Origin of the sequence: uncultured Planktomarina sp., assembly GCA_943788425.1 — a bacterium.
Taxonomy (GTDB): Bacteria; Pseudomonadota; Alphaproteobacteria; order Rhodobacterales; family Rhodobacteraceae; genus Planktomarina.
Window position 1 is genome coordinate 1 of sequence record CALSQF010000008.1, and the last position, 111,674, is coordinate 111,674.

Here is a 111,674-nt window from a genome sequence, read left to right on the forward strand (position 1 = left end):
GCTCACCTGCCCGCGCACCTGCGCCGCGAAGGCCTTGCCATCAATCAACTGTGCAGTCATCTATCATCTCCCAAACCCAAAATTTCTGCCTTCAAATCGGAAACCCAAAGGCGCATCCCCGCATCCAAAGGCGCGGGGACGTGCTTAGAACAAGCCTTCGATTTCACCCGCATCATTGAGCATGATTGTTTCGGCAGCTGGCTTGCGCGGCAATCCCGGCATGGTCATGATTTCGCCGCAAACCGCTACAATAAAGCCAGCGCCGGCGGAAAGGCGCACTTCACGAACCGGCACTGAGTGGCCCACAGGCGCACCGCGCAGATTCGGATCCGTGCTGAAGCTGTATTGGGTCTTGGCCATACAGACGGGCAAGTGCCCATAGCCCTGCGCCTCCCAATCCTTCAACTGATTGCGGATCTTTTGATCCATCAAAGCCTCATCGGCGCGGTAGATGCGTTTACAGATGGTTTGGATCTTTTCAGCCAGCGGCATTTCATCTGCGTAGATCGGCGCAAAATTGGCCATATCCGAATCTGCAACCTCCGCCACACGTGTGGCCAAGGCTTCAGCGCCCTTGCCGCCAAATTCCCAATGTTGCGAAATAATTGCTTCGGAGCCTTGCCCGGCCACAAAGTCTTTTACCGCTTGCACTTCAGCCTCAGTATCGGTGACGAAATGGTTGATTGCGACAACCACAGGCACGCCAAAACTCTTCAGGTTTTCGATGTGGCGTCCCAAGTTCGGGCAACCAGCTTTCACCGCGTCCACATTCTCAACGCCAAGATCAGCCTTCGCGACACCACCGTTCATTTTCATCGCTCGAACCGTCGCCACCAGCACCACAGCGGACGGCGCGAGCCCCGCTTTGCGGCACTTGATGTTGAGGAATTTCTCTGCGCCCAAGTCGGCACCAAATCCGGCCTCCGTCACCACGTAATCACAAAGCTTCAGAGCGGTTGTTGTGGCGATCACCGAGTTACAGCCGTGGGCAATATTGGCAAATGGACCACCATGCACAAAGGCAGGGTTATTTTCCAAAGTTTGTACTAGGTTAGGCTGCATCGCATCTTTCAGCAGGACGGTCATCGCACCATCTGCTTTAATGTCTCGTGCAAAAACCGGGCTGCGGTCACGACGATAGGCCACGATCATATCACCGAGGCGTTTTTGCAGATCGGTCAGATCTTTGGCCAAACAAAGAATGGCCATTACCTCCGAGGCAACGGTGATGTCAAAACCCGCTTCGCGTGGGAACCCATTGGACACCCCACCCAAAGAGGTTGTGATCTGGCGCAGGGCGCGGTCATTCATATCAACAACCCGGCGCCACACCACGCGGCGCGTGTCGATATCAAGCTCATTGCCCCAATAGATGTGGTTATCGATCATCGCGGACAAAAGACTATGCGCCGAGGTGATTGCGTGGAAATCGCCAGTGAAGTGCAAGTTCATATCTTCCATCGGCACGATTTGCGCGTAGCCGCCCCCGGCTGCGCCACCCTTCATACCGAAATTCGGCCCCAAAGAGGCTTCACGAATACAGACCATTGCCTTCTTGCCGATGCGGTTCAAACCATCGCCAAGACCAACGGTGGTCGTGGTCTTACCTTCACCCGCTGGCGTTGGATTGATGGCGGTCACCAAGATCAACTTGCCATTCTTACGGTCTTGAACGGAATTGATGAAAGACTGGCTCACTTTGGCCTTATCGTGGCCGTAAGGCAGAAGATCTTTGCTCTCGATTCCAATCTTTGCGCCAATGTCCTGAATGAGGGCTTTTGAAGCACCGCGTGCAATTTCAATATCCGATTTATAGCTCACTTTACGTCTCCAATGTGACCGCTTGATCAAAGTATACCGTTGCATGTACCGCGATCTGCGACAAAGTAGCAGAGTAAATCCGACATTTGCACTCGCGTGTGCGGCAGCCAATTGACCTCTGTGGGGTTCATTGGAAACCCGTGCTACAACTTTGAAATTTTTTTGCTAACATTTAGGGACATTAGTAGGACACGTCTTTGAAACGAGACATTTTCATTTTGCATATCATAATGCTGATTGGTGCCGCAGACCTTATTCTTTGGATCACTTAATCCAATCCAGCTATGCAGGCCTATAAAAAGCGCATTTGTCCGTCCGCCTGCCAGGCCCGTTGCTCTGGGCAATGCAGGCGCAGCACATCGCCCAAGACCAGGTCGCCGGGGCGCTCGACCCATGCGGTCACGCCGCGCTTGCCCTTTGCATGGGCTTTAAACGATTTCCCCTGCCCTGGCAGATCCCGTTCAATGGTCATGCCGACTTGGTGGCAAGGGTAATTTTGCATATCCACCACCAGGGTCGTGCCTTGCGGTGCCTGGAGCCGTGAAGACGGCGGGAGATGGGAGAAATCTGGGCATCCTGACAGCACCATCGTTGCCCCCAGCCACTGGGGATTGAAATGCGCAAGCCCCATGTCGCGCGCAATCTCATCAATTTCTTCCTGACTGACGATGCTTAGCTGCCGAACATTGATGATCTCCGTGCCACACGGATGCTGTTGTAAGACACGGCTGTCTGAAGCACGGGTCCGCCCTAGATGCGCAGCACCGGTAACCCCGTCCCAATCCAAGTCCAGCCTTTTGCGCGGCTCTGTCTCGATTTCAATGTCGCGCCGATGGGTAACCACGCCCAGCCAAGTAATGGTGAGATAAACATTTGTTGCGCGCAAAACAGGCATAGCTGCGCCTCCTTAAAAAAGCCCCCGCCTTTGTATCTGGCAGGGGCTCAAAGTCTTAGGCCGTGGGCTCAGGTTCCATCCCGCCGCTGCCACTGCTGCCGCTCGGCTTCTGCTTGGTTTTGGGCACTGCCGTCACCGATGGTGTGCCGCCAGATGTCGCGCTGTCATCCTCATCACCATCACGGTCAAGGCTCTCGCCCTCCATCACCTTTTTGATTTCTGCTCCGGTGAGGGTCTCATATTCCAAAAGACCCTGCGCCAAATTCTCAAAGCGCTCTTTATTGTCAAGGATGGTTTTCATGGCCAAATCATAACCATTTTGCACAAAGCTGCGCACCTCAGTTTCGATCAATTCCTTGGTAGCCGCCGAGGTCGACAGGCCGGATGTCCGGCCAGAATAGCCTTCCGCCGCTTCGGAATAGTCAATATTACCAACTTTATCGGACATGCCCCAACGCATGACCATAGCCCGCGCCAGATTAGAGGCCTGTTGAATATCGCCTGACGGGCCATTGGACACCTGATCTTCGCCATATTTGAAGATCTCAGCTGCTTTACCCGCCATGGTCATCGCCAACTCGTCATGGCACTCGTCTCGGTAGAAGTTGAGGCGATCCATTTCTGGCAAGCTCATTACCATACCGCCAGCGCCGCCACGGGCAATGATTGTGGCTTTATAAACAGGTTGGCATTTTGGCAGAAGCGAACCCACCAGAGCATGACCGGCCTCGTGATAGGCTGTTTTCTCCAATTGTTCCTTGGTGCGCACCATGGAGCGCCGCTCCGCGCCCATAAGGATCTTATCCTTGGCTTTTTCAAAATCTTCCATAGTCACCAAACGGCGCCCAATACGCGCGGCGGCCAGTGCCGATTCATTTACCAAATTGGCGAGATCCGCACCCGAGAAACCAGGGGTACCGCGGGCAATGATCCGCAAATCCAAATCAGGGCCCGTCGGCAATTTGCGCGCATGCACGCCCAAGATTTTCTCGCGCCCTCTCAGATCCGGACTGGGAACAGTTACCTGCCGGTCAAAACGCCCCGGACGCAGCAAAGCCGGATCAAGCACATCTTTGCGGTTTGTCGCCGCCACGATAATGATGCCCTCGTTGGCTTCAAAACCATCCATTTCAACCAAAAGCTGATTGAGTGTTTGCTCACGCTCATCATTTCCACCGCCGTAGCCCGCACCACGCGCCCGGCCAACAGCGTCGATTTCATCGATAAACAAAATGCAGGGCGCATTCTTCTTCGCCTGCTCAAACATATCGCGGACCCGGCTCGCACCGACGCCCACAAACATCTCCACAAAATCCGAACCAGAGATCGAAAAGAAAGGCACGCCCGCTTCACCCGCAATGGCCCGCGCAAGGAGGGTCTTACCCGTGCCCGGAGCGCCTTCCAGCAAAGCCCCTTTAGGAATTTTACCGCCCAATCGGCTAAATTTTTGCGGGTTCTTCAGAAAATCAACAATTTCTTCCAGCTCTTCTTTGGCTTCGTCAATGCCAGCAACATCGTCAAATGTGACATTGCCCTGCTTTTCGGTGAGCATCTTCGCGCGACTCTTGCCAAAGCCCATAGCTCCGCCCTTACCACCGCCCTGCATCCGGTTCATAAAATAGATCCACACCCCAACCAGCAGCATGATCGGCAGGAGCGACAACAGAATCGATTGGAACATTGAAGTTTCTTGCGACGTGGCAGCAACGCTCACGCCTTTAGACACCAAAAGATCGCTGATCTGCGCATCACCTGGAACGATTGTGACATATTCCGTGCCATTTGGCCCAGTATAAGTGACCGTTTCACCATCCAGCGTTGCGCGGCTGACTTGCCCATTTTCAACCGCCTGAACAAAGTCAGAATAGGTCGTACTGCGGCTCGAGGCTGTACCTGCATCCCCAGAAAACAAACGAAACAACATCAATAGCAAGATGAACAATACAAACCAAAAGGCGAGGTTGCGTAGATTACCCAAGGGAAACTCCTATTAGAACCGCAATGTGTCGACACGGTATAGCGTCGGACTTTGACTTAAGATAGACATCATACCGCTTTATTCAATGGGTTACTATCATTCCCAGGGCGGTGAAACTACCTCAAGCATATCTTTTGGGCCAAAATGCGCCATTGGTGCGGCCAAAAGGGTTTTCCCTTGCCACAAAGACGGGCTGGCCAAAAGCGCTAAACGCGGACGACCACTCTCCCGCCACTCCGGGCATTGCGCGAGACCAGAGGGGCCAAGCGCCCGAATTTCATATGATTTCTTACATTTTGTGATGGATACCCGGCCATCCCAGGGCGCGCCACCCTGGGCCACCAAACCCTCAACCACAGAAAACTCCCGAGAAATGCGCAGTACATTCTCAGGCTGCGGTATTAGGACACATCCGTGCAGAGTTTCGGTTTTTTTTGCGGCAATAGCCCTAAGCAGCGCAGAATTTCGGGGCCTGTAGGGCTTACCGCTAATCCAATTAAGGGCATCCGACACCATGCGCTCGACATATTCGCGCGGCAAGCTGCTCAATGCTACCCGATCAAAAAGCACATCGGTGACATCAATTTGCGCCACCTGGGGCCAAAGGCCTCGCACAGAATACTCCAGAGCCTCTTGAACGTAGCCCATGCGAGTTGCGGTTTTGGCCAGCCGAAGGCTCGTCAATCCAAGCGCATCTAAGTCCGGCGCCGCCTGACGCATGCGCACGCGCATGAAGGCTGGATCTTCATTGCTTGGATCATCGCACCAGCCCTGTCCCTGTGCACGCAGGAAAGCTTGCAACTCCACCCTGGAAAACTCAAGCAGCGGGCGCAGCCATTCCATACCTCGCTCTGCCCAGCGCCCACGCATCACGCTGAGACCATCGACTCCAGAACCGCGTGCCAACCGGATTAAAAAGTTTTCCGCCACATCAGTCTGGCTATGCCCCAAACAGATACAGCTGCACGCCAGATCCCGCCCCCAAGCGGCCAGCGCATCATAGCGCGCGCTTCGGGCGCGCGCTTGCAGATTGGGTCCCGTTGGCAGATCGCTTACAGTCAACGTGCTATGGGCTACGCCCAACTTGGCGCAGAGCGCGCTCACCCATTGCGCTTCCTCCTTTGCTTCAGCCCGCAACCCATGGTCGACAGTCGCGGCGCGCAAATGCGCCTGAGGCATGGCGGCACGCAAAGAAAGGAGCAGCGCCACAGAATCAGATCCTCCCGACACTGCGACCCCAATCACTGCATCTTTTGGCAGCTGCGCAAAGCGCTCCGCGCTCTGCGATAGAATATGATGAGGCAGCTCCAAGCTCATGAGCAGGACAGTTCAGCCTCGGCCAGCTTGGCATCCGCTGCAACCTCCGTCTGCGCATAGCGATACTGAACTTCACTGAGCGTCAAACAGCCCTCTTGTGCATTGCCCATGCGATGAAATGACAAAGCAAGATGATATAGAGCCGAGGGCGCGACCTCATTGGCCTCATCCACGGAATAGGCCTCTAAATAGGCCCGCGCTGCCAGACGAAACTCCGCACTATCCATATAGGCATGTCCCAAAAGCAAATGCGCCCGCTGCGTCAGCGGCCCAATGGGAAAGGCCATAACAAATTCTTTGAACATTTGCGCAGCGCTGCGGGTGTCGCCCGACAGCAACATATCATTTGCCGCATCAAATTCAGCTTGCTCCGAAATCGTTAATATCTCACCGGTCAGAACCAAATCCAATCCCGAATCCTTATCAGATCCGAGCGGGAGTGTGGCGCCCAATTGCGTCACCTCACAGCCCGGCTCCATGGCGCAAATGCGCGCCTCAAGCAGGGCAATCCTTTGAGTCGCATCCCGGACAATAGCGGAAATGCGATAGGCCAGCTCTTCTGTCTGGCCCGTTAAACGCTGCAACTCATTTTCAATCGCAGCTGTTCGATCCAGCAACGCCCCGTCATTTGCCAGAGCACCCATTTGCGTGGCGGTCAACTCCAAGCTCAGGCGTTTGGTTTCATACAATAGACCCGCAAGGTCTTGACGCATATCCGCCAAACTGTCGGCAGAGGCGGGACCAGACAGCCCCGCGATCAAGAACAATACGCGGCCCAGTTTCATCAGCTCAAGCTTTGGGTCAAGATAGTGACTGTCCGGCGATTTTTCTCATAGCACCGCTCAGAACTGCAAATTTCCACCGGCCGCTCCTTGCCGTAGCTGCGGGTCTTTAGGCGTAGGCCTGAAACGCCGCGCGCAACAAGGTATTCCTGAACAGATTGCGCCCGCCGGAAGCCCAGCGCCAGATTGTATTCGCGCGTCCCCCGCTCATCCGCATGGCCTTCCAATACAATGACATATCCGGGGTTGCTGAGGAGCCACTCCGCCTGAATGTCCAATGCGGCCTTGGACAAGCTGTTCAATGTAAACTCATCCACATCAAACAACACCGTATCGCCAACTGAATTTTTGAAATAGGCTCGAGAAGCTGGATCGTTCAAATCCTCAGAGCTGATGTCAGTGTCATTCCAACCGGACCCACCCTCAAGTCCTGCTGTGTTGTACCCTCCATTTGTATCAGCGCAGGCCGCGAGGGTCACCATAGCCGCGAGGGCCAGATACATCATTCTCATGTTGGTCTCCTTTCACAGAAACATAGCATCATCAGACCCCCACCCTAAGGCAGGACGGGGCCCCAAGAGGGATCAGAAGCAGGGCTGCGCAGGTTCATGGCGCGCAGGTTCCTACCAGAAATATCGACCGAATACAGGCTCGGCGCACCCTTTGGCCCCTGAGTTTCGCGGGTAAACATAATCACCCGCCCATTGGGAGACCAGCTGGGCCCCTCATCCAAGAATGAGGCCGACAAGAGCCGTTCTTCACTGCCGTCGGTGCGCATTACACCAATTCCAAAGCGCCCGTTGCTTTGCTTGGTAAAGGCGATCAAATCGCCACGCGGGCTCCAGACCGGCGTACCATAGCGCCCATTTCCAAAGGATATCCGCTTCGGCGTGCCGCCCGTAACCGGCATAACATAGAGCTGCTGCGTGCCGCTGCGGTCACTTTCAAAGACAATTGAGCGCCCATCAGGGCTAAAACTTGGGGCCGTATCAATGGAGGGGCTCGACGTCATCCGTGCCGAACGCGCGCTGTCTAACTCCATGAGATAAATATCAGTGTTGCCACCCTGCTCAAAGGAATAAACCACCCGCTTGGCATCGGGTGAAAACCGCGGTGAGAAAGCCATACCATTGTCCGGTGTCGGCAGGCGCTTGCGCGCGGCGCTGCTCACGTTGAGCTGATAGATCTGCGGAAAACCAGTCTCCCAGCTGGTATAGAGCACCTGCTTGCCATCTTTCGAGACGCGTGGTGCGAGAACAGTATTCTCGTTGCCAGTCAAAAATTGCAAATTTTCGCCGTCATAATCCATGATGGCCAAACGCTTGAGCCGTTGGTCTTTCGGGCCAGACTCAGAAACGAAAACGATTTTGCTGTCGAAATATGGCCCCTCACCAGTGATGCGCGTATACACTTGATCGGCCACCTTATGGGCCATGCGGCGCACAGCTTTGGTGCTGCCGCTCAGCTGCATACCGCTGCCCAGCTGCACGCCCGAATAGATGTCAAAAATGCGAAATTTGACGGTCAGCCGTCCAAAGCTGTTAGTTTTAACCGCAGCAGTGACCAAAGCCTGCGTATTGATGGCGCGCCAATCAGGATAGCGCACAGGCTCATCAAAGCTGCTGCGCTGTGCGATAAATCGGCTTGGCGGCACTTCGCGGAACAGTCCACTGCTGGACAAATCTGTCGCCACAATGCGCGACATTTCTGTGGCAATCGTCACCGCCTCAATATTTTCCGCTTCGAACATCGGAACCGCAAAGGTAAGAGGCTCAATCACCCCATCAGTGATTTCAATTCGCAAAGGACCATTTTGCGCCATGCCCGTACCTGTCCACAGGGCAAACGCCAAAACACCAAAATAGATCAATCGCTTCATCGCACTCTCATTTTCTCTGGGTTAAATGTTAATTCCACACGCCGCCAAGTTGCATATTGATCTTTCGGCAGTTCAAATCCCTGTGCGCCGCATCCTCGTATCGCACGCAGCGCGGTTTCAAAAGCCCGCTCTGCGCTGATGTCATCTCCCCCCTCATAGCCAAGCATCTTGATGCTGTTAGCCACGGGTTTTGCGTCAAGTGTCAGCTCCACCTCCACCACTACAATCGTCGACAAGGCCGCCGATGACAAGGCTCCAAGGTTCCAACATTCTGCAACCGCCAGCTGCATACCACGAATATATTGTTCTGCCAAAGGTGCCGCTGCGGATTCCGCCCCCCCAGGGGCGGCATCATCAGCCATCAGTGCTGCGTTCAAAGCCGCTGTTACCGGATCAATTTGTGACCCTTCAAGCTCTGATTCCGATGGTTCGGGCGCGATCACAGCGCGCGGGGCCGGCCGAATGCGGGGCCGCAGCGACCGTTCTGGCGCATTGGCCGTTACCGCCGGGGCCGCAGAGGGTTCCTCCGCCTCTGTGACAATTTCAGGGGCCGCGGCTTCGCGGGCCTGTGCCTCCTGCTCCTGCGCCACTTCCGCCGGAGCGTCTTGTGGGGACGCCGCCACGCGGCTCTCGGCACCCAGGTTCATCTCCACGTCAGGTGCATCAATGGCGACGGGCGCGATCCTCTGCGCGGGGCGTGGCTTTGGCGGCAGGCTGGTTTGCAGTGGCTTCTGCGCGCTGTCATCCACAAGAGGCGCCTGCAGCTCGACGGGTGGCAAGATCATCACATCTTGCACAGGTGCAACCATTTCGGGCCGCCGCAAAGGCAGGGCATCATCTGTTGAAATTGGAGTTAAGTTTTGCGCCAATTGCGCGGGAGCGCCATCCACCTTTGGCGCGCTGGGACCCGCGGCAGCCTCCGCAACCAGACTCGCCTCTGCACTCGGAATTTCAGTGGAAATCTCCGGGCTGCTATCGTTTACCATAATGTCAAACAACTCAGAAGAGACGACAGAAACATCTGCAAACTTAATCTGAGGCGGCTTGCGGGAAAAATCCCCGTTAGACAAAAACCAGCCCATTAAACCGAGATGGAGGGCGAAGGAAATATAGCTGCCCGGCGACATGCGACCCTATCCACCGGAGCCGTCAAATGCTGGACCACCCAGATCTGTGACCAAGCCGATATTGCCGAAGCCGGCTGCGTTCATCGCTCCCATGACCTGCATCACCCGAGCATAGGGAATGGCGCCATCGGCCCGCAGAAAGACCTTATCATCTGCACGCTCCTGTGCGATGCCGCGCAGACGGGTCAAAAATTCCGTCTCTAGCGTTTCGGTTGTCTGTATCACAATTGCACCCTCAGCCGTGAGTGTGACGGTCAATGGCTCCTCTGATTCACTCGGCAAGGCACCGGCAGCAGTTTTGGGCAAATCAACATCTACCCCAACTGTCAGCAACGGCGCCGCCACCATAAACACGATCAGCAAGACCAACATCACATCCACGAATGGCGTGACATTAATCTCAGCCACAGGCCGGCTGCGCCGGCGCTGGCGTCGCCGACCGGAGCGCTCCTCCGCCATATCCATCTTGATAGCCAAGGCTCAGCCTCCCAATTGGCGCGACAAAATGGTTGCAAACTCGTCCGCAAAGGCTTCATAGCCCGCAGTAACCCGATCGCAGCCAGCGCTGAGATGGTTGTAAAACACCACCGCTGGGATCGCAGCCAAAAGCCCGAGGCCCGTAGCCAAAAGCGCCTCGGCGATCCCCGGCGCCACGACCGCTAAATTGGTATTTTGTTGCGCTGCAATTTCGATAAAGGCGTTCATGATGCCCCAGACCGTCCCGAACAGTCCAATGAAGGGCGCCACCGAGCCAATCGAGGCCAAAATTGCCAATCCACTTTGTAAATCATTCGATTGCTTGCCCAAAGCCACATCCATGGAGCGCTCTATCCGCGATTGTGCCCCGGCAATCAACACCCCATCGCTGCGATGAGAGCGCCGCCATTCGGTCATTCCGGCCGTAAAAATCAGCTCGCTGCCGCCTTTTGGCACAGCGCCGATTTTGTCATAGAGCTCATCCAGCGGCTCGCCAGACCAAAAGGCCTTGTCAAACTTAGCAGCCCTACGCCGCGCCAGGTTCAAAGCGATGCGCTTGTTAATCGCGATGGTCCAAGACCAAATTGACAGGCCAATCAGCAACACAATCACCGCCTGAACTGGTAGTGTCGCACGTGAAAATAGGGCCCAAATCGAAAAATCGATTGCTGCTTCCATGTGAATGCCTCTGCTTGTGGCTCTTTGACCAAGTTTTGCGCAACTGTAGCGAAAAACCTTACAAAAAGCCAAGCATTCGCTGCAATAGTTTTTAGGGGTTAGAATTTCGGCGGAGTTCTGCCGGAAGACGGGTCGGTTTGCCCGCCTCCGTCAGGGCCACGATCGTCACTTCAGCGGTAAAAAGCACCTGCCCCGCGCGCTGCACCTCTTGGTGCAAGATCCATCGTGCTGGAGTGGATGACCATCGCTGGCTCACAACCTCTAACAAATCCCCCAGCCTTGCGGGAGCCAAGTACTCTGCCTGAATGGCGCGTACGGCGAAAAACACGCCACCTGCCTGAAGCGCTAATTGATCCACTCCCAGTTGCGCCACCCAAGTCGAACGCGCCCGTTCGATGAACTTTAAATAATTGGCATAATAGACGATACCGCCCATATCCGTGTCTTCGTAATAAACAGTTAATTCAAACCTATGGCTCATTGAGCCGCCTCAATCCGCGCAGCCAATCGCAGCGTATGGCTGGCATCATTGGCGCGCGCCGGCATCACCGGATCATAGCCCGCGCGCAGCAAGGCGGCAATCTCAGGTCGCATGACTGTGGTGCCATTGTCCAGCACAGCCAGAGGCGAGCGGTTTTTAAACGCCTCTTGTGACCACAAGAACATGGCCTGCACCGCCTGCGACAACGCCAGGCTATCGGCCCCCAGTTGTTGCAGGGCCTCATCGACGCGCAGAAAGACGAAACAAGCCTGAATTGCACCCTGATCGTCAAACCGAAAAGCGCGATATTGATTGGCCTGCGCGGCAACGAGGCGATCCACCACGTTGTCCAAATGCGGGATCATCTGATCGAGATCTGGCACGGCGCGCAATTCTTCCCAATCGGAAAAAAAGAACATCATCAGATTGCTGCCCAATTCCGGATCCAATTCATCGGTGTGGTGCCCCGCAGCGATACACACGGCCTCAATTGCCGACTTCATGATGACCAAAGTCTCGTCCTGCACGCCAAAAACCACTGGGCAAATCGGACGGCCCCAGCGGGCAAAGACATAGCTGTCGTCGGTCCGGGTGAACATGCGTTCAATCTCGCTTGCCGTTAACACGAGCCAATCCTTCTATTGCCACAAAACGCGCGCCCCTCATAACGCTCTACAGGGTGTTTGGCTAGGCTCAGCAGCCAGGCGCGTTGCGGCTATTCAAACAGCTGAGCCTGAGACGCCGGCTGCGGCGGCGCCATACCCAGATGCGTCCAAGCCTTCTGAGCCAACATACGGCCCCGCGGGGTGCGCTGTATCAAACCTTTTTGCAACAGATACGGCTCAATCACCTCTTCCAACGCATCACGGCTCTCTGACAGGGCCGCAGATAGAGTTTCAATCCCCACCGGGCCACCCACATAATTCTCCGCAATCAAACGCAAATAGCGGCGATCTGCGCCATCCAACCCCAGATAATCCACACCCAAACGGGTCAGCGCATGATCAGCGATTGCTTGGGTGATACGCCCATCTCCTTCCACAACTGCGAAATCCAGAACCCGGCGCAGCAAGCGCCCGGCAATGCGCGGCGTGCCACGCGCGCGTTTGGCAATCTCCCGGGCGCCTGCATCATCCGCTGGTACGCCAAGGAGTTTGGCGTTGCGCGTCACAATCTGGTGCAACTCTGCATCTGTGTAAAATTCCAAGCGCGTCGGGATACCGAACCGATCACGCAGAGGTGTCGTGAGCAGACCCAAGCGCGTTGTCGCGCCGACGAGCGTGAAAGGCTGCAATTCTATGCGCACGGTACGCGCCGCCGGGCCCTCTCCAATCACAAGATCCAGTTCAAAATCTTCCAAGGCCGGATAAAGAATCTCTTCCACCACAGGGTTAAGGCGGTGAATTTCATCAATAAACAACACATCGCGCGCCTCAAGGTTGGTCAAAATCGCGGCCAAGTCCCCCGCTTTGGCCAAAACCGGCCCGCTGGTCATACGGAAATTCACACCCAATTCGCGCGCCATAATCTGCGCCAAGGTGGTTTTGCCAAGACCCGGCGGCCCGTGAAACAGCGCGTGGTCCATAGCCTCGCCGCGCTGCCGCGCCGATTGAATGAAGACATTCAAATTGGCGCGCGCCGCCTCTTGTCCGATAAACTCACTTAGCCCTTTGGGCCGTAAAGCCTTGTCGCCATCCTCCACAAGCCGTTCGGGCCGCAAGGTCGGATCAGGCGCGGCGGAACCGCTGTCCCATTCGGCGATCATATCTTAGGCGCCATTTTCTTGAGTGCCGCACGGATCAAGCTTGCAGAATCCACCCCTCCCATTTCGCCACTTAACTGCGCCACAACCGCCGCCGCTTCCCCTGGAGCATAACCCAGATTGCTCAAAGCCGACAAGGCATCGGCCTGCGCCGAGGGGGACGCAGCGGGCGCGGGCTTTGCCGGAACGGCAGGCCCTGCGCTCTCTATCACCGCTGCCTCCTGCACATCATCCTGGTGGATCTCAGCCGCCCCATCCATCATGGCCATAACGGCCGGCACCTTATCTTTCAGCTCGATCACCACCCGTTGTGCGGTTTTTGGTCCAACACCCTTTGCCGCTTTCAAAGCTGTCCAGTCACCCATTGCGATGGATCGGCTCACCCCATCAGGCCCCAAAGCCCCGAGGATCGCCAGGGAGGCCTTCGCCCCAATCCCTTGCACAGACATCAGCAATCGGTGCCACTCCTTTTCGACCAGAGAGGTAAAGCCAAACAATTGCATAAGATCTTCACGCACCAATAAATCCGTGTAGAGCGCAACAGCCTCACCGACAGGCGGTAAAACCGCAAGGGTGTGGTCGGAACAATAAACCATGTACCCCACGCCACGCACATCTAGCATGACATGATCGCTGGCTTTATAGTCTACGCGCCCTGACAGTTTTCCAATCATCCACTTGCCCTTTGCAATGCGGCCTGAAAATGATTACCCGCTTGGATATGATGCGCGTGACAAATGGCAATCGCAAGCGCATCTGTTGCATCGGGCCCAACCAATTGCGCACCCGGCAGTTGCAAAGAGACCATATGCTCGACCTGCCGCTTGTCCGCGTGCCCCACGCCCACCACCGCTTTTTTCACCGCGTTGGGCGCATATTCTCCCACCTCCAGCCGAAACTTCGCAGGCACCAGCATCGCAATTCCGCGCGCCTGGCCCAATTTCAACGTCCCCGCCCCATCGCGGTTCACAAAGGTTTGCTCCACGGCCGCATGACTCGGCTCATAGCACTCAATCACCTCAGACAGCCCGTTAAACAGCGCCAATAAGCGCCCAGCCAAGGGCCCCGGCAGGGTTTGACATTGACCATTGGCCACATGCCGCAGCTTGCTGCCTTGCACATCCACAAGCCCCCAGCCTGTGGAGCGCAAACCCGGATCAATGCCCAATACCCGCATAGAATTGCCCCTCGCAAATTCGTGTTGTGCCTTAATTAGCACGAAACGCGAACATCTGAAAAGCAGTCATTTCGATTGTGGCGCAAATTTCAGCGGTACTTAACCCCAATTTTGAACAAAGACCTCTTAAAAACAGAACCCTATATCTCCAAAAAGGTATGCAAAAATCGCATATCGGTTATGTTGTTTTTCCCAGTAGCCAAGACCTCGTAGCGCGCCTAAATGCCCAGCATAAAGACACACACCCCCGGCATCATTTTCCGAAAGGACGTCCCCAATGGCATTTCTTGACACATCCCGCAGCTCCGCAATGTCCTCATCTCGCACAATCCTTGCAAATTTCGCCGCCGCCGTCTCCACAGCCATTATACGCTGGAACGATGCGCGCGTCACACGCAAGGCCCTGTCACAACTGACATTGCGTGAACTCAATGACATAGGTTTGGCAGCCGGTGACATCGAACGCATCGCACGCCGCTGATACACGCCTACCATCGGGAATCATGCCCGATTTCAAAACGTCGCGCTGATCTCAGCGCGTTGTTTTGCTTTCGAGCCTGAAGGCTACTGGTGCCGGCGCAGCGTCAAAGCGCTCCATTCTCCGAGATCTTCGCGGGTTTGCAAGTCGAAACCCTGCGCCTGATAGGCCTCAACGATATCCTCGGCTTGCTCAATCAACAGCCCCGACACAATGGCCAGGCCGCCAGGTGCCAGGTGCGCCGCCATTTCAGGCGCCAGCTCAATCAGCGGGCCTTTCAGGATATTTGCAAAAATAAGATCAAAAGGTGCGCCTGCCTGCACCACAGGCGAGTCAAAGCCAATGGCCTCAACACAGCCCACCTGGCCCTCCAACCCATTGGCTTTCACATTGGCAAGTGCCACCTCGACCGCCACCGGATCAATGTCACTGGCCAGAACAGACGCCGCGCCCACACGGGCGGCAGACATGGCCAAAACGGCCGTACCGCAACCGAGATCAAGGACATTGTCGAACCGCTGCGCATCATCCAACAGCCGGTCATAGGCTCGCAAACAGCCTAGCGTGGTCCCGTGATGCCCGGTGCCAAAAGCCATGGCCGCTTCGATCAACAGGCCAATACGATCCTCAGGTAAAAGCGCGGCATCATGGCTGCCATAAACGAAAAATCGCCCAGCCTCGACTGGCGGCAATTCGCGGCGCACTTTGGCAACCCAATCTTGATCCGGCACTACGGATACGACAAAGGGCCCTGCTCCAAAAGCGGCCGACAACAAAGTCAGATCAATATCATCGGGTGCATCGAGAAAATACCCACCCACTTCCCAAATGCCCTTGCCGTCTTCAACTTCAAATACCCCGACCCCAGTTGGTGCAGGCTCCAGCTCTTCAAGCGCCTCTCCCAGAGCTTCTGCTTGAGATTTACCGGGCAATGTCGTCAGGGCGGTGTAGGTCAGCACGGGTCGGCTCCAATGGTTTTATGTGCCCATATCCTGTCTGGCCAGCCATCGCAATTGCTTGCCACCCGCGCCATATGCGAAGGGCACGCCCGCCGCAAACTCAAGGACAGAGCCGCGGCACGCGGCGCAGTTAGGTGACAGCCAATCCGATCGGACAGGTCACCCCAGTTCCGCCTATGCCGCAATAGCCATTGGGATTTTTCGCCAAATATTGCTGATGATAATCTTCGGCATAGTAAAACGGGGGCGCAGGCAAAATTTCACTGGTAATCGCGCCAAAGCCAGAGGCCCTCAGCTGCTCTGCAAAGACAGTCAGACTGGCCTTTGCAGCCTGTGCCTGCTCAGCTCCGTAGGTATAAATGCCAGAGCGATATTGCGTGCCGCGATCATTGCCCTGGCGCATACCTTGGGTTGGATCATGGCCTTCCCAAAAGACCTTCAGCAAAGCCTCATAAGTCATAAGTGACGGATCAAATATCACGCGAACCACTTCGTTGTGTCCAGTTATTCCGCTGCAAACCTCTTCATAGGTCGGATTGGGTGTGTAGCCGGCCGCATAGCCCACCATGGTCAACCAGACCCCGTCAATACCCCAAAACATCCGCTCCACGCCCCAAAAGCAGCCCATGCCAAACATCGCCTCCTGCAACCCCGCCTCTGGAGCGGCTTGCAAGGGACGGCCCGTTAAAAAATGCGTGGGGGCGGTGGCAATTGGGGTGCCACGCCCAGGCAAGGCTTGGTCCCGTGAAACCATCTGTGACTTTTCTTGCGACATAAAAAACATCTTTGACTCCCTTCAAGCTTAACCTCAGATATAAGGGGGATCGGACGGATATCCAGTACAGAAGCCTGTGTCGCACCGCAAACGGCCCGTTATCGGCACAAAATTGTCTCATAACCCGGTCGGGGCTGTCTGGGAATCAACAAAGCCAGCCCCAGTGACGTCAGCGCCATGCTAGCGGCCAGCACAAACACCAAACTTGGCGAAAATAGCCACAAAAATCCCAAAAACACCGGCAGCCCCACAGCCGCAATATGGTTGATCGTAAACGCCACCGCGGCCGTTGGGGCAATATCGGCCGGATCTGCAATTTTTTGGAAATAGGTTTTCAGGGCAAAGGCGAGTGAGAAAAATAAATGGTCTATCACAAACAAAGCCCCCGCCAGCATCACACCCCAGCCAAACATATAAATGCCCCCATATGTCAGAAACACCAGGGCCAAACCCGCATATTCAAAGATCAACGTATTGCGCTCTCCGTAGCGCGCCACCACTCGGCCAAATATCGGCCCAATGAACATATTCATCACAAGGTTGATTAAATACAGAGACGTCAATTCATGCACATCAAATCCAAAACGTTCCACCATCATAAAGCCCGCGAAGACCATGAAGATCTGCCGCCGCGCACCGGCCATGAATTGCAGCGCATAATACAGCCAATAGCGTTTGCGCAGCACCATGGTTTTATGTTGCGGCGTGGGTGATTGGAATTGTGGGTAAAGTATCATACAGGAAAGGGCGATGGCCGCCGTAATGCCGCCCGAAATCATATAGGCCGTATTAAAACTCAACGCGAGCCATTCCCAAGTGATAACGATCACGCCAAACGCCACCAGCGAAGCTGCCGAGCCCATGGCCAATAGCCAGCCCAGAACCTGCGGTGCCTGCGCCTTAGAAATCCATTGCAATTGCAGCGATTGGTTGACCGTTTCATAATAATGAAAGCCAATAGAAGAGAGCAATGTCAGCGTTAAAATTCCGCCCATTTGCGGAAACCAAGCGGTCAATGCCGTGGCCACCCCCAAGAGCACCAAGGACAACAGACCCAAGACCTGCTCACGCACAAAAACGATGATGGCAATGACCCCGACCGCAAGAAATCCAGGAATTTCCCGCACCGAGTGCAATAGACCGATGTCTGCGCCATCAAAATTGGCCACTTCGATCACAAAATTATTGAGCAACGCACTCCAAGTTGCGAAGGCAATGGGCATAGCTGCGGCCATCACAAACAGCAAAAATATCGGTCGGCGCCAGATTGGCGCCGATTGCGCCTCTTGCAAAGTTACGATCTGCATAGTCCCACTCCAAAGCACCGCCTGGCCCAAGCACCGCCGGCAAATGCAAACCATCAGGCGGATCTTTACCTCTATCTCACATATTGGTAATGTAAATTGACCAATTTACAGCAAAGGCTAGGCTATGCCCGTAATCACGACCATTCAAGACCTGAAAGAGATTTATCAGCGCCGCGTGCCACGAATGTTTTATGACTATTGCGAAAGCGGCAGCTGGACCGAGCAGACCTTCGGCGATAATATTTCTGACTTTGCCAAATTACGCCTGCGCCAACGCGTTGCCGTTGATATGACCAACCGCAGCACCGCGTCCAAAATGATTGGCCAAGACGTCTCCATGCCCGTGGCCCTAGCCCCGGTCGGTATGACCGGCATGCAATGCGCCGATGGCGAGATCAAAGCCGCCCGTGCCGCTGCCGCTTTCGGTGTGCCCTATACCTTGTCGACCATGTCGATATGTTCGATCGAAGATGTTGCAGTAGCCTCAGACGCGCCATTTTGGTTTCAGCTCTACACCTTAACCGATGAGGATTACTCAGATCGTTTGATCCAGCGGGTGAAAGATGCCAATTGCTCCGCACTCGTGATCACCCTGGACTTACAGATATTGGGGCAACGTCACAAAGATTTGAAAAATGGCCTCTCAGCCCCACCAAAATTGACTGCCAAAACCATAGCCAATCTGGCGACCAAATGGAGCTGGGGCCTCGAGATGCTCGGCACCAAGCGCCGCGGCTTCGGCAATATCGTAGGGCATGTCAGCGGCATCTCCGACACCACCTCCCTCAGCGCCTGGACCGCCGAGCAATTTGACCAAGCGCTTGATTGGAAAAAAGTTGAGATCTTGATGAAAAAATGGGGTGGTAAGGTCATTCTGAAAGGCATCTTAGATCCCAAGGACGCAAAAATGGCGTCAAAACTGGGGGTTGATGCGATCATTGTATCGAACCACGGCGGGCGGCAGCTCGACGGCGCGCTATCCTCAATCCGCATGCTGCCAAGTATCGTCGAGGCCGTGGATGGCAAATGCGAGGTCTGGATGGATGGCGGCATCCGCAGTGGGCAGGACATCCTCAAAGCCAAAGCCCTTGGCGCGACGGGAACGATGATCGGCCGGTCTTATATATACGGTCTTGGCGCGATGGGTCAGGCCGGCGTGACCAAAGCTCTGGACGTCATGCAAAAAGAGTTGGACACCACGATGGCGCTCTGCGGGCATCGCGACATCAACGATGTGACCCGCGATATTCTCTACATTCCAGAGGATTTTGAGGGACGCTGGGCCTAGCGCGACACAGTTCAGGCTGCCTAAATTGCTATTGGCATTAGACGGCCAAGCTAAGGCCCAAATCACGAGCGCAACCAAAATGCCCTTACTCAATAATTCCCTTACTCAACAGGGCGATTTCAACGCTGTGACCTTCATAAAAACCGGAAGCGGCCCGTCGGACCTCAACCGCTGTAAATGGGGGTTTTACGGACATATCTGTCCTTCTATTCTTTCAATATGACGATGCCTCGCAGCCCACATGCAACAAAATCGGTGCTTATAATGCGGTTTATCAACTTATTATTATAGAAATATCATGTGTTTATATTTTCAGGCCTCTCCTTTGCAGTCACTGCAAAATAAAAACCGCCTCTGGCATCTCGCAGGTAAGTGGCAGACTATATGCACTGAGGTCATGGCTTTGGCCCATTAAAATAACTGCGTAGAAAATGAGTATTTACAAAGAGCACCGCTTAATACGGCCAACCCAGCCCGAGCATATTTGCTTTCGCAAGCTTTTGTTTGTGAGGGTTTACGCGCGCCGCAACAGAAAGGTCAGCGGAATGGCTGTAAGACTAAGTGCTGCGGCGGCGAGGAACGCAATGCGCAATCCAAAAAAATCGGACAATAGCCCCATCAAAGATGGCGCCAAAAAGAATCCAGCAAATCCCAGAACAGCCACGCGTGAAATCGCCTCAGTGCGCAGATGGTCCGGCACTTTTTGCCCCACCAATGCCAAGCCCAAAGGACCGACAACCGAGATGCCAAGGCCTAAAATACCAAATCCAATAGCGGCCAAAAAGGGCGTAAGGGCCAAGGCGGCCAAAGTCCCCCCAGCCGCGGCCACCAATGTGGCCAGTATGATGACTTTTGTCTCAGAAAAAATTTGCGACACCGCCTGGCCGGAAAACCGCCCGATCGCCATGGTCAGGCCCAGCATCGCCGGCCCCATCGCCCCTTCGGCCGCACGGCCCTGCAGACTGCGCTCAATATGCAAGGCAGACCAGGTCTCGACGGTCGCTTCGGTCATAAAGGCAACCAAAACGATCAATCCGCATAAAATAATTGGCTTTAGCGGATAACGACCGCCCGTGCCGGCGCCCGAAGCAGCATATCGAGGGGGCATGTAAAGAAAGATCGATAGGATCAAAATCGCTGCTGCCAAAGTCGCGAAGGCGGGTCCGGGCGCAATCTGCGCCTCGCGGGCCAAACCGCTCAAAATCGCTGCAACCGCGTAACCAACCGAAAACATGCCGTGATTTGCATTCATCAAAGGTTTACTGTGCAGCTGCTCCAACTCGCTGACCCGCGCATTCATCAGCACATCGGTGAAACCCGAGGCGGCGCCAACAATCACCATCGCCAGACCAAAGCTCAACGCATCTGTGGCAAAGCCTGGCAATAGAAAGCTCATCGTTAAGGCAACGCTGCCAACCTGCATGCCGCGCGCGCCGAGCAAACGATCTAAACGCGGTGCTAAGACCATCGAGCTGACTAGTCCAAGCGCATTGCACAGCAACAGCAAGCCAAAAGTGGCATCGCTGACATGCAAACGCGCTTTGATCTCCGGCACATAGGCCGCAAAACATCCCCAAAACATGCCAACGATCACAAATGCAACCGCAGGTCGGCGGGACAGATATAGGGCGTGAAAAACTTGCATGGCCTGCTTTTTCATAGCCGCGCGTCTCTTGCAAGAAACAAAGTAAACAAGGGCTTTTCTTTTGCCTCATATGGCCCTATACGGCGCACTTCAACGGGGCATACACCCTTGGAGGATGCCCCCCCATTTTAAGGAATAGACCCATGGCAGGACAGATCCCAGATCTAATCGCTTCGGTACGGACGGGGACAGGCAAGGGGGCCGCTCGTCAATCTCGCCGCGCAGGCAACGTACCAGGCATCGTTTTCGGTGGTGAGGCAGACCCGTTGCCCATCGATATACCGTTCAACAAATTGTTTTCACTCTTGAAAGCAGGACGCTTCAAGTCAACTTTGTTCAATCTCAAAGTAGAAGGTCACGACGACGTGCGCGTTATCTGCCGCGATGTGCAACGCCACACTGTGAAAGATTTGCCAACACATGTTGACTTCATGCGTCTGCGCCGGACATCAAAAATCAATCTCTATATCCCGGTTGAGTTTTTGAATGAAGCCACATGCCCAGGCCTGAAAAAAGGCGGCGTGCTGACCTTGGTGCGTCCTGAGGTGGAACTGGTGGTCACTGCAGGGGATATCCCTGAGAAGATCACAGTTGATCTGGCCGAGCTCGAAGTTGGTGATGTGATTACCATCTCATCTGTCGACCTGCCAAAAGGCTCCAAACCGACAATCGACCGTGACTTTGTGATCGCCAATATCGCAGCACCCTCTGGTCTGCGCTCTGCCGATAATGAAGCGGATGACGAGGCCGAAGAGGTTGAAGTCGCAGTCGAAGAGTAAACCTCGACCCTCGAGCCGATGTGAACCATTTGAAACCCCGCCAGAGATGGTGGGGTTTTTGCATTTCTAACCCAACATCCGCGCAAATCTCTTTCAACCCACCGGTTTGGCCGTTAAACTCATCTTATGAAACTCTTCGTAGGCCTCGGAAACCCCGGCGCAAAATATGCGCATAATCGGCATAATATTGGCTTTATGGCCCTTGATAGAATTGCCGCAGATCATCAGTTTACCCCCTGGCGCTCAAAGTTTCAGGGACAGGTTTGCGACGGCACATTGGCTGGGCAAAAGCTGTTGTTGCTCAAACCCACAACCTTCATGAACCTCTCAGGTCAATCGGTGGGAGAAGCCGTACGGTTTCACAAGATCCATCTAGCTCAGGTCACCGTTTTTCACGATGAATTGGATCTCGCGCCAGGCAAATTGCGGCTCAAACAGGGCGGCGGTCATGCGGGGCATAATGGTCTTCGCTCAATCCACGCCAATTTGGGAGCAGACTACGGGCGCGTGCGGCTGGGCATTGGTCATCCTGGCCATAAGGACGCGGTGGCCGGCTTTGTACTCCGAGACTTTGCCAAGGCAGATCAGAATTGGCTGGCGGCCATGCTGACGGGAATCGGCAATGGCGCGAAGCATTTGGCCGCCGGGGATAGGACAAAATTCATGAACGCTGTCGCCTTGCAAACCGCCCCACCGCGCTCTTCAAAAACCACCAAAGCTGCGGCGCAAAAACCTCCAGAGCCCGCGGCGTCTCCCGCCGATCTCGCACCTGCTCCCTCTCCTTTGCAAAAGCTTCTCGACAAATTCAAATGAAACGCCATTTCGAACGCCAAGCGACGCTGGCATGCGGTTACACTTGTGGCCCGAACAAAAGCGGATAGAGTAAGGGGAATGGATTTTCACGGCCGTTGGATCACTTGGACGGTACCACAGCTGGAGCACTGACATGCAAAAAGACATCGAAATTAATGTTTTTGGCCTGCCCCTCGCGCCTTGCTCGCAGGAGCCCTTGACTGGTTTTTTCCGCGATGGGTCCTGCAATACCTGTGCCCAAGACACAGGCAGCCACACAGTTTGCGCGGTGATCACCGCTGAGTTTCTCGCATTTTCGAAGTACCTCGGAAATGACCTGAGCACCCCGCGGCCAGAATTTGGCTTTGCAGGCCTGAACGCCGGCGACCGCTGGTGCCTTTGCGCCGGCCGTTTTTTGCAAGCCCATGAAGAGGGTTGCGCGCCACAGGTGCAGCTCGGGTCGACCCATCAAAAGGCTTTGGACATTGTTCCGATTGAAATCCTGCGGCTCTATGCAACGCCCAAATAGAGGTCGCAAAGAAACCTGAGGCTAGGCCCCAGTGTTCATCTCAATTCCCAGAGCCGCCGCTACGGTAAAGATATCCTTGTCTCCGCGTCCGCACATATTCATGCAAATTAAGTGATCGGCTGGCAAGTCAGGCGCGATTTTCATGACATGGGCCAAAGCGTGGCTTGGCTCCAGAGCTGGAATGATACCCTCAAGTTCACAGCACAGCTGAAAGGCTTCCAGCGCTTCCACATCCGTGATCGAGACATATTCCGCCCGGCCAATATCATGAAGCCAGGCATGTTCCGGACCAATCCCGGGGTAATCAAGCCCCGCTGAAATCGAGAATCCTTCCAAAATTTGCCCATCATCATCCTGCAGTAGATAGGTGCGATTGCCATGCAGCACACCGGGACGCCCGCCAGTCAGCGAAGCGCAATGCTCCATCTTGGCGTTCACGCCTTTACCCCCGGCTTCGACGCCGATGATTCCCACCGAACTGTCATCGAGGAAGGGATAAAACAGCCCCATGGCATTGGAGCCGCCACCGATGGCGGCAATCAATGTATCCGGCAGGCGCCCTTCCTGCTGCAGCATCTGCGCGCGCGCTTCGTTACCGATAATGGCTTGGAAGTCTCGTACCATCGCGGGATAGGGGTGGGGGCCTGCCACCGTGCCAATGCAGTAGAATGTATCCTCCACATTGGTCACCCAGTCGCGCAGCGCATCATTCATAGCGTCTTTCAATGTGCCGCGACCGGATGTGACCGGCACGACTTCTGCGCCCAAAAGCTTCATGCGAAACACATTTGGCTCTTGGCGCTCAACATCATGCGCACCCATGTAGACCACGCATTTCAAACCAAATTTGGCACAGACCGTAGCGGTGGCCACCCCATGCTGACCCGCACCAGTTTCAGCGATAATCCGGCTTTTTCCCATGCGGCGGGCCAAGATAATCTGGCCCAAGACATTGTTAATTTTATGCGCACCGGTGTGGTTGAGCTCATCCCGTTTCAGATAGATCTTCGCACCGCCCAAATGCTCGGTCAAACGCTCCGCATAATATAATGGGCTCGGCCGGCCAACATAATTGGTCCAAAGATCATTCATCTCTTCCCAAAAGCTGTCATCGGTCTTGGCAAATTCATATTGCCGTTCGAGATCCAAGATCAGCGGCATTAAAGTTTCTGATACAAACCGCCCCCCAAAATCGCCAAAACGACCCTGTTCATCCGGTCCTGTAGTAAAGCTGTTGAGCAGATCGTCGGCCATAGTTTTCTCCCTCGCGCGTCTCAGATAAGAGGTAGCGCCCTGCCCCTCTAAGGTAAAGGGCCGGTCGCGATTTTCCAACGCTTTACCTATTGGCTTCAGATACAAATTTCGCCATCAGCGCGGCGTTTTTTTGGCCGGGCGCCGTTTCAATGCCCGAACTGACATCGACTTGCTGAGCGGCGCAGCATCGTACCGCCTCGGCCACATTGTCAGGTGTCAGACCACCGGCCAGCATCCAAGGTACGGACCAGTTTTCGCCCTCAAGCAGTCGCCAGTCGAAAGACAGACCATTGCCACCAGGCAACGCTTCTCCCTGCGCCGGTTTGGCATCCAAAAGCAGTTGATCGACCACGCCGGAATAAAGCTGCGCGCGGGCCACATCGTCACGCGATGCTATTCCCAGGGCCTTCATCACCGGTAAGCCATAGCGCGCTTTCACGGCCGCCACACGCTCCGGGCTTTCCGTGCCATGAAGTTGCAGCATGTCGAGAGGTACAGAGGCGGTGATGCGATCAAGAGCCGCATCGTCGGCATTCACCACCAAAGCAACTTTTGCGAGGCCCACAGGCGCATGCCGCGCCAAGCCGCGTGCCGTCTCAATTGTAACATTGCGGGGTGATTTCTCGAAAAATACCAAACCGATATAGGCCGCCCCTGCGGTCGCAGCGGCATCTATGTCGTCCTGCGTGGTCAAGCCGCAAAGCTTGGCGCGCACCTTCATGAAACTTCGTCCAAAAGCGCCAAAATTTCATCTTTGTCTTTATTGGCGGACGTTGCCTTCAATTTGCTCACCTCACGCTCCAAGCGCACGACCTGCATATGCTCGCTGCGCGCGGCGCTTCGGTGCTTCATCTCCCGCAACCACTCCCACACAAAGCCAATCAAAAGTCCCAGGGTCACGCCAAGGAAAATTACCACGAAGAGTGGGACTTGCATTTGTACGTTGAAACCGATCAGCTCACCGAGAGCTTCCGGCAAAAGCGTTAAACGCACAACCCCCCGGTTGGCTAGGGCCACGGAAATCAAGCTGATCGCAATAAAGCCCAAAACCATGTGCCGCAGATAGCGCATTTTACTTCCCGTTTAGACGGTCTCTCAAAAGCTTGCCTGTCTTGAAAAAAGGCACATGCTTTTCTTCAACAGATACAGACTCGCCTGTCCGCGGATTGCGGCCAATACGAGGGTCACGTTTTTTCACAGAAAAAGCCCCAAAGCCGCGCAATTCAACGCGATCGCCTTCAGCCATCGTATTTATTATTTCTTCAAAAATAGTGCTCACGATTTTCTCAACATCACGCTGATGAAGATGCGGATTTTCATCCACTAATTTTTGAACCAATTCTGAACGAATCATAGTATCCCCCTCGAAACTGTAAAAGTCATGAGCCACCCAAGCCCTGGTTATAGGTTACAGGAAAACCATGCCGATTGTGAACCTATTGTTTTGTCAATATGTGAAAAAAACAAAAAAATAACAACTCAGGCGAGAAATAATCAATAAACGTGGTCTTCACAAAAATTCTGGTTCTATTTTTAATTTAAATCAGGGACTTGAAGCCAAAAAAATCCCGCCAGGGCGGGATTTTTCAGATTTTTGTTCGATAACAGATCGGCTATTCGTCAGATTTAAGCGCGGCGCCCAAGATATCGCCCAAAGACGCACCTGAGTCGGAAGACCCATACTGCTCGACCGCTTCTTTCTCTTCTGCAATCTCACGCGCTTTGATGGACAGGCCAAGACGGCGTGTTTTCGCATCAATATTTGTAACGCGCACATCCACTTTATTTCCGATACCAAAACGATCTGGACGCTGCTCTGCACGATCGCGTGACAGATCAGAACGACGAATAAACGACTTCATGCCTTCATATTCGACTTCAATGCCACCATCTTCGATCGCCGTAACTTCAACAGTGATGATCGAGCCGCGTTTCACGCCGCCAACCGCATCTGCGAATTTGTCACCACCCAAAGCTTTGACAGACAGGCTGATGCGCTCTTTTTCGACGTCCACTTCAGAGACAACGGCCTGAACCATGTCACCTTTGCGGTAATCGCCAATCACATCTTCGCCGCGGCCTTCCCATGTCAGATCTGACAGGTGAACCATACCATCTATGTCGCCTTCAAGCCCGATGAACAAACCAAATTCCGTGATGTTTTTAACCTCACCTTCCACCTGGCTGCCCTCAGGATGTTGCTCTGCAAAGACTTCCCATGGGTTGCGCTGTGTTTGCTTCAGGCCCAAGGATACGCGGCGCTTCACGCCATCAATTTCCAGGACCATCACATCAACCTCTTGCGATGTTGATACAATTTTACCCGGATGCACATTTTTCTTAGTCCAAGACATCTCAGACACATGCACCAAACCTTCAACGCCAGCCTCCAGCTCAACAAACGCACCGTAATCGGTGATATTTGTCACGCGGCCTTTGTGCTGTGACGCCAGTGGGTATTTCACGCTGACGATATCCCATGGATCATCCATCAACTGTTTCATGCCCAGGCTGATACGATGGGTCTCTTTGTTGATTTTGACAACTTGGACTTTCACAGTCTCACCAATTGTCAGGATTTCTGACGGGTGGTTGACGCGGCGCCAGGCCATGTCAGTGACATGCAACAGACCGTCGACACCGCCCAGATCCACAAAAGCACCGTATTCTGTGATGTTTTTCACCACACCGTCCACACTGTCACCTTCGGCCAGTTTGCCGATAACTTCAGCGCGCTGTTCGGCACGTGACTCTTCCAAGATCGCTCGGCGCGACACAACGATGTTGCCGCGGCGGCGGTCCATTTTCAAAATCTGGAACGGCTGCTTCAACCCCATCAATGGGCCCGCATCACGCACGGGACGCACGTCGACTTGACTGCCCGGCAAGAAGGCCACAGCGCCGCCAAGATCCACAGTAAAGCCACCTTTCACACGACCAAAGATCGCGCCATCGACGCGCACTTCGTCTGCATAGGCTTTTTCAAGACGATCCCAGGCTTCTTCACGGCGGGCCATTTCACGGCTGATGACAGCCTCGCCCTTGGCGTTTTCTGCGGCACGCAAGAAAACTTCGACCGTATCCCCAACGGAGATGACGGGAGCTTCGCCGGGATCTGCAAATTCTTTGATATCTACGCGGCCTTCCATTTTGTAGCCGACGTCGATGATGGCCTGTCCCGCTTCGATTGCGATGACTTTGCCTTTGACCACTGTGCCCTCTTCGGGCGTGTCAATCTCGAAGCTTTCTTGCAAAAGGGCTTCGAATTCTTCCATTGTTACGCTTGCCATGTGGCGTTAATTCCTTACGTTTATGTTTCTGGCCGTGCGGTTGTCTCCGCCGGTCTTGAGTTGCATTGGTCCAAGGAAACAACGCGGACTTCAACGCCAAGAAGGGCCGGTGATAGCCGACCCTGCTATAATGCTCATAATCCACGACTGCTGCCACCTTTTGGACAGGGCCGCGTATAGGGGCAAAATTCCAATCTTGCAAGAGCCGATCACCAATGTAATGCTCACCAATAGAAGGCACCTATGCCACACGCCGATCTCAAATATTCCCCAGATCTTTCCTTCGATCCGCAAGATATGTTCACAGCCATTGAACAAACCATTCTGGCCCACGATTCCGGCTCCGGCAATTGTAAATGTCACAGCTATCCAGCCGAGGCCAGCAACCACACCCATCTGCTGATTGGGATTTCAATGCTGAGCAAACCGCATCGCGATGAGGCATTTACGCTAAGTCTGCGCGACGCAATCGCAGCCGCAGTCAAATGTCACCTGAAACAAAGCTGCTATATATCGCTCGCTATCACATATTCAGACGCCATGTATCTCACAGACCCGCACAATATTTGATCAAACTCCGAGCAGTCCTGACCTACTGGAATAATGGCACAGCAATCTGACAAAACTGCGCCTGCAAGCCTGTCGCATGCGTGCCGAGATCAATCGCGCGGACAATTCGCGGGTGTGATGATTTGCACATCGGCCGGTCCCTGAGCTGAGACCGGTGGGCGCAGCTTGTGATAGGCTGTGATCTGCTGGAAAGCTTGGGCGAGATCTGCGCGGAGATCATGATGCAGGACGAATGCCAACCGGCCCCGCCGCAGCAAACTGCAGTTTTCGCGGTCCAAGTCATGGGCGATGAAGAATTCCGGTTCGAGCTCTTCATTGGCCAGCGTAGACAAAATGGCCGCATTGGCCCCGCCCATCGAATAGACACCGAGCAGGTGATCCAATCCAGCCACTGCTTGGCGGATTCGCTCTGCCGTTCCGAGCGCCAGCCCTGCCCCGCCACTGGCCTCACGCAGACTTACCTGCGGGCACAGCCGGGCCATTTCCGACGCAAAGGCCCGCGCCCGTGCCTCTTCGCCTTGAAACTGCCGGCGCGATGTCGTGGTCAAAACTGAACCGCTGCGGCCTTGCAGCCGTTGCGCAAAGAGATATGCCGCTGTGCGTCCCGCATTTGCATTGTTCAACCCTACATAGGCCAACCGCGCGCAGTCAGGGCAATCGGTAAATACGGTCACCACCGGGATTTTAAGATCAAGCAGCCGATCAATCTTAGCGCGAATTGGTGCCACATTCTGCGCCTTGAGCACAATGCCCTGACTGCCCCGCTTGGCAATCTTGGACAGGATCGCCACGGTTTTGCCCGGTCCGATATCTTCCGCAAAGTGGAACCTTGGCCGAATGACGGCAGGCGTAAATTGCGGCAAAACTTGGGTAGTGGCCCAGCGCAGCTCGTCGGAAAACCTCCGCGGCGCTTCGACCACGATATCTATGAACATCCGCCGCCCCCGCGCAGCCAATTGCCCCTCTTGCCGTGTCAACTCCACAATCGCCGCCTGCACACGCCGTGCAGTCTGTGCACTGACATGCGCGCGCCCATGCAATGCGCGATCGACCGTGGCCAAACTAAGGCCCGATTGCAAAGCAATCTCTTTGAGAGGAAAAGGATGTTTCATTGAGGTGTTTTTGAGGTGTATTGAGGAGTTTCACAAGCCATTTCTGGCTAAGCTGCTATCAACCACCAAACAGGAGCGCGAAATGCAAGCCTATCTTTCCCCAGACGAGTGCAATCTGGAAGAGTTCATCCAGCAAGTGACCCGAAACCTTACCCCGCGAGAGGTGCCGCAGGCCCATGATATACAACACAACATTCCTGTCTATGATGTGACACAGTTAGATCTCACCGGCGACACCCGCGCCCTAAAGGCCGAATGGGCGCATGTATTTCTCAAATCCGCTGGGGTGTTGCTGCTCAAAAATGCCTTTCCAGACATCAGTTGCATTGACACAGCCAGCACGATTTATGAACGCATCATCGCAGATGAAAAAGCCGCTCAAGGGGGGAAGGCCGATCACTTTGCGGCCTCTGGCGCCAATGACCGCATCTGGAATTCCGCACAAAAACTTTGCCACCATGACCCCAAGGTCTTTGCGCAATATTTTGGAAATTTAGCGATTGATGCGGCCTGCGAGGCTTGGCTTGGGCCAAATTACCAGATGACCGCGCAGGTTAATCTGGTGCGACCCGGCGGCGCGGCGCAAAGCCCACATCGCGATTATCACCTTGGGTTTCAACCGCGCGACGTTGCCGCACGCTATCCGGCTCATGTGCATGACCTCTCGCCTGTATTGACGCTGCAAGGGGCGGTCGCGCATGTGGACATGCCGACTGAAAGCGGACCGACCAAGCTACTGCCTTTCAGCCAAAGCTATCGCCACGGCTATCTGGCCTTTGCCTTACCAGAATTTCGCGCCTTCTTTGAAGAAAATTTCGTCCAAGTGCCGTTGCAAAAGGGCGATGTTTTGTTTTTCAATCCAGCCCTCTTCCACGCCGGTGGTGCCAATGTGAGCCAAGATATTCAGCGCATGGCCAATCTGCTGCAGGTCTCTTCCGCCTACGGGCGCTCTTTGGAAAATCTGGACCGCCAGAACATGACCCATCACCTCTATGAGGTTCTGGCACGCGGGGACCATGGCCTCTCAGAGCCGCAGGTCGATGCCGCAATTTCCGCCTGTGCGGAGGGCTACTCTTTTCCGACCAATCTCGACACAGATCCACCCATCGGCGGTCTGGCCCCAGAAACTCCCGCAGCATTGTGCCGTCGGGCCTTGGCCAATGAGATGCCCGTGCAAGAGTTCAACGCCGCGTTAACAGCGCTCTACGCACGCAAAAAAGCCTAAGCTCCTCTCGCCCTAAGCATAGCGCTCAGGCCCGGCCCATTGCGCCCCAGAATAGCGATCCCCATTGATCCAGCCCATGGGGAGCGCCGCTTCAACCGCCGCCAGCTCCTGAGCGCTCAGGCCATAATTTGCCCCCGCCACAAGGGCTTTGAAATGGTCTAGGTTGCGCGTGCCCGGAATGGGCAGGATATGGTCCCCTTTGGCCAAACACCAGGCAATCGCGAGGCCGGCCGCTGTCAAACCCATCTGTGCTGCGAGGGCGCGAAAACTTGCGGCCGCCTCGATATTCATGCTCAGGTTTGGCTCCATGAAACGGGGATTTTGAGCCAAAAAAGGCATGGATTGTGCCGCCTCGCGCCGATGCGGTGTATCGGTCAATAGGCTTCGGCCAACCGGGGAGAAGGCCACAAAGGTCGTGCCGAGATCGGCGCAGGTTTGCAAAATACCCAATTCCGGCGTGCGCGTAGAAAGGGAGTATTCCGACTGAAGCGCCGCCACGGGATGCACCGCGTGGGCCGCTCTAAGAGAGGTTGGAGAAATTTCAGAATATCCAAAACCACCAATTTTGCCCGATTTTATGAAGCCCGCAAGGGTTTCCGTAACCTCTTCTATGGGGACAGAGGGATCGCGGCGGTGGACATAATACAGATCAATATACTCCAGCCCAAGTCGCTCGAGACTGTTGTCCAATTGCTCTGTCAGATAGGCCGCTTCATTGTTGAACAAGCGGTTTGGATCTTGGCGGTCTGTTATGCCGCCCTTGCTGGCGATGTGAAAGAAGGATCGCGCCTGCGGATTTTCTGCCAGATAGGCACCGATGTGACGCTCTGAACCGCCCATGCCATAGACGCTGGCCGTATCAATATGGCCCACACCCAGATCTCTCGCGGCATCCAAAATGGCAAACACCTCTTCGCGGCTCACCTCCCCGTAGAAATTAGAAAAGGACATCGCACCGATGCCCAGCCGTGACGTCCTTGCGCCACTATGGGGGAAACTACGATTTTTCATCGGGAAAATCCTTATCAATGGCCGCAATGGCCTGCGCAATCGCGGCACTTAAACTCAGCTCAGAGGTATCAATCAGAACCGCGTCCTCTGCCGCCGCCATCGGAGCTGTGGCACGGGAGCTGTCGCGGGCGTCACGCGCAATTACATCCTGTAAAACCTGTTCAAACGTGGTTTCGGCACCGCTGGCCACAAGCTCCTTAAAGCGCCGGTCGGCCCGCACATCTGCATTGGCGGTGACAAAGAGTTTCACCTCGGCTTGCGGCACAATCACCGTGCCAATATCGCGCCCGTCCAACACTGCACCGCCTTCCCAGCGCGCAAAGCGGCGCTGAAACTCCAGCAATTCCGCCCGAACCTCGGGCATGACTGCCACATCGGCGGCCGCCTGTGACACCTCTGCACTGCGCAGCCCATCTGCTTGTAAATCATCCACCGTGAGATTTTCTGCCGCGCGCAAAGGATCGGAACCGCTCAACACCTGCGCCCCAACAGCCCGGTACAAAAGCCCCGTGTCTAAATGCGCCAAGCCATAATGGGCCGCAATTGCACGGCTGATAGAGCCTTTTCCAGCGGCGGCCGGTCCATCAATGGCGATGGTGAAAGCCGTGCCGGAGCCAAATGGCTTGCGGTCATTTCTATTGGCCTGCCCTGCTTTCATGAGCAGGTCCGCACAATAGAAGCACCCAAAGCTGCCATCAGAGGCTCAAAAATTGGAAAAGATGTTGCCACTGGCCCGCCATCGTCAATCGACATACCTTCCCGAGCGCCCATCCCAAGGATCAAAAATGACATGGCGATGCGGTGATCGAGATGCGTTGCGGCCAAAGCGCCGCCTTTTACCTGGCCACCCTGCCCGTGCACATGCCACCAATCGGGACCATCCTGCACCGTGACCCCCGCCGCGCGCAGCCCCGTCGCCATGGCTTCTATCCGGTCACTTTCTTTAACGCGTAGCTCTTTGACACCGTGCATCCGGGTGACACCCTGTGCAAAACTGGCCACCACGGAAAGGATTGGATATTCGTCAATCATAGAGGCCGCCCGCTCCGGCGGCACCGCAATCCCCCGCATATTAGGGGAATATTTCGCGCGCAGATCGGCCACGGGCTCACCGCCTTCCTCGCGCATATTCTCAAATGTCAAATCCGCACCCATCTCTTGCAAGGTGTCGAACAGGCCGGCACGGGTCGGATTGAGGCCAATATTGGGCACTAACACATCAGAGTCCTCCACAATCAACGCGGCACAGACCGGGAAGGCCGCCGACGAAGGATCACGCGGCACAATGATATCCTGAGAGCGCAATTCTGGCTGGCCTGTGAGGGTGATCACCCGGCCCGCGTCGGTCTGCTCCACCGTCAATTCGGCGCCAAAGCCCACCAGCATCCGTTCGGTGTGGTCACGCGTGGCTTCTTTTTCTATGACAACTGTCTGACCCGGCGAGTTCAGACCCGCCAGAAGCACCGCGGATTTCACCTGTGCCGAGGGCATCGGCACCTCATAACGCACCGACAAAGGCTGCGTAGCCCCGATAAGTGTGAGCGGTAAGCGACCCTCAGAGCGGCCATGGGACTGCGCACCAAAGAGCGCCAAAGGATCCGTCACCCGGCCCATTGGGCGCTTGTTCAAACTGCCATCACCGGTAAACGTGGCCGCGATCGGAGAGGTGGCCATCGCCCCCATGATCAGCCGAACCCCAGTGCCGGAGTTGCCACAGTCAATCACCTGATCTGGCTCGGCAAATCCGCCAACCCCCACCCCATGCACCAACCAGGAGCCGTCACCGTGATTGATGACCTCAGCGCCGAAGGCCTGCATCGCCTTGCCGGTGTCCAGCACATCATCGCCTTCAAGCAGCCCTTGGATGCGGGTCTCCCCGAGGCTAAGCGCCCCCAAGATCAATGAACGATGCGAGATAGATTTATCCCCCGGCACATCCGCTTGGCCCCGCAACGGGCCAGATTTATGCGATGTCATTGGAAGTGCTGCGCCATGGCCTGACATATTCGTCCCCTTACAAGTTGACAAAGTGATAGCGTCCCAGCCACGCAAGGTCCACCGCTGAGCGCTGTTGTGGTTAGGATTTTTGGAAGGTTAAATAATGCGGACGGCGGCCTTCCCGCAGGGCTTTTTGCTCATATCGTGTTGAGATCCAATCTCCCCAAGCCATGCGCCAATCTTCCGGCCCCTCTGCCAGCCAGTCAAAGCAGGCCTTTGGAACTTCTTGCAAAGTTTGACGCACATAATCCTCAATATCTGTTGCAACGCGAAACTCAGCACCCGCCATTAAGCAGCGACTGAGTGGCTCCAGATGCTCCTGCGTGACAAAGCGCCGACGATGGTGGCGCAGTTTTGGCCAAGGATCGGGATAGAGCAAAAATGCCTTGCTGACGCTTTGCTCCGGTAAGACATCCATAAGATCGCGAGCGTCCCCCATGTGTAACTTGATATTCTCGACGCCCGCCTTGCGCATTTTTCCCAGCAACATCGCCACACCGTTGACATAGGGTTCCACCCCAAGAAATTGAACCTCAGGATTGGCCAAGGCTTGATGCACCAAGTGCTCGCCACCGCCAAACCCGATTTCCAACCACAGCGGCTTGCCCGACGCGACCTGCTGCATATCGAGCAGGCTTCGCTCGGGATTGTCCTCGCGGGAGATGCCGTCGACGCTGAGCTTGGGCAAATCTTCTGTCAGGTAACGTTTTTGCGCGGCATTGAGAGCCTTGCCTTTGATGCGCCCATAAAAATTTCGATGTTCCATGGCCTGTCTCTTACAAAAAGGATGCGCCTGCGCGCAGCCAATTGGTCACTGATCTGGGCCCACTCACGCGCCCCTGCGCCTACACGGCTTTTTTGAGCGCTTCAACCAAGTCAGTCTTTTCCCAACTAAAGCCGCCATCGGCCTCAGGCGCGCGGCCAAAGTGCCCATAGGCTGCGGTCCGTTGATAGATCGGCTTGTTCAAGCCCAAATGTTCGCGAATGCCGCGCGGCGTAAGATCCATAGACTGCGCCACCGCCCGTTCGATCGACTCTTCGGACAGCTCTGCGGTGCCATATGTATCCACATAAATTGACAAGGGCTTAGAGACGCCAATGGCATAGGACAATTGCAGGCAACAACGCTCTGCCATACCGGCCGCCACGATATTTTTGGCCAAATAGCGCGCCGCATAGGCCGCCGAACGGTCCACTTTGGTGGGATCCTTGCCCGAAAACGCGCCGCCGCCATGTGGCGCGGCACCGCCATAGGTATCGACAATAATCTTGCGCCCCGTCAAACCGGCGTCGCCGTCCGGGCCACCAATCACAAAAGTACCAGTTGGATTAACCCACCATTCGGTTTTGCCTGTAATCCAATCGGCCGGCACGACCGCGCGGATATAGGGCTCGACAATGCTGCGGATATAGGCACTGTCCTGATCTGCGGAACGGTGTTGCGTCGATAAGACAATCGACATGATCTCAACAGGCTTGCCGTTCTCATAGCGCAATGACAATTGCGACTTGGCATCAGGTCCAAGGTCCGGCGCGCTGCCGTCTTTGCGCGCCTGGGCCAAACGCCGTAAAATCGCATGAGAATATTGGATGGGCGCGGGCATAAGCTCAGGGGTCTCAGTGGTGGCATAGCCAAACATGATCCCTTGATCGCCCGCTCCCTCATCTTTGTTTGCGCCGGCATCCACCCCTTGGGCGATATGCGCTGATTGTTCATGCAAAAGATTGGTGACTTCAACGGTTTTCCAATGAAACTTGTCTTGCTCATAGCCGATGTCTTTGATGCAACCCCGAGCGATTTGATCAATTTTCCCCATATGGTGCGACAGTTTTTCTTTGTCACTCAAGCCAACTTCGCCGCCAATAACAATGCGGTTTGTCGTGGCGAATGTTTCGGCGGCCACCCGCGCCTCCGGTTCTTCGGTTAAAAAAGTGTCAAGCACGGCGTCAGAAATTCGGTCGCATACTTTATCCGGATGCCCTTCAGAAACAGACTCTGAAGTAAAAATATAATTTGATCTTGTCATGGGGAGCGCTCCAATAAAATGTAAGCTGCGCCAGGAAGCCGTTGCAGCTAAGGCTTCCTAAAAGTCCCACCGCGAGGCGTCAATGATAATCTCGCCCGCGCCTGTAAAAATGCCCCAGGATCAAGACTCCAACAAGGGTCAATAGGCCAAGCCAAGGATTTTTTGCATAAAATGTTGCTAGGCGGGGTCTGGGAATCGGCGCATCTAGCGCCCCGCGCTCGTGAAGATCCAACCGATCGCTTGACCGCCCCCAAGGATCAATCACAGCAGTGACGCCGCGATTGGCCACCCGCAACATCGGCAGGCCCAGTTCAACGGCGCGGGCGCGCGCCTGGGCAAAATGCTGAGCCGGGCCCTGCCCCTCGCCGAACCAGCCATCATTGGTAATCAACACCAACAGATCAGGACGGGTGTCGCCGCGTCCAACAAACTGCGGGAAAATCCCTTCATAGCAGATCAACGGCTGGAGCCGACCGATACCTTCGATATCAATTTGTGCCGGACCACTGCCAGCTGAAAATTCAGGGAAATCATACCCAAAGGCCCGAGCCAAATGGCTGAGGGGCAGATATTCCCCGAACGGCACCAAACGGCTCTTGTGATATTCGCCCTGAATCTCCCCTTGTGGTGCCACCACGCCCAGAGTGTTGAAATACTGGCCCGCCGGGTTGCGGCTCTGGTAGCCAACCACCACATGCGCGCCCTGCGCCGCGCCGGCAATCTCGCGCCGGGCCAACTCTATGGGCAGATAGACCGAAGTTTCGGGCCAAATAATGAGATCAACCGCAGGCCCCGCGTGGGTAAGAGATAGATGCCTTTGATAGATTGCCTGCGTCTTGTCCGGGTTCCATTTGTTTTCCTGTGCCACGTTGGGATGTATCAAACGCACAATCGGCCGGTTCTCATCTACCGGGCCGCTGCCTGGCCCCTGCACAGGCACGAAGGGCAAGGCGAGGCTCAGGGTCAAAATAACCAATCGCGGCATCACCCGCCCCCGGGCGATCAGCGCCGCCAGGATCAGGGTCAAAAGACTCATGCCATGAGGTCCAATAATAGCCGCGAGTTGGTAGGCGATTGTGTCAATCCACACATAGCCCAGCAAGGCCCAAGGAAACCCGGTGAACAGGTAGGAACGGGCGAGCTCAGCTGCCAATAGCGCGAGACAGACCCAAAGCCGCACACGCCCGCGTGCCAGTGCAAAAGCGCCGCCCCAAAACAGGGCCAATCCCCCCGCCATAGCCAGCAAGGCAAAGGGTGCAACCCAGGCAGTGCCGCGGCCCTCTACTAAGAAGGGCTCAACAATCCAAGCCAAGGCGACCAAAAAATAGCCAAACCCGAGGCCCAAACCGCGCCAGAAATGCGGCAGGCGGGTCTGCGGGCGGATTATCCAAAATCCAAAGGCCAATCCGACAAGCGTAAGCGCTGGCTGATCCACAGGGGCCTGCCCCAGCCCAGCAAGCCCACCTGCCGCGACCGTCAAGGCCCCTTGCCCCCATGCTGGCGCTTGCGCCCAAAGCCTATGAGCTGCTGATGGCTCTAACATGGGCTCTCAGCCTTTTGATCCGTCTCGGATCTGCATCGACGATTTCAAACTCGACCCCAGCAGGGTGTTTGATGACCTCGCCCCGCGCGGGCACTCGGCCCAGTAGCATAAAGACCAACCCACCCAGCGTGTCGACCTCTTCGGGATCCACCTCTGCGACCTCCGACAGATCTCGGCCAATTTCCTGCTGAAACTCATCCAAAGGTGTCTTGGCCTGCGCGAGGTAACTGCCCGGTTTTTCAACCACCCAAAAGTCACCCTCTGCCGGATCGTGCTCATCCTCAATCTCGCCAATCACCTGTTCGATCAAATCTTCAATGGTCACCAGCCCATCCGTGCCACCATATTCATCAATCACCAAAGCCATATGAATACGATCAGCCTGCATTTTGGTGAGCAATATGCCAATCGGCATAGAGGGCGGTACAAACAATAAGGGGCGCAGCATAGATTTGAGCACCAAACGCCCACCAGAGCCGTTAAACCCGTGTTTGAGGGCCAGATCTTTCAAATGCACAAACCCAAGAGGTGTATCCAGGGTTCGATTGTAGACGGGCAAACGCGTTAGACCGGTGTTGCGAAACACATGAACCAAATCTTCTTTGGTGATGGTCACAGGCACGGATTTAATATCCGCCTTAGGCACCATCACGTCTTCCACCCGCAATTGCCGCAGGTTCCAGATGCCGGGAATAATCTCTTCCCCATCGGGCCTGAAAAATTCAGAGCTATGCTTCTGTGGCAAACGACCGCCAGAGAAGGCCCATTTCAAACGATCCCAAAAGCCCAGCGCCTGTGTCTGTCTACTCGAGGGGTCTTCGGCGGTCTCAGAGCCGCCGGCCGTGTCATCACTTTGTGGCATATCACCAATCATTGGGTTTCATTATTCATTACATAAGGGTTGGAAATGCCGAGGCTTGTAAGCATTTTGATTTCAAGACCCTCCATCACGTCCGCATCTGCATCCTCTATGTGATCATAGCCTAGAAGATGCAATGTCCCATGAAGCAAAAGATGGGTCAGGTGATCGAGAATTGCAAGCCCAGCCGCCTGCGATTCGCACAAACAAGTCTCATAGGCGATTGCAATATCACCCAATTCAGAGTCCGCCGCCCGTTTGGGCTGCGCGCCAGGCTTATGCACAGACAAGTCAGCAGCGGGCCAGGACAGCACATTGGTCGGCTGAGGCTTGCCGCGGAAATCTTGGTTTAGCTGGGCAATCTGAGCGTCATCACAGGCCATCACAACCGCGGTGCATTGCGCCGGAAGCGGCAGATATTGGGGTATGACATCGCCCAGTTTTGCGCCAATCGCCGCCAGTTCTTGCGCCTGCCAGCGGGCATCTTCCAAAATAAACTCAAAGGTCAGGCTCATGTGCCATCCGCGTCATAGGCTTCAATAATCGCCGCCACCAAGGGATGACGCACCACGTCTTTTGAGGTGAAGTAATTAAAGCTAATTTTCGGAATATCCGACAACAAACGCTCCGCATCAGCCAGCCCCGATTGGACACCGCGCGGCAGATCAATCTGCGTGCAGTCGCCGGTGATCACCATGCGGCTTCCCTCTCCCAAACGGGTCAAGAACATCTTCATCTGCATTGACGTTGCGTTTTGCGCCTCATCCAATACCACAAAGGCATTCGCCAAGGTTCTGCCGCGCATAAAGGCCAAGGGGGCAATCTCAATTGTCTTATCTTCCATCAATTTCGCCATTTGCTTGGCCGGTAGAAAGTCATTCAGCGCATCATAAAGTGGCTGCATGTAAGGATCGACTTTTTCCTTCATATCGCCCGGCAAAAATCCCAAACGCTCCCCGGCTTCCACAGCGGGGCGAGACAGAATAATCTTATCGACCCGTCCGGTGATGAACATTGACACAGCCACGGCCACGGCCAGATAGGTCTTACCTGTGCCCGCAGGCCCAATGCCGAAAGAGAGCTCGTTTTTGAACAAGGCCTCGACATAGGCCTTCTGCGCCTCTGTGCGCGGTTCGACCAATTTCTTTCGGGTTTTAATCTCTACCACTCCGCTGCGGAACATCTCCATCTGCTGATCGGTGCCGCCGGCGTCACCACCGGCCATATTCATCCTGAGCTCAGCGGTCACATCAGCGGGTGTCACAGGCCGCCCCTGCTCGAGCCGTGTATAGAGAGATTGCAAAATCGCAGATGCCTGTGCCGCTCCATCCGCATCGCCGACCAAAAGCAATTGATTGCCCCGGCGCACAATTTGAATGGCGTGATGCGTCTCTATCGTGGTGAGATTGCGATCAAATTCTCCGCAGAGCTCCGCCAATAGGCGGTTATTGGGAAATTCAATCCGAGATTCGTTTTGTTCAGCGGTGGCTGTTACGGCGTCTTCTGCCAAGGAGGTCCCCTAAATAGGTCTAACGTGCTTTCGCAGACTATAGCGCGATTCTCGCAAGAGGAAGGCCCACAGCAAACAAAATACACAAAACAAAAGATCATGCGCCCCCAAGCGGGCTCGCGTCCACAACCTGCCCTGTCAGCGAGTTGGTCATATCCTTGAGGATCCGCACCGGGATAACTTGCCCAATCATATGATCAGGCGCCTCGGCATGGACCGCGTGGAGATACTCGGATTTCCCAATCAACTGCCCCTCACGGCGGCCTTTCTTCTCAAACAGAACCTTCACCTCGCGCCCCACCATGGCGGCTTGGGCGGCGCGTTGCTGTTCGGTCAAAAGCGCTTGCAGCTCTTGCAGTCGAGCAGAGGCCACTTCGGGCGGCACTTCAGCGCGTTCGGCCGCAGGCGTTCCCGGGCGCGCGGAATATTTGAAGGAATAGGCCTGCCCGTAGCCTACGCGGCGCACAAGATTCAAAGTATCGTTAAAGTCTTGGTCCGTTTCACCGGGGAAGCCGACAATGAAATCTCCCGATAAAAGCAAATCGGGTCGGGCGCTACGGATACGCTCGACCAAGGAAAAATAGCTCTCACGCGTGTGTTTGCGGTTCATGGCTTTCAAAATACGATCACTGCCAGATTGCACGGGAAGATGCAGATAAGGCATCAGCTTGTCACAGGTGCCATGGGCTTCAATCAGCGCGTCATCCATGTCATTGGGATGGCTGGTGGTAAAACGAATGCGCTCTAGCTGCTCAAGCTCTGACAATTGCCAGATCAAGCCGGCCAACCCGCCCGCATGCCCGTGATAGGCATTCACATTCTGGCCCAGAAGCGTAATTTCGCGCACACCGCGCGCCACCAAATCCGCGGCCTCTGCCATGACGCGCTCTGCTGGGCGGCTCACCTCGGCGCCGCGCGTATAGGGCACAACGCAAAAAGCGCAAAATTTATCACACCCTTCCTGCACCGTTAAGAATGCGGTGGGACCGCGTTTGGCCTTGGGCCTGCTGGCGAGATGGTCAAATTTATCTTCCTCGGGAAAATCAGTATCCAGCGCACGCTTGCCGCTCTGAACCCGCGTCTCCATCTGAGGCAATTTGTGATAGGATTGCGGGCCCACCACCAAATCGACCATCGGCTGCCGCCTAATAATTTCGGCCCCTTCCGCCTGAGCCACGCAGCCGGCAACACCAATTTTCAGACTTGGCTTTGCAGCTTTCAGCCCGCGAAATTTACCCAATTCCGAATAGATTTTCTCGGCGGCTTTTTCACGAATATGGCAGGTATTTAGCAAGATCATATCTGCATCATCCGCCGTATCGGTCTGCACATAGCCCTCCGCACCAAGGGTTTCGGCCATCCGTTCACTGTCATAGACGTTCATCTGACAGCCATACGTCTTGATATACAGCTTTTTCGTATCGGCCATGGTCAATTCCTTTTCGGCAAGGCTTGCTTGCGGCGCTGATACCGCGTGAATTCTTCCCTTGCAATGCGTGTGCATTTCAGGGATTTTATCTCAGAATTTTCATTAGGCAATTTCATGCAGTTCCCAACGCTTAAAAGGCATTTAAACTAAGCCAAAGGCCATGCACCCTAAGGACCGTTTGCCTTTAGTTTCGCGCAGGATGATATCGAGCTGACCCACCCAGTCGCGCATCATATAAAATTAGGGTTTCGTCAGACGGTGGTGTTGGCCAATACTCCACTTGTTCGACCGGTAGATCTGCCTGCCGAAACCGCCTTCGTCCGGCGCGCCACAGATATCAGCCAAGAGATAGATGCCATCATCTCTGCCCTGCCCCGACAATGGATCTATTGCTGCTATAATGGCGAATATTTATTTTACCCGTTTTGCGAGTCCCGCAGCATTGGAGAAATCATCGCCTTCGCCACCGACGAGCGCCGCAAGACGATCCCCACGACCGTGGTCGACCTCTATGCGGGAAATTTACCGCAGAGCCCAGATGGGGTGGATGTCACAAGCGCCTATTTGGATCGGTTTGGGTATTACGCAGAGATACGGCAAGACGCCCAAAACGTCCCGCTCGAGCGGCAGGTCAATATCTTTGGCGGCTTACGGTGGCGCTTTGAGGAACACGTTCCATGGGAAAAACGGCGGCTTGATCGCGTGGCTCTGTTTCAGGCCGTTCGTGGGTTGAAATTCCAGCCCGATCTCACCTTCAAACTGCCAAAATTCAACAAAATTTCTTTCCCATGGCATCACAATTTAACCGCAGCTGTCGGCTCGTTTTGGGCGGCCAAATCTTTGCGCCGCAATCCGGACAGCTGCAATGCTATTTCCAGTTTTCAATGGCCGGGATCGGAGCAATTTAAATGGCACTCACAGCACTTGATGGATCTGGGGTTTATGGAACCGGGTCAGTGGTTTTGAGTGAGGCGCTAAGACTTGCGCCTCAGACGAATAACCACATCTACTTTGGCGATCTCCGCCCCATCCGGCGCATCGGGCAGTACCGCAATTTTTAATTGCTCTGCCGGGGCATCCACCAACTCGGCGCTGTCTTCCCAATAAAAATGCGGATGATCCGTAATATTGGTATCAAAATAGCTCTTTGCGCCATCTACAGTAATTTCACGCATCAAGCCAGCATCACAAAAGGCGCGCAGGGTATTGTAGACAGTGGCCAAAGAAACCTTGTCGGCGTGATCATTGCTCGCAGCAAAAAGGCTTTCAGCGGTAACATGCCTATTGTTACCATCACCAATCAATCGTCGCGCCAAAATGACCCGCTGCCGTGTCGGGCGCAACCCGCCTCTGGCCAACCATTGGTCGACAGTCCGATGCGTTTCACCCGAGCTTTTTGCGTAATCCATAGGGTCAATATGACGCCTTGCGACTAATTTTCAATGGCAAAAGTTCAAAATATAAACCAGCATAGTGAAAAAACGAGGCTTCGGCAGCCTTGCCACATGCCCTCAGACGTATATAGAGCTGTAATCAAAACCGTTACACTAACGCAGGAGCCCAATATGCCATCACATTTTCCGACCTCTTTCGACAAAGACGGTCTTTTGAAATGCGCCCGTGGCGAGCTCTTCGGTCCAGGGAATGCGCAATTGCCCGAACCACCGATGTTGATGATGGATCGCGTGACTGAGATCAGCAGCGACGGTGGCCTGCACGGCAAAGGGCATGTGATTTCAGAATTTGATATTCATCCCGAACTATGGTTTTTTAAGTGCCACTTCCCAGGCGATCCGGTCATGCCTGGATGTCTGGGTCTGGATGCGCTGTGGCAATTGACCGGGTTCAATTTGGGATGGCGCGGCATGCCGGGGCGCGGACGAGCTTTGGGCGTCGGCGAGGTGAAATTCACTGATATGGTCACGCCAGAGGTCAAGACGATCACCTATCATGTTGACTTTACGCGTGTTATTGATCGCAAGCTGAAACTGGGCATGGCCGATGGCCGTATGTTTGCAGATGGCAAAGAAATTTATACAACGGCCAATATGAAAGTTGGCTTGTTCACCGATTAATCTAAGGGGATCACATGCGCCGTGTAGTCATCACAGGCCTGGGTATTGTCTCACCCATTGGCAATAATTTCGACGAAGTGACCGATGCGCTGAAAGCGGGCCGGTCAGGGATTGCTTTTGAACCAGAATATGCAGAGAACGGCTTTCGCAGCCGGGTTGCAGGTATTCCGAAAATCAACCCAGCCGAGCATATCGACAAGCGCCACATGCGCTTCATGGGCACGGGTGCAGGTTACAACTATCTGGCTATGGATCAGGCCATTGCCGATTCCGGCCTGGAGGAGAATGAAGTCTCCAATGTCCGCACAGGGCTGATCATGGGCTCTGGTGGGCCTTCGACTGCGAATTTCCACGCGGCTTTCGACGTTGTAAAAAACCGCGGTGGACCAAAACGCATGGGGCCTTTCATGGTGACGCGGTGCATGAGCTCGGCGCATTCTGCGACTCTGGCCACGCCTTTTAAAATCAAGGGCTTGAACTACTCCATCACCTCCGCTTGCGCCACTTCGGCCCATTGCATCGGCAATGCGATGGAGCAAATTCAGCTTGGCAAACAAGATGTGGTCTTTGCTGGAGGTGGTGAAGAGGTGCATTGGTCGCTCTCCTGTCTGTTTGATGCGATGAACGCCATGTCATCGAAGTACAATGATACACCCGAAACGGCCTCACGCCCCTATGACGCCAACCGCGATGGGTTTGTTATCGCCGGCGGCGGCGGCGTCTTGGTTCTCGAGGAACTGGAGCATGCAAAAGCACGCGGCGCGAAAATCTATGCCGAAATGACCGGCTATGGCGCCACATCGGACGGCGCAGATATGGTGGCCCCCTCTGGTGAGGGCGGTGAGCGCTCAATGCGCCAGGCGCTCGCCATGCTAGATCCAGATCGCAAGGTAAACTATATCAACGCCCATGGCACCTCTACCCCAGCCGGCGATGTCACCGAAGTGCAGGCCGTGCGGAATATCTTTGGTCAGGGATCAACACCACCGATCTCCTCGACCAAATCCCTGACGGGGCACTCTTTGGGCGCAACCTCGGTGCACGAAGCCATCTATTCGCTCTCAATGATGCAAAATAGCTTCATTTCTGCCTCCGCTAATGTGCAAGAGCTCGATCCGGCTCTGGATGCCTCAGAGATTGTCACCACACGCCAAGACGATGTTGAACTCGACACGATTCTTTCCAACAGCTTTGGTTTTGGTGGCACAAATGCGACCCTAATTATGAGCAAATTTAACGGATAATATGATGGCAGAACTTCTTAAAGGAAAACGCGGTCTCATCACCGGCATTGCAAATGATCGCTCCATCGCATGGGGCATCGCAGAGGCTATGAAGGCCGAAGGCGCAGAATTGGCTTTCGGCGTGCAAATGGATGTCTTTGGCGAGAAGGTCAAACCTTTGGCGGCTGATATGGGTGTAGATCTGGTGCTGGATTATAATGTGCAAGATGATGCCAGCACACAAGCAGCCTTTGACACATTGGCTGATAAATGGGGCGGGCTGGATTTTGCCGTGCACGCCATCGCCTATTCCGACAAAAGTGAATTGACCGGACGGTTCGTTAATACCAGCCGCGAAAATTTCAAAAACTCTTTGGAGATTTCGGCATATTCCTTCATCGACATGGCTAAGAAAGCTGAGCCTTTGATGAAAGATGGCGGCACTTTGATCACGTTGACCTATCAAGGCAGCCGCAAGGCCACGCCTTGGTATAATGTCATGGGTGTCGCCAAGGCGGCACTGGAATCGGCGGTGGTCTATCTGGCCAATGATTTGGGCCCGCAAAAAATTCGCGTGAACGCGATTTCGCCCGGCCCGATGAAAACCCTCTCCGGCGCGGCCATTGGCGGTGCACGCAAAACGTTCCGCTTTACCGAAGCCAACACCCCTCTGCGGGCCAATGCCACCAAAGCCTCCATCGGCGGCACAGCGGTTTATTTGGCATCAGATTATGGCGAATGCACCACCGGCGAGACCATAATGGTGGATGGTGGTCTTCACATCTTGGGCCTACCGCAACCCGAGAATTTCTAAGAACGACAGGTTCTTAGATATTATCTCAAAACTTTCCGCCCGGCGGCAACGCCGGGCTTTCCTAGTGACAGGGATAGGTTTGAAGTGCGCGGGTGAACAGCTGCGCATCGATATTGCCGCCAGAGGCGATGCATATCACATGATCACCGCTCAGCTGATCCCCATGATATAGGGCAGCTGCCAGCGCAATGGCCCCGCCGGGCTCAAGCACAAGTTTAAAACGGCTGAAGGCTACAGAAATCGCACGCAGGCAATCGTCTTCTGGCACAACAATGCCAGGTCCGCACAGATCGCGCATGAGCGGGAAGGTCATTTCTCCGGGACTCCGGGTCACAATGGCGTCGCAAATGCTGCCGCCGCTACGATCATTGCTTTCCCGACGTCCGCTTTGCAACGAGCGGGTCACATCATCAAAATCGACGGGCTCCACGGGCCGCACGCGCATCTCTGGCGCCTGATGCTCCAGCGCCAAAGCCACACCCGAGGTCAAACCGCCACCGCCACAACACACCAAAACATCAGCCTTCGCGATCCCAACCGCTGCAGCTTGCGCCGCTATTTCCAACCCACAGCTGCCCTGTCCTGCGATCACTTCAGGGGCATCATAAGGCTTGATCAGGCTCAAACCGCGCACTTCAGCCAAATCCGCGCCGATCGCCTCACGATCCTCGCGGTCTCGATCATATAAAATCACCTCTGCCCCCAATGCGCAGGTATTCTCAACCTTCAATTGGGGCGCATCTTTCGGCATTACGATGACGGCTGGAACCCCATGCAGACGCGCGGCCAGCGCCACGCCCTGCGCATGATTGCCTGATGAATAAGCAATCACGCCCGCCGACCTCACCTCAGGTGCAAGAGCCGAGACCGCAGACCAGCCGCCGCGAAATTTAAATGACCCGGTATGTTGCAAAGCCTCTGCCTTGACCCAGACCCTGCGCCCCGCGATCTCATCGACAAAGGAAGAATTGAGCAGCGGGGTGCGCCGCACCTGCCCCTCCAGACGCTGGGCCGCCGCCCGTATCATCTCAATGTTCATTTTCTACACCCCTGCTATCGCCGGAATCCCAGTTAAATCTTGCAACTGATGACGCGGGGTCCATGGCAGGCGATCCACCGGCTCACCGCTCCGGTTCACCCAAGCGGTCGAAAAGCCATATTCCGCTGCCGCTGCCGCATCCCAACCATTGGAGGAGACAAAAAGCACCTCCTCAACCCGACATCCGAAATGCGTGCCAACCAGGTCATAGACTCGGCGGTCTGGCTTGAAAATACCGACAGATTCAACCGACAACACCGCATCCAGCCGATCTGTAAGCCCGGCAGATGCAACGGCACCGTCCAACATATCTGGCGAACCATTGGACAAAATAGCCGTGTTGAGGCCCGCCGCCTTGAGTGCCGCAAGCATTGCCGGCACTTCGTCATAGGCCGCCAAACTCCAATAGAGATCCAGCAGGTCTTTTCGCAGGCGCACGCCCGAGACCCCATTGGCCTCCATCGCCCAATCAAGCCCATCTTGGGTCACCTGCCAAAAATCAGTGTGAGCGCCCATCACAGCTCGCAACCAACTGTATTGCAGCTGTTTTTGACGCCAATCTCCAGCCAATTTCGCCCAATTTTCCGCAATTTCAGCATTTTCTGGGCGGCCAGCTGCTTCGCGGGCCGCAGAGGCCACATCGAACAAAGTCCCATAGGCGTCGAAGACGCAGGTTGTGATAGCCATAGAATCCTCCATAAGATGCTCGCAACGATAGCGACAATCGCCAAAAGGGGAAGAGCCATGCAAGTCTTCGACAAGTCAGGAATGCATATTCATTATCGCGACGAGGGTGACCCACAGGGAGCTCCTTTGGTCTTTTCCAATTCTTTGGGCACAGATATGCGGCTGTGGGATCAGATCATGCCTTTGCTGCCCGAAGGTCTGCGCATCATTCGATATGATATGCGGGGGCACGGTCTGAGCGATTGTCCAGAGGCGCCCTATTCCATGGGTGCGCTCATCTCTGACGCAGAAGCGCTGCTCGATCACCTAAAGATTACATCCTGCCTCTTTGTTGGCCTGTCTATCGGAGGTATGGTTGGCCAGGGTCTGGCGAGCAAAAGGCTCGATTTGATCCGGGCCATGGTTCTTTCAAACACAGCTGCAAAGATCGCCACCAAAGATATTTGGCAAGACCGGATTGACAGCATCCGAAAAGATGGCAATGGGCCCGTGGCTGACGCCACAATGCGGCGGTGGTTTAGCCCTGAAATGTACGGCACGCAGGCCATGGCGCCCTGGGCCAATATGCTGCAGGCCACGCGCAAGGAGGGCTATATCGGCTGCGCTCACGCGATTTCTGGAACAGATTTTCTGACTCCGACATCGGCTTTGCGCTTGCCGGTTATGGGCATCGCCGGAGATCACGACAGCTCAACCCCACCTGATTTGGTGCGCGAAACCCTCGAGCTGATCCCCGGCAGCAGCTTTCACATCATCCGCGGCGCGGGCCATCTGCCCTGCGTTGAGCGGCCGGTGCAATTTGTTCAGCTCTTGAGCGATTTTTTGCGGGCAACCGGACACATCTAATTACTCTAGGAGTCCTGACATGAACAAACCCCTGGCCTTTACCTTCATCATTGTCACGCTGACAATTGATGCCATGGGCATTGGCCTGATTATTCCTGTGATGCCAGATTTGCTGCAAGACATTGAGGGTGGAGATCTCGGCCATGCAGCCATTTGGGGTGGGATTTTGTCAATGGTCTTCGCCTTGATGCAATTTCTTTTTGGTCCAACTATCGGCTCGCTCAGTGACAGATACGGACGCCGTCCCGTCCTGCTGGTCTCATTGCTTGTGATTGCCGTTGATTATGTCGTCATGGGGCTGGCCCATTCGATCTGGCTGCTGGTTCTGACCCGCGTCATTGGCGGCATCGCCGCCGCCACCCAAGCCACTGCCGCAGCCTTCATCTCGGATATCTCGACCAAGGACAACCGTTCCGCCAACTTCGGCATACTGGGCGCCTCCTTTGGTGTTGGCTTTGTGCTGGGGCCACTGATCGGTGGTCTTTTGGGCGAATATGGTTTCCGCGTCCCCTTTTTCGCCGCCGCAGGGCTTGCCAGCCTCAACCTCCTGTTGGGATATTTTGTGTTGCCCGAAACGGTGAGCAAACCCATGCGCCGCCGGTTTGATCCAGCCCGGGCCAATCCTTTAGGCGCGCTGGTGCAAATTCGTAAAATCCCCGGGCTCGCGCGCTTCTTACTGGTGTTTTTTCTCTATGAATTTGCCTTTTATTCATATCCTGCGATTTGGGTGTATTACGCCAAAGCACAGTTCAATTGGGAGCCTGGCATGGTTGGCCTGTCCTTGGCCTCCTTCGGGATTTCCGTTGCCGTTGTCGAGGGTCTGTTGATTCGCAGAATCTTGCCCTGGCTTGGTGAAAAGCGCACCATAATCATCGGCTTTATGTTCAATATCGCCATGTTTTCCGCTTTGGGCTTTCTCACCTCGGGGTTTTGGGCCCTCATCATCGCGCCGTTCTCGGCACTTGGCTCGATCGTTGTCCCCGCAATGCGTGGCATAATGGCCAATAAGGCGGCCAGCAATCAGCAAGGGGAATTACAGGGTATCATCGCCTCAACCCAATCTTTGGCGGTTATTTTTGCCCCCTTGGTGCTGACCTATGTCTTTTATCTCGCCACACGCCCGGGTGGGCCGGTCTTTCTGCCGGGCGCGCCGTTTCTTTTGGCTGCAGCCGTGGTGGCGATCACGCTGACCTTATTCACCACCCGGCCAAGGGGAAGCATCTCTGGACAAAATTCAGCCCCTTAAATGTCGCAAAACCTCTTGCAGGTTCTGCAACAGCCCTTAGCCTCGGGGCATCTATCTCATGGAGCCGAAATGACCCGTATCAAAGCCGCCGTCGCCCATGCCTTTGGCCAGCCTCTTTCCATCGAAGAGGTTGAACTGGCGCATCCGAAACCTGGTGAAGTCGAAGTTACCCTCGATGCCTGCGCCATTTGCCACTCAGACATCACATATCTGGATGGCGGTTGGGGCGGCTCACTGCCTGCGGTCTATGGCCATGAGGCGGCGGGACGCATTTCTGCCCTTGGCGATGGGGTCACTGGGCTAAAGGCTGGCGATGCGGTCGTGGCAACATTGATTCGCTCTTGTGGCACTTGCCCCGCCTGCTGCACAGGCCGGCCGACAGGCTGTGAAACCGCCTATGACGGGGACAAAGGCCCGCTGTCCATGCCGGACGGCAGCAAGTTGCATCAAGCTATGGCCAGCGGGGCCTTTGCCGAGCGCGTGGTTGTTGCGCAAACTCAGGTCGTGAAAATCGGCGATGATATCCCCATGGATGTAGCCTCTCTCATCGCCTGCGGTGTGATCACTGGCGTGGGAGCGGTGGTTAATGCTGCTCAAATGCGCCCTGGCCAAGATGCGGTCGTCATTGGAGCGGGAGGGGTTGGTCTCAACGCTATCCAGGGCGCACGGATCGCCGGCGCCCGGCGGATTGTCGCCGTGGATATGCTGCCAGAAAAGCTCGACATTGCTATGGAATTTGGCGCAACCCACGGGGTGCTGGCCACCGGCGAAACGCCTTGGGTTGAGGCGCTGCAGGCGCTGGGCCGCGGCGCGGATGCAGTTTTTGTCACAGTGGGTGCCGCCGGCGCCTATACCACCGCGCCCAATTATCTCGCCAGTGGCGGCAAGGTCATTATGGTGGGCATGCCCGCAACAGGCGCCGCCTCTTCCTATGAAGCCGGAAATCTTGCGGCGGCCTCGCAAGCCATGATCGGCTCCAAAATGGGAGATGTGGTTATCCAACGCGATATCCCATGGATCGTGGATCTGTACCGCCAAGGCCGCCTAAAGCTTGATGAATTGATCTCGGCCCATTGGAGCCTTGCGCAAATCAATGAGGCCATCGCAGATACAAAAACTGGATCCGCAAAGCGGAATGTGATCCTGTTTAAATAAATTGGCAACCACCTCAAACCCGCCACAAGAAGGCGCAGATATTGGAACATTGATATGAAACTGCAAGATCTTGAAGTGATCGTCACGGCGCCTCCTGCACCCGGCTGGGGGGGGCGCTATTGGATCTTTGTCAAAGTCACCACCGACACTGGAGTTACGGGGATCGGGGAGTGCTATGCCAGCAGCCTCGGGCCGACCACAATGACACATGTGATCCACGATGTCTTCGAGCGGCATATGCAGGGACAAAGCCCAGAAGATATCGAACTGATGTTTCGCCGCGCCTATTCCAGCGGTTTCACCCAAAGACCAGATTTAACGGTCATGGGGGCTTTTTCGGGGCTGGAAATTGCCTGTTGGGATATTCTTGGCAAGGATCGTGACCGCCCAGTCTGGGCGCTTTTAGGCGGCAAAATGAATGAGCGCATTCGGGCCTATTCTTATCTCTACCCACTCGAGCACCACGATGTGAACAATTTTTGGGGCAACGCAGATCAAAACGCAGAATCTGCGCGCGCGGCCCTTGCCAAAGGTTACACGGCAGTAAAATTTGACCCTGCTGGTCCCTATACTTTGCGCGGCGGGCATATGCCGGCCATGTCTGATATTCACCAATCCATTGCTTTTTGCAGCGCCATCCGTGAGGCCGTGAGCGACAAGGCCGATTTATTATTTGGCACCCATGGGCAGTTTTCAACCGCAGGCGCCATTCGGCTTGGCACGGCGCTGGAGCAGTTTTCACCGCTTTGGTTTGAAGAGCCCATACCGCCCGATAATATTGCTGAAATGGCCAAGGTGGCCCGCGCTGTCACCACACCGATCGCCACCGGGGAGCGCTTGACCACCAAAGCTGAATTTGCCGAGGTCTTGCGGCAAGGGGCAGCCACAATCTTACAGCCCGCTTTGGGCCGGTCGGGCGGCATTTGGGAGACCAAGAAAATCGCCGCCATTGCGGAAGTGTATAATGCGCAAATGGCTCCGCATCTTTATGCCGGACCAGTGGAATGGGCCGCAAATATCCACCTTTCGGTGTCCATCCCCAATACTTTGATTGCCGAAACCATTGAAACACCCTTCCATGATGCTTTGATTAAAAGCTCGATCCAAGTTGAAAACGGGTTCATAACAGCGCCCAGCGCCCCGGGTCTTGGCATTGAGTTTGACGAGGTGCTCGCCTGGGCCCATCCCTACGAAGATGATGGAAAACACCTACATTTGCAGATGCAAGAGGCACCATGTGACTACCAAAACGGCAATCTGTTCCTTGGAGGTGCGCCGCCCAAACCCATGGATTAAAGCGTCTGGGCAATGGGTGCGGGACACATTGCCCAGTGCGCGCTGCTCCTTAACTGCGCATTTTTAACCCATCGGGGTCGTAAAGCGGCGCGGACTGTATTTCGGCGTTGTACATTTGCCCTAAAATTTCGACCTCTAACTTTTGCCCACCGGCGCTAAGCTCTGCGGGAACATAGCCCATCGCCATAGAGCGACCGACATGATGGGCAAAGCCGCCGGACGAGATATAGCCAACGGCCGCGCCCTGATGCAGGATCGCCTCATCATTGGACACATCGATCCCCTCAAGCTCGAGGGTTAAGGTGACCAAGCGCTTGGCCGGTTGTTTCCCCGCTAGAGCGGCAGATTTGCCGATGAACTCTTTGTTCCAATTGATGAACCCATCAAGACCGGCTTCAGCGGCGGTAAAATCGGGTCTGAAATCGAGGCCCCAAGCGCCCCAGCCTTTCTCAAGCCGCATCGACATCAAAGCCCGCGCGCCGTACCAGCGCAGACCCTTGTCTGCCCCAGCCAGCTCCACCGCTTCGGTCAGGCGGCGCAAATATTGGGGCTTGCAGTAAATTTCATAGCCCAATTCACCCGAAAAACTGATCCGGGTCAGGATTACCGGAACGCCCGCAACATAGGTCATTTTGGTGTCGCGAAAGGCGAAGCCTGCGGCGCTGACATCCTCGCGGGTCAATTCAGCCAACACCGCTCGGGAGTTTGGACCGCTGAGCGCCAAACCATGCCAATCCTCACTGACATTGCGATAGCGCACATCGGCAGGCAAATCGCGCGTGAACCAACGCCTATGGGCTTCTTGCATCGTTCCCGATCCAAAGAGCATGAAATGATCCGCCCCATAACACGCCACGGTTAAATCACCGTAGAGCCTGCCCTTTTCCGTCAACATCGGCGTCAAAGTCACGCGGCCGGGTTTTGGCACGAAACCGGCCAAGATCCTGTCAAGATAGGCACGGGCTCCCGGGCCCTTGAATTCATGTTTGGCGAAATTGGCCACCTCAATCGCCCCAACATCTGCGCGCACAGCTGCCACCTCACGCGCCACATAGTCATGGCTGCGGTTGCGTTCAAAACTGGGCGCCTCATGGGCGTCTTCAGGGCCATTGGCAAACCAAAGCGCATGTTCCAAACCAAAACTCTGATCCATGCGCGCACCCTTGGCCAGCAGATGATCGTAAATCGCAGTAGTTTTCTGCAGACGCCCCTTCGGCAACGTCTCATTGGGAAAGGTCATCACAAAACGACGTTCGTAGTTTTCAGTCGATTTCACCGTGCCCCAATCTGGCGTCGCCCAATCACCAAAACGTGCCACATCCATGGCCCAGACATCGATTGAGGGCTCCCCATCTATCATCCATTCGGCCATGGTCAGCCCAACGCCGCCCCCTTGGCAAAAGCCCGCCATAACTCCGACCGCGCACCAATAGTTCGTCATTCCTGGCACGGGGCCAATCATCGGATTGCCATCCGGGCCAAAAGTAAAGGGACCGTTGATTGCTTGCCGAATGCCCACCTCCCCCAAAACAGGAATACGCTCAAAGGCAAACTCCAAACGATCTGCGATTTGCTCCAGATTTGGTTGCAACAATTCATGGCCAAAATCCCAGGGGGTGCCATCTACTTTCCAAGGGGTTCCGCGCTGCTCATAGGTGCCCAAAAGCAGCCCGTCCCGCTCTTGGCGAAAATAGATATTGGCCTCATAATCAATTCCACAGGGCAAGCGGTTCGGTGCATCAGCAATGGCTTGGATCTTTTCCGTCAACAGGTAGTGATGCTCCATCGGCTGCACCGGAATCTTGAGCCCCTGCATCTGCCCCACTTCGCGCGCCCAAAGCCCGCCACAATTCACGATATGCTCCGCGTTGATCGTACCGCGCGGCGTGTGTACGTCCCAGCTTCCATCTGGCCTCTGAATGGTCTTTGTCGCAGGCGTATGGGTGAAATATTGTGCCCCATGCACCTTGGCCGCTTTGGCGAAGGCATAGGTCGCCCCAGAGGGGTCCAAATCGCCATCTTGATCATCCCAAAGCGCGGCAATGTAATGTTTTGGATCAATCAACGGATGGCGATCAGCCACTTCCGCCGGACTGATGAACTCTTGACTAAGGCCCATATAGCGCGCCTTCGACCGTTCGCGTTTGAGGTAATCATACCAGGTTTTATTTGACGCCAAATAAAACCCTCCGGTCATATGCAGCCCAACCGAATGGCCCGAAAGCTCCTCAATTTCTTTGTATAGGTCGATGGTATAGCCTTGCAGACGGCTGATGTTCGGATCGCTTGAAATCGTGTGAATTTGCCCAGCCGCGTGCCAGCTAGACCCCGATGTCAGCTCGTCGCGTTCGAGCAAAACTGCATCGTTCCAGCCAAATTTTGCCAGGTGGAACAAGATAGAACAGCCCACGACACCGCCGCCAATAATCACGACTTTCGCATGGCTGGGTAGAGCTTTTGCTCCGCCCCCGTTTTCGGATTTTTGAATCTCTGGCATATCAGTCTAACCGTCTTTTAAGTTCTAGTTTTCAAGCCTAGCATGGCCGTTCTCTCAATACCAAGCGTCCGGAATTTCAGATTTTCGGCGCTCCACATAGGCTTGCAATTCTTCCTTCACACCTGCGTCAATCGGCGGAGGCTTATAGGCACGCAACCGGCTGGTCCAGCGTTCATAGGCCCGCTGCCGCATATCTTTCGCCCCACCGTCTTCCCAGCTTTCGACATTTTCGCTGTCGCTGAGCGCTGGCTCATAAAAGGCAGTTTGGTAATTGCGCATGGTATGGGCCGAGCCGAGAAAATGCCCAGCCGGTTCAACCTCGCCATAGGCATCACGCGCAAGCGCTTCAGGGCTGCAATCCAGCCCGGCACCCAGTTTTTGATAGCCGCCCAAACGGTCCGCATCCATCACCAGCTTTTCAAATCCAGTGCAGAGCCCACCTTCCATCCAACCGGCTGCATGAAGAACAAAATTTGCGCCGGCCAGCATGGTGGAATGCATGGAATCGGTACTCTCATAAGCCGCCTGTGCATCTTCGATTTTGCTTGCGGTCAAAGATCCACCACAGCGCAGCGGCAAGCCCGCAGCCCGCGCCATTTGACCAATGGCATAGTTCGACAGGATCGGTTCTGGCATGCCAAAGGTTGGCGCGCCTGATTTCAGGCTCATTGAACTGAGAAAATTGCCTAAGACAAATGGCGCCCCTGGGCGGATCAGTTGCGAAAAGGCGCAGCACATCAGCGCCTCTGCCATGGCTTGGGTGACCGACGCTGCGGTGCTGACAGGTCCCATCGCGCCCGATAGTATAAAGGGGACCACCACGATCCCCTGGCCGCGGCTGCAATAGGTATCAATCGCCTGAGTGACCACTTTGTCGACCAAAAGCGGTGAATTTGTGTTCACATTGCCCATGATGACACAGTTTTGATCCATCACCTCGCGGCCAAAAACAATTTCCGCCATGTCCACGCTGTCCTGCGCCCGGCTTTGTTCGGTGATCGCGCCCAGATGCGGTTTGTCCGAACAGGTCATATGCAAATACAACATATCCAAATGACGCTTGCTCACTGGCACATCGCAGGGTTCACAAATCACCAAGCCTCCATGATGCAAATTCGGGAGCATATAGGTCAGCTTGATCAATTTCTCGAGACTGTCCAGATCCCCATAACGTCGGCCCTTTTGCAAATCGCGCACGAATGGCACGCCGTAGATCGGCGCAAATACTTGATTTTGTCCGCCTATAACCACATCGCGGGCTCTGTTGCGGGCAATTTGGGTGAATTGCTCCGGCGCGGTCTTGCACAATCCGCGGACCTGAGATGCCTCCATGCGCACCCGGTCGCCGTCAATCCGCGCACCGGCCTGGCGCCAAATCTCAAGCGCCTTTGGATCATCACGGAACGCAATGCCAACGTCTTGCATCAACCAATCAACCTGCGCCTCAAGCTGCGCCATAGTAGCGTCATCTAACGGGTCGAAAAACGCCAATCGCCGCTTCAGATAGGGGCTGGGCGGTGCAGTACCAATTCCCGCCTCATTGCCTTGCCGCGCCCGTGCTCCGGTGGTTGATTTTCGTCGGGCCATATCCGCTCCAGTTTGCTGATCGACCCTATACTAGGCAAATCCACCCCACCACCGAACCGCCATTAACGACGAAACCATGTCAAAAACCCACGGTTTTGCGCCGATATCGGCGGCGCCGGTAAGTCTTTGCAATCTGCGCCCCATAGGCTACCAATGTGGTAAGGAGGCACAGTATGACCCAAGTGATTACAACATCTGTCAAAGACTTGGTGGCCGCAGCCAACGCAGAAGTCACCACCCTTACTGTGGAACAGGCCCAGGCACTGATTGACAGCCCGGACCATGTGATTGTGGATCTGCGTGACATACGCGAGTTGCAACGCACAGGTAAGATACCAGGCGCTTTTTCCTGCCCGCGCGGGATGCTGGAATTTTGGATTGATCCAGCCAGCCCCTATCATAAAGAGATTTTCAACCAAGATAAGACCTATGTATTTTACTGTGCCAGCGCTTGGCGTTCGGCCCTAAGTGCGAAAGTGGCGCAAGATATGGGACTGGCACCGGTGGCCCATATTTCTGGCGGCTTTACCGCATGGCTCAAAGCCGATGGACCCGTTGAGGCGCTGCCAGAAAAATAGCGCCCGAGCACTTGGGGTAACAAAAGAGGTTTCATGCAAAATTCACCGTCTCCTGAAGAACTACACGCCTTTGATCGGGAGCATTTCTTGCACCCATGGCATGATATGAACGCGTGGCGTGGCTATGATAATATGTTGGTGCAGGAAGCGCAGGGTATCTATCTTTACGATGAAACCGGCAAGAAATTTATAGACGGTCCCGGCGGCATGTGGTGCGTGCAGATCGGCTATGGGCAAGCAGAGATGGCTCAGGCAATCGCAGCCCAGGTGCTGGAAATGCCCTATGCCTCACCCTTTACCAATGTGACCCAACCTGGCGCGATGCTGGCCAAGAAATTGGCCGATTTTGCGCCAGGGGATTTGAACAATGTATTCTTCACCACAGGCGGCTCCACAGCCGTCGATACCGCTTTGCGGGCGATGCAGTTTATGAACAATAGTCTTGGACGACCCGAAAAGAAGATGATCCTAGCTCGGGAGAAAGGCTATCACGGCTCGACTTATCTGGCAGCATCCGTGAGCGGAAAAGAGCGGGATGTCACCAAATTCGATGTCGAAAGTCGCTTGGTGCATTTCCTACCCAATGTGAATCCCTATCTGCGCCCCGATGAAATGAGTGTCGCGCAATGGTGCGATGCCAAAGTGCAAGATCTTGAAGAGGCTATTGCCCAGCTTGGGGCCGAAAATATTGGCGCGTTCATTGCCGAACCTATTTTGAGCTCAGGCGGTGTGATTGTTCCGCCAGAGGGGTATCATAAACGCACCTTCGATATCTGCCGCGCCCATGATATTTTATATATCTCTGATGAGGTGGTCACTGGCTTCGGACGACTCGGTCATTGGTTTTCCTCCGAGGCTGTATTTGGAATTCAGCCCGACATCATTACCTGCGCCAAAGGCTTGACCTCCGGCTATTTGCCCTTGGGCGCCTGTATTATTTCTGACCGCATGATGGAGCGGATGACCCATCGAGGTGACGTCTTATTCTCCAACGGCTATACCTATTCGGGCCACCCAGTGAGCTGTGCCGCAGCCCTGAAAAATATAGAAATTTTGGAGCGCGACAATGTATTGGCACATGTGCGCGATATCGCCCCCTATTTCCAAGAGCGGCTCGCGCGGTTGGCGCGTTACCCAATCATTGGTGACGCCCGGGGCGCCGGTTTGATCGGGTGCATAGAAGCGCGGCTGAGCAAGGATGGCTCGCGGCTTGAAGATGAACGCGAAATCGGCGCGATGATTGATGAGGCGTGCCATGACCGCGGACTGATTGTACGGCCCTTGATCAACATGTGCGTGTTTTCGCCGCCGCTCATAATCAGCAAAAATCAGGTGAATGGTTTGTTTGACATTCTAGAACAAGCCATTGAAACGGTTTGTGACAATTTCGATCTGCCCCCATGATCCTGATCTGGTCATGTAACCCATAGGGCTGTATTTTAGTTCTTAACCCATAAACAAAATCGGTGTCATTATTTGACTTGAAAAGCATTAAAAAAATCGTATAAACGAAAAAGTTTCCGATAGTGGAAAAATGTTCAAGAACGGGAAAATATCATGAGCGATACACCCAAACGTACAGCATTATATGATCTTCACTGCGCCTTGGGCGGCAAAATGGTTGATTTCGCGGGATGGGAAATGCCCGTGCAGTATCCTATGGGTATTATGGGTGAGCATCAGCACTGCCGCAACAAAGCAGCCTTATTTGACGTGAGCCACATGGGGCAAGTCCTGTTGCATGGCCCCAATGCCGCCGAAAAATTGGAAGCCTTGGTTCCAGCCGCTTTGAGCACATTGCCCGAGGGCAAAGCACGCTACACATTCTTCACCAATGAGACTGGCGGCATCATGGATGACCTGATCGTATCGAATGCGGGCGATCATTTGTTCTTGGTGGTCAATGCCTCTATGCGCGCTCAAGATATCCCGCATATGAAAGCCCATCTAAAAGACATTGAGGTCACAGAAATTTTCGACCGTTGCCTAATTGCGGTACAAGGCCCCTCAGCGCAGGATGTGGTGGCCGGGCATTGTCCGCAGGCGACTGAATTGAACTTTATGCAGACTTGTGAGGCGCTGATCGATCACACGCTCTGCCGAATTTCACGCTTGGGCTACACCGGTGAGGATGGCTATGAAATTTCCATTCCAGAAGCCGATGCCGAACGGATTACACGGTTGATGCTGGATCATCCAGACTGCGCCCCGGCCGGACTTGGTGCCCGAGATAGCCTGCGTCTCGAAGCGGGATTGTGCTTATACGGCAATGATATAACACCTGATACATCCCCTATTGAAGCCGGTCTCAACTGGGCCATTCAAAAAAGTCGGCGCGAAGAAGGCGGCTTTCCCGGTGCGGCGCGTATCATAGCAGAGTTGGAACATGGCGCGGCGCGCAAATTGGTCGGCATCATGCCGCAGGGCCGCGCCCCAGCACGCGCAGGGGTCGAAATTCACGACCTGCACGGCAACGCCATTGGTGAGATCACTTCAGGTGGTTTCGGCCCAACCGTCCAAGGTCCGGTTGCTATGGGCTATGTAAAGGCCCATCACAGCGCGCCGGGCCAAGAGCTGCACCTGATCATTCGCGGCAAGCCGCAGCCGGCCACGGTCTGCGCGCTGCAATTCGTTCCACAAAATTACAAACGCTAAACGGGAGACCCAAATGACGACATATTATTCCGAAGAACACGAATGGATCATAGTGGAAGGCGACACTGCCACCATCGGCATCACAGCCCATGCCGCAGAGCAATTGGGCGATATCGTCTTTGTAGACCAAAAAGAGGAAGGCGATGAGTTTGAAAGCGGCGATGAAATCGGTGTGATTGAATCGGTTAAAGCGGCCTCTGAAATCTTCGCCCCTGTGGACGGGGAGATCATTGCAGCCAACGAGCTTTTGCAAAGCAACCCCGCCGCCTTAAACGAAAATCCCGAAGCAGATGCTTGGATTTATAAAGTCAAACTCTCCGATCCTGCCCAGCTCGAAGGGCTGATGGATTTGGCCGGTTACAAAACTTTCATCGCTTGACCACCCACAGACTTAATCGCTGAACCACAGACTAAAAGCGGAGCTACACGCATGCCTTTTGAACTGACCACTTATGAAGCCTATGATTTCGCCAACCGTCGACACATCGGCCCATCGCCGTCAGAGATGGAAGAGATGCTGCGCACCATTGGATTTGATAGCCTGGATGCATTGATCGATGCGACCGTGCCACAGGCCATCCGTCAAACAGCTCCGCTAGACTTTGGCCCGGCAATGTCCGAGCGCGATGCGCTGCATCACATGAAACAAGTGGCCAGCAAAAACCAAGTCCTGACCTCGCTGATTGGTCAGGGCTATCACGGCACCACCACCCCAGCGCCCATCCTGCGCAATATCTTGGAAAATCCCGCTTGGTACACCGCCTACACCCCCTATCAGCCAGAAATCTCGCAAGGGCGGCTTGAAGCTTTGCTGAATTACCAAACGATGGTGAGCGATCTTACTGGGCTAGATATTGCCAACGCCTCCTTGCTCGATGAAAGCACAGCGGCCGCAGAGGCGATGACGATGGCCATGCGCTCTGCCAAGTCAAAATCACAAACTTTCTTTGTAGATGAGAACTGCCATCCGCAAAATATTGCTGTGATTCAAACCCGTGCGGAACCTTTGGGGATCGAGATTGTTGTGGGTTGCCCAGACGATTTGGACGCAAGCGCCGTTTTTGGCGCCATTTTCCAATATCCCGGCACCTATGGGCATGTGCGCGACTTCACATCCCAAATTGAGGCCCTGCATGCGCATAAAGCCTTGGCTATTGTTGCGGCAGATCCACTATCTCTGGCACTGCTCAAAAGCCCTGGTGAGATGGGCGCGGATATCGCCATTGGCTCCACTCAGCGCTTTGGCGTGCCCATGGGCTATGGCGGACCGCATGCAGCCTATATGGCGACACGGGATGCCTTCAAGCGTTCAATGCCTGGCCGGATCATCGGCGTCTCAGTGGACAGCCGCGGCAATAAGGCGCTGCGCCTGGCGCTACAAACCCGTGAACAGCACATTCGGCGTGAGAAAGCCAACTCGAATGTTTGCACCGCGCAAGCGCTCTTGGCGGTGATCGCCTCCATGTATGCGGTCTATCATGGGCCGGACGGTATAAAAGCCATTGCACAATCGGTACACCGCAAGACAAGCCGCCTCGCCAAAGGGCTTGAGTCCTTAGGCTTTGATGTGCAACCTGAGGTCTTCTTTGACACGATCACCGTGCATGTTGGGAACCTCCAAGGGGTGATCCTACAGGCCGCCGTGGCCAATGGAATCAACCTGCGCAAGATTGATGCGGACCGTGTCGGCATCAGCCTTGATGAGCAAACACGCCCAGAAACCATCGAGGCAGTGTGGCGCGCCTTTGGTAGCGATCTGAAGGATGACAGCAAGGCCAATCGGGCCTATCGCCTGCCAGATTCCATGCTGCGCGAAAGCGCCTATCTTACCCATCCTATTTTCCACCTCAACCGCGCCGAAGCGGAAATCACCCGCTATATGCGCCGGCTAGCAGACCGCGATTTAGCGCTGGATCGGGCTATGATCCCACTGGGCAGCTGCACGATGAAGCTCAACGCCACCATAGAGATGATCCCGGTGACTTGGCCAGAATTTGCCAATTTGCACCCATTCGTGCCTGTCGATCAAGCGCGCGGCTATCATGAGATGTTTGCGGATTTAAATGCTAAGCTTTGCGACATAACTGGCTATGATGCCATCAGCCAGCAGCCCAATTCGGGCGCACAGGGTGAATATGCTGGCCTGTTGACCATCCGAAAATACCATGCAGCCAATGGGCAAGCGCATCGGAATGTCTGTTTGATTCCCACATCCGCCCATGGAACCAACCCAGCCTCCGCACAAATGGTTGGCTATAAGGTCGTTGTCGTGGGATCAGATGCTGACGGCAATATCGATGTCGCCGATTTTCGTGCCAAAGCAGAACTGCACAGCGACGCCCTGGCCGCCTGTATGATTACCTATCCCTCGACACATGGGGTGTTCGAGGAAACCGTGCAAGAAGTGTGCAAGGTCACCCATGATCACGGCGGTCAGGTCTATATCGACGGGGCCAATATGAACGCTATGGTTGGCCTGTCGCGACCTGGCGATATTGGCGGTGATGTCTCACACCTCAATCTGCACAAGACTTTCTGCATTCCCCATGGCGGGGGCGGGCCAGGCATGGGGCCGATTGGTGTAAAGGCCCATTTGGCCGCGCATTTGCCAGGCCATCCGGAATATGGAAGCGACGTTGGACCGGTCTCCGCAGCACCTTTCGGCTCACCGTCCATCCTGCCGGTCAGCTGGGCCTATATCCTGCTAATGGGCGGCGCCGGCCTCACGCAAGCGACAAAAGTGGCTATTTTAAACGCCAATTACATTGCCGCGCGTCTCGAAGGTGCGTTTGACATTCTCTACACCTCCAAAACGGGGCGCGTGGCGCATGAATGTATCATCGACACAAGACCCCTCAATGAGGCAGCGGATGTCACAGTAGATGACTGCGCCAAACGCCTGATGGACAGCGGCTTTCATGCGCCGACAATGAGCTGGCCCGTCGCGGGCACCTTGATGGTTGAGCCCACCGAGTCCGAGCCTAAAGCCGAATTAGATCGCTTCTGTGACGCTATGCTCTCGATCAGAGCAGAGGCGCAGGACATTATTGATGGCAAAATGGATCGTATCAATAACCCCCTAAAAAACGCGCCACACACAGTCACGGATTTGATCGAAACCTGGGACCGGCCCTATAGCCGTGAGCAGGCTTGCTATCCTGCGGGCGCTATGCGGGGTGACAAATATTGGGTGCCCGTGAACCGTGTGGATAATGTACATGGCGACCGCCACCTGATCTGTACCTGCCCCCCTTTGGAAGCCTATGAATAGGCCTGATAGCGGGCCGGGTCAAAGGCAGACAGATCTGCATTTCTGGGTTGATTGCTGACCATATAAGCAATCAACCGCCCGGTTTTTGGTCCAGCCGTCAGCCCGATATGTTGGTGACCAAAAGCCATATGGCCATTGTCTATGGCGCGGGCAGGCCCAATGCGCGGTAGGCTGTCTGACGTGGCCGGCCTACGCCCCATCCAGTCGCTCATGTGATCGTAAGTCAAGTCGGGAAACAGCGTTGCAATCTGTCGCTTGGTGAACTGTACTGGCCCATCCTGCACCGCCGCCTCGGTGCTGGTAAATTCCACCACCCCCGCATATCGGATGCGCCCTTCCATGGGGGTCACAACATATTTGCCGGCAGCCACCATCATCGGCGCTTTGGGCATGGCGCTGAGATTATGCAGCTCAATATGGTAGCCGCCCTCGCTCTCAAAGGCCAAGCGTTTGATCCCAAGCTTCTTTGCCATCTTGCCCGACCAAGTTCCCATGGCCAGAACGATATGATCGCCCGTGACCCGGCCCTGATCTGTGATTAAGGCCTTATAGGCTCCATCCTGCAGCTCGATATCTTCAATTTGGCCACGAGCATCGTGCCGCCTTCCGCTTGAAAACGCGCCAGGAGCGCGGCCAGATAGGCCCCCGGATCTGAAATACGGCCACTGTTCTTATAACACACAACTTTGGCACATTGACCGCTGTAAAGCGGATCTCTGATCCGCATAAGCCGCCCCATCGAGCCCCTCAATCTCATAGCCATGCGCACGGCGCAGCACACGGCCTGACTCATCTGCGAAGTAACTCGTCTCTGTGGCGTAACCAAAACAGAAATCCTCTTGACTGATAAAGCGCTCTGCTCCGGTTACCTCGGCCAAAGATTGATGCTGGGCATGGCTATCGGACAAGAGATAAGATAGGGAACAGGCGCAATGTGCCACATGAACTGCGCGAGCAAAGCTGAGAAATTTCGCCAAAAAAGGCAACAGGCGAGGCAGATAGCGCCATTCTAAAAATAACGGTTCATCACGGCTGAACACCATTTTTGGCAGCTTTTGCGCCAATCCAGGCACAGGCACCGGCAGGATCGCACCCGCAGCCAGAACGCCCGCATTGCCATAGCTGGTGCGCAACGCCCCATCCATACGATTCACAAGCGTGAGCTCATGCCCCGCCCGTTGCAGCCAAATTTCCGAAGAAACTCCAACGATACCGGCGCCGGCAATCACAACATGAACCATGGGTTTTACCTTCATTTTTACAAGGCGAAAGCCGCGAGACCGCCCTTTGCAACCGCCCCACCGCAAGTCATATCGAATAGAATTCTTGAAGCAAACAAAAAGCTGGTCTAAAGTTTTTTCACGGCGGTTTGCCGACAAGGAGATACATTATGAACCTGAAAAAAATATTGCTGGCCACCACGGCCGCAACACTTGTCAGTGGCGCCGCGACAGCCGCCGATGACGGATTGGTTGTGCTCGATTGGTCTGGCTATGAAGACGAGGGCTTCTTCCAAAAGTATATCGAAAAGCATGGTGATGCGCCAACATACTCCTTCTTTGGTGAAGAAGAGGAAGCTTTCCAGAAACTGCGTGCGGGTTTCAGAGCGGATGTCTCACACCCTTGCAGCCAATCTGTGTCAAAATGGTTAGAAGCCGGCCTGCTCGAGCCGCTTGACACCTCACGGATTGAACTGTGGGATGATGTGAATATGGAGATGAAAGAAGCCTTCAAATTTGACGGCGGGTATTATCTTCTGCCGATGGATTGGGGCACGACAGCTTTGACCTATCGCACAGATATGGTTGACATGGCGAAAATGGACAGCCTATCGGTGTTCCTTGATCCCGCCTATGCTGGCCGGATTGCACTGCCAGATAATGTCGATGACATCTACGCCTTGGGCTATTTGGCCAATGGTCTCGCCGATTGGACCAAAGCCACCGACGCCGATTTTGAAGCTGCCTCTGCCTGGCTGCGTCAAGCGCATCAAAATGTGCGGGCCTATTGGGCCGATGGCGCAGAATTGGCGCAATTGATGGGCAGTGGTGAGGTTGTTGTCTCGTGGGCCTGGAGCGAAACGCCTGCTACCATGGCCGCCGAGGGCCTGCCGGTTGAAGCCAACCGCTCGACAAAAGAGGGCTCTTCAAGCTGGTTCTGTGGCTATGTGAATTTGGCAAATGGACCCAATCCAGAAGACAAAATGTATGATTTCTTCAATGCATGGATGGACCCCGGCTCAGCAGGTTATATCGTGTCAGAATGGGGCTATGGCCACGGCAACCAAACCGCCATGACGGCCATTGGCGCCGAAGCTTTGGCTGAGGCCGGCCTTGGCCCTGTGGATGCGCCCGTCCTGGCACAGGTACCAATGAACCAAGCATTGCGTGAAAAAATGATCGCAGAATTCGAGAAGATCAAAGCCGGTTTCTAATCTAAACCGCAAGCCATACGAAAAGACAAAGAGCGCCCCTTTGGGCGCTCTTTTTATTTCAAAAGGCCTTTGCAAAACGTTCCCCAAACACCGAGAGACGGCGATACCCACTAAGGGCGAGATGATCAATCTTTAATCCTTTGTGGCTCCGATGCCCTAAATGCGAAAGGGCCGTTGTACTGCAATCACAGCAGACCCACTTTCGAATCACTGCAACAAAAGCAGCGAAACCGGGCTCCATCCCACCCGGGCCGTATCTCCCGCGGCCAGCACCTTGCGGCCTGCAGTATTGCGCATCGTGACAGTCACCGGCGCATCCTTTTGCGGCAGATTCACGTCATAATAGGTCATATCGCCGTAGTAGAAGACCTCCGACACCACAGCTTCAATTTCACGCTCAGCGGTTCGCCCCTCGGCCAGAATGGTCAACATTTCCGGACGTATGCCGACAGACTGGCAGCCCTCAACCCCTCCTGGAGCTTGGGACAGAGGCAATGTGACTGTGCCAAAAGATTGTACATCCACCTCAACCGTCTCACCCGACGTACTCAGGACTTTGGCATCAAAAAAATTCATCATACCAATAAAATTGCCCACCCGCCGCGAGCTAGGTTTACCATAAAGCGTTTGCGGCGTGGCCACTTGGGCGATTTTGCCGTCAAACATGACCGCAATCCGGTCAGACATGGTGAGCGCCTCTTCTTGATCATGGGTTACGAGAACAAAGGTGATGCCAACCGCGCGTTGCAACCGCCGCAATTCCGATTGCATTTGTTCGCGCATCTTTTTGTCAAGCGCCGAGAGCGGCTCATCAAGAAGCAGAACCCGCGGCTTGAGGACTAAGGCTCGGGCCAACGCAACCCTTTGACGCTGCCCGCCTGACAGCGCATGAGACGCGCGGCTGTCGAAGCCTTGCAGCCCCACCATGGCAATGGCCTCAGAAACCCGTTCATGTATCTCCGCCTTTGGCAAGCCGCGTGCCTTCAGCCCATAGGCGACATTCTGAGCCACACTCATATGCGGAAAAATTGCATAGCTTTGAAACACCATATTGGTCGGACGCTTATTGGCCGGCACCCTATCCATGGATTTACCATCAATATGCAGGCTGCCCACAGAGGGGGTTTCAAACCCGGCAATCGAGCGCAGCAAGGTGGTCTTTCCACAGCCCGATGGGCCTAAAAGCGAGAAAAATTCCCCGGTGCGAATATCCAAATCGATCTGTGACAGCGCTTGAAAATCACCATAAAATTTATCAACTCCGCTGAGTTGAATAATGGGCTGTGTCATAGGAATCCCCCTGAACTCTCAATGCCGGTTTTCTTGAGTCCACGCCGGCGAACAAAATCTGCGAGGACCAGCAAGCCGATCGAAAGCAGCAGCAACAATGTGCCCAAGGCCATCAAGCTGGGCAGTTTTTGTGGGAATCGCAATTGCCCCCAAATGTAGACGGGCAAGGTCGGCTCGGTCCCAGCCAAGAAGAAGGCAATAATAAACTCATCGAGTGAAATGGTAAAAGCAATCAACAGGCTTGCCACAATCCCTGGCATAACCAGCGGAAAAATTACCAACCGAAACGTGTTCCATCGCGTTTGCCCAAGATCAATCGAGGCCTCTTCAAGGCTTTGATCCAAATTCATAAAGGCCGATGATAAAATGGCGATGCAAAAGGGTGTGCAGATCAGAATATGCCCCAAAATAATGGTGAAGAGCGAAAGCTCAAAACCCATCTGAACAATGACCACCAACAAGGACACGCCGATAATGATCTCAGGCAAGACCATAGGAAGCATGATAAAGCCCATGATGGACCGCCTTGCGGGAAAGGCAAAGCGGGTAGAAGCCCGGGCTGCCAAAACGGCAAAAAGCGTAGAGAAAATCGCCGTTGTAACTGCAATCATCAGACTGTTGCGCACCGCCACATGCAGCGCCTCGGTGGATTGCAGCATTTCGAACCATTTTGTCGTGAAACCCTTCAACGGAAAAGACACGATGCTGCTGTCATTGAAAGCAAAGACCGGTAACAGAATGGCCGGTGCATAGAGGAACACCAAAAACAGCGCGATATACCATTTGAAAAAATATCCCTTGCCACGCATTATTTTGGCCCTCGCATAAATTTTCTATTCATCCAAACAAACACCAAGGTAACACATGTCACGATTGCCATAGCAGAAATGGCCAAAGCTGCTCCAAGGGGAGCGTTATTGGCCTTTTTGAACTGCAACTCGATCATATTGGAAATCATGAGCCCATTCGGACCGCCCACCAATCGCGGCGTGACGTAATCGCCGATGGTGGGAATGAACACAATGATGGTCGCCGCAATCACGCCGGGCATCGACAGGGGCAATGTCACCCGGAAAAACCGGCGCAGCCGATTGTCGCCCAGGTCCTCTGCCGCCTCAATCAAAGAGCGATCCACGCGCTCCAGCGCCACAAAAATCGGTAAAATCGCGAAGGGCACCCAAGAATGGGCCAGGGTCAACACCACTGCATTTTGATTGTACAATATAAAGCTTAATGGCTGTTCAATCAGCCCAAGCCCCATGAGACTGCCATTCACCACGCCGTTATAGCCTAAGATCACCTTCCACAGGAAAATCCGCATCAGATAGCTGGTCCAAAACGGGATCGTGATCAAAAAAATCCACATGGCCTTGCGTTTCGGCGTGACATGGAAAGATATGAAATAGGCCACGGGATAGGCCAAGACCACCGTTAACGCCGTCACGAAAATTGAAATCTTGAGCGAACGGGCCATCAGATACTGATACATCGGCTCAGTCCAAGCCGTCTTGTAATTCGTAAGAGAAAAACTGCGATCCAACGTCAAATAGTTCTGTGTCCAAAAACTGAGCGCCAGAACCATAATCAGGGGAACAGCCAACATCAAAAGTGTAAACACCAGCGTTGGGCTGATCAAAACCATGCCCTGCGCGCCCTCACTCATCAGCCGTTTTCGCAACATTCCCACCTATTCAATCCCCTTTGCTGAGAAGCGCATCATTGAGTAGGGCAATTTGCCCCGACTCGGGTGGAACGGGCTGCGCCAGCACCGGCAATAGCTGTCGCAAATGGTCGTGATAGGTCTTCACACCGTACTCCAAATCAGAAAATATCACGCCGTCATATGCAGAGGATTTTGTCGCCTCGCAAGACCAAACCATGAGCATCTGATCCTCGTCCGCCGTATCGCGGTCAATCCGTCCACTCAAATAGCGCGCGGCCTTCATTTCACGGCTTTCGTTGCTCCGCCGATAGCACATTCCGCGCTGCACAGTTTGCTCGGCAGACTGGGGCACTTCTTGATAATATATGACACTGTCGGGATAGAGGCCGAGAACAAAATTGGGGAACATACCAAAATAGATCCATTGACGCTGCTGTTCCCGTGGAAGGTTATCTGCCTCTGGCAAGATCTCGCGGTATTTCCGCACGCTCCAGCGATGGCCGTAAGCCTCATTGAATGTCCCGACCGATCGCGAGGTGCCATTGGCGTAAGGCTCGTCAAAATAGCCATTTCCATAGAGTTGATGCAGCCCCGGATGGGCTTGCCGGACATGGTAGCCCTCATTGTCTACATCACGCACAGATTTCCAGTTCACCGGCAGGAGATCATCCATTGAATTGCTGTCAGTTGGAACCATATTGGCCAAATCATAGGGGGTGATTTCATCATCGAACCGGGCTAAAATTTCTGCTACCGCGGGCTGGGGACCGGCTTGGAAACGAATGAAAACCAGGCCATTCCAGATTTCCATCTCCAGCGGTTTCAGGCCCCATTTCTCAGCTTGCATCGGCGGAAATGTATCCCGATTGGCGATCCCGCGCAGCCGGCCGTCCAAATTGTAGGCCCAACCATGATATGGGCAAACCATCGCCTTGTTGCAGACACCGCGCGCATCCGGCACAATCCGCGATCCACGATGCCGGCACAGATTGTGAAAGGCTCGCAAAATGCCGTCATGCCCGCGGATTACCAAAGCGCGCTCCCCAGCAACATCATAGGTGACATAGGCGCCAATATCTGCCGCTTCATTTACATGACAGACAAATTGCCAATGGGTTTTGAACAGGGTCTCACATTCCAGCTCAAACAATTCTTGCGAAAAATAGGCCCAACCGGGCAAACCCGAACGGTCCCAGTCTTTTGGCAATGCGGTATCTACACTCATGTATGGCTCCGATCAATATCCCCTCCCACGGAACAACTTGAGCCACCGAATATCAACACTATTTTAACAATTCGAGCGAAATGAGCTGGTATGTCCCCAGCCCGTTGGTCTTTAAACCCGAAGCCAAAACAGAGTAATTGCGGGGAATGCCACGAGCAAAATCACCCGCGCAATGTCAGAGGCCACGAAATACATCACGACCTTATAGGTCAGTACTAACGGCGTACTGCGATCCATCGCATTGATAACAAATAAATTCATTCCCACGGGCGGGGTAATCAGCCCAACTTCCACTACGATCAGCACCAAAATTCCAAACCATATGGCGATTTGCTCTTGGCTCATGCCAAAATCAAGCTCCACGATGACTGGAAAGAAAATCGGAATGGTCAATAAAATCATCGACAAGCTGTCCATTAGACAGCCAAACACAAGGTAAAACAGCAAAATGATGGTCAGAACGACCCAGGGGCTAAACCCTTGGCTGACCACGAAGCTCGAAATCTCCTGTGGCACTTGGGTTAGGGCTAAAAACCCATTGTAAAAGCCAGCGCCAAGGATAATGAAGAAAATCATTGCGCTGGATTTTGCGGTGACAAGGAAGCTCTCAACCAAGGTGCTGCGCGTGAGACCCTTGTTCATCCACGCGATGAACCCCGTGCCGGCCGCCCCAACCGCCGCCCCTTCCGTGGGCGTGAACCAGCCCTGATAGATGCCACCCACCACGAGGGCAAAGACCAACAACACCGGCCAAACTTTGAACAAGGCCGCAAAGCGTTCGGCATAGGGCACCGCCGCTTTCACACCCGCCGCCTCCGGATGAAGTCGGACATAGATGGAAATGGCAATCACATAGCCAAGCGCCGCCAAAATTCCCGGAATGAAGGCTGCCAGAAACAGTTTAGCAATATTTTGCTCGGTTAAAATCGCGTAGATCACCAAAACAATTGAGGGCGGGATCAAAATCCCTAACGTGCCACCGGCTGCCAAAGTGGCGGTGGAAAAACCGCCAGAATATCCATATTTGCGCAATTCAGGCAGAGCGACGCGCCCCATGGTCGCCGCCGTGGCGAGTGACGAGCCGCAGATTGAGCCAAAACCGGCACATGCGCCAATGGCCGCCATGGCAATTCCGCCCTTGCGATGGCCCAAAAAGCTCTCAGCCGCTTTAAACAGGGCACTCGACATACCCCCCAGGGTCGCAAAATGTCCCATCAACAAAAACATCGGTACAATCGACAAAGAATAGCTAGAAAACGTGCTGAAGGTTTCAGATTTCAACCGGGCCAGTGGCAAATTGAAACTGCCCGTGGTGAAATACAGTCCCACCAAGCCAACCAAAAACATTGCAAGACCAATAGGCACACGGATGAAAATCAATATCAGAAGCGCCGGAAAAGACGCCAGGCCAATCTCTAAGTTGCTCATAAATCCAGCCCTGCCTCTTGGGACAAAATATCTTCACCACGCATGAGTTCCAACGCACGAATACCCGCCACATATAAAGAAATCACCGCTGTGAGAATGGATCCTGACAGGCTGGCGGCATAGGCCCACCAAATCGGAAATTGCAATAAAAAGGTGGTGTCGCCATAGCGTTGTTTTGACAGCATGCCGTTGTACAACTGATAGGCCATTGCGATAAGGACAACCGCAAAAATCACGTCAATGGCAAGCTGCAACACGCGATTAATCCAGGTCGGCAATTTTGCCGTAAAAATATCAACAGAGGCATGGCCTGCGGAAATTTGGCACAAAGGCAGAAAAGCAAAAATCGCAAAGGCCACACCCGCCTCCACCAATTCAAAATCACCATTGATTGGCCCAACACCCAGATCCAAGGCCCAAGCCGAAACGCCAGGCATCACCGCGCCGATCCATCCATGCAACAGGCCATTTAAACTGCGTCCAATTACCGAAATGCAAATCAACACAATCAGGAAAGTTAACACCAGACCGCCACAGATCGCCATCAAACGTGCGGCCCGCGTTGCCAAATTTCTCATGTGAGCGCCCCGTCTTTGAAATAGAAACGCTGCGCGAAACAGCCCGCGCAGCGTTAAATGTGCTTTAGCTAATTAATTTGCGTTCATCAATGCGATGGCTTGATCAATCATAGCCTGTCCGTCGAGACCGCGCCCTGTCATCTCGGCGATCCAAGCCCCATAGACGGGCTGGGCCGCTTCGGCCCAGACAGCAGATTGGGCCGCGTCCAGAGTGACGATATCATTGCCCCTGCCCACGGCAACGTCGCGACCTGGTGTGTCATAGGCTTGCTGCGTGGTGCCAGCAAAGATGGAGAACTCAAGGCCTGAGTTGTCTTCAATGACCGCTTGAAGATCGGCGGGCAAAGCTGCAAATTTGTCTTTGTTCATCACCAAAACGAAAGTGACCGTATAGAGCATCGGACCGGTGAATTCTGTATGATGCTCGACAAGCTCTGGAACTTTCAGCGCCTTCGTGACCTCCCATGGAATCGTCGTTCCATCAATAACACCCTTGGACAAAGCCTCTGGCACCGCTGGCACCGGCATGCCCACAGGGGTGGCACCCAGTTCGTTCAGCATCGCATTAACCTGGCGCGACGCGCCGCGAATCTTCATGCCATTGAAATCGGACGGGACCGTCACAGCCTTATTGGCATGAATAACGCCGGGACCGTGCACCCAACCGCCCAACACCTTCAGATTGCCAAACTCGCGCTCGGCAATATCTCCCTCCAACATTTTCCAGAATGCCGCAGAGGCCGGACCCGCATCATTCACAAGGAAGGGCAGCTCAAAAACTTCTGTCGATGGGTAACGGCCAGGCGTGTAGCCCACTACATTCCAAGTGATATCAATGACGCCATCGAGCACCTGGTCGATCAACTCAGGCGGCTTGCCGCCCAATTGCATTGCCGCATAGCGGTTGATTTCGATGCGCCCGCCAGAGGCCTCCTCAACATTATCGGCCCAAACATCGATGATTTTCGACGGAATCACCGCCTGTGCGGGCAAAAAACTCTGTAGGTTAAAGCTATAATCTGCAGCGTATGCCACACTGGACATTGCCAAAGCCGCAACGGCACCGCCCAAGGTTCTGTGAAAGATCGTATAAAAAGTCATGATATATCCCTGCCAATTATGAGTGAAACCACTTTACGAAAAACGGCCAACCGATCAACTAAAAAGTCTCATTACATGCCGTTTGAGAAAAAGCTGGTCTTGGGCTGCAAACTCCGAATTGAAATTCACACACGCCTGTGGCAGCACAGTACAAACGAAAAGGATCTCAACCATGCCCCATCCTCTGCTCACTCAAGGCGATATCGACGCCTTTCAGCGCGATGGTGTCGTCTTGGTCAAAGGCCTGTTTGCCGATCATGTAGAGACATTGCGAGCGGGCATTGCGCGCAACATGAACGCGCCGGGCCCCTATGCTGCAGAAAATTTGAAATCCGACGAAGTGGGGCGGTTTTTCGATGATTATTGCAATTGGACCCGCATTCCAGAATTTGAAACTGTCCTGCGCGAAAGTCCCGCGGCAGCTGTGGCCGCAGACCTTATGAGCACGCAGCGAGTACAAATGTTTCACGACCATATTTTAGTAAAAGAACCTGGCACATCCAAAGCCACTCCTTGGCATCAAGACGGGCCCTATTATTTTGTCGACGGCCAACAAAATGTGAGTTTTTGGAGCCCGCTGGATCCCGTGACAGAAGCCTCGCTCCGCTGCGTTGCCGGCAGTCACAAATGGGCCAAACCAGTCCTGCCAACCCGCTGGCTGGCCGAGGAGAGTTTTTACCCCAATCAGGAAGACTATATGCCTGTGCCAGACCCCGAGGCGGAAGGCATGGAAATCCGCGAATGGGCGATGGAGCCCGGTGATGCGGTAGCCTTTAACTTTGGTATTTTGCATGGCGCACGCGGAAATGAAAGCAACCAGCGCCGCCGGGCCTTCTCTTTGCGGCTCATGGGCGATGATGCGCGCTATGTTGAGCGCCCTGGCCCGACTTCCCCGCCCTTCCCGGGTCACGCGATGAAGCCCGGCCAGATTTTGCGCGAAGATTGGTTCCCAGTGATTTATGACCGCAACGCCTCATACGCCTGACGCGAGATGAAACCAATATTTAGACCGCGTCGAAGTCTAAAACCACCAGCTCTGACCGCGGTTTAAATTGACAGGCCAAAACATAGCCCTGTTCAACTTCCCAGGGCTCGAGAGAGAAGTTTTGTGCCATCTCCCCCTCTCCTTGGCTCAACTTACAGCGGCAGGTCGCGCACATGCCATTGGCGCAAGAATAGGGCAGCTCAAGCCCAGAATGGCTGGCCGCATCCAGCAGCATGTCGCCCGCCTCCATGGCAAATCCCCGCCGCGCACCATCCAGCACAACCTCAACCCGCGCACCGCGCGCAACGGAAGGCTTTTTTGCAGCGCTGGCAATCGGCAGCGGGCTTGACGGGGTAAAGAGCTCAAATTTGATCCGTTCTGGCGGCACGCCCAACACTGTCAAAGCCTCAGACGCCGCCGTAATCATCGGCTGTGGACCGCAAATATAGATTGCGTCATAATCCATTGGGGAAATAAGGCCACGCGTGGCCATGGTACTGAGTTTCTCCGCATCCATGCGCCCGTTAAAAAGAGCCACATCTTGCGCTTCTTCATCCATGACATGCGTCATCAGAAACCGTGTGAGATACCTGTCCTTCAGATCATCAAAGGCTTGACGAAACATAATGCTTTCGGTGTTGCGATTGGCGTAACACAGGGTCACCGTGCTATCAACTTCGCCCTCCAACACGGATTGCGCAATCGATTTGATCGGCGTGACGCCTGAGCCTGCGGCCAAGAGCAAATAATTGTGCCGCCCACCAATCGGCGCCGTGAACCGCCCCTGCGGTGGCATAACCTGCAGCACATCCGCCGGCTTAAGACCCAAAGCAAAACTGGAAAATGCGCCGCCTTCGATCCGTTTAATCCCAACCGAAAGCTGCGGTGCGCCCAATGGAGAGCAAATTGAATAAGATCGCCGTAAGTCCTGCCCATCCACCACAGCCCGAAGGGTTAAATACTGCCCAGGCTCAAAAACAAAATTAGACGCCAAGGCCGGTGGGATGTCAAAACTGAGCTCGACAGAACTGGCAGTATCGACGCGCACGGCGCTGATGGTCAAATCATGAAATCTCAGTTTGGCCATTATAGCCTCTCCTCAAATACATTTGAAATAATCGAACGGCTCATGACAGGCATTGCAGCTATACTGGGCCTTGCAGGCCGTTGAGCCAAATTCGGACAACTTGGACGTATCCACTGCCGCGCAGCGCGGGCAGGCCACGGTGATCTCGCCAAAGAGCGCGCGTTTCGATGAAGAGCCACCGACAGGCGGCGCAATTCCATAGGCGCGAAGTTTTTCTCGCCCCTCCTCGGTGATCCAATCCGTGGTCCAAGCCGGTGCGAGAACCCGCTCAATCACCGGATCAAAACCGGCCTGGCGCAGTGCCGCTTCGATGGCCAATTCAATCGCCAAGACCGCCGGGCATCCCGAATAGGTGGGGGTGACCTGCGCAACAGCTCGGCCTTGATCATCAATGTCAACAGCACGCAAAATGCCCAAGTCGGCCACGGTAACCGCAGGTACCTCGGGATCCAACACAGCCGCTGCCGCCTCCCATGCGCGGCGGGCCTGGAACGCTACCATGTCATATCCGGAAAACTGCGCTGCATAAATTGCAACTGCGCCAAAAGATGGCCCATGGCTTCCGTGTGCAGCCCCCTGCGCCCCCCCTTTTGCGCATAGACCGCTTGTGGCAGGGCCAGTTTGGCCGCCGCGAACACCTGCTCAACATCCGCCTGCCAGGCAGGTTGCAAAGTTTGGATCTGTGGCAATACTCCAGCCGCAACAGCGCCGCCGGCTTCAGGGTCTGCTATAAAAAATTCGCCCGTATAGGGCGCCAAAAGCGTCACAGCCTCATGCATCCGCACCGCACTTTCATCGGTTCCATCCCCCAAGCGGATCACCCATTCCGCACAGTGGCGGCGGTGATACTGCGCCTCTTTCACGGCCTTGGCGGCAATCGCTGCGAGGGTGGTATCGGTTGAGCACTCAACCTTCTGCCAAAACAAATGCATGAAAGTGGCAAAGTAAAATTGCCGCAACATGGTCTGGGCAAAATCACCATTGGGCAGCTCGCAAATCAATAGATTTCGATAGGCACGCTCCAATCTGCCAAAGGCCAAAGTATCCTCGTCGCGCCCCGCACCTTCCAATTCACCGGCATAGGTATAAAGCCCGCGCGCCTGCCCAATCAGATCCAGTGCAATATTGGGCATGGCCAGATCTTCCTCGAGCATCGGCGCATGGCCGCACCATTCCGACAACCGGTGCCCTAATATGAGGTGATCATCCGCCAAGCCGATCAAGGCTGCAACCAATGCGGTCGACATTACATATGCCCCACATCATCTGGAATGTTGTAAAAACTGGGGTGGCGGTAAATTTTATCATCGGCAGGATCAAACAGCAGATCACGATCTTGCGGATCAGAGGCGACAATCTGTGCCGACGGAATAACCCAGACCGACAGCCCCTCGCCGCGGCGGGTATAGACGTCCCGCGCCGCTTGCAATGCCATTTCAGCATCCGCCGCATGCAGCGAACCGCAGTGACGATGCGCCAGCCCATTGCGCGGGCGGATAAACACTTCCCAAAGCGGTATTTCTTCGGCTTCGCTCATCTGGTCGCCTCCTCTTGCCTCACTCGGCAGCTATGGCTGCGGTGTGTCGCGCGGCACGTTTCTTGGCATGGGCAAGCGCCGCCTCACGAACCCAAGCCCCCTCTTCCCAAGCCTTTTTGCGCGCCGCCACACGGGCTTTGTTCAGCGGACCATGCCCTTTGACCACAGCCCAAAACTCGTCCCAATCAATTTCGCCATAGTCATAGCGCCCCTCCACCTCATTCCAAGCCAGCGCCGGATCTGGCAAGGACAAGCCCAAACGCTGCGCCTGAGGCACGGTGGCATCAACAAATTTCTGCCGCAGCTCATCATTGGTAAACCGCTTAATTTTCCAGCGTGTCGATTGATCTGAATGCTCACTTTCCCCATCAGGCGGGCCAAACATCATCAATGAGGGCCACCACCAGCGATTCAACGCATCCTGCGCCATCTCCTTTTGCGCCGGGCTGCCTTCGGCCAATTTTAGCATGATCTCATAGCCCTGCCGTTGGTGAAAACTCTCTTCCTTGCAGACGCGGATCATTGCCCGTGCATATGGTCCATAAGAGCAGCGACACAAAGGAACTTGGTTCATAATCGCCGCCCCATCCACAAGCCAACCAATGGCGCCAATATCGGCCCAGGTCTGGGTCGGGTAATTGAATATAGAGGAATATTTTGCTTTTCCAGACACTAATTCTTCGGTCATCTGTTTGCGGCTGACCCCGAGGGTTTCAGCGGCGGAATAGAGATATAAGCCATGCCCACCTTCATCTTGCACCTTGGCCAAAAGCGCCGCCTTGCGCCGCAAAGTCGGTGCGCGGGTGATCCAATTGCCCTCCGGCAACATGCCGACGATTTCTGAATGCGCGTGCTGCCCAATCTGACGAATCAGGGTGTTACGATAAGCCGCTGGCATGGGGTCATTCGGCTCTATTTTTTCATCCGCATCAATGCGGGCTTGGAAGGCCGCCAAAAACTCTGGCGTTTCAGTGGTCTGCTCGCCAGATCCAATCAATCCTTGTGAATACATCCGTTCTCTCCCAGCAATCACTGGATTGCCTTATATTACGAAAATCTATAAATCAATAGTATTTTGTAACACAACTGAAGCGGGTGGCACAATCGGGTGCCCCACCGCTCAGCTGCACCAATTGCGGATAGATGCGGGCCAGCGCGCGATGCGCACGCGCCAAAGGCCAATCATCTAGCGGTGCCTCAATGGTGGGATACCGCAACACCAAGCGGCGCCAATAATGCACAAGCAACAGCCGGGTTAATCGGGCCTGCAGGGTCGTCATGATAGGCCCGTCAAGAGCGTCACACAGGCGCAGGATCAAACCGCAGCTCTCAGCACTCAAGGCGGGAAACACCTGGGAGCACGCCCAATCTGGAAAGACTGACGGCGCGCTGTCAAATACCACAAGTCTTTGGAGCCAAGGCTTCAATCCCTCGGGCATAGCCGCCCTTGGCCAACAGACAAGCCGGGCCCTAAAAATCAACGGCGGATCGGCCGCGCTGTCTTTTTGCAACTGGGCTAAATCGCCATCTGGACCGATCAAACCATAGCACCACTGTGCAATATCTTGAGGCGCCGCATAAATCCTACGCGCGGCCCAGTGATACTGCTCGAGACCTGCGTTTGAGAACCGATAAAATGCTTGCCGCCCCACGCGCCGTCCCGAGACCAACCCGTCTCTTGAAAGGCGAGACATGGCGGTGCGCACCGCTTGCGGCTCAATCTCAAGCGCCGCGCAAAGCTCTAGCAGCGCGGACATCGAGATTTCACCCCCCTCCGGTTCCGCCAATTCGCCCAAAATCGTGACAATCACAGACCATACACGCAACCGACCCTGAGCGTGCAGATGTTCAATCAATTGGGCAAGAGGCGCAGGTTGCTCTGTCATGCCCCTTTGGTTTCACCATATGAATTCATGGTCAACAATTCATATTCTGCCACCAAATCGCGTTCTTGGTTGCGCAGGGCCACATGCCAGCGCACTTCACCATAGGCATCGGTGCGGCGCGTCTTGCGCTTGACTGTAAGCTGCACAGAGATGCAGTCTCCCGCCACAACCGGCTTTTGAAACGACAGCCCATTGAGCCCCGTATTCGCCAGCACGGGCCCAGGACTTGGCTCCACAAAAAGACCTGCGGCAAAACTCAGCAACAAATACCCATGCGCAACGCGATCTGGAAAAAATGGATTGGCCTTGGCAGCCTCTGCGTCCATATGCGCGTAAAACCGATCCCCGGTAAATTCAGCAAAACGCTCAATATCTGCCAGCGTGACCTCACGCGCATCGGTGTGCAGAGTCTCGCCGATCTGAAGCGCATTAAAACTGCGTGTAAACGGATGCGCGGGCCCCACCTGCTCTGCCGCTCCTGTCACCCACATTCCAGTGATGGCTGAAAGCATATCCGGGCTGCCTTGAATGGCGCTGCGTTGCATAAAGTGTTTCACCCCACGCAAACCGCCCAATTCCTCTGAGCCTCCCGCCCGGCCTGGTCCGCCGTGCACCATATGCGGCAGGGGGGCGCCATGTCCTGTACTCTCGGCCTGAGATATCCGGTCATTGAAATAAAGGCGCCCATGAAACGCCGCTGCCCCCAAAACAACCTGCCGTGCCACCTGTGGATCATGTGTGATGACAGAGGCCACCAGCGAGCCGCCACCTTTGTTCAGCAAGGAAATTGCATGGGGCACATCGCGATAAGCCATAACCGTGGAGACCGGGCCAAAGGCCTCAATCTCATGAACGGTCTTGGCGGCATCAGGATCTGGACAGTTGAGCAGCACAGGCGACATAAAAGCCCCCTCTTTGGCATCGGCCCCGCTGACCACGCAGTGCTGCGCATCGCCGAATATAACATCGCATTCCCCCGCCAGAAGCTGTAATTTGCCCCGCACATCCTCGCGTTGCGCCTGAGAGACCAAGGCGCCCATCTGCGTCTCTTTCTGAGCCGGATGGCCAATTTGCGTGGCCGCCAGCCGCTCTGACACTGCGGCAGTCACCGCCTGCAAATGGGCCTCTGGCACCATAATGCGTCGAATAGCGGTGCATTTTTGCCCCGCTTTCGTGGTCATTTCACGGTGCACCTCGGTGATGAAGAGATCAAATTCCGTAGACCCAGGCTCTATATCCGGCCCCAGCACAGAACCATTCAAACTGTCTTGTTCCGCAGTGAAGCGCACGGCGTTTTGCAAAAGTGATGGCCGGCTGCGCAGTGCCATGGCTGTGGCAGCGCTGCCGGTGAACCCCACAGTGTCTTGCGCGTCCAGACAGTCCAAAAGATCCCCCGTGGCGCCCATAATCAGCTGAAGCGCGCCGTCGGGCAAAATTCCACTATCTGCGATCAACCGCACCACGGCCTGTGTCAGATAGCCCGTGTCACTGGCCGGTTTGACCAAACTGGGCACCCCAGCCAAAAGACTGGGAGCAAGCTTTTCCAACATGCCCCATACCGGAAAGTTGAACGCATTAATCTGCAATGAAATCCCTTGGCGCGGTGTCAAAACATGCTGGCCAAGAAAGCTGCCGTCGCGGCTGAGCACCTCCAGCTCGCCATCGGGCAGAACAAACCCCTCGGGCATTTCCCGGCGCCCTTTGGACGCATAGACCAACAAGGTGCCAATGCCCCCGTCAATATCAATCTGACTGTCCGCAAGCGTGGCGCCAGTAAGGAAAGACAAGTCATAGAGCGCTTTGCGATGGGCCTTCAGATGCAAGGCGAGGGCTTTGAGCATGCGCGCACGGTCGTGAAAATTCAATGCGCGCAGAGCCGGCCCCCCGTGGCTTTTGGCATAGTCCCGCATGGCCGCCACATCTGGCACCCCGCCCAGAACGCCGAGGGTCTCACCGGTGACCGCTGAGCGAACCTGCCGCCCGCTGCTGTCTGAACGGAGCCAGTGCCCCATAGCATAGCTTGAAAAATGATCTTGATCCAACACCGGCGCACCTCTGTTCAAAACTTGGAATATTAATTGACCAAGCGGTCGGTCTATGCAAGTTATTTATATAACCCGCATTGGAGGTCCGCATGTCCGACACGATCCTGACCCAACACACCGACGGCTGGATGCAGATCACATTGAACCGACCCGATCGGCTCAACGCCTTTAATGACGAGATGCATGCCGCCCTCAGCGCGGCACTTGCAGAGGCAGAAAAGCCCGAGGTGCGCGCGCTATTGCTCACCGGTGCGGGGCGTGGATTTTGCGCCGGGCAAGATCTTGAGGGCCGCGATCCGCGCAGATTGGGCGGCCCCCCTGATCTGGGCCATACCCTGAGCACGCTTTACAATCCTCTGGTGCAGCGCCTACGCTCATTGGCCAAACCTGTCGTCTGCGCTGTCAATGGTGTCGCGGCGGGGGCAGGCGCCAATATTGTATTCGGCTGCGATATTGTCCTAGCAGCCACCACGGCAAAATTTGTACAAAGCTTTGCCAAAGTTGGGCTGATCCCTGATGCGGGTGGCACCTATCATTTGACGCAAATCTTGGGACCGCTGCGCGCTAAAGCCTGGGCCATGACCGCCGCGCCAATCACTGCGCAAACCGCCCAAGACTGGGGATTGGTTTGGCAATGCTTCGAACCGGGCGCGCTTTTGGAGTCTGCACAGCAGTTGACCGCAGACCTGGCCAGAGGCGCGACCCTGGGTTTGGCACAGACCAAACATGCCATCCACAAAGCGGGGCAAATGGATCTCGAGGCGCATATGGCGCTTGAAGCGGAAATTCAGCGCGCCTGCGGCCAGTCGGCAGATTACCTCGAAGGCGTTACAGCCTTCCTCGACAAGCGCCCCGCACAGTATTCAGGATCCTAAAATGCCCCTCACCGCGCAACAAATTGCTGAAAAATCATCCGCGGCCTTGGGTGCACATGATGCGGCCAGTCAAGCGCTGGGGTTGCGGGTCACCCATATCGCGCCCGGACAGGCCAATGTGACCATGCAGGTTAAAGAGCAGATGCTCAACGGCCATGGGATTTGCCACGGCGGCTTAATCTTCACCCTGGCCGACACGGCCTTTGCCCACGCCTGCAACAGCTATAATCAACGGGTCGTGGCCCAGACCTGCTCCGTCAGCTTTCTGGCCCCCGGCCAGTTGGGCGATCAGCTCACCGCCGCGGCCCGCGAGCTGCACCGCGCCGGGCGCAGCGGCATTTATGATATTGAAGTCACCCGCGCCACGGGCGAAGTGATTGCTCAGTTCCGGGGAAACTCCCGCAGCATCAAAGGTCAGCATTTTGAGGAGCCCCAACCATGACTGAAGCCTATCTGTGCACCGGGCGTCGCAGCGCGATCGGTCGGTTTGGCGGCGCTTTGGCGCAAACCCGGCCCGACGATCTTTTGGCCCATGTGATCATTGCCACTTTGGCCGATGTGCCGACACTCGATCCAGCGGCCATTGATGATGTGATCATGGGATGCGCCAATCAGGCCGGAGAAGACAATCGTAATGTGGCGCGCATGGCGGCCCTCTTGGCAGGCTTGCCTGAGAGCGTGGCGGGCGTCACGCTCAACCGCTTATGCGGCTCAGGACTGGACGCAATCGCAATGGGTGCTCGTGCCATCAAAGCCGGGGAGGCCGAGATCATAATGGCCGGCGGCGTGGAAAGCATGACCCGCGCGCCCATGGTCATGCCCAAGGCCGAGAGCGCCTTTTCGCGAAAAGCTGAAATTTTCGACACAACCATCGGGTGGCGGTTTGTGAACCGAGAGATGAAAGCGCGCTTTGGCATCGACAGCATGCCCGAAACAGCCGAAAATGTGGCCGCCGATTTTGGCATATCGCGCGCCGATCAAGACGCCTTTGCCCATCGCAGCCAGTGCCGCGCGGCGCAAGCCCAGGCCTCAGGGCGATTTGCCCGGGAAATCACGCCGATATCACTGCCGCAACGGCACGGCGACCCGATCATCTTTGACACAGATGAACACCCTCGCACGACAAGCCTTAAAAAACTTGCCAGCCTCACCACCCCGTTTCGGCAAAATGGCACGGTCACAGCCGGCAATGCCTCGGGCGTCAATGATGGGGCCGCAGCGCTCATCATCGCCTCACAAGCGGCGGTGGAGCGCTTTGACCTCACGCCCATGGCCCGCATTCTTGGAACGGCCGTGGCCGGGGTCGCCCCGCGCATTATGGGCATCGGCCCTGCGCCGGCCAGCGAGAAGCTCTTGCAGCGGCTTGGACTGACAATGTCAGACATAGATCTGATAGAAATGAACGAAGCCTTCGCCGCCCAAGGCTTGGCGGTCATGCGGCAGCTTGGCCTGGCCGATGATGCCGCCCATGTAAACCCCAATGGCGGCGCCATAGCCCTTGGCCACCCGCTGGGCATGTCAGGGGCGCGTCTGGCTTTGACCGCCGCCCATGAAATGCAGCTGAACGGCCACAAACGCGCCCTATGCACCATGTGTATCGGCGTGGGGCAAGGCATTGCGATGATACTTGAGAAACTGTGAGACGAGACGGATGAAAGATCTATCCCCAAAACCCGGAGATTTAAGCGCCATTGAAACCGCCAGCCGCGATGAAATCGAAGCGCTGCAACTTGAGCGGATGCGCTGGTCCTTGACCCATGCCTACACCAATGTGCCACATTACAAACAGAGCTTCGATGCGGCCGGCGTGCATCCCGATGATCTGAAGTCTCTGGCCGATTTGGCCCGCTTTCCGTTCACAGTGAAAACGAATTTGCGGAGTAACTACCCCTTTGGCCTCTTCGCCGTGCCACGCAGTCAAATCAATCGCATTCATGCCTCTTCTGGAACCACAGGCCAGCCCACGGTGGTAGGCTATACCAAAGCTGATTTGGCGATGTGGGATGAGGTGATGGAACGCTCCTTGCGCGCGTCCGGCCTGCGCGCTGGAGATCTGCTCCACAATGCCTATGGCTATGGGCTTTTTACCGGCGGATTGGGCGTGCATGGCGGCGCGGAAAAAATGGGTCTGACAGTTGTGCCCGTCTCCGGTGGCATGACCGAACGGCAGGTGCGTTTGATCGAAGACTTTCAAGCCACTGGGATCACAGTCACCCCCTCCTATATGCTGTCAATTCTGGACGAATACCGGCGCCAAGGGCTCGATCCGCGCAAGTCTCCGCTACAAGTGGGTATTTTTGGCGCCGAACCTTGGACCAACGCGATGCGCGAGGAGGTCGAGCAGTCGTTTGACATGCATGCGGTGGATATTTACGGCCTCTCAGAGGTGATGGGGCCCGGTGTGTCTTGCGAATGCGTCGAAAGCAAAGACGGGCTACATATTTGGGAAGACCACTTCTACCCGGAGATCATTGATCCCGAGACTGGCGCGGTTCTGCCCGATGGGGCGCTTGGGGAATTGGTCTTCACCTCTCTGAGCAAAGAAGCTTTTCCAATCATTCGATACCGCACCCGCGATCTGACCCGGCTCCTACCTGGCACTGCGCGCAGCATGCGGCGCATGGAAAAAGTCACCGGCCGCAGCGATGACATGATGATCCTACGCGGCGTCAATGTCTTTCCGACGCAGATTGAGGAGCAATTGATGAAGGTGCCACAACTGGCGGCGCATTTTCAAATTGAACTGGTCAAAAAAGGCCCAATGGATCACATGATTGTGCATGTAGAAGGCGATAGCGCCGCCGGTGACACCCTGGCAACTCTCATCAAGGCCAATATCGGCATCACCGCAGAGGTGCGCGCAGGCGCTGACAATTCCGTCGCCAGATCTCAAGGCAAAGCCGTGCGGGTCATTGACAAACGAGCAGCGTGCTAACCTGTGGCCCGCCCCATCGCCAAGGACCACCGCGAAAAACGCAGCGCGATCTTGAAACAGGCCGCGGTCTACTTCGCAGACCACGGCTATGATCGCGCGTCGGTCAATGGGGTGGCGGGGGCCTGCGGCATCTCCAAGTCCTTGATTTATCACTATTACAACAGCAAGGAGCAGCTGCTCTTTGACATTTTGCACAGCCATCTCACGACGCTCTACGAGGGCCTAATAGCCCTGCCAAAGGCCGAAGATCCTGAGCTGCAGCTGCGTCAATTGGTGAGAAAACTGCTGCATATGTACCGCGGCGCAGATGCAGAGCATCGATTACAATTGCAAAGCACAACGGCCCTGCCCGAGGCGCAACGCCATATACTGGCGGACATCCAACGGTCGATTGTCAAAGAATTTTCCCAGGCCATTGCTGCCGCCGCGCCCGAATATCTAGAGCAAGACCCAGTTCATTTGCGCCCGCTCACCATGTCGCTCTTTGGCATGGTCAATTGGTTCTACCTCTGGCACCAACCGGGCCGCGGCTTGAGCCGGGAAACCTATGCCGATCTGGCAACCGAAATTCTCTTAGGCGGGTTGGCACGGCTTCAAAATCAGGGGCGATCCCCTTAACCCTCGGGCGCCAGAATATGCCCCATGCGCTGCATCGCCAGACTATAGCCTTGGACACCGAACCCGGCAATCACCCCATCTGCTCTTAACGAGACATAAGACGAATGGCGGAAGCTCTCGCGTTTATGCACATTTGAAATATGCACCTCAAGAACCGGGCCCTCAAAGGTATGCAAGGCGTCGAGCAAAGCAATCGACGTATGGGTGAAGGCCGCAGGGTTGATGATAATGCCCGCTGAAGTTTGACGGGCCGTGTGGATCATATCAATCAGCGCACCCTCATGATTGCTTTGCATCAACTCGCAGCGCAGCCCGAATTGCGCCGCCACCGCCGTGCAGGAGTTTGCCACATCGTCCAATGTGTCATGCCCGTAAATTTCCGGCTGACGTTGTCCCAAAAGGTTCAAATTGGGACCGTTCAAAATCGTAATGAGTTGCGCCATGATCTCAGTTCCATCTCGTTTGTCACCCGGCCATGCCACAGTTTTGCAGCAATTGCGACTGTTTCTTGCCCTTTGCTGAAATTATGCAGCCAGCTCGCAGAGCACCTGGTAGGCACATTGCACGTCGTCCTGGGTCACATCAAATTGACCAATCTGGAACCGTACGGCAATCTGCCCATCCACTTGCGTTTGTGTAATATAAATCCGCCCATCGTCATTGATCCGGTTTACAAAGGCAATTTGCGCCGCATCATCACGGCCGGCCAATCGAAAGGTGAACAGGGATAAAACCGGGGACGTAACAATCTCAAATTGAGGATGCTGTGACAATTGATCAGCCAAACCCTCAGCCCAAGCCACATGATTGCGCAGCCTCTGGCGCAGGGCCTCAAGCCCGTAGGAGCGCAGCAAAAACCACAGCTTTAACGCGCGGAACCTCCGCCCGAGGGGCAAAGACCACTCCGAATAATTAATCACCCCGTCACGGCCATGGGTCTTGAGATATTCTGGTTGAATGGCCAGAGTTTTGACCAAGCTTGCAGGATCGGCAAGGAAATGCGCCGAGCAATCAAACTGCGCACCGAGCCATTTATGCGGATTGAACACGAGGGAGTCCGCGCCCTCAATCCCGGCCCATAGCGCACGAAATTCAGGGCAGATCATGCCCGCGCCGGCCCAAGCCGCATCCACATGGCTGTAAAGGTTAAACTCTTTGGCCACGCCAAGCACAGCTGTAAGATCATCGCAGGCGCCGGTGCCTGTGCCGCCGGCGCAGGCGATCACCCCCGCCGGCAAATGTCCCGCCGCAATATCGGCCTCAATCGCTGCCCGCAGCGCGACCGGATCCATGCCGCGGCGGATGCCGCCAATGGGTATGCGCACGAGATTGTCTTGACCAATTCCCGCCACCCATATGGCGCGATCTACCGATGTGTGAACCTCTGCAGAACAATAAATACGCAGCCGCGGCGCTCCCGATAGCCCAGAGCGATTGCCTTGCCAATTCAGCGCCCGCTCGCGCATGGTCAGCACCGCCGCCAATGTCGCCGAGGAGGCCGAATCTTGAATGACACCAGAAAACCCTGAGGGAAGACCAATGGCTTGGCGCAACCAATCGAGCATCACGGTTTCCATCTCCGTCGCCGCCGGTGAGGTCTGCCAAAGCATACATTGCGCCGCAATGGTTGAGACCAGCATCTCCGCCAGCATAGACGGAGGGGCGGCATTGGCTGGGAAATAGGCAAAAAACCTTGGGTGCTGCCAATGGGTCATCCCTGGCATCACCACCCGCTCAAAATCGGCCATGATCTCTTCCATGGACTGCGGCGTCTCCGGGGCGCTGTGTTCTAAAAGAGCGGCCACATCCCCCGGCGCCGTTTGCGCGCGCACCGGGCGGTCGCGTAGATTTTTATGGTAATCTGCGGCCCATTGAGAAATTTTTGCACCCCAGTCAGAGAATTCATCCCAGTGCATTTTCAGTCCCTTCTCTTAGCAGCACAGACCCCATGCGGGCGGCCAAAGGCGGATAGAGCCAACGCGATTTGCGCAAAATACAACATACCACTCCGCTCATGGCTCGCAAGCCATAATACGGCAGCGCGCCTTAAATCTATACAGGGCTATGCGTCCCCCTTTGTGCATCGCGCAATTTGACATTGACCCTTGGCGCGCAAAACGCCAGCCTTGCCGTACAGAAGCTCATGCCCATACCGCCGGCAGTGCGTGCACAGCTGCATCCCATGCGAGGCTGCGGGCAGTGCCAGACATCAGGGAGATTCCTTTGGAATTCCAAGGCAAGATAATTATCCTCACCGGTGCCGCGGGCGGCATTGGCGCGGCTTTGGCCCGTGAATTTGCCCAGCGCGGCGCGCGCTTGGCGCTCTGCGACCTCAATGCCCCCGCGCTGAACGACCTGGCCCAGGAGTTGGGCGCGCTGCAGATGGTCTGCGATGTGACCGTCGAAAGCCGCATTCAGGCCGTCTTGAAAGAGGTCGAAGTAACCCTTGGCCCGGTGGATATTTTCTTTTCCAATGCCGGATTCAGCGCAGGCGAGCCAGGTCACGCCGCCTCAGCGCCAGATCGGATTTGGCAGGCCGCCTGGGAGGTGCATGTCATGGCGCATGTCTACGCCTGCCGTGCCGTATTGCCGGCCATGCTGGCGCGTGGCCAGGGCTATCTCGTGCAGATGGCCTCGGCTGCGGGGCTGCTCAACCAAATTGGCGATGCGGCCTATTCCACCAGCAAACACGCCGCCGTCGGTTTTGCCGAAGCCCTGGCCATTTCTCATGGGCACGAAGGCCTCAAAGTCTCAGTTGTTTGCCCGCAATATGTCGCCACGCCAATGCTGGGATATGATGATCCCGGCGCGGCCGCCCCATTGCCGGATGTATTGAGCCCAAAGACCGCAGCCCAGCGCATAGCAGATGCGATGGAGGAGGAACGCTTTTTGATCCTACCGCATCCGCAAGTCGCCGATTACATGGCCTTCAAAGCGATGGAGCCCGAAAAGTGGCTGGCTGCCATGCGCAAACTGCGCGCGCGGTTGATGGCAAAACTTGGCAAGCTTGATTTGGCACAGATGCACAAATGGATGTGATCGCCGGATCGCTTCCCTGTCAGAGGGTTTTTTGCATGGTGATTTCCGTCACGCGATCATAACCCGGATGGGCATTGCGCGCGGTCTCAATAAACCCGCATTTGCCGAATATTTTTTGGTTTTCCACCAGCTCAATACGCACCTGCAGCTCAAGGCGGGACAGGCCTCATGGAGCGGGCCAATGCCTCACTCGCCGCCAGCAGCGCACGCAACAAGCCCCGGCCACGCAGATCCTCCGAAATGGCAATTTTTCCCAAATACAGCGCATGGGGCAAAGGCGTGGCCACAAGGCAAGCGGCGACAGGCTCGCCCAGAGCCAAAAGCCAGCTGTCCTTTGCCGCATCTGCCAGCTTGCTGACGGTCAGCTGATGCATTGAGCTGGGCGGATCAATGCGTCCAGTCATATAGGCAAAGGAGGTTTGAATAAGCGTAAGCACCTGCGCCAAAGCCACGGTATCGCTGGCCTCCACTCGCCGCACCGCAGAGTGCAGATCGGCCTGCCCAATCATACGCTGATAAATCGCTGTTCCGTGCCATTGGTCAAATTTGCGCCCAACCTCCTGCAAGCTTCCCACATGGGCAAAGCCACAGCGTTCGTGCAACTGCGCACTCTGCGGATTTGGCAAGGTGACAATGGCCACTGCCGTATGAAACCCGCGGGCGGCCAAATGTGCAAAGAGCATCCGATAGAGCGCCTGGGCAAGGCCGCGACCCTGTCCCTCGGGCGCCAAGTAAACACTGACCTCTGCGGTGCGGTCATAGGCCGGACGGGGACGATAGGGGCTGGCATAGGCAAAGCCTAAAATCCCCGCATCTGACTGCGCCACAAAGTAGCCATGGCTGGCAAGGTTGCCGGCTATGCGCTCAGCCATGGTCTCCACACTGGGTGGAACGGTTTCAAAAGAAATGGAAGTCTCTTGCACGAAAGGCGCATAAATCGCCCGAATATCAGCTGCATCCTCTGGCCGGGCCGCACGAATGGTGACATCTCCCTGCGGTGTAGACATCTCGGTGGCCCCTCAACCAATATGTGGACTCGGAGCGCCGATGCTGTTGCGCAACACCCCCCGCATTAGAACAATCGCCCGCCAATAGGCACATCCTGATCTGGCCGCATCAACACCACTTTGCCCGCCTCATCCGGCACACCCAGCACCAAAATCTCTGACATCAGCTTACCAATCTGGCGCGGCGGAAAGTTCACCACGGCCAGAACCTGGGTTCCAACCAACGCTTCGGGCGTATAATGATCGGTCAACTGCGCGGAAGATTTCTTAATCCCAAGATCGCCGCCAAAATCCACCCAAAGCTTGATGGCTGGCACGCGGGCCTCGGGATAGGGTTCGGCTTGAGTGACATGGCCAATGCGAATATCAAGCTTGGCAAAATCCGCATAGGTGATCTCAGCCATTGGACAGCTCCTGCGATCGTTGGCTGGCAGCGGCCACGGCTTGATCCAAAAGTTGCGGCAATCCTGACTCGTTGCGCATCAAGATCTCAAGCGCCGCTTGGGTCGTGCCATTGGGGCTGGTGACGTTGACCCGGAGTTGCTCGGCGCTCTCACCAGAGTGAACGGCCAAAGCCCCTGCCCCCGCCACAGTGGCCTGCGCAAGCTGCATCGCCATATCCTCTGGCAGCCCTTGGTTTACACCCGCCGCAGCCAAAGCCTCGATCATTAAAAATACATAGGCCGGGCCGGAGCCAGACAGGCCCGTCACCGCATCCATTTGTTGCTCATTTTGCAACACAAGCGTTTGACCCACGGCCGCCATCAGGCTTTGCGCCTCTGCAACGTCTTTTTCCGTTGCACGCCCATTGCCGATGAGCGCTGTTATTCCTTGTCCAATGGCCGCCGGCGTATTGGGCATGGCGCGCACAATTGGCGTGGATTTGCCCAAAACATCCTCAAAGGCCGAAATGGGCGTGCCGGCGGCCACTGAAATAAACAAGGTTGTCGCCGAACCAAACCGCTGCAATCGCGGCAGAGCTTCCCCCATCATCTGGGGTTTGACCGCCACCAAAACCGCGGCGGGGTCATCGGGCAGCATTTCATTGACCCGCACGCCAATTGACAAAAGCCAATCACTGGGTTTCGGATCCAAGATCCAAACAGATTTAGGATCCATCCCCTGTTCGAGCCAACCGCTCAATAGGGCCGACCCCATTTTTCCGCAGCCAAGCAGCACCAAGCCACGTTTTAAAATATTATTTGAGAACATCTCCAAACCCGTATTCGCCTTTCACCGCAGATCCTACGCGTGGCCGTGAGCCTCTGCAATGGCCACTTTCAATGCCGTCTCAAGGTCTTTTTCGCCCCATGTGACCATTTGAAAGGCTGGATAATAGCGCTCAGCGGACATGACGGCGGCAGAAATCATTGTATCAATCTGATCGGGCGTCGCCATTTGGGCGTTGGAAAGGATCAACCCATAGCGATAAGCCATCAACCGCTCCGCGCCCCAATAGGTGAAACTGCCAGCCCAGCACATATCATTGACCGCATTGAGCGCCTCATAGAGCGCGGGCATCCGATGGGCCGGCGGGTCCATCTCGAAGCTACAGATCAAACGTAGAGTTTGATCGGCTTCACACCAAGCCAGAGTGATGGAATAGCTGCGCCATTGTCCGGCCATCTCCATTGAAATTTGATCATCCGCAATCCGGTCGAACTGCCATTCTTGATGGGTGGCAATATCTTCCACGATATCTATGGGATGCAGATCTTCAAAATCATAGGCGTGATTGGACAGTGCCATGAAGAACCCCTTTCCGGGTCAAAAACTCCGATCCGGCAGCTCCACAACCTCTTGTACACTCCCCAAGATTTTGCGGCCGCCGAATACTTCCATACAATCTATGGTGTCCTTTGACCGGGATTCTGTCGAGTCATTTATCTGGGGATAAGTCATTTATCTGTGGACAAGACGGCAAAATCACCACGCCGCAGCCGCAAAACCACAAAGGCCGCCCCGAGGGACGGCCTTTTAGCAGCTGAACCAGTCACGCGCCCACGGGATTCGTGTTTGGCTGTGGCGCGGCTTTGCTTACGACTTGGGCGCCGACCTTGGATTTCGGAGCCTTTTTCGCAGCGGCCGCTTCTAGCGCCTCAAGCCGCGCGCTCAAGTCTTCATTTTGCGCCCGCGCCTTTTGCGCCATGGCCCGCACCGCATCGAACTCTTCGCGGGTGACAAAATTGCGATCCGCCAGCCAGCGGTCCATGAAGCTTTTCATGGCATTCTCGGCCTCGTCCTTGGCGCCTTGCGCGACACCCATCGCATTGGTCATGATTTGGCTCATATCATCCATGAACTTATTCTTGCTTTGCATCATCTGTCTCCTTGGCGGCGATAACTCGCTTCGGTCTTATATGGGGGCTAATATCGCGGAACTCAAGGTTGACTTACAGCGCCGCTCTGGGAATGAAGGGTCATGATCGCTTCGATTCCCTTTCCAGATGTCTCGCCCACCCTCTTTTCGGTGGACATACCGCTCTGGCAGTTTTCACTGGCTGGCATGGATTTTAGCTTGGGTGGGTTTGAACTCGCCCTGCGCTGGTATGCTCTGGCCTATATAGCTGGTATTTTGCTTGCCTCTTGGATCATGCGCCGTGCCCTGCGCCGGCCTGCGCTCTGGCCGCAAGATCGGCCTGCTTTCAGCGAAGCAAACCTGGATGATCTCATCACTTGGTTAATCTTTGGCATCATCATCGGCGGGCGATTGGGCTATGTGCTGTTCTACAACCCCAGCTATTACCTCGCCAACCCCGCTGCAGCCCTCCGAATTTTTGACGGGGGCATGTCTTTTCATGGCGGTTTTCTGGGCGTTGTCGCGGCCGGCTTGCTGTTTTGCCGCAAGCACAAGATCGCACTGCTAAAAGCCTCGGATGTGATGGCGGCCTCTGCGCCGGCGGGCCTCCTCTTTGGTCGGCTGGCCAATTTCATCAATGCCGAGCTCTGGGGCAGAGAGACCACCCTGCCTTGGGGGGTGATATTTCCGGGCGAGGACGCTCAAACATGTGTTCAGGCGGCCGCCGGCCTTTGCGCGCGCCACCCCTCGCAGCTCTATGAGGCCTTGGGTGAAGGGCTTATCCTGGGCGCGCTTTTGCTATATCTTCTGTTTCGCACAGGGGCATTGCGCCGCAGCGGTCTGTTGACCGGGATCTTTTTGATCGGATATGGTCTTACGCGGTTCATGGTCGAATGGGTGCGCCAGCCAGATGCGCAGTTTCAAACCTTGGACAACCCGATTGGCTACGCCTTGCAGCTGGGTCCGACCGGTCTGACCATGGGACAAATTCTAACCCTGCCGATGCTTCTGGCTGGGCTATGGTTGATCCAAAAGGCACGCGCCCGGCCATGAACGCCTTGGCCGAGACATTGCGCCAACGCATTGGGCAGCACGGCCCATTGACCCTTGCCGATTATATGGGGGAGTGCTTGCTCCATCCCAAGCACGGCTATTACACGCAGCAAGAGGCCTTCGGCCGCAGCGGCGATTTCATCACCGCCCCCGAAATAAGCCAAATGTTCGGGGAAATGATTGGCCTCTGTCTTGGTGCCACATGGCAAGCGCAGGGCGCACCCAGGGATGCTATTGTGGTGGAGTTGGGGCCCGGACGTGGCACATTGATGCAAGACCTGCGCCGCATTGCGCCGGCTGTACCGGGCTTTGACAGCTTACCAATCCATATGATCGAAGCCTCGCCGAGATTGCGCCGGCTTCAATCCGATGCGCTGCCCGGTGTAATCCATCACGCCGAGGCAAGCGGACTGCCACAAGCGCCCCTCTTTCTAATTGCCAATGAGTTTTTTGACGCCCTGCCCATCCGGCAATTTCGCCGCCACTCGGCTGGCTGGGAAGAGATATTGGTGGGATGCGACGCCAATGGCCTGTACTTCGGCAAGGCCGCGCCCCAACCCTATCATTTTCTCGACCATCGGCTTGAGGATACCGAACCCGGCATGATCGTTGAATATTGCCCCGCGCTCCCGCCCATCGTGGCCGAGGTGTCACAGCGTATCGCCGATCACAGCGGTGCGGCGCTGATCATTGACTATGGCGATTGGCGCTCTCAAGGTGATACAGTGCAGGCCGTCAGCCATCACCAACACGCCAATCCCCTGGCCGCGCCCGGGACAGCGGATCTCACAGCCCATCTGGACTTTGAGGCCCTGTATAACGCGGCCAAGGCCGCAGGACTGCGCCCGACCCGTTTGACCACGCAGGGGGTATTTTTGGAGCGATTGGGACTGACCCAGCGCGCGCAAACCCTGGCCAAATCCCTAAGCGGAGCGGCGCTAGACTCCCACATTGCCGCGCATCGCCGCCTCACCCATCCTGACGAGATGGGCGGGCTATTCAAGGTCATGGGCCTTGTGGCAAAGGGCGCGGCTGTACCGCCGGGGCTTGAACCATGACGCTCACCCCCCTCACATCTGACCTTCTGTCGGAGGTGTCACACGGGTTTTTCACCCGGATGGGCGGCAGCTCAACGGGTATTTATCATGGGTTGAATTGCGGCAAAGGCTCGGGTGACAGGCCTGACGCGGTCCAGAGCAATCGCGCAGCAGTTGCGGATTTTTTTGGACGGCCAGCCGATCACTTGCAATCGGTGCATCAAACCCATTCAGCGCAGGTGCAGATCCTAACAGCTCCGCTCACCGCTGCGCCCAAAGCCGATGCCATGGTGACAGCGACTGCGGGCGTGATCTTTGGGGTTCTCACGGCCGATTGCCAGCCTGTGTTGTTTCATGACGCGAAAGCCGGCGTCATTGGCGCCGCCCATGCGGGCTATCGGGGCGCCAAATTGGGGATTTTGCAAAATACCCTCGCGGCTATGGAGACCCTGGGCGCCCAGCGACAAGAGATTTGCGCGGTCATCGGACCCTGCATCAGTCAAAAGGCCTATGAGGTTGGGCCGGAATTTCTTGACGATATCTGCCACGACGCCCCTGACGCCCTGCGCTTTTTCGCTCAGGGCAAGGGCGATCGGTATCAGTTTGATCTGCCCAGCTACAGTTTGGACCAGCTGCGCGCAGCCGGAATTAAAGAAGCGGCATGGACGGGCCATTGCACCTACAGCGCGCCGGATCAGTTTTATTCTTATCGCCGCTCGGTGCACGAGCACCAGCCCGACTATGGCCGGCTGATCTCTTGTATTTGCCTGTAACGTCCAAGAGCATATGCCCCGGCGGTGAAATCACTGTAAAATTTGAAAAATTACCATATATACCAGTATATTGAGATGGTGAATGCGCCGGCCGGAGGGGGCTGTCAGGCCCAGCCCGGTGTTGCCAACGGGCAAAGTGTTTTGGCTTGGCGGTTAGGTTATGCAAAGGTCTTTTAATGGAAAAACGACATCGACGAACCCATTTTTGCGGGCATCCTCAATCTGGACTTTGGTGCAGCCGAAGCGCATTGGCGCTTTGTCCCGCGTTGTATAAATTCATCAGCGGTGCCACAAAGCTTCGCTCCGCGCCCGCCCTGCCACACACGGCGACCGGTTGGTTTTGCTTTGGAGGTGGGGTGCTGTTCTTAAGGTTGTTTTGACAAGCGCGCTTCGAGCACCTCGAAGGGCACGCCAGGTTGATCTTTTGCACCGCGGATGACGAGCGATGTTTTAACGGAGGCGACATTCTCCGCTGAGGTCAGCTCTTCGGTCAAAAATGACTGGAATGTCGACAGATCTGGCGCGACGCATTTCAAGATGAAATCCACCTCGCCGTTGAGCATATGGCACTCACGCACAAGCGGCCAGCTTAGGCAGCGCATCTCAAAGGCGGATAGATCCGCCTCCGCTTGGCTTTGCAGCCCGACCATAGCGAAGACCTGAACCTCAAAGCCCAATTTCCGCGCGTCAATATCCGCATGATAGCCGCCGATATAGCCGGTTTCCTCCAAAGTGCGCACGCGGCGCAGGCAGGGAGGCGCGGAAATTCCGACCCTTTTGGCCAGCTCAACATTTGTCATCCGCCCATCGGCTTGTAACTCTGCCAAAATCAAACGATCAATGTCATCCAGACGGTGCATAAACGGGTACCCTTTCGCAGTGTTCGGAAATCATACCCAAATGGCGCGCCCAGCGCAATAATATTTCAACACTGCGCAATAATAATTCGTATAGCGACCTGTAGTCGCAAAGGTCCCGGTTTGGGCTTTTGCCCGGCGGCTGGCCTGTGTATATGCAGCAGTAACACTCACCTGTAGGAAATCCCATGTCCAATACACGCCACACGAAAGTCTTGATCATCGGCTCCGGTCCTGCCGGCTATACGGCTGGGGTTTATGCCAGCAGAGCCATGCTCAATCCGATATTGGTTCAGGGCATCGAGCCCGGCGGGCAACTGACCACAACCACCGAAGTGGAGAACTGGCCCGGGGACAGCGAAGTGCAGGGCCCCGACTTGATGATCCGTATGCAAGACCACGCCAAGGCCATGGGCACGGAAATCATCGGCGATATCATCACCAATCTGGACGTCTCGGAACGCCCCTTCAAAGCTCAGAGTGACAGCGGCACGCTTTACAACTGTGATGCTGTCATTCTGGCAACCGGCGCGCGGGCAAAATGGCTTGGTATAGACAGTGAAGAAAAATTCAAAGGCTTTGGCGTCTCCGCCTGTGCCACATGCGACGGGTTTTTCTATCGCGGGCAAGAGATAGTTGTGGTTGGCGGCGGCAATACCGCAGTGGAGGAGGCATTATTTTTGACCAACTTCGCCTCAAAAGTCACATTGATTCACAGACGAGATGAGCTGCGCGCCGAGAAAATCTTGATCGACCGCCTCATGAAAAATGAAAAAATCATGCCTCTATGGTTCCATGAGATTGATGAAGTCTATGGCACAGATATGCCTCTGGGTGTCGAAGGTGTGAAAGTCAAACACACGAAAACTGGCGAAATCACTGACGTGCCCTGCAAAGGTGTCTTTGTCGCCATCGGCCATGCGCCGGCCAATGAACTGGTCAAAGACGTGTTGGAGACCCATATGGGCGGGTATGTCGTGACCCAACCCGACAGCACTGCAACGTCAATCGCTGGTGTCTTTGCCGCGGGCGATCTGACCGATCACAAATACCGCCAAGCCGTCACCAGCGCAGGAATGGGCTGTATGGCAGCGCTCGAAGCCGAACGGTTTTTAGCCGGTCAGGACTAACGCTTTGGTTTTGGGCGGCGCGCGCGGATCAAAACTAAAAATCACCTCAGCGGTTGCCTGTTCATAATAAAGCGCCTTGCAATTTATGCGAGACTAATTCGTTGCCCTATTAATGAATTAAATTTAAAAGCATGAACCGATTTATTAAATACATATTACTTTAGCCTGATACATATTCCTTTAACCTGCTAGCCAACGCGCCATTAAATATATTACTATCTCATTAAACTGGGGCCGGCGATCCAAGTCGCCAGCACTACACCTATCACTTCCGCAAGTGATTTTGTCACCGACAATTGGCGAGTCTTCTGCGCCAAGCGACCTTATCGAGATACATATTATGCAAAATAATTTAACACCGATCCCCGAATTATACATCGGCTATGACAGCGCACAGAAAATGAAGCTCGAAGCAGCAGAGCTCGCCTCTTGGGATCTTACGCCGCGGCAGGTCTGCGATTTGGAATTGTTGATGAACGGCGGGTTCAATCCTTTGAAGGGATTTTTGGGTCGCGCAGATTATGACAGCGTGGTTGCGCACATGCGTTTGAGTGATGGGGCGCTTTGGCCCATGCCGATCACTTTGGATGTGGGTGCTGAATTTGCAAACACCGTCGAGCTGGGCCAAGATATCGCTTTGCGTGATCCCGAGGGCGTCATTCTTGCGACCATGACCGTCACAGACAGCTGGACCCCTGACAAAGCCCGCGAAGCCGAACAGGTTTTTGGCGCCGACGATATGGCCCATCCTGCCGTGAAATATCTTCACAATACCGCAAGGGAGGTCTATCTCGGTGGGCCGGTGACGGGAATTCAACAGCCGGTCCATTACGACTTTCGCGGCCGGCGCGACACGCCCAACGAACTGCGGGTCTATTTTCGCAAAATGGGCTGGCGCCGCGTGGTGGCTTTTCAAACCCGAAACCCGCTGCATCGCGCCCATCAAGAATTGACCTTCCGCGCCGCTAAGGAGGCCCAGGCAAATTTGCTCATTCACCCGGTGGTGGGCATGACCAAACCCGGCGACATCGATCACTTCACCCGCGTACGCTGCTATGAGGCGGTGCTTGATCAATACCCATCCACAACCACGGCGATGTCCTTGCTCAACCTGGCGATGCGTATGGGCGGACCGCGCGAGGCGGTGTGGCACGGGCTCATTCGCGCCAACCATGGTTGCACTCATTTCATTGTCGGCCGCGACCATGCAGGACCCGGGAAAAACTCGGCGGGAGAAAATTTCTACGGCCCCTATGAGGCGCAAGATCTGTTTCGCAAACACGAGGCAGAAATTGGGCTGGAGATGGTAGATTTCAAACATATGGTCTATGTGCAAGAACGCGCCCAATATGAGCCTGCCGATGAGGTTGAAGACGGGTGCACCGTGCTCAATATTTCCGGCACTGAGCTGCGCCGCCGCCTCTCAGAAGGTTTGGACATTCCCGAATGGTTCAGCTTTCCGCAGGTGGTTGCCGAATTGCGCAAATCACAACCGCCGCGGGCGCAACAGGGATTCACCGTGTTTTTCACAGGATTTTCTGGATCCGGAAAATCAACGATTGCAAATGCTTTGATGGTAAAGCTCATAGAGATTGGCGGGCGGCCAGTCACTTTGCTTGATGGGGATGTGGTGCGCAAGAACCTATCGTCAGAACTTGGATTTTCCAGAGAGCACCGCGACTTGAACATTCGCCGAATCGGCTATGTGGCCTCAGAAATCACCAAAAATGGCGGCATCGCTATCTGCGCGCCCATCGCCCCCTATGCCACCACCCGGCAAGCCGTGCGCGAAGACGTAGAAGCCTTTGGAGCCTTTGTTGAGGTGCATGTCGCCACCTCCATCGAAGAATGCGAACGGCGCGACCGCAAAGGCCTTTATAAATTGGCCCGTGCCGGAAAAATCAAGGAGTTCACAGGCATTTCAGATCCCTATGATGTGCCCAGCGCACCAGAATTGCGGATTGAAACTGAGAATGTAGAAGTCGACAATTGCGCCCATCAGGTTTTACTCAAACTAGAGAGCATCGGCCTCATCGGCGCGTAAGGCAGGCCCTAAGCATAGACAGTTGGGCGCGGCACTGCTCAAAATCGCAATGCGATCGCTGCGCCCAAAATTTTTTATACTAGAATTTAAAAAATTTTATAACAATGCCTTGCGAGCCTAATGTAAAGTCATTGGGGAATAACGAAACTCACGGGCCATGTCATAGGCTTGAGCCAAGTCGCCAACCAATGCCAATTGCTCACCTTCGGAGTTATGCACCGACCAGAGCCGCTCAATATCCCCAGTTTCTTCAAAAATTTCCTCTGGAAGATCCGCTTTATCAACCGGTTTAAGATAAACAATGCGATCTTCTAAGACGCCAAATTGATCTTTCATCTCATTGTCCTTTCTTGATTTCAATCTTCTGAATCACAGTCTCAGGTAGAGCGCGCTTTAGATCGATATGCAACAGCCCATGCTCCATAATCGCCGCCCCCACATCGACGCCATCCGCCAAAACAAACGTTCGCTGAAACTGTCGCGCCGCGATACCGCGGTGCAAATAAACCCGCTGGCCACTATCCTCACCTTGCCGGCCCAGGATCACCAACTGCCGGTTCTCCACGGTGATCGCGAGGTCCCCTTCGGCAAAGCCCGCAACGGCCAGGGTAATGCGATAAGAGTTTTCTGAAGTTTGTTCGATATTGTAGGGTGGATAGCCCTCATTACCAGTTTTGGCGGTACGCTCAACCAAGCGTTCAAGCTGGTCGAACCCCAATAGGAATGGATGGGTTCCAAGACTCAATTTTGACATGTCTTCGTCCTTTAGCAAAGCGACAGAACAGCAGATCCCTCAAGAGGCAATCGCTGGATGTTAGATATGGGGTTGGTGGTAAAATTACGCAAGAGCCGGCTTCTCAATTGCTTCAAAAACCTTTAAGCGAAAAGCAGAAACTCAAGAGGTCGCCCATGTCAGGCAGTCAACAGCTCAATCCGCGAGAGGTCATGACCATCCAACTTGCCGTGCTCCGCCAAGAACACCGCGATCTCGACCTGGCAATATCCGCCCTAGTGGATCGTGCCGGTGATCAGCTGACGGTGAAACGCTTGAAACAGAAAAAACTCCACCTCAAAGACCAAATCGCTAGACTTGAAGATGAACTTACCCCCGATATTATTGCCTAATCTCCGGCAATGGGTTAATTCGGCCTTTCTCTTAGCGCTAAATATGGAACATTCAAATGGTGCATGTCGGAATAATAATGGGCAGCCAATCAGATTGGCCAACAATGAAACATGCCGCCGAAATTCTCGACGCCTTGGACATTGCATATGAAAGCAAAATCGTTTCTGCCCATAGAACACCTGATCGCCTCTGGGATTATGGGACAAGCGCGGTGGAAAGGGGCTTGAAAGTGATTATTGCTGGCGCCGGCGGGGCCGCGCATTTGCCTGGCATGGTGGCCTCAAAAACCCGCATCCCAGTTGTGGGCGTGCCTGTGCAAACCAAGGCGCTTTCAGGGGTCGATAGCCTCTATTCAATCCTTCAGATGCCAAAGGGCTATCCTGTGGCAACTATGGCCATTGGAGCGGCCGGTGCGGTCAACGCCGGGCTGATGGCCGCAGGTATCTTGGCCACGCAAAATCCAGATATCGCCGCGCGGCTTGATTCCTGGCGCGCGGCCCTGTCCGCCTCTATCCCCCAGGAGCCAGTTGATGAGTAACCCCCTGCCCCAAGGTGCTTGCATTGGAATTTTGGGCGGTGGTCAATTGGGCCGTATGCTCGCAGTGGCCGCCAGTCGTTTGGGACTAAAGGCGCATATTTTTGAACCCGGCGCCAATCCTCCGGCCGGTCACGTAGCCGATCAGGTCACCACCGCCTCCTATGAAGATGACGCAGCGCTGCGCTGTTTTGCCCAATCGGTAGATGTGATTACCTATGAATTTGAGAATATCCCAACCTCGGCGCTGGATATCCTCGAGCAGATCCGCCCTATTCACCCAGGTCGCCGGGCCTTGACAATATCACAAGATCGCCTCTCTGAGAAAGAATTTCTCACCGGGCTCGGCCTGAAAGTGGCGCCCTATGCCAATGTCACCACCGCGGCTGAAGCCGAAGCAGCTGCCCAGTCTATTGGCACCCCCTCCATTCTGAAGACACGCCGCATGGGCTATGACGGCAAGGGGCAAAGTCGGCTCAGGGATGCCTCAGAAATGGCGGAAACATGGCAGGCCATGCAGGGCGCGCCCTCAGTGTTGGAAGGCTTTATCAATTTCAGCCATGAGGTATCCGTGATCGCGGCACGTGCCAGTGATGGGCAGGTGGCCTGCTATGATCCTGGTGAGAATGTCCATCGCGAGGGGATTTTGCACAGCACAACAGTCCCGGCCACTTTGACCGCCGCCCAACGCATGGATGCGGTTCTCTTGGCCGGACAAATCCTGAATGCTTTGGATTATGTTGGCGTCATGGGCGTCGAGCTTTTCGTGACCAACGATGGGTTGATCGTCAATGAGATTGCCCCACGCGTGCACAACTCGGGCCATTGGACACAAAACGGCTGCGATATCTGCCAATTTGAGCAACATATCCGTGCGGTCGCCGGCTGGCCTTTGGGCGACGGCACTCGCCACAGCGATATACGCATGGAAAATCTGATTGGTGCCGATATAGGTCGGGTATCGGAGCTGCGCGAAACCAATGCCGCATTGCATTTATATGGCAAATCGGAGATCAAACCCGGCCGTAAAATGGGTCATGTCAATTTTCGCACATAGCACCCCTGCGCGGAAAGACAGATATTGGATCAAGGGCGCTGCGAGTCGTCTAAGCTGAACCTTAATGCCTTGAGAAACAGATCCAAGCTCACGTCGCGTAGGGTGAGGTTGGCGTCAAACGCCCCAGCCTTTAGGTAATGAGATACTTGGGCAATGACCAATGGGTTGTTCATCATAAAGCTGTGAGACACCGGCAATATCAAATGATCGCGCATCCCTTCCACTCGGGTGCTTTCAACGGAGACTTTCCCATCATCTGGCCCGTTGATGAAATTGGAATACACCGGGTTAAAACTGACCGTGCCGGCAATGATGCCCAGCGAAAAATTAACCTGTGGTAACCGATTTGGGAAACTGCTGGCGTCCGTGCCCAATTGCCGCCCTGCCGGCCCATTGACCCAATCAAAGGCCGAGAGTGCCTGCATCGCATCCACCACCTCTGAGCCTTTATTTGGTGGCCCAAGCATCACCACATGGCCTAAGTTCTCGGGCTTGGCCCAGGCCAGATAGGCCCGCACCATAATACCGCCCAAAGAATGGGTCACAAAATGGAGCCGACGCGCGCCACAGCCCGCGACAGCCTCAGGCAAAGTTTCACTCACCAAACTCTCAATCGGCTTACCCCGCGTGGAAAATTCCGGAGCCACCACGTGATAGCCCTGCCCCCGCAGGCTCCGCGCCATCAACGCAAAAGAGGCCTCGCTGCGCGCCAACCCATGCAGCAGGATCACACAGTCTTGCGCAAAGGCCCAATTGGGCAGCAAAAGGCCAAAAGAGAGGAAAAGCGGTTTGAGCATGATTTAGAAATAGGCGCCAGGGCCAGGCCTTTAAAGAGCCACTCCAACAAAAAGGCCCACGACAAGCGCGGGCCTTTTCAAAAAACAGGTCGTAAATGACCAGCTGACTTACATCATGCCGCCCATGCCGCCCATGCCACCCATATCGGGCATGCCACCGCCAGCAGCAGCGCCGGCTTTTTCGGGCTTATCAGCTACCATAGCTTCGGTTGTGATCAACAGACCTGCAACCGATGCTGCATCTTCCAATGCGGTACGAACAACTTTGGCCGGATCAATAACGCCAAATGCGAACAGATCGCCATATTCTTCGGTTTGCGCATTGAAGCCAAAGGACAGATCGTCGCTTTCACGCACTTTGCCAGCTACAACCGCACCATCAACACCGGCATTTTCGGCGATTTGGCGCAAAGGAGCTTCGATCGCGCGTGCCACAATTTTGATACCAGCAGTTTGGTCTGGATTGACGCCTTCGAGGCTGGCCAGTGCTTTACCAGCCTGAACCAGAGCAACTCCGCCACCGACAACAACACCTTCTTGCACGGCCGCACGGGTCGCGTTCAAGGCGTCATCAACGCGATCTTTGCGCTCTTTCACTTCAACTTCGGTCATGCCGCCGACGCGGATCACAGCAACACCGCCTGCCAACTTGGCAACGCGCTCTTGCAGTTTTTCGCGGTCGTAATCGGAAGTTGTCTCTTCGATCTGACCACGGATCTGAGCCACACGAGCTTCGATTTCGGCTTTCTCGCCCAAACCGTCGACGATGGTGGTTTCGTCTTTGGTGATAGAAACGCGCTTGGCAGAGCCGAGCATGTCCATTGTCACAGACTCAAGCTTCATGCCAAGATCTTCAGAGATCACTTGACCGCCAGTCAGAATTGCCAAATCTTGCAACATGGCTTTGCGGCGATCGCCAAAACCTGGGGCTTTGACTGCTGCAATTTTCAAACCACCGCGCAATTTGTTCACAACCAAAGTTGCCAAGGCTTCGCCTTCAACATCTTCCGCAATGATCAACAATGGTTTGCCAGACTGGATCACTTGCTCAAGCAATGGCACCATTGGCTGCAAGGAGGAGAGTTTCTTCTCATGCAACAAGATGATCGCATCTTCCAGCTCAGTTGTCATTTTGTCAGGGTTGGTGACAAAATAAGGGGAGAGGTAACCGCGGTCAAACTGCATGCCTTCTACAACAACAGTTTCTGTTTCCAGACCTTTGTTCTCTTCAACAGTGATGACACCTTCATTGCCAACGCGCTGCATCGCGTCTGCAATTTGCTGGCCGATGTCAGCTTCGCCGTTGGCGGAGATTGTACCGACTTGCGCGACTTCTGCGCTGTCTGTCACTGGACGTGCAGCGGCTTTGATCGCGTCAACAACGGTTGTTGTCGCTGTGTCGATGCCACGCTTCAGATCCATTGGGTTCATGCCGGCGGCTACAGATTTCATACCTTCGCGCACGATGGCTTGAGCCAAAAGAGTCGCGGTGGTTGTGCCGTCGCCAGCCTCGTCATTGGTGCGTGAGGCCACTTCTTTGACCATCTGCGCGCCCATGTTTTCGAACTTGTCTTCCAGTTCGATCTCTTTCGCCACTGAGACACCATCTTTTGTGATGCGCGGTGCACCGAAAGATTTGTCCAGAACCACATTGCGGCCTTTCGGGCCCAATGTAACTTTTACAGCGTCGGCCAGGATGTTCACACCGTTTAACATACGGTTGCGTGCATCGGTGCCAAATTTGACGTCTTTTGCTGCCATTTTGCAGATCCTCGTCTTAAAATTTCAATTTAAAAACTTGTCCTTAGGGATCTTAAGAGATTACACCTAGGATATCGCTTTCTTTCATGATCAACAAATCTTTGCCGTCAACGGTCACCTCGGTACCGGACCATTTTCCGAACAGAACTTTGTCACCTTTTTTAACGTCCAAAGCGATGCGATCGCCATCGTCGTCACGCAAACCTGCGCCCACGGCGACAATAACGCCTTCAGCAGGCTTTTCTTTGGCGTTGTCTGGGATGATTAAACCACCCGCAGTTTTTTCTTCGCCTTCAACGCGTTCGACAAGAACGCGGTCGTGCAGAGGGGTAAATGCCATCTTTAGTAACTCCTAGCTGGCTCAAGGTTGAACTTGAATTAGCACTCGAGTGCTTCGAGTGATAACGAACGGGAGATAGGGACTCCCGTTGCCGGTGTCAACGGTCAGATCAAAAAAAATTCTAGGTGGCAAATTTACTACTTTAGAGCGAAACTTGCAGAAAAATTGACTTGAAATATCTTAAAGAATATCTGAAATATAGCAGAATTATTTTTTAATTAATAAATAAATTTTCACAAAGTTATTTGATGCTGAAAAAAAATTTGCGTTTCCCTTGGCCGCCGCGATCACCGCCTGCAGCAATCCAAAAGAGACCACCGGTACAACAAGCGCTGCGGCCCAGATTGCCACCTCTGGCGTTAGCACGGCCTCGACCGGCACCTTTCGCACCCACAACGGTCCGATGACCCTGGTGCAAGACGGCAAAGTCTCCTTCGTTAACGATGAGGTGATCAACGTAAAGGCGAACCCGTTAAGTGCGACCGCCTCCAGCAATCAAAAAGATTTCACTTTCGATGTTGAGATCTGTGGAAAAACCGTCACCCTGACATGGGATACCAAAGAGAGGCATTATTCTGGGCGCGTCAACGGCAAGGATATTTATCTGAAACCAAAGGAAACCGGCAGCGATGGCGGCTCTTGGGTCGCCTCCTATGAACGCCTTGAGATCAAAGGCCACAACTCTTCTTACACCGTTTGGAGTGTGCTGCTGGTCTATGGTTATGAGACCGCTGAAGCGACAGTCGCAGCGGCAACCGGCACCGCAACCTATACAGTTAAAGGCCGTCTGTCCTTGCAAATGCCAACCACCCGCAAGTGGCGCAAGCTTGATGCGAATTTATCTGTCAACTTTAGTAATAACACAGTCGGCGGCTCAATAAAAATCAGCGAAGCGGCAGAACATACCAAACTGACAGCGGGTACGCTTACCCTGCCAACAACCGCTATTTCCAGAACTGGATTTGACGCGAGTAATGCTCAAATCACAATCAACCAATCAATAGACACAGCTAAGAATACAACAGCCCAATATGCGCTGAACACTGCTGATGTAAGCGGCGCGTTCTATGGGATAAATGGCGGCGTTCTAAGCAGGGTCATTAAAGCCGACGGGGCCGTGAATACAATTGATGGAAGTGAGAGTACCATCAGCGTAAGTGTTGTGATCAATGGTGGTTATGTAACCGAGGATTGATCCAGCACTCATTCAAACCTGTTGAAAAATCATGGCCATGGCAAACTGCTTTGGCCGTGAAGTTATTAAGAACATGTAATTAAGTGGTATGATCCTTTAAAAATCTAGTTTATAACATCTCGAAGAAAGACGCAAAATCTGTTTTTGGCACGTCCTGTTTTACTCTCCCTTACGACGGCGGTGGTGATGAAGCCACAACCGAACCTGCACAGGCGCAATATTCGAGCACCACCAGCACGCCACACTGAGCAACCACACTGCCTGTGACTCTCTCCACCTAAGTGAAGGTCATAACGAATTTACCGTCTGGATCGACGATGGAGTCATCCAGAAACTGGTCATTCTACAGAAATAACAGCGAGGTCCTCGCCGGCGTTTTAAGTTTAGATTAAACCGTTAACGGCACGCCCCGTGTGGCCATCGGAAACTACTCCGCGGATTAATTTCTCAGCATCCTTGCGGTTATCGCCGCCGGGGCAGATCTGGACTTGTCAGAGGTAAAAGCCTTCGGCATCCTGCGCTCAAAGGGAGTTCAGGATGCCGTTTCATTTTTCAGATGCAGAATATGCAACAAGGCTGTCCAAGGCCGCCGCGGCGCTTCAGGCGCGAGACTTAGAGGCGGTACTGCTCTTTGCGCCAGAAAGTCACTATTGGATTTGCGGCTATGACACTTTTGGCTTTGCCATGTTCCAATGCCTCATTTTGGGGGCAGATGGGCGGTTGAACCTGCTCACGCGCGCGCCAGATCTCCGCCAAGCCCAGCAGACCTCAACCCTCACTGATGCGCAGATCCATATTTGGAAAGATATCGAAGGCGTATCACCAGCCAGCACTCTGGCGGATTTGGTCAAATCCTTGGGCTATCGCGGCAAAATTGCCATGGAAACCGAAACCCCAGGTCTCACCTTCGCCAATGGGCAATCAGTCATCGACGCTTTCGACCAGAGCTTGCAACGCGCAGATGGACTCATATCGGACCTGCGCCAAGATAAATCGCCTGCGGAGTTGGACATGCACCGCCGCGCCGCCGCCCTCTCTGATGATGCTTTGGATGCGGCATTGGCCAGCACCCGCGCCGGTGCCTTTGAAGGCGATATTTTGGCCGAAATGCAAGGCGCGGTCTTCCGTGGTGGCGGCGATTATGCTGGAAATGAATTCATCATTGGCTCCGCTGAGCGCGCATTGCTGTGCCGCTATGCCTCCGGCCGCCGCCATCTTGATGTGCAAGACCAGCTGACGCTTGAATGGTCGGGCGCCTATGCCCGCTATCACGCCGCGATGATGCAGACTTTGGTCATCGGCAAAGCCAACGCCGCCCAACGCCTTATGCACAGCGTTGCTCGCGACGCGCTCGAGGCCTGCGAAGCCGCCATCCAACCCGGCCGGCCCATGGCCGAGGTTTTCGCCACACATGCACAGGTCTTTGACAAAGCCGGTCTGGGCCACGCCCGCCTGAATGCCTGCGGCTATGCGATGGGGGCAATTTACAACCCAATTTGGGTCGATTTCCCCATGTTCTATGAGAATAACCCGACATTGATGCGCAAAAGCCAGGTGTTCTTTTTGCATATGATCCTAATGGACAGCGACGCGGGTCTGGCCATGTGTCTTGGCCATTCCGTAGAGGTGACCGCTCATGGCGCCAAACGCCTGTCGCGCCATGCGCCTGATTTATTTGAGCTATGATGCAGCACCCCCTGAGGGATGGATAAAACATCCCTCAAATGCGAAAAATAACACCGCCACAACTTAATAAGAAATTAACTTTTTCCGCCCTCTTTGGCTGCATAGACGGAAGAGCGAGTTATGAAACAAGGCCTGAGTTGGGTGCCGCTATGTTTATCCCTGAGCGCCTGTGGTGGTGACGGAGCAGAAACAAGCACCACGCCCCCCACCACACCGACGCTGCCCCCTCCCGCTGCGATCGGGCGCGCGGCCTTGGCCGCGTCTGGCTATGCGGGTGCAGGCGCTCAGGTCCGCTTTGGTGAAACCTGTGAGCTGGCAAATGATCAATCCCTGCGCGGCACGCCCACCAGCAGCGGCATATCCTATGTAATTATCTCTCGATCCCCCATGCAGATCAATTTCACCAGCGCCACCATTCTCACATTAGACAGCCAAGGCCAGCAATACAGCCTGTTCGACGGGTATGGAGATTCGGTCTTTGAGCCGATCTCGGGCGGGCACCCAAAAGTTTTGGCCGTGATTGTAGAAAAAGAGTCCGCTTTGGTCATGGCCATAGAGCTGACCAGCGCCAGGCAAGTGGACACAACCTACAGCGCCATCTGCCCCAATACTGACCCCACGGCCATGCCTGCCTCGGGCAATGCCCGATATAAAGATACGGTCAATGCCGTCCTGCAACCCTCGGTCACCCCCTCCGCACAGCTCAGAAAATTTTTGGGCATAGGAACATTTAATGTGGATTTCACCGCAAACACCGTCTCCGGATCCATGGTTTACAGCCAATACAGCGATCCACAATTCACCCCCGGATCAGCCATCTTGACAGTCGCCCTACCCAGCACCTCCATCACCAAAAACACCTTTGAGACCACCACAGGCACCGCACGATTTAACCAGACCCCAAGCAATGGCACAAGCTTCGGCCCCATGCGCATCGAGGGTGTTTTTTTTGGCGAAACAGCCGGCACCCTTTCCGGGGTTTTTGATCGCGCGGGCGCAGACAGCAGCGGCAACGCCGCTTATCTGCACGGCGGGTTTGTGACCAAAAAATAAGGGCGGTGCGGCCCACTAAGACCAGTCATTAAGACCTTTTCGGCCCGCCTCGGTCAGAGCGTAAACCCCGGTCTCCACCTTCTCAAACCAGCCGTAGACATTGTTGCGCATCAAGCGCGTTGCAGAGGGCACACCGGTAGCCTTTGCGACGATGGCACCTTTTTCCGGCCCTGTATGCGCCAGGTAGCGCGCGCATTTCAAAGCATCTTGCCGATATCCCGTCACCAGCCCATGCCGAGTGGCCCCTCCTTCGTTCGGATCCCCCTCAAGCCGGTCGAAAGCTTTTATAATACTCTTAGCTTTACGAGGATTCTTACGCGGGGCATATGGGCCCGGCGCGCAGTGCTGTTCAACGAATAAATCGCGCGGCCTCAAGGTCAAAAGCCCAAGGCCCAGCCGCCGGCAGAGGGTCACATTGGCCTTCAATCGCTTCAATCCAGCCTTCCCCTCGGGCCGCAGCACGGCGATGTAAACATCATCCACAAGCTTGAAACGTTCCAAAGCCTGATGAAACACTGTCAGCGAAAACGCCAGCTTCAACTCAATGATCACAGCCGGTTCAGCACCGCGACGCGCCATGACGTCCGCCGCGCCGATCTCGCCCTTTACCTCATAGCCCTGAGCTTCAAAATGCGCTTTTATGGGCGCGTATAACTCACTTTCCCTCATGAGACCTTCATGCAGCAAATGCGCGAAAAGGTCCAACCTTAGCTGGGTGACAATCACTATTTCGCCACCTATAAGGGCGCAAATTCAACGACCGCCTGAGGATTGTATTATGATCAAAGTATTTGGCCACAAAGCCCCTGACACGGACAGCACCGGAAGCGCCATCATTTGGGCCTGGTATCTTAATGAAATGACAGGCCAAGCCGCCCAAGCGGTTCTGCTCGGCACGCCCAATACAGAAGCGGCCTTCGTCACTCAGCGTTGGGGCTTTGAGACACCTGAAACCATCGCAGATGTCGAGGACAACGCGCCGGTAGTTATTGTCGACACCAACAACCCCGCCGAATTGCCCAGCAATATCAATCAAGCCGATATTCTGGCCGTGATCGATCATCACAAACTGATTGGCGGGCTTGAAACCAAAGGACCAATTTCCGTTACCATCCGCCCCTTAGCCTGCACAGCAACCATCATGCATGATCTCATGAGCGATGATGCCGCGCAGATGCCAGAGGCCATCAAAGGGGTGATGTTGTCCTGTATTTTGTCTGACACCTTGGCGTTCCGAAGCCCCACCACGACACCGCAGGACAAAGCCCTAGCAGAAAGTCTGGCGGTGGATCTGAACCTATCCATTGCGGAATACGCCGCGGAGATGTTTGCCGCAAAATCTGATGTCTCTGCCTTCTCGGATTCAGAGCTGTTGCGCATGGACAGTAAGGAATATGCCGTGAGCGGTACGAAATTCCGCGTCTCTGTTCTCGAAACCACCTCCCCCAAGATGGTCCTAGACCGCAAGGCAAGCCTCATGGAGGCGATGCCGTCCGTGGCTCAGGAAGATTCGGTCGATCATGTATTGCTCTTTGTGGTCGATATTTTGAATGAGGAGGCCACACTATTGATCCCTAATGCCATCGCACAAAGCGTGGCAGAAAAATCTTTTGGCGCTACGGTCACGGGCGATACCGTCGTCCTGCCCGGGGTCATGAGCCGCAAAAAGCAGATCATTCCCAACCTTAAACTTTAACGGAACCGAAAGCCTCTCATGACACGAATTATAACGTCCCTTTCGGACATCTCCGAGTCCTATGATGCACTGTTTTGTGACCTCTGGGGCTGCGTTCATGATGGGCTAGCACCGTTTGCGGAGGCGGTGACGGCGCTGCAGGCCTTCCGCGCCAAGGGCTGCACGGTCATGTTGGTGACCAACGCCCCGCGCCCCCACGCGCCCGTGCGCCGGCAATTAGACCGGCTCGGGGTTCCCAGCGATGCCTATGACGGGATCGCGACCTCCGGTGACAGCGCCCGCGCTGCGATGTTGCGCGGTGCGGTGGGCGAAAAGGTGTATTTTATCGGCCAGCCGCATGATCAAGATTTTTTTTCGCCGCTAGAGCTGATTGAAAACCCCGTCACGATTTCACATGTGCCCTTAGAGCAGGCAGAGGGGATCGTTTGCTGCGGGCCTTTTGACCCGCTGGCCGATCCAGAGGAGATGCGGGCGCAATTTTTGCAGGCGAAGACCCGCGGCCTAAAACTGCTCTGCGCCAACCCTGATATTGTCGTGGACCGAGGCGAGACACGCGAATGGTGCGCGGGCGCTCTGGCGAAACTCTATACACAGATGGGCGGCGAGAGCCTCTACTTTGGCAAACCACATCCCCCCATCTATGATTTGGCGCGCAGACGCCTTGAGGCTTTGGGCAAAGACATTCCCGACAGTCGCATCCTCTGCATCGGGGATGGAATTTTGACCGATATTGATGGGGCACTGGGCGAGGATCTTGATTCGCTCTTTATCACCGGAGGCCTGGCCACACGCGAAACCCAGACCACAGATCAACCCGAGCCTGCAGCTCTGATGGCGTATTTGACCAAAGAAATGCGGCAACCGACCTATTCCATCGGAAAATTACGCTAACGCCCTCTTGATTTATCTCCCCTTAAGGAAATAATATTGCTCATACGACATCATGACGTTGCGATTATTACCTTGAGGTGCGAGATGCTCGACAACATGCCCCGCGGCACAATTTGTATTGAAGATATTGAAATCGGCATGACCCGGCATTTGCGCAAGGTTGTGACTGATCGAGATATAAAGATGTTTGCCGAAGTCTCCACAGATCATAACCCTGTGCATCTTGACGATGACTATGCCAATGACACCATTTTTGAGGGCCGAATTGCCCATGGCATGCTCACCGCGGGCTTGATCTCAGCGGTGATTGGCGAGCAATTGCCAGGCCATGGGACCGTATATCTGGGGCAATCGCTCAAGTTCCTGGCGCCCGTGCGCCCCGGCGATCTGGTCACGGCGCAGGTGGAAGTGACAGACATCGATCTGGGTCGCCGCCGTGTCAAACTTGACACCCATTGCTCAATTGATGGCAAAAAAGTGCTGGCCGGCGAGGCCACCGTCTTAGCTCCTTCCCGAAAATTCGACTAAAACGCCACCGTTTCATCCGCCACAGCTTGCTCTGCTCAATCTGGCGCGATAGGGGGAATTCATGAGGCGTTTTCAAACCAATCTTTTAGAACAGGATGCTCGTGGCGCAGCGGTGGCAATCGGCAATTTCGATGGTGTCCATTTGGGCCATCAAGCGGTGATCGATGTGACCCGTGCCGCAGCTGAACGCAGCGGTGCGCCTTTGGGTGTCATAACCTTTGAACCACATCCTCGCAGTTTTTTTGCCAAAAAAATTGGCACAATTTTGCCACCTTTTCGCTTGATGAATGCGGAGGCCCGCGCACATCGGCTGGAAAAATTGGGGGTTGAAGTTCTCCTTGAACTGCCCTTTGATCAATCGCTTTGTGACCTCAGTGACTGGGACTTCTGCAAAGAGGTTTTAAGCGACGGATTCGGCCTGACTCACGTGGTGGTTGGCGCTGATTTCTGCTTTGGCAAAGGTCGATCCGGAACCGCGCAAACGCTCAAAGAACACGGCCAACGCCTTGGTTTTGAAGTCATAATTGCAGATTTGAAAAATCATAAAGCGGAAATCATCAGCTCGACCAATATTCGCAAAGCTCTTGCAGCCGCAGATCCGCAGCGGGCCGCCGCAATGCTGGGCCATTGGCACCGGCTTGAAGGCGCGGTTGAGCATGGTGAGAAGCGCGGACGTGAACTTGGCTATCCAACCGCCAATATGTCTATTGAGGGGCTCCAGCCACCAGCCTTTGGGGTTTATGCGGTTTTGGTAGATGTGCTCACCGGGCCGCATAAAGGCTGCTATCATGGTGCCGCTTCGATTGGTGTGCGCCCCATGTTTGGAGAAAATAGCCCCAATTGTGAAACGTTTATTTTTGATTTCACAGGGGATGTATACGGGGAGACCCTATCAGTCGGTTTGGTTGCCTATTTGCGCAGTGAGAAGACCTTCGATGGGCTTGAAGCATTGATTGCGCAGATGGATGCCGATTGCAGCCGTGCCCGCCGCATTTTGAGCCAGCTATGAGCGTCAGCTCAAACCAAAAGCCGATGCGCCCAAAATTTTGGGAGACGGTGCCACTTTCCAAGATGACCGAAACTGAATGGGAAGCGCTCTGTGACGGCTGTGGCCGCTGTTGTCTCAACAAGCTCGAAGATCCCGACACCGGACATGTGGCCCTCACCCGCATTGCCTGCCGCCTTCTCGACAATGAGACCTGCCAATGCTCACAGTATAGTATTCGACAAAACTTCGTGCCAGAGTGTATCCGAATGACCTCTGAAACCATTGAGCAACATGCCTATTGGCTTCCAAATACTTGCGCATATAAACGATTGTATGAGGGCAAAGAAATTCCAGACTGGCACCCGCTGCGCAGTGGAACGGCGCAATCGGTGCATGAGTCAGGCATATCTGTGCAAGGCTGGACAATACCGGAATTTGAAGTGCCCGAAGAGGGATGGGAAGACTACATAATTGAGGATTAAGCGATGAATTTTGCATCTGATAACACCGGCCCCGTGCACCCCAATGTCATGTCTGCGCTCAATGCGGCGAATATGGGCTATGCCCTGCCCTACGGTGCCGATGACGCCACCGCACAGGCTGTGCAGGATATACGAGATGTATTTGAAGCCCCTGAGGCGGCGGTTTATCTGGTCTCACTTGGGACGGCTGCCAATTCCTTGATCCTTGCCACGCTGTCTCAGCCCTGGGAAACGGTGTTTTGCCATACGGTCGCGCATATCCACGAAGATGAATGCAATGCTCCCGAATTTTATTCCGGTGGGACCAAGCTGACACTCGTGCCAGGTGATGATGCTAAAATGTCCGCGCAAACTCTGCGCAAATCCATTTTGGCGGAAGAGACTCGCGGCGTGCATGGGCCGCAACGAGGCCCTGTGTCCCTGACCCAAGCGACAGAACGCGGCACGATCTACAGCCTTGCCGAAATTCAAGAAATTTCCGCCACCGCTAAGGACTTTGGCCTTCCGCTGCATATGGACGGAGCGCGATTCGCCAATGCCTTACAAACCCTTGGATGCAGCGCGGCAGAAATGACTTGGAAGTCAGGCGTCGATGCGGTCACCTTCGGCGGGACAAAAAATGGATTAATGGCGGTGGAGGCGGTTGTTTTCTTTGATCCAAAACACGCTTGGGAATTCGAGCTACGGCGCAAACGCGGCGCTCATCTATTTTCCAAGCACCGCTTTCTGGCGGCACAAATGCAAGCCTATTTGGCCGGTGATCTTTGGCTTGATATGGCGGAAAAATCCAATGCCGCCTGTGCAAGATTGGCACAAGGTCTTAAGCAAACACCGGGCATTGTGCTCGAATTTGAACCCCAGGCCAATATCATATTCGCCCAATGGTCCCG

At 54.9% G+C, this 111,674-nt stretch carries 116 protein-coding genes, 1 pseudogene and 1 riboswitch (1 of these 118 running past the window's edge); of the genes and pseudogenes, 45 read left to right on the plus strand and 72 right to left on the minus strand.

The features are described from left to right. Positions 1 to 144: 144 nt before the first annotated feature. From ABLW18_RS08595 to ruvC, 15 genes are all read right to left on the minus strand, one after another. On the minus strand, positions 145 to 1,821 hold the full coding sequence (locus ABLW18_RS08595; protein ID WP_347824410.1) for a formate--tetrahydrofolate ligase: 1,677 nt from the start codon (positions 1,819 to 1,821) through the stop codon (positions 145 to 147). Between the two features lie 292 nt (positions 1,822 to 2,113). Further along, a complete protein-coding gene (locus tag ABLW18_RS08600) occupies positions 2,114 to 2,716 on the minus strand; it encodes a sulfurase (RefSeq protein WP_347824411.1) in 603 nt (200 codons plus the stop codon). A 55-nt stretch (positions 2,717 to 2,771) separates the two neighbouring features. Next, positions 2,772 to 4,694: an ATP-dependent zinc metalloprotease FtsH gene (gene ftsH / locus ABLW18_RS08605; protein ID WP_347824412.1), complete on the minus strand. Its 1,923-nt coding sequence runs from the start codon at positions 4,692 to 4,694 to the stop codon at positions 2,772 to 2,774. A 96-nt stretch (positions 4,695 to 4,790) separates the two neighbouring features. Then, the gene (gene tilS, locus ABLW18_RS08610; RefSeq protein ID WP_347824413.1) at positions 4,791 to 6,011 is read right to left on the minus strand and encodes a tRNA lysidine(34) synthetase TilS; all 1,221 of its coding nucleotides are present in this window, start codon (positions 6,009 to 6,011) and stop codon (positions 4,791 to 4,793) included. Next, positions 6,008 to 6,796 (minus strand): tol-pal system protein, encoded by a 789-nt coding sequence (locus tag ABLW18_RS08615; protein WP_347824414.1) that lies wholly within the window; start codon positions 6,794 to 6,796, stop codon positions 6,008 to 6,010. Before ABLW18_RS08615 ends, tilS begins: the two co-directional genes overlap by 4 nt. After that, the gene (gene pal, locus ABLW18_RS08620; RefSeq protein WP_347824534.1) at positions 6,796 to 7,299 is read right to left on the minus strand and encodes a peptidoglycan-associated lipoprotein Pal; all 504 of its coding nucleotides are present in this window, start codon (positions 7,297 to 7,299) and stop codon (positions 6,796 to 6,798) included. The genes ABLW18_RS08615 and pal overlap by 1 nt, the downstream gene beginning before the upstream one ends. A 50-nt stretch (positions 7,300 to 7,349) precedes the next feature. Beyond that, positions 7,350 to 8,672, minus strand: coding sequence for a Tol-Pal system beta propeller repeat protein TolB (gene tolB / locus ABLW18_RS08625; RefSeq protein ID WP_347824415.1), 1,323 nt, complete (start codon positions 8,670 to 8,672; stop codon positions 7,350 to 7,352). Next, positions 8,669 to 9,799, minus strand: coding sequence for a hypothetical protein (locus ABLW18_RS08630; RefSeq protein ID WP_347824416.1), 1,131 nt, complete (start codon positions 9,797 to 9,799; stop codon positions 8,669 to 8,671). Before ABLW18_RS08630 ends, tolB begins: the two co-directional genes overlap by 4 nt. Before the next feature lie 6 nt (positions 9,800 to 9,805). Then, a complete protein-coding gene (gene tolR, locus ABLW18_RS08635; protein ID WP_347824535.1) occupies positions 9,806 to 10,264 on the minus strand; it encodes a protein TolR in 459 nt (152 codons plus the stop codon). A 15-nt stretch (positions 10,265 to 10,279) separates the two neighbouring features. Next, positions 10,280 to 10,954: a protein TolQ gene (gene tolQ / locus ABLW18_RS08640; RefSeq protein WP_347824417.1), complete on the minus strand. Its 675-nt coding sequence runs from the start codon at positions 10,952 to 10,954 to the stop codon at positions 10,280 to 10,282. 91 nt (positions 10,955 to 11,045) lie between these two features. Continuing rightward, positions 11,046 to 11,435, minus strand: coding sequence for a YbgC/FadM family acyl-CoA thioesterase (locus ABLW18_RS08645; RefSeq protein ID WP_347824418.1), 390 nt, complete (start codon positions 11,433 to 11,435; stop codon positions 11,046 to 11,048). Then, positions 11,432 to 12,034 carry a hypothetical protein gene (locus ABLW18_RS08650; RefSeq protein ID WP_347824536.1) on the minus strand — a complete coding sequence of 201 codons (603 nt, stop codon included), beginning with the start codon at positions 12,032 to 12,034 and terminating at the stop codon, positions 11,432 to 11,434. The genes ABLW18_RS08645 and ABLW18_RS08650 overlap by 4 nt, the downstream gene beginning before the upstream one ends. 116 nt (positions 12,035 to 12,150) lie before the next feature. Beyond that, positions 12,151 to 13,200: a Holliday junction branch migration DNA helicase RuvB gene (gene ruvB / locus ABLW18_RS08655; protein WP_347824419.1), complete on the minus strand. Its 1,050-nt coding sequence runs from the start codon at positions 13,198 to 13,200 to the stop codon at positions 12,151 to 12,153. After that, positions 13,197 to 13,871: a Holliday junction branch migration protein RuvA gene (ruvA, locus tag ABLW18_RS08660; protein ID WP_347824420.1), complete on the minus strand. Its 675-nt coding sequence runs from the start codon at positions 13,869 to 13,871 to the stop codon at positions 13,197 to 13,199. Before ruvA ends, ruvB begins: the two co-directional genes overlap by 4 nt. Next, positions 13,868 to 14,374 (minus strand): crossover junction endodeoxyribonuclease RuvC, encoded by a 507-nt coding sequence (gene ruvC, locus ABLW18_RS08665; protein WP_347824421.1) that lies wholly within the window; start codon positions 14,372 to 14,374, stop codon positions 13,868 to 13,870. Before ruvC ends, ruvA begins: the two co-directional genes overlap by 4 nt. Positions 14,375 to 14,651: 277 nt before the next feature. Between ruvC and ABLW18_RS08670 the strand changes: the two genes are divergently transcribed. Next, positions 14,652 to 14,855 (plus strand): DUF1127 domain-containing protein, encoded by a 204-nt coding sequence (locus ABLW18_RS08670; protein WP_347824422.1) that lies wholly within the window; start codon positions 14,652 to 14,654, stop codon positions 14,853 to 14,855. 83 nt (positions 14,856 to 14,938) lie between these two features. Here the strand turns inward: ABLW18_RS08670 and ABLW18_RS08675 are convergent, their stop codons facing one another. The 3 genes from ABLW18_RS08675 to ABLW18_RS08685 form a co-directional block, all read right to left on the minus strand. Then, on the minus strand, positions 14,939 to 15,811 hold the full coding sequence (locus ABLW18_RS08675) for a 50S ribosomal protein L11 methyltransferase (RefSeq protein WP_347824423.1): 873 nt from the start codon (positions 15,809 to 15,811) through the stop codon (positions 14,939 to 14,941). A gap of 130 nt (positions 15,812 to 15,941) precedes the next feature. Then, entirely contained in the window at positions 15,942 to 16,595 is a 654-nt protein-coding gene (msrA, locus tag ABLW18_RS08680; protein ID WP_347824424.1) for a peptide-methionine (S)-S-oxide reductase MsrA, read from the minus strand. A gap of 89 nt (positions 16,596 to 16,684) precedes the next feature. After that, entirely contained in the window at positions 16,685 to 17,893 is a 1,209-nt protein-coding gene (locus tag ABLW18_RS08685; protein ID WP_347824425.1) for an MFS transporter, read from the minus strand. Positions 17,894 to 18,017: 124 nt separating this feature from the next. On the opposite strand from ABLW18_RS08685, the gene ABLW18_RS08690 reads away from it, so the two are divergent. After that, positions 18,018 to 19,181: an alpha-hydroxy acid oxidase gene (locus ABLW18_RS08690; RefSeq protein ID WP_347824426.1), complete on the plus strand. Its 1,164-nt coding sequence runs from the start codon at positions 18,018 to 18,020 to the stop codon at positions 19,179 to 19,181. 9 nt (positions 19,182 to 19,190) lie between these two features. On the opposite strand, the pseudogene ABLW18_RS08695 reads toward ABLW18_RS08690, so the two are convergent. Together ABLW18_RS08695 and ABLW18_RS08700 are read right to left on the minus strand one after the other, a co-directional pair. Continuing rightward, positions 19,191 to 19,377: pseudogene (locus tag ABLW18_RS08695) on the minus strand (hypothetical protein); the annotation flags it as partial. A gap of 318 nt (positions 19,378 to 19,695) precedes the next feature. Continuing rightward, entirely contained in the window at positions 19,696 to 20,826 is a 1,131-nt protein-coding gene (locus tag ABLW18_RS08700; protein WP_347824427.1) for an MFS transporter, read from the minus strand. 143 nt (positions 20,827 to 20,969) lie between these two features. On the opposite strand from ABLW18_RS08700, the gene ABLW18_RS08705 reads away from it, so the two are divergent. The 3 genes from ABLW18_RS08705 (at position 20,970) to ABLW18_RS08715 (ending at position 22,926) form a co-directional block, all read left to right on the plus strand. Continuing rightward, on the plus strand, positions 20,970 to 21,605 hold the full coding sequence (locus ABLW18_RS08705) for a 50S ribosomal protein L25/general stress protein Ctc (RefSeq protein WP_347824428.1): 636 nt from the start codon (positions 20,970 to 20,972) through the stop codon (positions 21,603 to 21,605). Between the two features lie 126 nt (positions 21,606 to 21,731). Further along, on the plus strand, positions 21,732 to 22,418 hold the full coding sequence (pth, locus tag ABLW18_RS08710) for an aminoacyl-tRNA hydrolase (protein ID WP_347824429.1): 687 nt from the start codon (positions 21,732 to 21,734) through the stop codon (positions 22,416 to 22,418). Positions 22,419 to 22,551: 133 nt separating this feature from the next. Continuing rightward, positions 22,552 to 22,926 carry a DUF2237 domain-containing protein gene (locus tag ABLW18_RS08715; RefSeq protein WP_347824430.1) on the plus strand — a complete coding sequence of 125 codons (375 nt, stop codon included), beginning with the start codon at positions 22,552 to 22,554 and terminating at the stop codon, positions 22,924 to 22,926. 21 nt (positions 22,927 to 22,947) lie between these two features. Here ABLW18_RS08715 and trpB read toward each other — a convergent pair whose 3' ends face one another. The 5 genes from trpB to rpsA form a co-directional block, all read right to left on the minus strand. Then, a complete protein-coding gene (gene trpB, locus ABLW18_RS08720; protein ID WP_347824431.1) occupies positions 22,948 to 24,180 on the minus strand; it encodes a tryptophan synthase subunit beta in 1,233 nt (410 codons plus the stop codon). 82 nt (positions 24,181 to 24,262) lie between these two features. Next, positions 24,263 to 24,901, minus strand: a complete 639-nt coding sequence (locus ABLW18_RS08725; RefSeq protein ID WP_347824432.1) for a phosphoribosylanthranilate isomerase — start codon at positions 24,899 to 24,901, stop codon at positions 24,263 to 24,265. Beyond that, positions 24,898 to 25,251, minus strand: coding sequence for a LapA family protein (locus ABLW18_RS08730; protein WP_347824433.1), 354 nt, complete (start codon positions 25,249 to 25,251; stop codon positions 24,898 to 24,900). The genes ABLW18_RS08725 and ABLW18_RS08730 overlap by 4 nt, the downstream gene beginning before the upstream one ends. A 1-nt stretch (position 25,252) precedes the next feature. Next, on the minus strand, positions 25,253 to 25,534 hold the full coding sequence (gene ihfB, locus ABLW18_RS08735; protein WP_347817059.1) for an integration host factor subunit beta: 282 nt from the start codon (positions 25,532 to 25,534) through the stop codon (positions 25,253 to 25,255). A gap of 259 nt (positions 25,535 to 25,793) precedes the next feature. After that, on the minus strand, positions 25,794 to 27,455 hold the full coding sequence (gene rpsA, locus ABLW18_RS08740; RefSeq protein WP_347824537.1) for a 30S ribosomal protein S1: 1,662 nt from the start codon (positions 27,453 to 27,455) through the stop codon (positions 25,794 to 25,796). 258 nt (positions 27,456 to 27,713) lie between these two features. Between rpsA and ABLW18_RS08745 the strand changes: the two genes are divergently transcribed. Then, positions 27,714 to 28,040 carry a hypothetical protein gene (locus tag ABLW18_RS08745; RefSeq protein ID WP_347824434.1) on the plus strand — a complete coding sequence of 109 codons (327 nt, stop codon included), beginning with the start codon at positions 27,714 to 27,716 and terminating at the stop codon, positions 28,038 to 28,040. Between the two features lie 89 nt (positions 28,041 to 28,129). Here ABLW18_RS08745 and ABLW18_RS08750 read toward each other — a convergent pair whose 3' ends face one another. Further along, a complete protein-coding gene (locus tag ABLW18_RS08750; protein ID WP_347824435.1) occupies positions 28,130 to 29,152 on the minus strand; it encodes a LacI family DNA-binding transcriptional regulator in 1,023 nt (340 codons plus the stop codon). Positions 29,153 to 29,234: 82 nt separating this feature from the next. Between ABLW18_RS08750 and ABLW18_RS08755 the strand changes: the two genes are divergently transcribed. Further along, complete coding sequence (locus ABLW18_RS08755) at positions 29,235 to 30,377, plus strand: phytanoyl-CoA dioxygenase family protein (RefSeq protein WP_347824436.1); 1,143 nt, start codon at positions 29,235 to 29,237, stop codon at positions 30,375 to 30,377. A 12-nt stretch (positions 30,378 to 30,389) separates the two neighbouring features. Here ABLW18_RS08755 and ABLW18_RS08760 read toward each other — a convergent pair whose 3' ends face one another. The 10 genes from ABLW18_RS08760 to miaB form a co-directional block, all read right to left on the minus strand. Further along, a complete protein-coding gene (locus ABLW18_RS08760; protein ID WP_347824437.1) occupies positions 30,390 to 31,388 on the minus strand; it encodes an aldo/keto reductase in 999 nt (332 codons plus the stop codon). After that, on the minus strand, positions 31,375 to 32,046 hold the full coding sequence (locus ABLW18_RS08765; protein WP_347824438.1) for a d(CMP) kinase: 672 nt from the start codon (positions 32,044 to 32,046) through the stop codon (positions 31,375 to 31,377). The genes ABLW18_RS08760 and ABLW18_RS08765 overlap by 14 nt, the downstream gene beginning before the upstream one ends. After that, a complete protein-coding gene (gene aroA, locus ABLW18_RS08770) occupies positions 32,043 to 33,392 on the minus strand; it encodes a 3-phosphoshikimate 1-carboxyvinyltransferase (protein WP_347824439.1) in 1,350 nt (449 codons plus the stop codon). The genes ABLW18_RS08765 and aroA overlap by 4 nt, the downstream gene beginning before the upstream one ends. 73 nt (positions 33,393 to 33,465) lie before the next feature. Further along, positions 33,466 to 34,152, minus strand: coding sequence for a tRNA (guanosine(46)-N7)-methyltransferase TrmB (trmB, locus tag ABLW18_RS08775; RefSeq protein WP_347824440.1), 687 nt, complete (start codon positions 34,150 to 34,152; stop codon positions 33,466 to 33,468). Between the two features lie 79 nt (positions 34,153 to 34,231). After that, on the minus strand, positions 34,232 to 35,413 hold the full coding sequence (gene metK, locus ABLW18_RS08780; protein ID WP_347824441.1) for a methionine adenosyltransferase: 1,182 nt from the start codon (positions 35,411 to 35,413) through the stop codon (positions 34,232 to 34,234). Positions 35,414 to 35,419: 6 nt separating this feature from the next. Beyond that, positions 35,420 to 35,466, minus strand: a riboswitch (SAM-SAH riboswitch). Positions 35,467 to 35,492: 26 nt separating this feature from the next. Further along, entirely contained in the window at positions 35,493 to 36,956 is a 1,464-nt protein-coding gene (lnt, locus tag ABLW18_RS08785) for an apolipoprotein N-acyltransferase (RefSeq protein ID WP_347824442.1), read from the minus strand. After that, positions 36,931 to 37,827: a hemolysin family protein gene (locus ABLW18_RS08790; RefSeq protein WP_347824538.1), complete on the minus strand. Its 897-nt coding sequence runs from the start codon at positions 37,825 to 37,827 to the stop codon at positions 36,931 to 36,933. The genes lnt and ABLW18_RS08790 overlap by 26 nt, the downstream gene beginning before the upstream one ends. Further along, positions 37,827 to 38,330 carry an rRNA maturation RNase YbeY gene (gene ybeY / locus ABLW18_RS08795; protein WP_347824443.1) on the minus strand — a complete coding sequence of 168 codons (504 nt, stop codon included), beginning with the start codon at positions 38,328 to 38,330 and terminating at the stop codon, positions 37,827 to 37,829. The genes ABLW18_RS08790 and ybeY overlap by 1 nt, the downstream gene beginning before the upstream one ends. Then, positions 38,327 to 39,325, minus strand: a complete 999-nt coding sequence (locus ABLW18_RS08800; RefSeq protein WP_347824444.1) for a PhoH family protein — start codon at positions 39,323 to 39,325, stop codon at positions 38,327 to 38,329. Before ABLW18_RS08800 ends, ybeY begins: the two co-directional genes overlap by 4 nt. Before the next feature lie 97 nt (positions 39,326 to 39,422). Next, positions 39,423 to 40,754 (minus strand): tRNA (N6-isopentenyl adenosine(37)-C2)-methylthiotransferase MiaB, encoded by a 1,332-nt coding sequence (miaB, locus tag ABLW18_RS08805; RefSeq protein WP_347824445.1) that lies wholly within the window; start codon positions 40,752 to 40,754, stop codon positions 39,423 to 39,425. A gap of 261 nt (positions 40,755 to 41,015) precedes the next feature. On the opposite strand from miaB, the gene ABLW18_RS08810 reads away from it, so the two are divergent. After that, positions 41,016 to 41,720: a hypothetical protein gene (locus tag ABLW18_RS08810; protein ID WP_347824446.1), complete on the plus strand. Its 705-nt coding sequence runs from the start codon at positions 41,016 to 41,018 to the stop codon at positions 41,718 to 41,720. Positions 41,721 to 41,728: 8 nt separating this feature from the next. Here the strand turns inward: ABLW18_RS08810 and irr are convergent, their stop codons facing one another. After that, a complete protein-coding gene (gene irr, locus ABLW18_RS08815) occupies positions 41,729 to 42,163 on the minus strand; it encodes a Fur family transcriptional regulator Irr (RefSeq protein ID WP_347824447.1) in 435 nt (144 codons plus the stop codon). 156 nt (positions 42,164 to 42,319) lie between these two features. Between irr and fabA the strand changes: the two genes are divergently transcribed. The 3 genes from fabA to ABLW18_RS08830 are packed head-to-tail and all read left to right on the plus strand — an operon-like array spanning position 42,320 to position 44,866. Beyond that, a complete protein-coding gene (gene fabA / locus ABLW18_RS08820) occupies positions 42,320 to 42,829 on the plus strand; it encodes a bifunctional 3-hydroxydecanoyl-ACP dehydratase/trans-2-decenoyl-ACP isomerase (RefSeq protein WP_347824448.1) in 510 nt (169 codons plus the stop codon). Positions 42,830 to 42,843: 14 nt separating this feature from the next. Beyond that, a complete protein-coding gene (gene fabB / locus ABLW18_RS08825; RefSeq protein ID WP_347824449.1) occupies positions 42,844 to 44,073 on the plus strand; it encodes a beta-ketoacyl-ACP synthase I in 1,230 nt (409 codons plus the stop codon). A gap of 4 nt (positions 44,074 to 44,077) precedes the next feature. After that, positions 44,078 to 44,866 carry an enoyl-ACP reductase gene (locus ABLW18_RS08830; protein ID WP_347824450.1) on the plus strand — a complete coding sequence of 263 codons (789 nt, stop codon included), beginning with the start codon at positions 44,078 to 44,080 and terminating at the stop codon, positions 44,864 to 44,866. A 61-nt stretch (positions 44,867 to 44,927) separates the two neighbouring features. Here the strand turns inward: ABLW18_RS08830 and ABLW18_RS08835 are convergent, their stop codons facing one another. Both ABLW18_RS08835 and ABLW18_RS08840 read right to left on the minus strand, forming a co-directional pair. After that, positions 44,928 to 45,905 (minus strand): threonine/serine dehydratase, encoded by a 978-nt coding sequence (locus ABLW18_RS08835; RefSeq protein WP_347824451.1) that lies wholly within the window; start codon positions 45,903 to 45,905, stop codon positions 44,928 to 44,930. Between the two features lie 3 nt (positions 45,906 to 45,908). Continuing rightward, positions 45,909 to 46,592 (minus strand): haloacid dehalogenase type II, encoded by a 684-nt coding sequence (locus tag ABLW18_RS08840; protein ID WP_347824452.1) that lies wholly within the window; start codon positions 46,590 to 46,592, stop codon positions 45,909 to 45,911. 57 nt (positions 46,593 to 46,649) lie between these two features. Here ABLW18_RS08840 and pcaD point away from each other — a divergent pair, with 57 nt between their 5' ends. The 4 genes from pcaD (at position 46,650) to ABLW18_RS08860 (ending at position 51,135) form a co-directional block, all read left to right on the plus strand. Beyond that, the gene (gene pcaD, locus ABLW18_RS08845; RefSeq protein ID WP_347824453.1) at positions 46,650 to 47,438 is read left to right on the plus strand and encodes a 3-oxoadipate enol-lactonase; all 789 of its coding nucleotides are present in this window, start codon (positions 46,650 to 46,652) and stop codon (positions 47,436 to 47,438) included. Between the two features lie 19 nt (positions 47,439 to 47,457). Next, positions 47,458 to 48,684, plus strand: coding sequence for a TCR/Tet family MFS transporter (locus ABLW18_RS08850; RefSeq protein ID WP_347824454.1), 1,227 nt, complete (start codon positions 47,458 to 47,460; stop codon positions 48,682 to 48,684). A 69-nt stretch (positions 48,685 to 48,753) separates the two neighbouring features. Next, positions 48,754 to 49,839: a Zn-dependent alcohol dehydrogenase gene (locus tag ABLW18_RS08855; RefSeq protein WP_347824455.1), complete on the plus strand. Its 1,086-nt coding sequence runs from the start codon at positions 48,754 to 48,756 to the stop codon at positions 49,837 to 49,839. 54 nt (positions 49,840 to 49,893) lie between these two features. Continuing rightward, complete coding sequence (locus tag ABLW18_RS08860) at positions 49,894 to 51,135, plus strand: mandelate racemase/muconate lactonizing enzyme family protein (RefSeq protein WP_347824456.1); 1,242 nt, start codon at positions 49,894 to 49,896, stop codon at positions 51,133 to 51,135. 49 nt (positions 51,136 to 51,184) lie between these two features. Here ABLW18_RS08860 and ABLW18_RS08865 read toward each other — a convergent pair whose 3' ends face one another. Together ABLW18_RS08865 and ABLW18_RS08870 are read right to left on the minus strand one after the other, a co-directional pair. After that, entirely contained in the window at positions 51,185 to 53,632 is a 2,448-nt protein-coding gene (locus ABLW18_RS08865) for an FAD-dependent oxidoreductase (protein WP_347824457.1), read from the minus strand. Between the two features lie 54 nt (positions 53,633 to 53,686). Beyond that, positions 53,687 to 55,219: a trimethylamine methyltransferase family protein gene (locus tag ABLW18_RS08870; RefSeq protein ID WP_347824458.1), complete on the minus strand. Its 1,533-nt coding sequence runs from the start codon at positions 55,217 to 55,219 to the stop codon at positions 53,687 to 53,689. 173 nt (positions 55,220 to 55,392) lie between these two features. Between ABLW18_RS08870 and ABLW18_RS08875 the strand changes: the two genes are divergently transcribed. From ABLW18_RS08875 to gcvP, 5 genes are all read left to right on the plus strand, one after another. Further along, on the plus strand, positions 55,393 to 55,797 hold the full coding sequence (locus ABLW18_RS08875) for a rhodanese-like domain-containing protein (protein WP_347824459.1): 405 nt from the start codon (positions 55,393 to 55,395) through the stop codon (positions 55,795 to 55,797). Positions 55,798 to 55,830: 33 nt separating this feature from the next. Continuing rightward, positions 55,831 to 57,201, plus strand: a complete 1,371-nt coding sequence (locus tag ABLW18_RS08880; protein ID WP_347824460.1) for an aminotransferase — start codon at positions 55,831 to 55,833, stop codon at positions 57,199 to 57,201. A 153-nt stretch (positions 57,202 to 57,354) separates the two neighbouring features. Beyond that, positions 57,355 to 58,452, plus strand: coding sequence for a glycine cleavage system aminomethyltransferase GcvT (gcvT, locus tag ABLW18_RS08885; RefSeq protein WP_347824461.1), 1,098 nt, complete (start codon positions 57,355 to 57,357; stop codon positions 58,450 to 58,452). Between the two features lie 13 nt (positions 58,453 to 58,465). Beyond that, a complete protein-coding gene (gene gcvH / locus ABLW18_RS08890; RefSeq protein WP_347824462.1) occupies positions 58,466 to 58,831 on the plus strand; it encodes a glycine cleavage system protein GcvH in 366 nt (121 codons plus the stop codon). Between the two features lie 51 nt (positions 58,832 to 58,882). Continuing rightward, on the plus strand, positions 58,883 to 61,723 hold the full coding sequence (gene gcvP, locus ABLW18_RS08895) for an aminomethyl-transferring glycine dehydrogenase (protein WP_347824463.1): 2,841 nt from the start codon (positions 58,883 to 58,885) through the stop codon (positions 61,721 to 61,723). Here gcvP and ABLW18_RS08900 read toward each other — a convergent pair. Continuing rightward, entirely contained in the window at positions 61,714 to 62,304 is a 591-nt protein-coding gene (locus tag ABLW18_RS08900) for an FAD-binding oxidoreductase (protein WP_347824539.1), read from the minus strand. The genes gcvP and ABLW18_RS08900 overlap by 10 nt on opposite strands. Positions 62,305 to 62,394: 90 nt before the next feature. Beyond that, complete coding sequence (locus tag ABLW18_RS08905) at positions 62,395 to 62,964, minus strand: FAD-dependent oxidoreductase (RefSeq protein WP_347824464.1); 570 nt, start codon at positions 62,962 to 62,964, stop codon at positions 62,395 to 62,397. A 149-nt stretch (positions 62,965 to 63,113) separates the two neighbouring features. On the opposite strand from ABLW18_RS08905, the gene ABLW18_RS08910 reads away from it, so the two are divergent. Beyond that, positions 63,114 to 64,157, plus strand: coding sequence for an ABC transporter substrate-binding protein (locus ABLW18_RS08910; RefSeq protein ID WP_347824465.1), 1,044 nt, complete (start codon positions 63,114 to 63,116; stop codon positions 64,155 to 64,157). A gap of 207 nt (positions 64,158 to 64,364) precedes the next feature. On the opposite strand, the gene ABLW18_RS08915 is transcribed toward ABLW18_RS08910, so the two are convergent. The 7 genes from ABLW18_RS08915 to ABLW18_RS08945 form a co-directional block, all read right to left on the minus strand. After that, entirely contained in the window at positions 64,365 to 65,447 is a 1,083-nt protein-coding gene (locus ABLW18_RS08915; protein ID WP_347824466.1) for an ABC transporter ATP-binding protein, read from the minus strand. Continuing rightward, entirely contained in the window at positions 65,444 to 66,256 is an 813-nt protein-coding gene (locus ABLW18_RS08920; RefSeq protein WP_347824467.1) for an ABC transporter permease, read from the minus strand. Before ABLW18_RS08920 ends, ABLW18_RS08915 begins: the two co-directional genes overlap by 4 nt. Beyond that, a complete protein-coding gene (locus ABLW18_RS08925) occupies positions 66,256 to 67,128 on the minus strand; it encodes an ABC transporter permease (RefSeq protein WP_347824468.1) in 873 nt (290 codons plus the stop codon). The genes ABLW18_RS08920 and ABLW18_RS08925 overlap by 1 nt, the downstream gene beginning before the upstream one ends. Before the next feature lie 10 nt (positions 67,129 to 67,138). After that, entirely contained in the window at positions 67,139 to 68,335 is a 1,197-nt protein-coding gene (locus ABLW18_RS08930) for an aromatic ring-hydroxylating dioxygenase subunit alpha (protein ID WP_347824469.1), read from the minus strand. Between the two features lie 111 nt (positions 68,336 to 68,446). Continuing rightward, positions 68,447 to 69,763: a TRAP transporter large permease gene (locus ABLW18_RS08935; protein WP_347824470.1), complete on the minus strand. Its 1,317-nt coding sequence runs from the start codon at positions 69,761 to 69,763 to the stop codon at positions 68,447 to 68,449. After that, positions 69,760 to 70,341, minus strand: a complete 582-nt coding sequence (locus ABLW18_RS08940) for a TRAP transporter small permease (protein ID WP_347824471.1) — start codon at positions 70,339 to 70,341, stop codon at positions 69,760 to 69,762. The genes ABLW18_RS08935 and ABLW18_RS08940 overlap by 4 nt, the downstream gene beginning before the upstream one ends. 72 nt (positions 70,342 to 70,413) lie before the next feature. Further along, a complete protein-coding gene (locus ABLW18_RS08945) occupies positions 70,414 to 71,442 on the minus strand; it encodes a TRAP transporter substrate-binding protein (protein WP_347824472.1) in 1,029 nt (342 codons plus the stop codon). Between the two features lie 172 nt (positions 71,443 to 71,614). On the opposite strand from ABLW18_RS08945, the gene ABLW18_RS08950 reads away from it, so the two are divergent. Continuing rightward, on the plus strand, positions 71,615 to 72,427 hold the full coding sequence (locus ABLW18_RS08950) for a phytanoyl-CoA dioxygenase family protein (RefSeq protein ID WP_347824473.1): 813 nt from the start codon (positions 71,615 to 71,617) through the stop codon (positions 72,425 to 72,427). A gap of 19 nt (positions 72,428 to 72,446) precedes the next feature. Here ABLW18_RS08950 and ABLW18_RS08955 read toward each other — a convergent pair whose 3' ends face one another. From ABLW18_RS08955 to paaZ, 7 genes are read right to left on the minus strand one after another with little or no spacing between them, the layout of a single operon-like run. Further along, the gene (locus ABLW18_RS08955; protein WP_347824474.1) at positions 72,447 to 73,514 is read right to left on the minus strand and encodes a 2Fe-2S iron-sulfur cluster-binding protein; all 1,068 of its coding nucleotides are present in this window, start codon (positions 73,512 to 73,514) and stop codon (positions 72,447 to 72,449) included. A gap of 12 nt (positions 73,515 to 73,526) precedes the next feature. Further along, entirely contained in the window at positions 73,527 to 74,015 is a 489-nt protein-coding gene (paaD, locus tag ABLW18_RS08960) for a 1,2-phenylacetyl-CoA epoxidase subunit PaaD (protein ID WP_347824475.1), read from the minus strand. Then, the gene (gene paaC / locus ABLW18_RS08965; protein ID WP_347824476.1) at positions 74,009 to 74,761 is read right to left on the minus strand and encodes a 1,2-phenylacetyl-CoA epoxidase subunit PaaC; all 753 of its coding nucleotides are present in this window, start codon (positions 74,759 to 74,761) and stop codon (positions 74,009 to 74,011) included. The genes paaD and paaC overlap by 7 nt, the downstream gene beginning before the upstream one ends. Then, complete coding sequence (gene paaB / locus ABLW18_RS08970) at positions 74,761 to 75,051, minus strand: 1,2-phenylacetyl-CoA epoxidase subunit PaaB (protein ID WP_347824477.1); 291 nt, start codon at positions 75,049 to 75,051, stop codon at positions 74,761 to 74,763. Before paaB ends, paaC begins: the two co-directional genes overlap by 1 nt. A gap of 19 nt (positions 75,052 to 75,070) precedes the next feature. Then, positions 75,071 to 76,063 carry a 1,2-phenylacetyl-CoA epoxidase subunit PaaA gene (gene paaA / locus ABLW18_RS08975; protein WP_347824478.1) on the minus strand — a complete coding sequence of 331 codons (993 nt, stop codon included), beginning with the start codon at positions 76,061 to 76,063 and terminating at the stop codon, positions 75,071 to 75,073. Positions 76,064 to 76,115: 52 nt separating this feature from the next. Next, a complete protein-coding gene (locus ABLW18_RS08980) occupies positions 76,116 to 76,937 on the minus strand; it encodes a hypothetical protein (protein ID WP_347824479.1) in 822 nt (273 codons plus the stop codon). Then, positions 76,934 to 78,982: a phenylacetic acid degradation bifunctional protein PaaZ gene (gene paaZ, locus ABLW18_RS08985; protein ID WP_347824480.1), complete on the minus strand. Its 2,049-nt coding sequence runs from the start codon at positions 78,980 to 78,982 to the stop codon at positions 76,934 to 76,936. Before paaZ ends, ABLW18_RS08980 begins: the two co-directional genes overlap by 4 nt. Before the next feature lie 89 nt (positions 78,983 to 79,071). On the opposite strand from paaZ, the gene paaG reads away from it, so the two are divergent. The 5 genes from paaG to ABLW18_RS09010 are packed head-to-tail and all read left to right on the plus strand — an operon-like array spanning position 79,072 to position 83,410. Next, positions 79,072 to 79,857 (plus strand): 2-(1,2-epoxy-1,2-dihydrophenyl)acetyl-CoA isomerase PaaG, encoded by a 786-nt coding sequence (paaG, locus tag ABLW18_RS08990; RefSeq protein WP_347824481.1) that lies wholly within the window; start codon positions 79,072 to 79,074, stop codon positions 79,855 to 79,857. A 1-nt stretch (position 79,858) separates the two neighbouring features. After that, a complete protein-coding gene (gene paaI, locus ABLW18_RS08995) occupies positions 79,859 to 80,299 on the plus strand; it encodes a hydroxyphenylacetyl-CoA thioesterase PaaI (protein ID WP_347824482.1) in 441 nt (146 codons plus the stop codon). Next, complete coding sequence (gene pcaF, locus ABLW18_RS09000) at positions 80,296 to 81,498, plus strand: 3-oxoadipyl-CoA thiolase (protein WP_347824483.1); 1,203 nt, start codon at positions 80,296 to 80,298, stop codon at positions 81,496 to 81,498. The genes paaI and pcaF overlap by 4 nt, the downstream gene beginning before the upstream one ends. Positions 81,499 to 81,508: 10 nt before the next feature. Next, positions 81,509 to 82,792, plus strand: a complete 1,284-nt coding sequence (gene paaK, locus ABLW18_RS09005; RefSeq protein ID WP_347824484.1) for a phenylacetate--CoA ligase PaaK — start codon at positions 81,509 to 81,511, stop codon at positions 82,790 to 82,792. 3 nt (positions 82,793 to 82,795) lie between these two features. Next, positions 82,796 to 83,410, plus strand: coding sequence for a TetR/AcrR family transcriptional regulator (locus ABLW18_RS09010; RefSeq protein ID WP_347824485.1), 615 nt, complete (start codon positions 82,796 to 82,798; stop codon positions 83,408 to 83,410). Here ABLW18_RS09010 and aroQ read toward each other — a convergent pair. After that, a complete protein-coding gene (gene aroQ, locus ABLW18_RS09015) occupies positions 83,407 to 83,853 on the minus strand; it encodes a type II 3-dehydroquinate dehydratase (RefSeq protein WP_347824486.1) in 447 nt (148 codons plus the stop codon). The two genes, ABLW18_RS09010 and aroQ, sit on opposite strands and share 4 nt — an antisense overlap. A gap of 81 nt (positions 83,854 to 83,934) precedes the next feature. Continuing rightward, on the minus strand, positions 83,935 to 85,326 hold the full coding sequence (locus ABLW18_RS09020; protein ID WP_347824487.1) for a pyridoxal-dependent decarboxylase: 1,392 nt from the start codon (positions 85,324 to 85,326) through the stop codon (positions 83,935 to 83,937). 283 nt (positions 85,327 to 85,609) lie between these two features. Between ABLW18_RS09020 and ABLW18_RS09025 the strand changes: the two genes are divergently transcribed. Further along, positions 85,610 to 86,449 carry an SDR family NAD(P)-dependent oxidoreductase gene (locus ABLW18_RS09025; protein WP_347824488.1) on the plus strand — a complete coding sequence of 280 codons (840 nt, stop codon included), beginning with the start codon at positions 85,610 to 85,612 and terminating at the stop codon, positions 86,447 to 86,449. 19 nt (positions 86,450 to 86,468) lie between these two features. Here the strand turns inward: ABLW18_RS09025 and ABLW18_RS09030 are convergent, their stop codons facing one another. From ABLW18_RS09030 to ABLW18_RS09055, 6 genes are all read right to left on the minus strand, one after another. Next, entirely contained in the window at positions 86,469 to 86,591 is a 123-nt protein-coding gene (locus tag ABLW18_RS09030) for a hypothetical protein (protein ID WP_347824489.1), read from the minus strand. Between the two features lie 7 nt (positions 86,592 to 86,598). Next, entirely contained in the window at positions 86,599 to 87,456 is an 858-nt protein-coding gene (locus ABLW18_RS09035; RefSeq protein WP_347824490.1) for an N-acetyltransferase family protein, read from the minus strand. A 65-nt stretch (positions 87,457 to 87,521) separates the two neighbouring features. After that, the gene (locus ABLW18_RS09040; protein ID WP_347824491.1) at positions 87,522 to 87,860 is read right to left on the minus strand and encodes a tRNA-binding protein; all 339 of its coding nucleotides are present in this window, start codon (positions 87,858 to 87,860) and stop codon (positions 87,522 to 87,524) included. Beyond that, the gene (gene proC, locus ABLW18_RS09045; RefSeq protein WP_347824492.1) at positions 87,853 to 88,668 is read right to left on the minus strand and encodes a pyrroline-5-carboxylate reductase; all 816 of its coding nucleotides are present in this window, start codon (positions 88,666 to 88,668) and stop codon (positions 87,853 to 87,855) included. The genes ABLW18_RS09040 and proC overlap by 8 nt, the downstream gene beginning before the upstream one ends. 33 nt (positions 88,669 to 88,701) lie before the next feature. Next, positions 88,702 to 89,205 (minus strand): YbjN domain-containing protein, encoded by a 504-nt coding sequence (locus ABLW18_RS09050; RefSeq protein ID WP_044050278.1) that lies wholly within the window; start codon positions 89,203 to 89,205, stop codon positions 88,702 to 88,704. Between the two features lie 244 nt (positions 89,206 to 89,449). Then, the gene (locus ABLW18_RS09055; protein ID WP_347824493.1) at positions 89,450 to 89,776 is read right to left on the minus strand and encodes an accessory factor UbiK family protein; all 327 of its coding nucleotides are present in this window, start codon (positions 89,774 to 89,776) and stop codon (positions 89,450 to 89,452) included. A gap of 102 nt (positions 89,777 to 89,878) precedes the next feature. Between ABLW18_RS09055 and lgt the strand changes: the two genes are divergently transcribed. Genes lgt through pgeF form a run of 3 tightly spaced genes read left to right on the plus strand, consistent with a single transcriptional unit; the run spans position 89,879 to position 92,618 of the window. Continuing rightward, positions 89,879 to 90,808, plus strand: coding sequence for a prolipoprotein diacylglyceryl transferase (lgt, locus tag ABLW18_RS09060; RefSeq protein WP_044050280.1), 930 nt, complete (start codon positions 89,879 to 89,881; stop codon positions 90,806 to 90,808). Continuing rightward, positions 90,775 to 91,866: an SAM-dependent methyltransferase gene (locus tag ABLW18_RS09065; protein ID WP_347824494.1), complete on the plus strand. Its 1,092-nt coding sequence runs from the start codon at positions 90,775 to 90,777 to the stop codon at positions 91,864 to 91,866. The genes lgt and ABLW18_RS09065 overlap by 34 nt, the downstream gene beginning before the upstream one ends. After that, entirely contained in the window at positions 91,863 to 92,618 is a 756-nt protein-coding gene (gene pgeF / locus ABLW18_RS09070; protein WP_347824495.1) for a peptidoglycan editing factor PgeF, read from the plus strand. The genes ABLW18_RS09065 and pgeF overlap by 4 nt, the downstream gene beginning before the upstream one ends. A 365-nt stretch (positions 92,619 to 92,983) precedes the next feature. On the opposite strand, the gene ABLW18_RS09075 is transcribed toward pgeF, so the two are convergent. Further along, the gene (locus tag ABLW18_RS09075; RefSeq protein ID WP_347824496.1) at positions 92,984 to 93,478 is read right to left on the minus strand and encodes an Lrp/AsnC family transcriptional regulator; all 495 of its coding nucleotides are present in this window, start codon (positions 93,476 to 93,478) and stop codon (positions 92,984 to 92,986) included. A 185-nt stretch (positions 93,479 to 93,663) separates the two neighbouring features. Here ABLW18_RS09075 and trxB point away from each other — a divergent pair, with 185 nt between their 5' ends. Then, the gene (trxB, locus tag ABLW18_RS09080; protein ID WP_347824497.1) at positions 93,664 to 94,605 is read left to right on the plus strand and encodes a thioredoxin-disulfide reductase; all 942 of its coding nucleotides are present in this window, start codon (positions 93,664 to 93,666) and stop codon (positions 94,603 to 94,605) included. Positions 94,606 to 94,945: 340 nt separating this feature from the next. Beyond that, on the plus strand, positions 94,946 to 96,649 hold the full coding sequence (locus ABLW18_RS09085) for a bifunctional sulfate adenylyltransferase/adenylylsulfate kinase (protein WP_347824498.1): 1,704 nt from the start codon (positions 94,946 to 94,948) through the stop codon (positions 96,647 to 96,649). Between the two features lie 117 nt (positions 96,650 to 96,766). Here the strand turns inward: ABLW18_RS09085 and ABLW18_RS09090 are convergent, their stop codons facing one another. Both ABLW18_RS09090 and ABLW18_RS09095 read right to left on the minus strand, forming a co-directional pair. Then, positions 96,767 to 96,985: a DUF1150 family protein gene (locus tag ABLW18_RS09090; RefSeq protein WP_347824499.1), complete on the minus strand. Its 219-nt coding sequence runs from the start codon at positions 96,983 to 96,985 to the stop codon at positions 96,767 to 96,769. A 1-nt stretch (position 96,986) separates the two neighbouring features. Next, positions 96,987 to 97,403 (minus strand): Hsp20 family protein, encoded by a 417-nt coding sequence (locus tag ABLW18_RS09095; RefSeq protein WP_347824500.1) that lies wholly within the window; start codon positions 97,401 to 97,403, stop codon positions 96,987 to 96,989. Positions 97,404 to 97,558: 155 nt separating this feature from the next. On the opposite strand from ABLW18_RS09095, the gene ABLW18_RS09100 reads away from it, so the two are divergent. From ABLW18_RS09100 to ABLW18_RS09110, 3 genes are read left to right on the plus strand one after another with little or no spacing between them, the layout of a single operon-like run. Continuing rightward, positions 97,559 to 97,774: a DUF465 domain-containing protein gene (locus ABLW18_RS09100; RefSeq protein ID WP_347824501.1), complete on the plus strand. Its 216-nt coding sequence runs from the start codon at positions 97,559 to 97,561 to the stop codon at positions 97,772 to 97,774. A gap of 56 nt (positions 97,775 to 97,830) precedes the next feature. Further along, positions 97,831 to 98,313, plus strand: coding sequence for a 5-(carboxyamino)imidazole ribonucleotide mutase (gene purE, locus ABLW18_RS09105; RefSeq protein ID WP_347824502.1), 483 nt, complete (start codon positions 97,831 to 97,833; stop codon positions 98,311 to 98,313). Next, positions 98,306 to 99,367 carry a 5-(carboxyamino)imidazole ribonucleotide synthase gene (locus ABLW18_RS09110; RefSeq protein ID WP_347824503.1) on the plus strand — a complete coding sequence of 354 codons (1,062 nt, stop codon included), beginning with the start codon at positions 98,306 to 98,308 and terminating at the stop codon, positions 99,365 to 99,367. The genes purE and ABLW18_RS09110 overlap by 8 nt, the downstream gene beginning before the upstream one ends. Positions 99,368 to 99,396: 29 nt before the next feature. Here ABLW18_RS09110 and ABLW18_RS09115 read toward each other — a convergent pair whose 3' ends face one another. The 3 genes from ABLW18_RS09115 to groES form a co-directional block, all read right to left on the minus strand. Next, positions 99,397 to 100,164, minus strand: a complete 768-nt coding sequence (locus ABLW18_RS09115; protein ID WP_347824504.1) for an alpha/beta fold hydrolase — start codon at positions 100,162 to 100,164, stop codon at positions 99,397 to 99,399. 108 nt (positions 100,165 to 100,272) lie between these two features. Continuing rightward, a complete protein-coding gene (groL, locus tag ABLW18_RS09120) occupies positions 100,273 to 101,925 on the minus strand; it encodes a chaperonin GroEL (RefSeq protein ID WP_347824505.1) in 1,653 nt (550 codons plus the stop codon). Between the two features lie 52 nt (positions 101,926 to 101,977). Beyond that, a complete protein-coding gene (groES, locus tag ABLW18_RS09125; protein ID WP_347824506.1) occupies positions 101,978 to 102,265 on the minus strand; it encodes a co-chaperone GroES in 288 nt (95 codons plus the stop codon). 274 nt (positions 102,266 to 102,539) lie between these two features. Between groES and ABLW18_RS09130 the strand changes: the two genes are divergently transcribed. The 3 genes from ABLW18_RS09130 (at position 102,540) to ABLW18_RS09140 (ending at position 106,199) form a co-directional block, all read left to right on the plus strand. After that, positions 102,540 to 103,460, plus strand: a complete 921-nt coding sequence (locus ABLW18_RS09130) for a hypothetical protein (RefSeq protein ID WP_347824507.1) — start codon at positions 102,540 to 102,542, stop codon at positions 103,458 to 103,460. A gap of 537 nt (positions 103,461 to 103,997) precedes the next feature. Next, a complete protein-coding gene (locus tag ABLW18_RS09135) occupies positions 103,998 to 105,146 on the plus strand; it encodes a Xaa-Pro peptidase family protein (protein ID WP_347824508.1) in 1,149 nt (382 codons plus the stop codon). Between the two features lie 120 nt (positions 105,147 to 105,266). Beyond that, entirely contained in the window at positions 105,267 to 106,199 is a 933-nt protein-coding gene (locus ABLW18_RS09140; RefSeq protein ID WP_347824509.1) for a transferrin-binding protein-like solute binding protein, read from the plus strand. 15 nt (positions 106,200 to 106,214) lie between these two features. Here ABLW18_RS09140 and ABLW18_RS09145 read toward each other — a convergent pair whose 3' ends face one another. Continuing rightward, a complete protein-coding gene (locus ABLW18_RS09145; RefSeq protein WP_347824510.1) occupies positions 106,215 to 106,868 on the minus strand; it encodes a DUF2161 domain-containing phosphodiesterase in 654 nt (217 codons plus the stop codon). A 106-nt stretch (positions 106,869 to 106,974) separates the two neighbouring features. Between ABLW18_RS09145 and ABLW18_RS09150 the strand changes: the two genes are divergently transcribed. The 6 genes from ABLW18_RS09150 to ABLW18_RS09175 all read left to right on the plus strand — a co-directional run. Further along, the gene (locus ABLW18_RS09150) at positions 106,975 to 107,895 is read left to right on the plus strand and encodes a manganese-dependent inorganic pyrophosphatase (RefSeq protein WP_347824540.1); all 921 of its coding nucleotides are present in this window, start codon (positions 106,975 to 106,977) and stop codon (positions 107,893 to 107,895) included. Between the two features lie 18 nt (positions 107,896 to 107,913). Then, positions 107,914 to 108,786 carry a TIGR01459 family HAD-type hydrolase gene (locus ABLW18_RS09155; RefSeq protein ID WP_347824511.1) on the plus strand — a complete coding sequence of 291 codons (873 nt, stop codon included), beginning with the start codon at positions 107,914 to 107,916 and terminating at the stop codon, positions 108,784 to 108,786. 84 nt (positions 108,787 to 108,870) lie between these two features. Beyond that, positions 108,871 to 109,314 carry a MaoC family dehydratase gene (locus tag ABLW18_RS09160; RefSeq protein WP_347824512.1) on the plus strand — a complete coding sequence of 148 codons (444 nt, stop codon included), beginning with the start codon at positions 108,871 to 108,873 and terminating at the stop codon, positions 109,312 to 109,314. A gap of 61 nt (positions 109,315 to 109,375) precedes the next feature. Next, positions 109,376 to 110,323 (plus strand): bifunctional riboflavin kinase/FAD synthetase, encoded by a 948-nt coding sequence (locus ABLW18_RS09165; protein ID WP_347824513.1) that lies wholly within the window; start codon positions 109,376 to 109,378, stop codon positions 110,321 to 110,323. Next, entirely contained in the window at positions 110,320 to 110,784 is a 465-nt protein-coding gene (locus ABLW18_RS09170) for a YcgN family cysteine cluster protein (protein WP_347824514.1), read from the plus strand. The genes ABLW18_RS09165 and ABLW18_RS09170 overlap by 4 nt, the downstream gene beginning before the upstream one ends. Positions 110,785 to 110,787: 3 nt before the next feature. Beyond that, a protein-coding gene (locus ABLW18_RS09175) for a low specificity L-threonine aldolase (protein WP_347824515.1) crosses the window boundary here: on the plus strand, positions 110,788 to 111,674 show its 5' portion. Its footprint extends 160 nt past the window's final position; the window shows 887 of its 1,047 coding nt (coding positions 1–887); the start codon lies at positions 110,788 to 110,790; the stop codon falls past the right edge of the window.

What these genes read in the sequence shown, in the direction of transcription:
- ABLW18_RS08600 (WP_347824411.1), bottom strand. Translation starts at nt 2,716, where the DNA reads ATGCCTGTTTTGCGCGCAACAAATGTTTATCTCACCATTACTTGGCTG.
- tilS (WP_347824413.1), bottom strand. Translation starts at nt 6,011, where the DNA reads ATGAGCTTGGAGCTGCCTCATCATATTCTATCGCAGAGCGCGGAGCGC.
- ABLW18_RS08615 (WP_347824414.1), bottom strand. Translation starts at nt 6,796, where the DNA reads ATGAAACTGGGCCGCGTATTGTTCTTGATCGCGGGGCTGTCTGGTCCC.
- pal (WP_347824534.1), bottom strand. Translation starts at nt 7,299, where the DNA reads ATGATGTATCTGGCCCTCGCGGCTATGGTGACCCTCGCGGCCTGCGCT.
- tolB (WP_347824415.1), bottom strand. Translation starts at nt 8,672, where the DNA reads ATGAAGCGATTGATCTATTTTGGTGTTTTGGCGTTTGCCCTGTGGACA.
- ABLW18_RS08630 (WP_347824416.1), bottom strand. Translation starts at nt 9,799, where the DNA reads ATGTCGCCGGGCAGCTATATTTCCTTCGCCCTCCATCTCGGTTTAATG.
- tolR (WP_347824535.1), bottom strand. Translation starts at nt 10,264, where the DNA reads ATGGATATGGCGGAGGAGCGCTCCGGTCGGCGACGCCAGCGCCGGCGC.
- tolQ (WP_347824417.1), bottom strand. Translation starts at nt 10,954, where the DNA reads ATGGAAGCAGCAATCGATTTTTCGATTTGGGCCCTATTTTCACGTGCG.
- ABLW18_RS08645 (WP_347824418.1), bottom strand. Translation starts at nt 11,435, where the DNA reads ATGAGCCATAGGTTTGAATTAACTGTTTATTACGAAGACACGGATATG.
- ABLW18_RS08650 (WP_347824536.1), bottom strand. Translation starts at nt 12,034, where the DNA reads ATGTTCACCCGGACCGACGACAGCTATGTCTTTGCCCGCTGGGGCCGT.
- ruvB (WP_347824419.1), bottom strand. Translation starts at nt 13,200, where the DNA reads ATGATCGCCGAATGGGACAGCGGTTCCGCCGCGCCTGATCCGACCTTG.
- ruvA (WP_347824420.1), bottom strand. Translation starts at nt 13,871, where the DNA reads ATGATTGGAAAACTGTCAGGGCGCGTAGACTATAAAGCCAGCGATCAT.
- ruvC (WP_347824421.1), bottom strand. Translation starts at nt 14,374, where the DNA reads ATGCGGGTATTGGGCATTGATCCGGGTTTGCGCTCCACAGGCTGGGGG.
- ABLW18_RS08670 (WP_347824422.1), top strand. Translation starts at nt 14,652, where the DNA reads ATGGCATTTCTTGACACATCCCGCAGCTCCGCAATGTCCTCATCTCGC.
- msrA (WP_347824424.1), bottom strand. Translation starts at nt 16,595, where the DNA reads ATGTTTTTTATGTCGCAAGAAAAGTCACAGATGGTTTCACGGGACCAA.
- ABLW18_RS08685 (WP_347824425.1), bottom strand. Translation starts at nt 17,893, where the DNA reads ATGCAGATCGTAACTTTGCAAGAGGCGCAATCGGCGCCAATCTGGCGC.
- ABLW18_RS08690 (WP_347824426.1), top strand. Translation starts at nt 18,018, where the DNA reads ATGCCCGTAATCACGACCATTCAAGACCTGAAAGAGATTTATCAGCGC.
- ABLW18_RS08700 (WP_347824427.1), bottom strand. Translation starts at nt 20,826, where the DNA reads ATGCAAGTTTTTCACGCCCTATATCTGTCCCGCCGACCTGCGGTTGCA.
- ABLW18_RS08705 (WP_347824428.1), top strand. Translation starts at nt 20,970, where the DNA reads ATGGCAGGACAGATCCCAGATCTAATCGCTTCGGTACGGACGGGGACA.
- pth (WP_347824429.1), top strand. Translation starts at nt 21,732, where the DNA reads ATGAAACTCTTCGTAGGCCTCGGAAACCCCGGCGCAAAATATGCGCAT.
- ABLW18_RS08715 (WP_347824430.1), top strand. Translation starts at nt 22,552, where the DNA reads ATGCAAAAAGACATCGAAATTAATGTTTTTGGCCTGCCCCTCGCGCCT.
- trpB (WP_347824431.1), bottom strand. Translation starts at nt 24,180, where the DNA reads ATGGCCGACGATCTGCTCAACAGCTTTACTACAGGACCGGATGAACAG.
- ABLW18_RS08725 (WP_347824432.1), bottom strand. Translation starts at nt 24,901, where the DNA reads ATGAAGGTGCGCGCCAAGCTTTGCGGCTTGACCACGCAGGACGACATA.
- ABLW18_RS08730 (WP_347824433.1), bottom strand. Translation starts at nt 25,251, where the DNA reads ATGCGCTATCTGCGGCACATGGTTTTGGGCTTTATTGCGATCAGCTTG.
- ihfB (WP_347817059.1), bottom strand. Translation starts at nt 25,534, where the DNA reads ATGATTCGTTCAGAATTGGTTCAAAAATTAGTGGATGAAAATCCGCAT.
- rpsA (WP_347824537.1), bottom strand. Translation starts at nt 27,455, where the DNA reads ATGGAAGAATTCGAAGCCCTTTTGCAAGAAAGCTTCGAGATTGACACG.
- ABLW18_RS08745 (WP_347824434.1), top strand. Translation starts at nt 27,714, where the DNA reads ATGCCACACGCCGATCTCAAATATTCCCCAGATCTTTCCTTCGATCCG.
- ABLW18_RS08750 (WP_347824435.1), bottom strand. Translation starts at nt 29,152, where the DNA reads ATGAAACATCCTTTTCCTCTCAAAGAGATTGCTTTGCAATCGGGCCTT.
- ABLW18_RS08755 (WP_347824436.1), top strand. Translation starts at nt 29,235, where the DNA reads ATGCAAGCCTATCTTTCCCCAGACGAGTGCAATCTGGAAGAGTTCATC.
- ABLW18_RS08760 (WP_347824437.1), bottom strand. Translation starts at nt 31,388, where the DNA reads ATGAAAAATCGTAGTTTCCCCCATAGTGGCGCAAGGACGTCACGGCTG.
- ABLW18_RS08765 (WP_347824438.1), bottom strand. Translation starts at nt 32,046, where the DNA reads ATGAAAGCAGGGCAGGCCAATAGAAATGACCGCAAGCCATTTGGCTCC.
- aroA (WP_347824439.1), bottom strand. Translation starts at nt 33,392, where the DNA reads ATGTCAGGCCATGGCGCAGCACTTCCAATGACATCGCATAAATCTGGC.
- trmB (WP_347824440.1), bottom strand. Translation starts at nt 34,152, where the DNA reads ATGGAACATCGAAATTTTTATGGGCGCATCAAAGGCAAGGCTCTCAAT.
- metK (WP_347824441.1), bottom strand. Translation starts at nt 35,413, where the DNA reads ATGACAAGATCAAATTATATTTTTACTTCAGAGTCTGTTTCTGAAGGG.
- lnt (WP_347824442.1), bottom strand. Translation starts at nt 36,956, where the DNA reads ATGTTAGAGCCATCAGCAGCTCATAGGCTTTGGGCGCAAGCGCCAGCA.
- ybeY (WP_347824443.1), bottom strand. Translation starts at nt 38,330, where the DNA reads ATGAGCCTGACCTTTGAGTTTATTTTGGAAGATGCCCGCTGGCAGGCG.
- miaB (WP_347824445.1), bottom strand. Translation starts at nt 40,754, where the DNA reads ATGGCCGATACGAAAAAGCTGTATATCAAGACGTATGGCTGTCAGATG.
- irr (WP_347824447.1), bottom strand. Translation starts at nt 42,163, where the DNA reads ATGGATTACGCAAAAAGCTCGGGTGAAACGCATCGGACTGTCGACCAA.
- fabA (WP_347824448.1), top strand. Translation starts at nt 42,320, where the DNA reads ATGCCATCACATTTTCCGACCTCTTTCGACAAAGACGGTCTTTTGAAA.
- fabB (WP_347824449.1), top strand. Translation starts at nt 42,844, where the DNA reads ATGCGCCGTGTAGTCATCACAGGCCTGGGTATTGTCTCACCCATTGGC.
- ABLW18_RS08830 (WP_347824450.1), top strand. Translation starts at nt 44,078, where the DNA reads ATGGCAGAACTTCTTAAAGGAAAACGCGGTCTCATCACCGGCATTGCA.
- ABLW18_RS08835 (WP_347824451.1), bottom strand. Translation starts at nt 45,905, where the DNA reads ATGAACATTGAGATGATACGGGCGGCGGCCCAGCGTCTGGAGGGGCAG.
- ABLW18_RS08840 (WP_347824452.1), bottom strand. Translation starts at nt 46,592, where the DNA reads ATGGCTATCACAACCTGCGTCTTCGACGCCTATGGGACTTTGTTCGAT.
- pcaD (WP_347824453.1), top strand. Translation starts at nt 46,650, where the DNA reads ATGCAAGTCTTCGACAAGTCAGGAATGCATATTCATTATCGCGACGAG.
- ABLW18_RS08850 (WP_347824454.1), top strand. Translation starts at nt 47,458, where the DNA reads ATGAACAAACCCCTGGCCTTTACCTTCATCATTGTCACGCTGACAATT.
- ABLW18_RS08855 (WP_347824455.1), top strand. Translation starts at nt 48,754, where the DNA reads ATGACCCGTATCAAAGCCGCCGTCGCCCATGCCTTTGGCCAGCCTCTT.
- ABLW18_RS08860 (WP_347824456.1), top strand. Translation starts at nt 49,894, where the DNA reads ATGAAACTGCAAGATCTTGAAGTGATCGTCACGGCGCCTCCTGCACCC.
- ABLW18_RS08865 (WP_347824457.1), bottom strand. Translation starts at nt 53,632, where the DNA reads ATGCCAGAGATTCAAAAATCCGAAAACGGGGGCGGAGCAAAAGCTCTA.
- ABLW18_RS08870 (WP_347824458.1), bottom strand. Translation starts at nt 55,219, where the DNA reads ATGGCCCGACGAAAATCAACCACCGGAGCACGGGCGCGGCAAGGCAAT.
- ABLW18_RS08875 (WP_347824459.1), top strand. Translation starts at nt 55,393, where the DNA reads ATGACCCAAGTGATTACAACATCTGTCAAAGACTTGGTGGCCGCAGCC.
- ABLW18_RS08880 (WP_347824460.1), top strand. Translation starts at nt 55,831, where the DNA reads ATGCAAAATTCACCGTCTCCTGAAGAACTACACGCCTTTGATCGGGAG.
- gcvT (WP_347824461.1), top strand. Translation starts at nt 57,355, where the DNA reads ATGAGCGATACACCCAAACGTACAGCATTATATGATCTTCACTGCGCC.
- gcvH (WP_347824462.1), top strand. Translation starts at nt 58,466, where the DNA reads ATGACGACATATTATTCCGAAGAACACGAATGGATCATAGTGGAAGGC.
- gcvP (WP_347824463.1), top strand. Translation starts at nt 58,883, where the DNA reads ATGCCTTTTGAACTGACCACTTATGAAGCCTATGATTTCGCCAACCGT.
- ABLW18_RS08905 (WP_347824464.1), bottom strand. Translation starts at nt 62,964, where the DNA reads ATGGTTCATGTTGTGATTGCCGGCGCCGGTATCGTTGGAGTTTCTTCG.
- ABLW18_RS08910 (WP_347824465.1), top strand. Translation starts at nt 63,114, where the DNA reads ATGAACCTGAAAAAAATATTGCTGGCCACCACGGCCGCAACACTTGTC.
- ABLW18_RS08915 (WP_347824466.1), bottom strand. Translation starts at nt 65,447, where the DNA reads ATGACACAGCCCATTATTCAACTCAGCGGAGTTGATAAATTTTATGGT.
- ABLW18_RS08920 (WP_347824467.1), bottom strand. Translation starts at nt 66,256, where the DNA reads ATGCGTGGCAAGGGATATTTTTTCAAATGGTATATCGCGCTGTTTTTG.
- ABLW18_RS08925 (WP_347824468.1), bottom strand. Translation starts at nt 67,128, where the DNA reads ATGTTGCGAAAACGGCTGATGAGTGAGGGCGCGCAGGGCATGGTTTTG.
- ABLW18_RS08930 (WP_347824469.1), bottom strand. Translation starts at nt 68,335, where the DNA reads ATGAGTGTAGATACCGCATTGCCAAAAGACTGGGACCGTTCGGGTTTG.
- ABLW18_RS08935 (WP_347824470.1), bottom strand. Translation starts at nt 69,763, where the DNA reads ATGAGCAACTTAGAGATTGGCCTGGCGTCTTTTCCGGCGCTTCTGATA.
- ABLW18_RS08940 (WP_347824471.1), bottom strand. Translation starts at nt 70,341, where the DNA reads ATGAGAAATTTGGCAACGCGGGCCGCACGTTTGATGGCGATCTGTGGC.
- ABLW18_RS08945 (WP_347824472.1), bottom strand. Translation starts at nt 71,442, where the DNA reads ATGACTTTTTATACGATCTTTCACAGAACCTTGGGCGGTGCCGTTGCG.
- ABLW18_RS08950 (WP_347824473.1), top strand. Translation starts at nt 71,615, where the DNA reads ATGCCCCATCCTCTGCTCACTCAAGGCGATATCGACGCCTTTCAGCGC.
- ABLW18_RS08955 (WP_347824474.1), bottom strand. Translation starts at nt 73,514, where the DNA reads ATGGCCAAACTGAGATTTCATGATTTGACCATCAGCGCCGTGCGCGTC.
- paaD (WP_347824475.1), bottom strand. Translation starts at nt 74,015, where the DNA reads ATGGTAGCGTTCCAGGCCCGCCGCGCATGGGAGGCGGCAGCGGCTGTG.
- paaC (WP_347824476.1), bottom strand. Translation starts at nt 74,761, where the DNA reads ATGTCGACCGCATTGGTTGCAGCCTTGATCGGCTTGGCGGATGATCAC.
- paaB (WP_347824477.1), bottom strand. Translation starts at nt 75,051, where the DNA reads ATGAGCGAAGCCGAAGAAATACCGCTTTGGGAAGTGTTTATCCGCCCG.
- paaA (WP_347824478.1), bottom strand. Translation starts at nt 76,063, where the DNA reads ATGTATTCACAAGGATTGATTGGATCTGGCGAGCAGACCACTGAAACG.
- ABLW18_RS08980 (WP_347824479.1), bottom strand. Translation starts at nt 76,937, where the DNA reads ATGACAGAGCAACCTGCGCCTCTTGCCCAATTGATTGAACATCTGCAC.
- paaG (WP_347824481.1), top strand. Translation starts at nt 79,072, where the DNA reads ATGTCCGACACGATCCTGACCCAACACACCGACGGCTGGATGCAGATC.
- paaI (WP_347824482.1), top strand. Translation starts at nt 79,859, where the DNA reads ATGCCCCTCACCGCGCAACAAATTGCTGAAAAATCATCCGCGGCCTTG.
- pcaF (WP_347824483.1), top strand. Translation starts at nt 80,296, where the DNA reads ATGACTGAAGCCTATCTGTGCACCGGGCGTCGCAGCGCGATCGGTCGG.
- paaK (WP_347824484.1), top strand. Translation starts at nt 81,509, where the DNA reads ATGAAAGATCTATCCCCAAAACCCGGAGATTTAAGCGCCATTGAAACC.
- aroQ (WP_347824486.1), bottom strand. Translation starts at nt 83,853, where the DNA reads ATGGCGCAACTCATTACGATTTTGAACGGTCCCAATTTGAACCTTTTG.
- ABLW18_RS09020 (WP_347824487.1), bottom strand. Translation starts at nt 85,326, where the DNA reads ATGCACTGGGATGAATTCTCTGACTGGGGTGCAAAAATTTCTCAATGG.
- ABLW18_RS09035 (WP_347824490.1), bottom strand. Translation starts at nt 87,456, where the DNA reads ATGTCTACACCGCAGGGAGATGTCACCATTCGTGCGGCCCGGCCAGAG.
- ABLW18_RS09040 (WP_347824491.1), bottom strand. Translation starts at nt 87,860, where the DNA reads ATGGCTGAGATCACCTATGCGGATTTTGCCAAGCTTGATATTCGCATT.
- proC (WP_347824492.1), bottom strand. Translation starts at nt 88,668, where the DNA reads ATGTTCTCAAATAATATTTTAAAACGTGGCTTGGTGCTGCTTGGCTGC.
- ABLW18_RS09050 (WP_044050278.1), bottom strand. Translation starts at nt 89,205, where the DNA reads ATGGCACTGTCCAATCACGCCTATGATTTTGAAGATCTGCATCCCATA.
- ABLW18_RS09055 (WP_347824493.1), bottom strand. Translation starts at nt 89,776, where the DNA reads ATGCAAAGCAAGAATAAGTTCATGGATGATATGAGCCAAATCATGACC.
- lgt (WP_044050280.1), top strand. Translation starts at nt 89,879, where the DNA reads ATGATCGCTTCGATTCCCTTTCCAGATGTCTCGCCCACCCTCTTTTCG.
- ABLW18_RS09065 (WP_347824494.1), top strand. Translation starts at nt 90,775, where the DNA reads ATGGTTGATCCAAAAGGCACGCGCCCGGCCATGAACGCCTTGGCCGAG.
- pgeF (WP_347824495.1), top strand. Translation starts at nt 91,863, where the DNA reads ATGACGCTCACCCCCCTCACATCTGACCTTCTGTCGGAGGTGTCACAC.
- ABLW18_RS09075 (WP_347824496.1), bottom strand. Translation starts at nt 93,478, where the DNA reads ATGCACCGTCTGGATGACATTGATCGTTTGATTTTGGCAGAGTTACAA.
- trxB (WP_347824497.1), top strand. Translation starts at nt 93,664, where the DNA reads ATGTCCAATACACGCCACACGAAAGTCTTGATCATCGGCTCCGGTCCT.
- ABLW18_RS09085 (WP_347824498.1), top strand. Translation starts at nt 94,946, where the DNA reads ATGCAAAATAATTTAACACCGATCCCCGAATTATACATCGGCTATGAC.
- ABLW18_RS09090 (WP_347824499.1), bottom strand. Translation starts at nt 96,985, where the DNA reads ATGAAAGATCAATTTGGCGTCTTAGAAGATCGCATTGTTTATCTTAAA.
- ABLW18_RS09095 (WP_347824500.1), bottom strand. Translation starts at nt 97,403, where the DNA reads ATGTCAAAATTGAGTCTTGGAACCCATCCATTCCTATTGGGGTTCGAC.
- ABLW18_RS09100 (WP_347824501.1), top strand. Translation starts at nt 97,559, where the DNA reads ATGTCAGGCAGTCAACAGCTCAATCCGCGAGAGGTCATGACCATCCAA.
- purE (WP_347824502.1), top strand. Translation starts at nt 97,831, where the DNA reads ATGGTGCATGTCGGAATAATAATGGGCAGCCAATCAGATTGGCCAACA.
- ABLW18_RS09110 (WP_347824503.1), top strand. Translation starts at nt 98,306, where the DNA reads ATGAGTAACCCCCTGCCCCAAGGTGCTTGCATTGGAATTTTGGGCGGT.
- ABLW18_RS09115 (WP_347824504.1), bottom strand. Translation starts at nt 100,164, where the DNA reads ATGCTCAAACCGCTTTTCCTCTCTTTTGGCCTTTTGCTGCCCAATTGG.
- groL (WP_347824505.1), bottom strand. Translation starts at nt 101,925, where the DNA reads ATGGCAGCAAAAGACGTCAAATTTGGCACCGATGCACGCAACCGTATG.
- groES (WP_347824506.1), bottom strand. Translation starts at nt 102,265, where the DNA reads ATGGCATTTACCCCTCTGCACGACCGCGTTCTTGTCGAACGCGTTGAA.
- ABLW18_RS09135 (WP_347824508.1), top strand. Translation starts at nt 103,998, where the DNA reads ATGCCGTTTCATTTTTCAGATGCAGAATATGCAACAAGGCTGTCCAAG.
- ABLW18_RS09140 (WP_347824509.1), top strand. Translation starts at nt 105,267, where the DNA reads ATGAAACAAGGCCTGAGTTGGGTGCCGCTATGTTTATCCCTGAGCGCC.
- ABLW18_RS09145 (WP_347824510.1), bottom strand. Translation starts at nt 106,868, where the DNA reads ATGAGGGAAAGTGAGTTATACGCGCCCATAAAAGCGCATTTTGAAGCT.
- ABLW18_RS09155 (WP_347824511.1), top strand. Translation starts at nt 107,914, where the DNA reads ATGACACGAATTATAACGTCCCTTTCGGACATCTCCGAGTCCTATGAT.
- ABLW18_RS09160 (WP_347824512.1), top strand. Translation starts at nt 108,871, where the DNA reads ATGCTCGACAACATGCCCCGCGGCACAATTTGTATTGAAGATATTGAA.
- ABLW18_RS09165 (WP_347824513.1), top strand. Translation starts at nt 109,376, where the DNA reads ATGAGGCGTTTTCAAACCAATCTTTTAGAACAGGATGCTCGTGGCGCA.
- ABLW18_RS09170 (WP_347824514.1), top strand. Translation starts at nt 110,320, where the DNA reads ATGAGCGTCAGCTCAAACCAAAAGCCGATGCGCCCAAAATTTTGGGAG.